Genomic DNA, 86,829 nt, shown 5'->3' with positions numbered 1-86,829 from the left:
GTGACCTGTTCGCGGCCGCCACCATCGCCACCCGCACCCCTGGCCGGACACCGGCCACGAATGTGGGTGATGGTTCCAGCGTCACAACAACAACAACAACAGCAGTGCTGCCAGTGACGCTCACGCACCGTCGAGCAGGACGGCACCTCCCCGGTGCCGGACTGTCCCGGCGTGACCCACGCCGCCACCCATCACACCGACCGCCACCATCAACGGTGGCGGCCGGTGCGGCACAGGGGACGGTACGGGTCGGTTGGCCGGCTGAGGCCCGCCCCACCACCAGCACCCCGGTGGGGAGTCGCTCGACCGCACCCTGCGGCGAGGAACCACAACACCACCAAACCGGTGAACGTTAGTGGTCACAGCACTAGACTTCGCGGCGCCCGTCCCGGTCGCCCCGTCCACCGTTCGGAGGTCCCGTGCCGCCCCGTGCCCCGTTCGACACCTGGCGGCTGGCGCTGGCCGGCACCGGATGCGGGGTCTGCGTCGACGGCCGGCACGTCGTGGCCGCCACCGCCGCCGGGCGGGCCTTCGAGGTGACCCCGGTCGTCGAGGGCTCCCCGGCGCTGACCGCCGCGGCCGTGGCGACCGGCGCGGAGGTCGTCGTGGCGCGGCTGGACGGGCCGGTGCCGGGCACCGTGCGCCCCGCCCCGCTGGCCCGGTGGGACCGGCGACGATTACGGGTCCGCGTCCCGGACGCCCACGGCTCGTACACCCGCGGCACCGTGATCCCGGACGACCTGGGCCGCCCCCGGCTCGACCTCGACACCCCGCCGCCGCAAGGTCTCGCCGGCGCGGGCGTCGCCACCGCCGACCCTGCCGGTCACGTGATCGGCGTCGTCGTCACCCCCGGGGGATTCCCCGGGATGGTCCCGATCGAGGCGGTCGCGGCGATCTGGCGACCGCTGGCGGCGCTCCTGTCGCACGATCCGCGGCCCGTACGAGCGGACGCGCACGCGCTGAGCATGATGCCGTCCTTCGCGGCGGTCCCCGCGATGGCCGAGCCCGCCGCGCGGGAGCGGATCGTGGCGGCGCTGCGGACCGATATCAGCCGGAGCGCGGATCGCAATCCGCAGGCAAACTTCGATATCCTGGGGATCTTACGTGCGTGTCTGCGGTTTCCGGGTGGCCTGGCCGAGCTGGTCGAGGTCATCAGGCTCTTTGAACAGGGATCGTCCGAGATGGCAGCCCTCGACCGTCTCATGGCCGACATTCCACCTGGGACGGTGAGGTGAGCGACATGACCATGGCACGCTCCTCCTCGGCCGGCGCGGCCCGGCGGCAGCTGAAGATCCCTGAGAAGCACCGGCTGGTCGAGGCCATCGAGGCCGTCGGCATCCTCAGCGACCAGGCGAAGCGCACGGCGGTCCTCGGCGAGCTGCGCAACGACTTCGGGTCGGCGTTCGACCCGCGGGCGTCCGGCTCGGCCAACGTCGACATCTGGTCGATCGTGAGCACCTGCGTGCAGCTCGGCGCGCTCGGCGACCTGGTGGTGCTGCTGCGCGCGTTCGGCGGTGCGTCACCCGAGTGGCAGGAGCTCAACACCCTCGTCGAGGAGCTGCTGCGGCCGCTGCCCGAAGGACGGCAGCGGGCCCGCCTGGAGGAGCTCGTCGGCACGCTCACCGCCGAGGCCCTCACCGACGTCCTCGCCGACCCGAGCCTCGCGCCTCTGCTGCCGCCGCTGCTGGAGCAGTGCACCGACGCCGTGGAGGGCCTGCGCCGCCTGGAGGAGGTCTCCGGCCCCACCGGCGACCGGGCCCAGCTGCTCTACCTGGAGCTGACCGCGCACCGGCTCGACGAGCAGGCCGCGATCGAGCTGCACCGGCTGATCGACGACCTCTGCGAGGACCTCGGCGGGCGGGCCGCGGTCAGGGAGGTCTGCGACGGGCTCTACGAGCGGGCCGCCGCACCGGACGCCGCGTCGAGTTCCCCGGACGAGGCCGCCCTCGCCCTGCTGGACGCTACTGTATCTATCGCTGGTGAAGCGACTTCGGGAGACGACGTGAACTCCATGACGGCAACCATGCCCGAGTCGGATTCGGGGCGGGTGAGCCGTCCGACCACCTGGGGTGGCGTGCCGCCGAAGAACACGCATTTCACCGGCCGCGACGAGATCCTGGAGACCATCGCCGCGGGGTTGCGCGAGCACGACCAGGCGACCCTGGTGCCGCAGCCGGTGCACGGCCTCGGCGGCATCGGCAAGACCCAGCTCGCGATCGAGTTCGCGTACCGCAACCAGTCGTTCTACGACCTCGTGTGGTGGGTGCAGGCCGACGACGACAGGTCCATCCGGCGGTCGTTCGTGTCGCTGGCCAAGCGCCTGGATCTGCCGCCGAGCGACGCGGTCGAGGACACCGTCGACGCGGTCCTGGACGTGCTGCGCCTCGGCGAGGTGCACCGCCGCTGGCTGCTGATCTTCGACAACGCCGACGATCCCGCGACGCTGCAGCCGTTCCTGCCCACGGGCAGCGGCCACGTGCTCATCACCAGCCGCAACCGCAGCTGGGCCAACGAGCGCAACGCGATCGAGGTCGACGTCTTCCGCGACGCGGAGAGCGTGGCGCTGCTGCGCGGGCGGTGGCCGGAGCTGACCGAGGAGCAGGCGCTGGAGCTCGCCGAGCGGCTCGGTCACCTGCCGCTGGCCCTGGAGCAGGCGGTCGCCGTCCATCTGCAGACCGGCATGCAGTTGCAGGAATACCTGCGCATCCTCGACGAGCACCCCACCGCGGTCCTCGCCGAGGGCACCCCGGCCGGTTACCGCACCTCGGTCGCGGTGACGCTGAGGGTGGCGTTCGAGCGGCTGCGGGAGCGGTCCGAGGCGGCCGCGCAGCTGCTGGAGCTGTGCGTGTTCCTCAGCTCGCACCCCCTCGCCGTGCCGATGCTGATGCGCGGCCGCGGCGCCGACCTGCCCGCGCCGCTGCGCGAGGTCATCCGCGACGACGCGCAGCTGCGCATGGCGGTGCGCGAGCTCGGCCGCTTCGCGCTCGCCCAGATCGACCCGGGGCGCGACCTCATCCGCATCCACGGCCTCATCGGCGCCGTCCTGCGCGACGACATGTCGCAGGAGGAGCGGGTCCGCAACGAGGCGAGCGCCCACGCCGTCCTCGGCCTGTCCAACCCGGGGCGCCCCGACGACTCGATCAACTGGCCGCAGCTGGCCCAGATCGCGCCCCACATCGTGCCGAGCGGCGCGGTCTTCTCCGACAACACCGACGCCCGCCGGGCCGTCCTCGACCAGATCCGCTACTACCTGGCGATCGGTGACTACGCCGCCAGCCGCAACCTCGGTGAGTACGCGGTCGAGATCTGGCACGGCCGGCTCGGGCCGGACAACGAGATGACGCTGATCGCCCGCCGGCACCTGGCCAACGCGTTGCGCGCCGTCGGCGAGTACGACACCGCCCGGCAGCTCAACGAGGACGTCCTGGAGCGCATGCGGCGCACCCTCACCCCCGACCACGAGCACACCCTCGCGACCGCCATGAACGTGGCCGCGGACCTGCGCCTCCTCGGCCAGTTCGAGCAGGCGAAGGAGCTCGACGAGGACAACTTCGGCCGGTACCGGCGGGTGATGGGCGAGGATGATCTGTCCACGCTCCGCCAGGCGCACAACCTGGCCGTCGACTACCGCCTGCTCGGCCTGTTCCGGCGCGCCCACGACCTCGACGAGACCACCGCCCGCCGCCGCGGCGAGATCCTGGGCGAGGACAACCCGCGGACCCTGTACTCGTACGCGAGCCTCGTGCGGGACCTGCACGGCCTCGGCGAATACCAGCGGGCGCTGTCCATGCAGCGCGACAAGCTCCGCATGCACGAGGCCCGCCTGCCGGCCAACCACAGCGAGCTGATGTTCGCCAAGCGCAACCTCGCCATCATGTGGCGCAAGACCGGCAACTACCGCCGCGCGCTGGCCCAGGCGCTGGCCAACTTCGGCGTCTACCAGACGTTCTACGGCCGCCAGCACGAGCACACGCTCGCCGCCATGCTCACCCTGATGAACGCGCTGCGCGTCAACGGGGACCTGGACGCGGCCCAGCAGCGCGGCACCGAGGCCCTGGACTCCTACCGCGAGACGTTCGGCCTCGACCATCCGTTCACCCACGCGTGCGCCGCCGACCTCGCGATCGTGCTCCGCGCGCTGGACCGGCACGACGAGGCCCGCGCCCTCACCGACGAGGCGTATGCGGGGCTGGAACGCCTCCTCGGCCCGAACCACCCGCACACCCTCTGCGCGGGCAACAACCGCAGCAACGACTACGCCGCAGCCGGTGAGTACGACCTGGCGCTGCAGACGTCGGAGCGGGTCTTCGCCGCGTCGGCCGCGGTCCGCGGCGCCGATCACCCGATGACCCTCACCTGCGCCGCCAACGTCGTGCTCGACCTCGGCAGCACCGGCGCCGACGCCCAGGCCAACCAGCTGCGCCACGAGACGCTCAACCGCATGCGCGAGCGGCTCGGCCCCGAACACCCCGAAATGATCAACACCAGTCTCGGCCGCCGGATGGAACACGACATCGAGGTCACCGCCACCTGACGGTCGCGCCGGGTGCCGGACCGGTCAGGCCGGCACCGCGTCGGACAGCCAGGCCGCGAGAGCGGACGGGCTCGCGATCCGGCCCGCGGCGCTGAGCCTGCGGTGCACGGCGACAAGGAGCTCCGGCCGTCCGTCACCGCCGAGCATCTCGGCGAGCGCGGCGTCCCCGCCGGAGATCCGGCGGCCCTCGGCGATCGCCAGGTGCACCCAGGTGTCGTCGTCCGCGGCGCCGGCGGCGATCAGGCGCAGGCACTCGTGCGCCGCGGTGGCGTAGCCGCCGGCGACCAGCCGCGCGGTCACGCTGCCGGGGTCGGCGGGCGGCTCCCCCGTGACGAACCGGCGGTGCGCCTGACCGAGCAGCGTCCCACCGGCCGACCGCTGCCGCGGCACGAGCACCGCGCCCCGCGTCGCATCCCCCGGGTCCCCGGCGAACCGGCCCGCCGGCGGTCCGCCGCCCGAATCCGAATCCCGGTCCGCGGCATCCTGGTCCGCCCTGTCCCTCGAATCGCTGCCAGCCGCATCCGGGCCTGCCGCATCCCGGCCCTCCGAAGCCCATTCGCCCAAATCCCCATCGGCGGCACCCCGGTCCGCGGCATCCCAGCCGGCCGCGTCCCGCTCCCCCGCGTCCCAGCCTGCCGCGTCCCGCTCCCCCGCGTCCCAGCCTGCCGCGTCCCGGTTTCCCGCGTCCCAGCCGGCCGCGAGGCGGTGCCCCGTGGCCCAGGCGGTCGCGTCCCGGGCCGCGGCATCCCAGTCGGCCGCGAGGCGGGCCGTTGTCGCCGGGGACGGGGGGAGGTTGCGGAGGCGCCAGTGGATGCGGTGCTCGGTGAGGAGGTCCTCCGCCACACGGCGGGCGTCGGCGGGGACGTCCACGCGCGGCCAGCCGGCGAGGGTCTCGGCGGTGCCGGTCACCACCCTCGCGCCCGACGGGGTCAGCCCCGGCGCCTGCGTGAGGACCCGGTGCGCGGCGAGCACCTGGGCCTCGACCCGGGCGAACTCGAAGCCCGCCGCCGGATCGCCGAGGCGCTCGTGGCGGGCGCGCCAGAACTCCGCGACGGCCAGGAACGCATAGACGCCGTGCAGCAGGCCGGCCAGGGGCCGGGGGTCGTCGCGCCACGGCGAGCAGTAGCGGGCGCCGGTGTCGGGATGGAACAACGTTGTCAGGTCGTGCAGGCCGTTGAGGGCGCTGTGCTGGGCCTCGTGCACGAGGGTGACGGCGACGTCGAGGCCGCGGCCCGGGCCGGCGAGCGCGACCGCGCCGTTGGCGTCGCGGGAGCTTGCGCTGGAGCCGGCGGCGGGGGCGGGCCGGCCGGGTGGGATCAGGCTGCGCACGGTCGCCGCGACGCCGGAGGCCCGGTCACGGTCGGTCGCGCACAGGACCGTCCAGGCCTCGCGGACCGCCGCCGCCCAGCCTTCCGCGGCGCTGTCGTCGAGGCGGTCACCGGGCGGGAACCCGTAGCCGTCGCGGTACGGGTCGAGGTCGTCGAGGTCGGCGGCGAACAGCAGCGGCGGCTCACCCGCGTACACGCGGCGCATCGGCAACCAGGAAGGGTCACCGTGGACGTCGACGGCGTGCCCGCCGGCGAACCGGAGGACCCCGCCGTCGTCGAGCGCCGCCGGCAGCACGGCATCGCCGGCGCAGGGCAGCGCCGCCCTGCCGGTCGCCGGCAGCGTCACCCCTGCCGGTCCCGCCGCGACGACGACCCGCACGTCCACCGACGCGCGGACGGCCGCGGCGAGCGCGATGTTGCCCAGGTACGCGAGGTCCCACACCGGTGGCAGGCCGGCGGACCGCAGCCGGGCGAGGCACGCCGCGGACCAGGCGCCGATCTGCGGGTGCTCCAGCAGCGCGCGCACCTCCAGGGGCGCCCGCCGTTGCACGTCGGCGAGCGCCGCGAGGTTGCCGGCGACCGAGGCCGCGGACCACACCGAGGGGTCGCGCTCGGCGGCGTCGATGACGGCCCGCAGGCGCAGCAGGTGCTTGCTGCGCTGGGCGGCCCGCAGCACGGCCAGGGCGTCCACCCCGCCGGCGCCGCGCGCGAGCCCGCTGAACTGCCCCGGGGACAGTCGGTGCAGCCTGGTCAACGACGCTCGCCGGGTTGCTCAGGAAACGACGACGCGGGGCGGGTCGAAGCCCGCGACGACCACGACACCGGCGTCGGCGTCGGCGCGGACGACGTGGTGCAGCGACCGGACGAAGACGGGATCGGACAAGGTGCGAAGTGTGTCGATGTCGATGTCGGACAGATCCACCAGCTCGGTGGGCACATCCGGCTCGGATTCGCTCACGTCAACCCCCCAGGTCGCGCGGATCGGATGCCGGCTCGCGTGCTGGGCCCGCCGGCGACGTCCGGGTCGGTCCGGTCACGCGCCGATGCAACCGTCCCAACAATACGGTGTGCGTTCGCGCTTTCACAGTGCCCGACCTGGCACGTCACCCCTGTCACGCGATCCACTCCCGCTCGATGACCGCCGATGTCCGGGCCAGCCCCGCCCGGTCCGCCATGCCCAGTTCGAGGGCACCGACCAGGGCGGCTCTGCCGTCGGGATACCTGGCGCAGGTCGTGATCCAGTTGATGACGTGCGTGCGGGCGCGGTCGGCGGCGGGCACCGCGGCGCGGATGTCGCCGGGCATCAGCAGCATGATCGCCCACCGGTTCCTTGCGTCGACGAGTTCGTCGTTGAGCAGCATCGCGTCGGCGATCGCACCGATCTGCCGCAGTTCGAGCCGGCCCGGCGATCCGCCGGTGGCGGTGACGAGCTGCCCTTCCATGCCGGGGCCGGACAGCGACAGGTACGCCGGCACCTGCGTCGTCGCACCGCCGGCCCGCCGCCGGCGGAACCGCTCGTCGAGGGCCTTGGCGAGGGCCGCGCCGTCCAGTGCCTCCGCCAGCGTCGCGCCGTCCTGCCCGATGCCGGACCGCAGCTCATCGAGCACCGCGGCGGAGAACACGCCCGTGCCGCGCGCGGTGAGGTTCGCGGCCCCCTGGCCGGTGCTCGCCGCGAGCAGGACCTGCTGCTCCAGCACGACGGTCTCGTGCCCGGCGGAGAAGCGCTCCGCCGGCAGGCGCGCCACCAGCCGCAGCTCGTCGACAAGCCGTTGACATGCGTCGATGACCAGCAATTGCCGCGGGTGTCCGCTGTACCGGTCCGACGACAGCAGGTCCAGCAACGCCACGAGGTCGAGGTTGCGCTTGTCCGCCTCGGTGGCGTCGGCGTAGAACAGCCGGCGGGTGCGTTGCGCGTCGACGATGCCGTGGCCGCCCCAGTACACGAACAGCAGCTCGCTCTCCAGGGCCGGCAGCGTCCTGGTCAGCAGGTCCCGCACGGTCCCCTGGTCCGGGGTGCGCACCGGCAGGCCCAGCTCGTCGAGGTGCCGCTCGCTGTCTGGCAGGGCGGTCGCGAGCACGTGCATCCGGTCGGGTGGCACACCTTGCGACCGCAGCCAGCGGGCGAAGCGCACCGCGTCCGCGGCCGGCCCGGGCAGCGCCCATCCGGTCCCGGCGTCATACCGCTCGACACCGACGAGCACCGCGGTGACACGCTCTGGACGGAGCATTCGCATACCGTAACGTGCGAGCTGTCGACGCGGAGGGAGGCGGCATGGGAATCGATCCGCGGGCGGTGCCGCTGCACGACCCGGCCGGCCCGGTGGCCACCGGCATCCTGATCGACGACCACCACATGCTGACCTGCGCGAGCGCGGTGGCCGGCCGTCGGCTGCGGGCCGAGCTGGCCTACGGATGGGTCGACATGGAGGCGGTGAGGGCCTCTGCCGGGGACGACCTGGCGGTGCTCCGTCTGCTCCGCCCGGCCGGCCTCCCGGCGGCGCACTTCGCGCCGATGGCTCCGGCGTCTCCGCTGAGGGTGCGGATCATCGACCAGGTCAGCCACGGCTTGCTGATGGGAGTGACCATCGGGCCTGCGTGGCATCGACCCGACCGGGCGATCGTCGATCTTGATCACGGTCGGCACGCCGCCGATCAGGAGCGCAGCCCACTGCTGGGCGCACCGGTGGTCGACCCGGTCACCGGGGAGGTCCTCGGCGTGGCTGTCGGACTGAGCGGCCGCACCGCCACAATCGTGCCGGCGCAGGCGGTCCATCGTTTCTGGCCCGTGCTGCGCGGCCGCCGCGACGAGGCCTTGGACAGGGCGGCGCAGGACCTCGCGGAGATGGTCGCGGCGCTGGTGCCGATGGCGGACCAGGCCGTCTGGGACGGTCTCTTCACCGAGCTGGGCCTTCCGGACCGTTCCGTCAAGGCCCTGGCCCGGGCGGTCGGGCAGAGCCCGGTGGCGGTGTTCACCGTCGCCCGCTACGTCGACGGCGTCGACGGGTCCAGTGCCGCGTCGCGCGACGTCATGGCCGCCGTCAGTGCGCTGCTGGCCCTGCGGTCGGACCTTGTGCCGGCCTCCGTCCGGCCACGAGACCCGGTCGGCGAGCGCAACCTGCCGCCCGACGGGGAGGGCGGTGCGCACCACCTCGTGTGCGACGCGCCGTCGGCGGTGCGGGTGGGCGCGCACTTCAGCGTCGTCGCGCAGATCACCGCCGAGGCGCCCGCCCACGGCCGGCCCGGCGCCCCGCTCGCGGCGCCCGCGGCCGGTCCCGTCACCATCCTGATCGGCGTCGACAGCGGTCTCGTGACGCTCGACGAGACCGAGTTCACCGTGCAGGTGCCCGAGCGCGGCGACGCCCCGCCGGTGCGCTTCGCGGTGCGCGCCGAGGCGCACGGCCTGCTGCACGTGCGGGTCAGCGCGTGGGCCGGCGGCACGCCGCTCGCCACGGTCACCTGCCAGGTGTCAGCCGAGGCGGATCCGGCCTCGGCCCGGCGCCGGACGCAGGGCGCCGCGATCGGGTCGGTGCTGCCGCGCACCGGCGAGGTGACGCTGCTCGTCGAGCCCGACGGCGACCGGTACGCCTTCCGGCTCATGGCACCGCCGAGCTTCTACTCCTCCAGGGTGCTGGGCCCGTCGCTGGTGACCGACCCGGGCCCGGCGCTCGGCGCCACGATCGAGACGCTGCGCCGGATCATCATGCAGGAGGCCGGATACACCGCCGGCAACGCCTACCGCTGGGTCCGGGAGACCGGGGTCGGCCTGTGGCAGGAGCTGGTGCCCGACGTCATCAAGGACCAGTTCTGGCAGCTGCGGGACGAGATCGGCGCGTTCTCGATCGTCTGCGGCGACGACCGGTTGCCGTGGGAGCTGCTGTACCCGCTCGCCCCCGGCCACGACGAGGGCTTCCTGGTGGAGCAGTTCCCGGTGCTGCGGCAGGTCGCCGACCACCGGCGGGCGCCGGTCATCCGGCTCGGCAACGCGCGGTACGTCGTGCCGCCGAACCCTCCGGTGCACGCCGGGGACGAGATCGCCAGGGTGGACCGTCTGCTGACCGCGGCGGGCGTCAGCACGGTGCCGGAGCCGATCCCGGCGCTGGACGCCCTGCTCGCCGTCATCGACGGCGGCGACGCGGGCCTGCTGCACTTCGCCTGCCACAACGGCTTCTCCGTCGACGGCGGCGGGTCGTCGATCAAGATGGACGGCGGCGCGTTCGTCCCGGCGATGCTCAACAGCGCGCGGGTCGAGCGGCGGCTCACCGACCGGCACCCGCTGATCTTCCTCAACGCCTGCCACACGGCCCGGTCCGCGCCGTACTTCACCCGGATGATGGGCTGGGCCGGGCAGTTCATGGCGGCCGGCGCCGGCGCGTTCGTCGGCACGCTGTGGCCGGTGGAGAGCCGCCAGGCGGGCCTCTACGCGGAGGCGTTCTACGCCGCGCTGCTCGCCGACCGGGATCTCGGCGCGGCGAGCCTGGAGGCCCGCCGCGCCATCAGGGACACCGCGGACCCGTCCTGGCTGGCGTACTCGACCTACGGCGACCCGCACGCCGTCGGCGTGACCGGCCCGTCCGACCACCATTGAGGAGCCCATCCATGCATGTCACCGAGCACGGCGCGTCCGTCGAGGAGCTCATCGACACGGTGAAGCGGTCCATCAAGGCCGCGAACCTGTCCAGCACCGACGGCGGACGGGACCTGCGGGTCGGCACCGTCGACCTGCACCTCAACGTCGTGGCGACGAAGACCTCGGGCGGCGGCGTCGACTTCCGCATCCCGTTCATCGGCATGCAGGTGAAGCTCGGCGGGAAGGTGACCCGCAAGGACACCCACGCGGTGAAGGTGTCGCTGACGCCACCGGCACCGACCGGCCGGCAGGTCCGCGACGACGACATCGAGTCGGTGTTCCTCGACGCGGTCCGCACGATCCGGGCGACGATGGTGCGCGCCGCCGGCGGCGACGACCCGTTCGTGCTCAAGGAGAGCTCGGTCGGGATCACGTTCGCGATCACCCAGGAGGGCTCCATCACGCTGGGCGTCGACGGCAGCTTCGCCGACGACGTGACCCACACGCTCACCATCACGCTGGTCCCGGCGGTTGCGGAGGGCCGCTAGCATCGCGGCTGCCTTCGGCGAAGGGGACCACGACATGCGACCCATCGGATTCGCGCTGCTGCTCGCCGCGGCGGCGCTCACCGGCTGCTCGGGCGGCACCGCCGCCGACCCGGCACCGTCTCCACCCGCGGCCACGCAGGCAGCGACGCAGACCGCCGCGGCGGCGAGCGCGACAGCCGTGGCGGCGACGCCCGGCTGCGAGTTCTATCAGGCCGCCGACGCGCGGGCGGTGCTCGGCGGCGAGCTCAAGGGCCCGGCGAAGTTCACCGACAACGAGCCCGGCAAGACCGACACCAGGTTCAACTCGTGTGTGTACTGGTCCGCCGACGACCAGCGGTATGCCAACGTCGGCTACCGCAAGGCGCTCACGGCGGCCGGCGCCACCGACAACCGCAAGCAGTTCACCAGCCAGCGGACCGGCGACGCGGCCGCGGTCGCGGGGGTGGGCGGCGACGCCTACTGGGACACCCCGAACGGTCAGGTCCTCGTGCTCGTCGGCGACGACCTGCTCGTCATCTCCACCGGCGTCAAGGACGCGCCGAAGGAGGGCCGCAGCCGCACCGACACGGAGAAGCTCGCCAAGCTCGTCGTCTCCCACCTGCCCGCATAGCACTTGAGCCGGGCGGCGCAAGTTCGTCCCAAGTGATCCGTAAGGTCGCTGCCGCAGTTTCGGGGCAGCGACCTTACGACTTCCCGGGAGGAAACGATGACGGTTCTGGTGACGGGCGCGACCGGCAGCATCGGCGGCGCCGTGACGAGGGCACTGCTGGCCCGTGGCGCCGACGTGCGGGCGCTGGTCCGCGACACGGGCAGGATCCCGCACCTGCCCGCTGGGGCGGCGGCGGTGACCGGCGACCTCGGCGCCGCCCTGGTGGGTGTCCGGGCCGCGCTGTACGTGTCGCCGCACCATCCCGACGAGCTGCGGCTGGCGGAGACGTTCGCCCGGACCTGCCAGAACCGGGGGGGTGCGGGTCGTCTTCGCCGGCGTGTACCTCGGCGGGAGGACCGCCGCGAGCAGGTGGCTGCTGCGCACCGCGCTCGGCCTGGCGCTGCCGCACTACCGCGGCAAACTGCGCATCGCGCACCTGATGTCCCGCGCCGGCGCGGACCCCGTGGTGTTCGGCCTGCCGAACTACTACCAGAACGACGAGATCGTCCGCGACGACATCCTGGCCGGCGGCTATCCGCTGCCCGTGCACGACAAGGGTGTCAACCGCATCGACCTGCGCGACGCCGCCGAGATCGTCGCGCGGGCCCTGACGGAGCCGGCGTTCCCCTCCGGCGGGCACGTCCTGTCCGGCCCCGCGTCGATCAGCGGCGCCGGGGCCGCCCGCGTGTGGAGCGACGCCCTCGGCCGCCCGGTCCGCTACGACGGCACCGGCGACTGGCGGGCGGTGCTGACCCGCCGGCTCGACGGCCAGAAGCGCGACGACTTCCTGCACACCTACGCACTCCTCGCGAAACGCGGCATGGCCACGTCCGCCCGGAGCGTGGCGGCCACGACCGCGCTCCTGGGCCGCCCGTCCCGCTCCTACGAGTCGTACGTCCGCGACACCGCCGACCTGTGGCAGGCCGCCCCGCGGGCATGACGGTCGTGGCGCGCGCCTCCACGGCGGCGCCGGCGAGCAGATCGCGGCGATCCCCACCGACGGACTCCCCGTGGCAGCGACCGTAGTCGATCACAGACCGGCGAGCAGCCCGCGCAGAAAGGCCAGGCCGTCCAGCGCCAGCTGGTCCTGTGACGGGGCGAGGGGGCGCCAGATGGAGGCGGCGGCGGCGATGGTCTCGTTCTCGGCGGTGAACGACTCGATACACAGCGCGCCCGCGTAGCCGGTCCTGGAGAGCTCCGCGAGCAACCGCGGCCAGTCCAGGTGGTCGCTGCCGGGCGCGCCCCGATCGGTGCCGCTGACCTGGACGTGTTTGATGTGCGGGCCGGCGACCGCCACGGCGGCGTAGGGGTCCTTTTCCTCGATGTTCATGTGGTACGTGTCCAGCATGATCCCCACGTTGGACGGCAGACCTTCGAGGAGCTCGACGGTCTGCTCCATGGTGTTCACGACGCTGGTCTCGTAGCGGTTCAGCGCCTCGACCCCGATCGACACGCCGCGCTCCCCCGCGTAGTCGGCGACGGGGGCGACACCTGAGCGGAAGTCCGCGTAGCACGCCCGCCGCTCCGCAGGGGTCATCCGCCAGGTGCGGCCGACCGCGGCGTAGACGGGACCGCCGACACAGGAGGCGCCGACGGCCGCCGCCGCGTCGACGCAGGCCCGCAGATAGGCCTGGGTCGACGCGACGGTCGCCGCGTCGGTGCACACCAGGTCGCGGCCCGGCGGCGTGACCGCACAGACCCCGGCCGCGATGATGCCGTGCGCGGCGAGCAGGTCGCTCGTGCGTGCCGGGTCCCAGTCGCCGACCTGCTCGACCGGCAGCTCGACCGCGTCGAAGCCCCACGCCGCGAGGCGCGGCACGATCACGGCCAGGGCGGCGTCGGAGACGGGCGAGGACCAGATCCAGGGATTGGCACCGATGGCACGCACGAGCGTCACACTACTTCCAGCGCTGGGGGTAGCCGGGCAGGTCCTTGCAGCCGCACATGGCGTAGTGCAGCGGCGGCATGTTGGCGTCGACGTAGGTGTCCAGGTTGTCCTGGGTGACCATCGGCTGGGGCAGCTTCCAGGGGCTGGAGACCTGCTCGCCGTTGAGGATCCGCACCGCGGCGATGATCGGGGTGCGCCACTGGTAGGTCGGGTAGGTCGGCGCGATCGCGGTGAGCTTCTTGTCCTTCCACAGCTTCAGGAAGTCGAGCTGGTCCTCGCCGTTGATCGGCGGGACGGGCTTGCCGGCGTCCTGGAAGGCCTCGACGGCGGCGACGGCGGTCGCACCGGCGTCCATCCAGATGCCGTCGATGGTGCCGTACCGCTGGATGTAGTCGTTGACGATCTTCTTGGTCTTGGCCGGGTCGCCGTCGGTGAACTCGACGCCGACGACGTTGACCTTCGCCTTGTCGAACTGGACCTTCGCGGCGGACCAGCGGGTCTCCAGGACGTCGACGCCGGGCAGGATGCGCAGCGCGAGGACCTTGCCGCCGGGCTTGACCTTCTCCGACAGGAACGACGCGCCGACGTGGCCGAAGCCGTAGCCGCCGATGGGGTTGATGAACGTGACCGGGCACTTGGTGTCCACGCCGCGGTCGAAGACGATGACCGGCAGGCCCTTGGCGCAGGCGGCCTCGACGGCCGGGGTCAGCGTGGCGGTCGTGTTCGGCGAGACGATGAGCGCGTCGCAGCCCTTGCCGAGCAGGTCGTTGATGTCCGCGATCTGCTTGCTGTCCTTGCCCTCGGCGTCGACGTGGACGAACTCCTTGATGTTCGCCTTCTGCGCCTCGACCTCAGCCTGCATGACCTTGTAGCCGACCTGCCGCCACGGGTTGTTGAGCGCCGCGTTGGAGAAGCAGATCTTGTAGGGGCCGGCCTTCTTGTACTTGGCGGTGTCGACCAGCTTCGGGTTGAGCACCTGCTCCCACGGCTTGTCGGCGGGGCCGGTCGCGGTCGCCTGCAGCAGCGACAGCTCGTTGTCGTAGTCGGCCTGCACGAAGAACTTCGACTGCTCGCCGGTGCCGGACCCCGCCGAGGCGGTGGACGACGCGGCGCCGGAGGCGGACGTGGTGGGCTCGTCGGTGGCGCAGCCGGTCAGGATCAGCAACGCGGCTGACATTGCCGCGGCGACGTACGTGGTTCGTCTCACGTGTTCTCCTAGGGATGGGGTGTGGGGAGCGCCTCAGCGGCGGCGCAGTGCTCCGACTGCGACGGCGATGAGGATGATCAGGCCCTGGACGCCTGCCCGGAGGGCGCCGGAGATGCCGTAGAAGTTGAGGAGCGCGAAGAGCGTCTCGAGGGTGAGCGCGCCGAGCATGGCGCCGACGACGGCACCGCGGCCGCCGCCGAGGACGACCCCACCGAGGACGACGGCGGTGATGGCGCCGAACTCGAGGCCCGCGCCGGCCTGGAACGACACGCCGCTGTAGCCGCCGAGCAGGATCGCGGCGATCGTGGCGAAGACGCCGCTGAGCACGAACGCGGTCGTCTTGGTGCGCCAGACCCGGATGCCGGTGAGCTCCGCGGTGCGCGGGTTGCCGCCGACGGCGACGAGGGTGCGGCCGAAGTCCGACCGCATGACCGCGACCGCGACGGCGGCGACGCCGAGCAGGATGAGCAGCGCGTAGGGCACCCGGCCGAGCAGCGGCACGTCCTCGAACGCGCGCCGGCCGAAGCGGCGGAACTCCTCGGACAGGCCGCCCTTGGGCGCGCCGTCGGACCACAGGTAGACGGCGCCGACGAGGATCAGGTACATGCCCAGCGTCGTGATGAACGACGGCACCTTCAGCAGCGTGGTGACCAGGCCGTTGACGAGCCCGACGACGACGCCGAAGGCGAGCACGACGAGCACCACCGGCCACGTCCGGGCAGGGTCGCTGTCGATGAGCCGGGCCGCGACGACCACCTGGGCGGTGACGAGCGAGCCGACGGACAGGTCGAACTCGCCGGAGACGATGACGAAGTACTGGCCGGCGGCGAGCAGGATGATGGGCGCGGACCGGCCGATGAAGGACAGCAGCGACGCCGGGGCGAAGAAGTCGGGCTGCCGGACGGCGACCAGCACCAGCAGGATCGTGAGGATGCCGACGATCGGCGCGATCCCGCCGGGCTTCAGGAGATTGACCCGCCGGCGCGGGCTCGCCTCGACAACGGTGGTGGTCATGCCGCCGCCTTCCTGGTCGCGGTGCGGCGGCGGTGCATCCGCCGGGCGTAGACGGCCACCGCGGCGATGATGATGACGCCGCGGATGACCTGCTTGAAGAACGCGTCGACCTCGAGCTGGTTGAAGATGCTGTCGATGCTGGCGAGCAGCAGCACGCCGCCGACGGTGCCGAGGACGCCACCGCGGCCGCCGGCCAGGGCGGTGCCGCCGAGGACGACGGCGGCGATCGATTCGAGGTCGTAGAGGCCTTCGACGCCGACGCGGGGTGCGCCGGAGCCGAGGCGGCTGGCGAGGTAGATCCCGGCGAGGCCGGAGCACAGCGCGCACAGCACGTGGGCGGCGATGAGGATCCGGTCGTTGCGGACGCCGGAGAGCCGGGCCACGTCGGGGTCGCCGCCGACGGCGATGAGATGGTGGCCGAAGCGGGTGTTGCGCACCGCGAACCAGGCCGCGGCCGCGACGGCGAGCAGCAGCAGGAACGCGACCGGGACGGGGCCGACGCGCTGGTAGCCGAGGCTCTGGACGAACGCCGGCGCGGTCTTGCCCGCCGGACCGTCGTAGCCGTTGTCGAGGTACCCCTTGAGCAGCAGCCCGACGCCGACGGTGGCGATGAACGCGTTGATCCGCAGCTTCGTCACCAGCAGCCCGTTGAGCAGCCCGATGGCGGCGGCGACGAGCAGCACCAGGCCGAGCGCCGGCAGGATGTTCCCGTCGCTGCCCGCCATCGTCTCCGCGGCGACGAGGGTGCTGATGCTGATGACGTACGCGACGGAGAGGTCGAGCGAGCCGGCGAGGATGACCAGGGTCTGCCCGACGGCGACGAGGCCGAGGCCGGTCGCGACGTGCAGCAGGCTGACGACGGTGGACTGGTTGAACAGCGACCCGCCGTCGATGGCGACGACGATCCAGCCGATCGCCAGGGTCAGCGCGAGGGCGATGTAGACCCCGCGGGCCGGCCCGGCAGCGGTTGCCTTGAGCCGGATCGCGGTGGTCTTCGCCGGAACGGGCGGGGCCACGGTCATGCCGCCACCTCCGCTGCGCTCCGGCGTCGGCCTGACCCAAAAACTGCGCTCATGATGCCCAGCCCTCCGCTACGCTCCGGCCTGGTCATGCCGCCACCTCCGCTACGCTCCGGCGTCGGCCTGACCCAAAAACTGCGCTCATGATGCCCAGCCCTCCGCTACGCTCCGGCCTGGTCATGCGGTCACCTCGGTTGCGGTCAGGGCGCCGGTAGCGAGCCCGACGACGTCCTCTTCACTGGCCCCGGCCGCAAGTTCGCCGGCGATGGCACCGTCGCGCATGACGACGATCCGGTCGCTCATCCCGAGCAGCTCGGGCAGCTCGGAGGAGATCATCAGCACCGCGGCGCCGTCGCCGGCGAGCTTGCGGACGAGGTCGTGGATGGCGGACTTCGCGCCGACGTCGATGCCGCGGGTCGGCTCGTCGAACAGCAGGATCTTCGGGCCGACGGCGAGCCAGCGGGCGAGGACGACCTTCTGCTGGTTGCCGCCGGACAGGAAGCGGATCTCCTGGTCGTCACCGGCGGCGTGCACCTCGACCGCGGCGAGCAGCTCGCGGACCTTGATCGTGCGTGCGCCCCGGGCCCGCCAGCTGGGGAAGACGGCGCGACCGGCGAGCAGGGCGTTGTCCAGGACCGACTGGCCGGCGACGATGCCCTCGCCTTTGCGGTCCTCGGTGACGTACGCGATGCCGGCGCGGATCGCGGTGCGGGGCGAGCGCAGCCGCACCGGCTTGCCGTCGAGCTCGACGGTGCCGGCGGTGAAGGGGTCGGCGCCGAAGATCGCGCGGGCGAGCGCGGACCGGCCGGAGCCCTGCAGGCCGCCGATGCCGAGGATCTCCCCGGCGCGCAGCTCGACGTCGACGTCGCGGAGCTTGTGATTCGCTCCATTGTGGACGGCGAGGCGCACGGCGCCGATGTCGCCGGGTGCGGCCCGCGGCGGGAAGTAGCCGGCCAGCTCGCGGCCGACCATGTGCTTGACGAGCTGGTCGCCGGTGGTGCCGGCGGTGGCGAGGGTGGTGACCCGCCGGCCGTCCTTGAGCACCGTGATCCGGTCGGAGAGGTCGAAGACCTCGGTGAGCCGGTGCGAGACGTAGAGCAGGCCGATGCCGCGTTCCTGCAGCCGCCGGACGAGCGCGTAGAGCAGCTCGACCTCGTGGTCGGCGAGGGCGGCGGTCGGCTCGTCCATGATGAGCAGGCGCGCGTCGAGTGCCAGGGCCTTGACGATCTCGACGACCTGCTGCTGGGCGACGCCGAGGCGGCCGACCTTCACACCGGGGTCGAAGGACGTCTCGCCGGCCGTGGCCAGCAGCTCGGCGGTGCGCTCGTGCATCGCCCTGCGGTCCACCAGGCCGCGGCGGACGGGTTCGTGGCCGAGGAAGACGTTCTCGGCGACGGTCCGCTCGGGCAGCAGGTTGAACTCCTGGTGGATGATCCCGATGCCGGCGCTCTGCGCGTCGCGCGGCCCGCGGAAGCCGACGGCGCGGCCGTCGAGCTCGATGGTGCCGCCGTCGGGCGTGTACACCCCAGAAATGATCTTCATGAGGGTGGACTTGCCGGCACCGTTTTCGCCGACGACGGCGTGCACCTCGCCGGGGTGCACGTCGATGTCCACATCGGACAGCACGCGCACGCCGAGAAAGGACTTGCCGATCCCACCGAGCCGTAGCAGCGGGGGCGTTTCAGCCATGCCAAACCCCTAACTGACCGTAACCATCGAAGACAATCGTGATTGCGGTCGAGCATCGGTGGAGCACTCAGCGTGGGGACTTTCGCCTTTGAAGTCCGTAACTTTTGCTGGTTTCGAACAAAGGTCGCGGAGAGCAGACTAAATGTTTCGATGTTCCGCCGCAACGGCGCAACGACACCGAAACAAAGCCGTTGCCCAACCTCCGCCGATCGACCGATGCCAGCAGGCCGGACGGGCGAGTCCACGGAGAGCGCTTCCCCGCCGCCCTGGCTCACGATATGGCCTTTGACCTGATGGTACGGGCAAAAACATTGACATCAGAAGATGGCTTCAGCACGCTTGGCGACGCGGCCACGACCCGGGAACGCTGAGTGTGACTGTCCGTTGTCGCTGAACCGCTCCCGGAAAAACTGTTATGCCGATTCGCGCAATGGACCGCTCCGCGGCGGGATCTTGACACCATCGCCTTCCGTCGACACTGTGGTGGGCCGATGCACGACCTCCGCATTCATGACGGCGATTGTGGGACCTGATATGCACGGCGGACCGGCACCCCGGCTGCGGAAGCCGTCATCCGTGCCGCCCGTGACCTTCCGGGGTGACTATGCGCCGCTGGTCATCGCCGCGCAGGCCGGCAGCAGGGATGCGCGTGACGAGTTGATCTCGGCGTGTCTGCCCCTGCTGTACAACATCGTCGGCCGGGCCGTGGGCAGGCCCGCCGATGTGGACGACGTCGTGCAGGAGACATTGCTGCTGGTGCTGCGGGACCTGCCGGGCCTGCGCAGCCCTGAGAGCTTCCGGCCGTGGCTGGCCGCTGTGGCGATGCATCAGATCGGCAGGCATAGGGACCGCTGGCAGTCCACGGCGGCGCGGACCACCGCGATCGAGGAGGCGGCCGACGTCGCGGACAGCGCGGCGGACATCGAGCGCACGACAGTGCTGCACATGCAGCTCGCCGAGCAGCGACGCCGGTTGGCCGAGGCGAGCCGATGGCTGGATCCGGACGACCGGACCCTGCTGTCGTTGTGGTGGCAGGAGACGGCGGAGCTCATGAGCCGCGCCGAGGTGGCCGAAGCCATGGGGGTGAGCGTCGCGCACGCCGGTGTCCGTCTGCAGCGGATGCGCGAGCAGCTGGAGCGATGCCGGGGAATCGTCAGCGCCCTCGCCGCCGAGCCTCGCTGCGCCGGCCTGGACACCGTCGTGTCCGAATGGGACGGGCAGCCGTCGACCGTCTGGCGCAAACGGATCGCCCGGCACGTCCGCGACTGCGCCGTCTGCACCGCGACCACGGCAGACCTGATCAGGATTGACAAGATCATCACGGCCCTCGCCGTGCTCCCCGTCCCGGCCACGCTCATCGCCGCCCTCATGGCCAAGGGCCTGCTTCCGGCGGCCGCGAACTCATTCGCGCACGCCGCGACCGGCACCGCGCACCTCTCGCTGGCGGGCAAGCTCGCGGGTGCCGTGGCAGCGCATCCCCTCGTCTCCCTCGTCGCGGGCACGGTCGTCGTGGCCGGGATCGTCGTCACGCCGATTGCAGTGTCCACGCCACCGGTCGAACCCACGCCCACCCGCGTCGCGGTGCCACCGCCGAGACCTCCGCAACCACCGGTCACCGCCGGGTCCGCAACCAGAGGACCTGCACCGGGCACCCGCGAGCCCACCGCACCCTCGACACCGGGACCGAGCCTTTCCAGCGCCGTGCCGGTCATCGGGCGGACGTGGACGCTGACCGCGGAGCACAGCGGCAAGCTCATGGACGTCGAGGCACATTCCGGCACCGATCGGGCCCCGGTCGTCCAATGGCCCGGGACCGGCGCCGACAACCAGCGGTGGCAGGTCATCGACGCCGGCGGTGGCACCGTCACGCTCAAAGCCGTGCAGTCCGGCAAGTGCCTGGACGTCGCCGGCCGCTCCACCTCCGCAGGGGCCTACCTGCAGCAGTACCGGTGCAACAACGACGACAACCAGAGGTTCACCGTCACACCGGTGACGACGGCGCCCGCGGGTGTCTACGTCATCAGAAACGTCCTGAGTGGACTGTGCGTCGACGTCTTCGGCAACGCGGCGGCCGACGGCGCACGGCTGGTCCAATGGACCTGCCAGGGCACCACCAACCAGCAGTGGCGATTCACGCAGGTCTGATCGGCATCCTTTACTTCCAGCGTTGGGGGTAGCCGGGCAGGTCGGTGCAGCCGCACATGGCGTAGTGCAGCGGCGGCATGTTGGCGTCGACGTACTTGTCGAGGTTGTCCTGCGTCACCGTCGGCTGCGGCAGCTTCCACGGGCTGGACACCTGCTCGCCGTTGAGAATGCGGATGGCCGCGATGATCGGCGTGCGCCACTGGTAGGTCGGGTAGGTCGGCGCGATCGCGGTCAGCGTCTTGTCCTTCCACAACCTCAGGAAGTCCAGCTGGTCCTCACCGTTGATCGGCGGCACCGGCTTCCCCGCGTCCTGGAACGCCTCCACCGCAGCAACCGCCGTCGCACCCGCGTCCATCCAGATGCCGTCGATCGTGCCGTACCGCTGAACGCGGCACTCATCGCCGCGACAACGGACGTGGATCGTCTCACGTGAACTCCAAGGGGATGCGGTGCCTCGCCAACACTTCGGAGCGTGAGCAGCGAGTTCCATGGCATGGCGATTTCTCCTAACGGTGTGTCACCTCAGGGCGTGACCGCATCGACGAACGCAGCACTCAACGTAGGCATCGAACTTCACATCGCTAGATCTTCCGGTTGCCGCTGCAGCACTTCTGCCGGATGAAACAAAAGTTTGTGTCCGCCACGTTAAAGGTCGGAGCGCCGACTGGCAATGACGTAACCCGATCAAGACAGAACAGCTACGAAACCGTGCTCTCCGGGCGAAGAAATGGGCTGCAAAAAAGCGTTATGAGCTGCCCATATGTTGTCCGTATTGACTTCAAAAGGTCTGCCAGAGCAGGCTTGGCGCCGCGAGCCATGGCAGAAGAACCCATCGTTGTGACTCTTCGTCACGGCAGCTGACGTGTCTCCATCCGGTCGATGTCACTGTCCGTCGCGGCGGACGGCAGTCGACCCGACCGGATCACTCACACGTCGCTCAACCCTGTCCACGGGTGGTGCTGTCGTGCGCCCATGGCCCGCATCGCGTTGTCCCGCCGAGAGGAAACGGCATGCGAAGAAGCACGTTGATCCTGGGCACCATCGTCGGCATGTTGCTGTCGATGGCGCTCGTCAAGCCCGCGGCGGCGGCGCCCGCCTTCCGCGCGCTGGTGTTCACCAAGACCGTCGGATATCGGCACGACTCGATCCCCGCCGGCATCCAGATGATCCAGCAGCAGGCCGCCGCCAACAACTTCGAGGCGGTGTTCAGTGAGGACTCCGCCGTCTTCACCCCGGCCAACCTGGCCACCTTCGACGTCCTCGTGATGCTGCAGACGTCGGGCATGGTCTTCACCACGGCCGCCCAGCGCTCTGCCGTGGAGGGCTATCTGGCCAGCGGCAGAGGCATCGTCGCGATCCACAACGCCACCGACATGGGCATCGACACCGAATACCCGTGGTGGGACCAGACGGTCAACGCGGGCGCGCACATGCCCGAGCACTCCCCCGGCGTCCTGGCCGGTCAGGCCATCGTCGCCGACAAGTTCCACCCGTCGACGGCGGGCCTGCCGGACCGGTGGAACCGCAGCGAGGAGTGGTACAACTTCGACAAGAACCCGCGCGGCGACGTGCACGTGCTCGTCACGGCCGACGAGCGCACCTACAACCCGGGCCCCCGCGCCATGGGCAGCGACCACCCGATCTCCTGGTGCCGCAACGCCGGCGGCGGACGGGTCTGGACGACCGCGATGGGCCACGCCATCGAGTCCTACAGCGAGACGTTCTTCCGCAACCACGTCCTGGGCGGGATCCGGTGGGCGGCCGGCAACCTCGCGGGCGACTGCGGCGGGACCGTCTGGGGCAACTTCGAGAAGCGCACCCTGGACGACAACACCGCCGACCCGATGGCCCTCGCCGTCGCGCCGGACGGCCGGGTCCTCTACGTGCAGCGCGCCGGGCAGGTGCGGATCTTCAAGCCCAGCACCAACACCACCGTCACCGCCGGCACCCTGAGCGTCTACACCGGCGGCGAGGACGGCCTCACCGGCCTGGCGCTGGACCCCGGCTTCGCCAGCAACGGCTACGTGTACGTGTACCACTCGCCGGCCGGCAGCACCACGGACATCAACCGGGTGTCGCGGTACACGCTGAGCGGCGACACGCTCAACATGTCCAGCGGCGTCACCATCATCGACATCCCCGCCACCCGGGACCGCACCTCACCGGAGCCCGGCCACACCGGCGGCTACATCGCCTTCGGGCCGGACGGCAACCTGTACATCGGCACCGGTGACGACGTCGCGCCGAACCTCGACAGCAACTGGCAGGGCTACGCCCCGCTCGACTGGCGGGCCGGCAAGTCGCACCTGGACGCCGCGAAGACCGCGGGCAACACCAACGACCTGCGCGGCAAGCTGCTGCGGATCCGCCCGGCGGCAGCCGGCGGCTACACCATCCCGTCGGGCAACCTCTACCCGCAGGGCACCGCACAGACGCGGGCCGAGGTCTACGCCATGGGCTTCCGCAACCCGTTCCGCTTCTCGATCGACCCGGCCAACGGCTGGGTCTACCTGGCCGACTACGGCCCGGACCGGGGCCTGCCGACGACCAACCGCGGGCCCGAGGGTCTCGTGGAGCTCAACGTCATCAAGGCGTCCGGCAACTACGGCTGGCCGTTCTGCCACGGCGACAACCAGCCCTACGCGCCCTACAACCCGGACACCGGCGTCGTCGGCGCGAAGTTCAACTGCGCCGCACCGGTCAACAACTCGCCCAACAACACCGGCCTGACCAGCCTCAAGCCGGTCGTCGCGCCGAACATGTGGTACGGCTACGGCGCATCGCCGAACTTCCCGGAGCTCGGCTCCGGCGGCTCGGCGCCGATGGGCGGTCCCGTCTACCGGTACAACGCCGCCAACCCCTCCTCGACGAAGTTCCCGCAGTACTACGACGGCGTCAACTTCTTCTACGAGTGGTCCCGCAACTACGTCAAGGAGGTCCACTTCGACGGCAGCACCGCCGTCACCCGGACCAACACGTTCCTGCCGGGCGGCAACTTCAACAAGCCGATGGACATGGAGTTCGGCCCCGACGGCTCGCTGTACCTCCTCGAATGGGGCTCGGCGTTCGGCGGCGGCAACAACGACTCCGGCCTCTACCGCATCGACTACGTCCAAGGTGGACGGTCGCCGATCGCCAAGGCCAACGGGACGCCGACCAACGGCAACGCCCCGCTCAACGTCCAGTTCTCCAGTGCCGGCACCGCCGACCCGGACCCGGGCAACACGCTGAGCTACCTGTGGACGTTCGGCGACGGCACCACGTCGACGGCGCAGAACCCGGCCAAGACGTACACCGCCAACGGCAACTACACCGCCCAGCTGAAGGTCACCGACAACACCGGCAAGTCCGGCTTCGCCAATGTGCAGATCACCGTCGGCAACACCGCGCCGACCGTCACGGTCAGCACCCCGGTCAACGGCGGCATGCTCAACTTCGGCGACCAGGTCTCCTACACGGTGAACGTCACCGACCCGGGCGGCGCTGCGATCGACTGCTCCAAGGTCTACGTCAACCCGGCCCTCGGTCACGACGACCACCTGCACGAGACCACCGAATACCCGGGCTGCTCCGGGACCATCTCCACCGACCTGCTCGGCGGGCACCCCGACGGCGCGAACCTGTTCTACGCCCTCGTCGCCCACTACACCGACAACGGCGGCGCGGGCGGCGCGGCCCCGCTGACCGGCTACGGCCAGGCGATCCTGCAGCCGAAGCACAAGCAGGCGGAGTACTTCACCGCCCAGTCCGGCATCCGGGTCATCGACCAGGCCGGGGCGGAGAGCACCAAGCGCATCGGGGACATCTCCAACAACGACTGGATCTCGTTCAACCCGATGAGCCTGCAGGGCATCACCAACGTCACCTACCGGGTGTCCACGCCGACCGGCGGCGGCTCGATCGAGCTGCGTGCCGACTCGCCGACGGGCACCCTCCTGGCGACGACGCCGATCGCCAGCACCGGCGGGTGGGACAACTACGCCAACACCGCGACGGTCAACACCGCCGCGCTGTCCGGCACGCACACGCTGTACATGGTGTTCAAGAACAGCGCGAACAACGGCTTCGACCTGGACTCGTTCACCTTCGGCGGGGCCGGCGTCGGCACCCCGAACACCGGCGGCGTGGCCGGCAAGACGTGGACGCTGACCGCGCAGCACAGCGGGAAGAACGTCGACGTCAACGGCGTGTCGACCGCCGACGAGGCCCAGATCATCCAGTGGGCCCCGACCGGCGGCAACAACCAGAAGTGGCAGGCCGTGGACGCCGGTGGCGGCGCGGTCTACCTGAAGGCCGTGCACAGCGGCAAGTGCCTCGACATCATCGGCGGCTCGACCGCCAACGGGGCGTTCCTGCAGCAGTTCACGTGCAACAACGGCAACAACCAGAAGTTCACCGTGACCCCGACCGGCACGTCCGGTGTATACACGGTGAAGAACGTCCAAAGTGGACTGTGCGTGGACGTCAACGGCAACTCCACCGCTGACGGCGCCCGCCTGCTGCAGTGGACCTGTCAAGGCTCGACCAACCAGCAGTGGCGGTTCACCCTGGCGTAACCCGTGGTGACGACGGCGCCGGTTCCCGCAGTGCGGCGGGGGCCGGCGCCGTCCCTGGTGCGTGAAAACAGATGTAATTCATTGCCATCGATCGCCTTCCTCCGTACCGTGCTGAGCCGGTGTACGACGGAAGGAGCACGGACATGTCGATGCGATGGTGTGCGGGGCGCCGGGCCCTGCTGCTCGGCGCCGGTTCGGCGGGTCTGCTCGCGGCCTGCGGTTCCTCAGAAGATCAGGCCCCGCCGGCTGCCCAGTCGGCTGCCTCGCCGGTGCCCGCTTCGGCGATGGCCGGTCTGGCGAGCACCGTGGACGTCCCCGTCGGCGGCGGGACCGTCGTCGGGGACGTCCTGCTGGTCCAGCCGGTCGCCGGCACCTTCAAGGCCTACGACGCCGCCTGCCCGCACAAGGGCGTGAAGGTCACCCCGCCGAAGGACGGCGTCGCCACCTGCCCGGCGCACAACTCGACGTTCGCCATCGCCGACGGCGCCCGCATGAGCGGCCCGGCGACCAGCGGCCTCAAGGAGATCGCCATCGAGGTGGACGGCGGCCGGATCACGCGAACGACCACACCTGGCGGATCCAGGTGATGTCGTTCTGGTTGTCGTAGTTGCACGTCGAGGTGTAGACCCGGACACGGTCGTCACCCGAGCTGCCCCTGGTCGCCATGCACTGGCCGGGGTAGCGGACGCTCTGCAGACCGAAGTAGGGTCCGACGTTCTGCGTCGGCCTCACCCGCCACAGCCCCTCGGGGTAGGCGTTGCAGGGCTGCTGCACGACGGGACCGAAGGAGCTCGCGTGCAGGCACAGGTTGCTGCCGGTGTTGCGGATCTCGTACGTCGGGTCGGCGGCCGTGCCGCGGTTCCAGAACTGCCACCGCTGCATCGCACCGCCCGGCTGGTAGCCGTGGCAGCCGAACATCTGCACGGGATTGCCGGGTGCGCTGCTGCCGTCCTTGTTGTCCAGGCACTTGTCGGAGGTCGCGTTGTAGTACGGCGCGTAGATCTCCACCCACACGTCCGGGTCCGGCACGGTGTTGTCCGCATGCGCCACGGCGGACGCGCCACCGACGAAGGTCGCCGCGAGCATGATCGTGAGCAGCGCACGCAGGCCGTTACGGAAGAGCATGAAGCCTCCTGTTGGATTGACGGTGCCGACACCGTCGCAGGGGCCTCTGACGCCGCACTGACGCGGCGCTGTGCTCACAGCATCAGCTTCATGCCCTCGTGGCTGGCGACGAAGCCGAGCCGCTCGTAGAACCGGCGCGCGTCAGAGCGCTGCTTGTCGGTGGTGAGCTGCACGAGCGCACAGCCACGCTCCCTGGCCCGGTCCACGACCCAGGTCATCAGCGCTCCGCCGAGCCCGTGGCCCCGCCGGTCGGCGCGGACCCTGACCGACTCGACGAGGGCCCGCTCGGCGCCGTGCCGGCCCAGCCCCGGGATGTACGTCACCTGCAGCACCGCGACGACCTCGCCTTCTTCCTCGGCGACGACGAGCAGGTTGCGCGGGTCCTCGTCCACCGCCGCGAACGCCCGCTCGTAGGCCTCGTCGACGACGGCGCGGTCGCGGGTCCTGCCGAGCACGTCGTCGGCGAGCAGGGCGACGACGGCGGGCAGGTCGGCGTGGACGGCCTCACGGAAACGCATCCTGCCGATCGTAGTCAGCGCCCGCGCGGTACATGCGGCAGAATCGACGCGTGCCAGCCGTTCTTGTCCGGGCGAGGGTCGCGACCGCGGTGCTGTTCCTGCTCTTCGGGATCACGCTCGGCGTGTGGACGGTCCGCATCCCGGCCGTCAAACGGGACCTGGCGCTGGGCGACGGCGCGCTCAGCGTCGCGCTGCTCGCGTTCGCCGCGGGCGCCATCACGGGGATGCAGGCGACGGGGCGGCTCGTGGACCGGTTCGGCAGCCGGCGGGTGATGCTGCCCGTCGCGTTCGCCGAGGGCCTGGTCCTCGTCCTGCCCGCCTACGCGCCGGGCCTGCCGGCCCTCGCCGTCGCGCTGTTCGTGTTCGGCGCCGTGCACGGCACGCTGAACATCGCCATGAACGCCAACGCGATCGACGTGCAACGTGCCTGGCAGCGGCACATCCGTCCGAGGCCGATCATGTCGTCCTTCCACGCGGTGTACAGCATCGGCGGCTTCATCGGCGCGAGCACCGGCGGCCTGTTCGCCCACGCCGGCATCGGCCCGCGGACCACGTTCACGGCCGTCGCCGCCACGATGGTGGCCCTCGCCGGCTGGTCGGCCCTGTGGGCGATGCCCAGCGATCCGTTCGCCGGCCAGGCACCGGCCCGGGACGACCAGGCCGATGCTCCGGCACCGCGGGACGAGCAGCTCGCAGGTCAGGCAGCGCGGGACGAGCCGGGCGCGGGTCGGTTGGCGCTGGACGAGCCGGGCGCGGGCCGGGTGGTGCGGGACGAGCCGGGCGCAGGCCAGGTGGTGCGGGACGAGCCGGGCGCAGGCCAGGTGGTGCGGGACGAGCCGGGCCCGCCGGTGCGCGGCGTGCTGTTCCTCGGGGTGCTCGTCTGCTGCGCGCTCGTCGGCGAGGGCGCCGCCGCCGACTGGAGCGCCGTCTATCTCCGCGACGACCTGCACAGCTCCGCGGGCTTCGCGGCGGCCGCGTTCGCCGCGTTCTCCGTGGCGATGACGGTCACCCGCCTGGTCGGTGACCGCCTCACCGCCCGCTTCGGCCCGGTCCTGCTGGTCCGCGCCAGCGGGCTGCTCGCCGCCGCCGGCCTCGGCGGCGCGCTGCTCATCGGCGAGCCGCCCGCCGCTGTCGCCGGCTTCGCCTGCCTGGGCGCCGGGATGGCGCTCATCGCCCCGCAGGTGTATTCGGCCGCCGGCGACCGCAACCCGGACGCCGCCGGCCGCGCCCTGGCCCGCGTGGTGGGCCTCGGCTATCTCGGGTTCCTGCTCGGCCCGGTCCTCATCGGCGCCGCCAGCACGGTCGCCGGCCTGCCCGGCGCCCTCGCCATCCCGGTCGTGCTGTCCCTCTTCGTCGCCGCGTCCGCGACCGCTCTGCGCCCCTACAGCCGGTTGAACGTCTCCGGATAGTCGCCCGGCGGCTGGTGCGGCACCTGCGCCGGCGCCACCGTCCTGGGCGCGGTCACGCCGGAGCACTCCTCCGCCATGCGCAGCGCGTTGGCCACGTCGACCTTCCCGGTCGCGGTGTCGTGGATCAGCATCCCGGGCGACAGGCGGGCGAGCGCGCCGACCGCCGTCGCGGCGATGCCGCGGTGTTCTGACGGATCGCTGCGACGAGGCGCTGTGCGTCCCGGCGAGCCGCCGGGCGGGCTCAGGCGTCGCCACCGGGGGCGTGGTGTCCGGGAGGACGGGCGACGGACAGGATGAGGGCCGAGGTGGCGAGGACGAACACGGCGAACGTCAGGAAGCTCACGAACCGAACCGTCCACAGTGCACTCACGAGCGGGAAGGCGGCACCGGTCGTCAGGAGGACGGCGGCGGTCCAGCCGAGGGCCATGACGAAAACGTTGCGGACCAGGGTCGCGGTGGCGGCGGCGAACACCGCCGCGGGCAGGCCGATGAGCGCGATGCCGGCGCTGTTGGCGTACAGCAGCGCCGCGACCGTCGAGTCGTCGAGCCGGGCGTCGCCGCGGGACAAGGCGACCGCGTCGAGGAACGAGGTGGCGGTGCCGCCGGCCACGACGAGCGCGGCTGCCGCGGCCGCCGCCAGGGTCGCGGCCGGCGGGTGCGGGGCCCGGGTCAGGACGCGCGGCGCGAGCACGCCGAACGGCAGGAGCAGCAGCAGGAACGCGCAGCCGGCGACGTAGTCCCCCGCCAGGTACCGGACGCCGTGGTCGTGGAAGAAGGCGCGCACCTCGGTGACCGGGGTGCCCGCCGCGGGCGGCTCGCCCTGCAGGACGGCCGCGCCGATCAGAAACAGCACGAACCAGCCGATGCCCAGCAGGCCGACCCATCGGCCGTCGAAAAGTCGAGACATGGCAACCATGCTGCGCCGGACGGCCCGCCCTGCACGTCATGCTGCCGTCCACGTCGGAAGGTCATCCTGTGGTGGTACACCTGCCGCCGCCGGGTCATCCCCGGCAGCGTCCCCTGCGGTCAAGCCCCCGCCGGTGTGCAGCGCCCTCACCACCGCCGTCGTCACCTTCGATCGTCGCGGCGGGAGCGCCTGAACGCCTCAGGTCATCCAGCCCGGCCGGATCAGGCCCGTCTCGTACGCCATGATGACCAGCTGCGCGCGGTCCCTGACGCGCAGCTTGGTCATCGCCCTGCTGATGTGCGTCTTGGCGGTCGCGAGGGTGACGAACAGCCGCGCCGCGATCTCCTCGTTCGTCAGGCCCTGCGCGGCGAGGAGCATCACCTGCCGCTCCCGGTCGGTGAGTTCCGCGAGCCGCTCCACGGGCCGTGCCACCTTCGCCCGCGACGCGAACTCCGCGACCAGCCGCCGGGTGACGCTCGGCGCCAGCATCGAGTCACCGGCGGCGACCACGTGGATCGCCCGGATCAGGTCGTCGGGCTCGTTGTCCTTCAGCACGAACCCGCTCGCCCCGGCGCGCAGCGCGTCGAACACGTACTCGTCGAGCTCGAACGTCGTGACGATCAGCACCTTCACCGCGTCGAGCCGCGGGTCGGCGGCGATGAGGCGGGTCGCCTCGATGCCGTCCATCACCGGCATCCGCACGTCCATGAGCACCACGTGCGGCAGCAGCTCGGCGGCCTTCTCCACGGCGGCGTGCCCGTCACCGGCCTCCGCCACCACGTCGATCCCGCCGTCGGTGAGCAACGCCCGCAGCCCGGCCCGCATCAGCGCCTGATCGTCCGCGAGCACGACCCGGATCACGACAGCGCCCTGCCCGGCAGCCGCGCGGGCACCGGGAGTCCGCCGCCGGACGTGCGGAGCCCGGCCCGCACCCGGATCACGGTGCCGTCCGGTACGGCAGCCGCGCGTGCACCCGGAATCCGCCGCCGGACGTCGGGCCGGCCTCGAGGGTGCCGCCGAGGCCGGTGGCCCGCTCCAGCATCCCGGCGATGCCGTCGCCGTCGCCCCGCCCCGGATGCGCCGGCGGTCCGTCGTCGTGCACGGTGACCGTCACGGCCTCCTCCTCGAACGCGAGCCGCAGGATCGCGGCGCCCGCGGTGCTGTGCCGGCGCACGTTGGTGACGGCCTCCTGCACGATGCGGTACGCCGCGAGGTCCACCGCCGTCGCCAGCTGCCGCGGTGCGCCCTCGACGGTCTTCGTCACCCGCAGCCCGGCCCCGCCGGACCGGTGCAGCAGCTCGTCGACCTGCCCGAGCCCCGCGGCCGGCCGGCGCGGCGCGTCGGTGTCGTGGCGCAGCACCGCGAGCGCGGCCCGCAGGTCGTCGAGCGTCTCCCGGCTCACCTGCTTGATCGCCGCCACGGACGCGCGGGCCTGCTCCGGATCCCGGTCGAACAGCCGCAGCGCGACGTTCGCCTGCACATTGACCAGCGACACGTGGTGCGCGAGGACGTCGTGCAGATCCCGCGCGACCCGCAGCCGCTCCTCGCTGACCCGCCGCCGCTGCTCGGCGACCCTGGCCCGCTCCGCGTCGGCCCGGCGCTCCCCCGCGACCCGGACCGCCTCCCCCGCGGCGAGCACCAGCCCCAGCACCGCCGCGACCGCCGCGACCGCCGCGGGCCTCGGCGTCTCCTGTCGTCCGACGGTCGCGCTGACCAGCAGATACACGGGCAGGCCCGCGACAATCACCAGCCACGTCGCCCGCCGCCGTCCACTCGCGACCGTGACCACCATCGCGACCGCGAGACTCAGCGCGGCCGGCCCGAACCGGTAGTTCAGCGTGTAATACGCGGCGGTGGCGGCGAAGTTCCCGGCGAGCACCGCCACGGGCGCCCGCCGCCACCCCCACAGCAAGGCCGGCCCGATCACCAGCAACAGCACGGCGACGGCATCAACAGGCCGCCGCTCACTGACCCGCTGCGCGGCGGCGACGGTCGTGGCAACCTGCACGACACCGACCAGCGCCGGCACCCACGGTCGCCACCACCGCTCCCACACCGCACCAGCGACCGGCACCCCCGCCGGACCGCCGTGCGGCGCGCCCCCGTCCACCGCGTCGGCGAGCGGCGTCTCCGCCGCGTCGTCGTGGCGCGTGCCCCCGTCTTCCGCGCCCCGGCCCACCGCGCCCCCGTCCGTCGCGCTGCTTGCCGGCCCAGCCTATGGCCGGGCGCGCCACGGGTCGTCATCCTCGAGACCCCCGACCGCCTACCACCCGGGTAGTAGACGCCCGGGCCCGCCTACTACCCGGGGAGGACCCGGTAGCCGCCGCAGGTCGTGGCCGTCTCGTTGAAGGTGGCGAACTCCTCGACCCAGTCCCGCAGCTGGGTCGGCTGGTCGAAGTAGAACAGGGCCATGTCGCCGATCAGGTCGGCGGTGAGCGCGGCCCGCAGCCGGGCGGCGATGAACGCGCACTGCGCCGGGCTGACCTGCGATCCGCCGGCGTTGAAATGACTCGCGGGAAGCGACGACGCCGACGGTGCGAACTGCTCGTTGCCGAACAGCCGCTCCTGGCCCCCGCCGGCGATGGCGCCCGCCTCCAGCAGCACGAGCCGGACGAAACCCATCTGCCAGTCGTCGAGCTTGAGGCCGGCATCCTCGGCGGTGAAGTCGTAGCCCACCGGCAAAGCCTAGTGGCAGACCCGGTTGCCCCGGGCGTCATGAGCAATTACTGTATGACTTCATTATGCAGTACGTAACTGATGATGCGGGCAGGTTGTTCGACCCCGGCACGCGGGCCGCGCTGGCCGCGTTCACGGCTGAAGAGGCGTTGCCGCTGCTGGAGGCCGCCGCGGCGGTGCGGGCCGCGGCCGGGGCGATCGAGCACCTCCGCTCGGCGGGCGCGACCGGGCGCGGGCTCAGCGCGGGCGGGTTCGACCTGCTGCTCCGGCTGAGCACGAGCGGCGACGACGGCGTGCCGCTGGGTGAGCTGGCGCAGGCGCTCAATGTCACCCCGCGCAACGTCACCGGCCTCGTCGACACCCTCGAGCGTGAGGGCCTGGTGCGTCGCGCACCGGACCCGGCCGACCGCCGCTCGGTGCGCGCCGTCCTCACCGCGGACGGCACCGCATGGCTGGACAGGTTCCGGGCGCCGACGCGGCTGGCGATGGAGGCCGTGTTCGCCGGGTTCGGTCCCGCCGAGGCGGATCAGTTGCGTGACCTGTGCCTCCGGCTCGTCCAAGGTGTGCGAGGAGTTCGATCACGATGAGCACTGTCGATGTGGTGCGGGCCTATCATGACGCCAGGTTCCGGGGCGACGTCGCCGCGGCCGTGGCGCTGACCGGGACGCCGTTCAGGTTCGAGAGCCCGATGCTGCGGTTCGACGACCCTGCCGCGCACTTGGCGGGCCTGCCCGACTTCCTGCGGATCGTCACCGGGGTCGATCTGCACTCCGAGTTGTACGGCGCAGCCGAAGCCACCCTCGTCTACGACGTCCACACGGCCACGCCGGCCGGCACGCAGCGCACCGCCGAGCACTTCCGGCTCACCGGCGGCCGGATCACCGCGATCACGCTCATCTTCGACGCGGCCCCGTGGCAGGCGATGCGCGCCGCCGTCACCGGCTGACCGGAGCGGGCGGCGTCAGTGCCGGTCGGCCCGGCGGGCGCCGCGATTCCGCACGGCCAGGCCGTCGACGGCGACGCCGCACTCCCGCGCGGGCAGGCCGTCGACGGCGCGCGACCCGGTGCAGCGCCGCGGCACGACACCCGTCCAGGCGTTCCCCGAGGAGCCGTGACCCGTCATCCGCGGCCGGCGACGACGATCGACTCCATGGTGCGGGCGACGGTCTCGGCGTCGGTGAGGGACAGGAAGGCGGTGTCCACGTCGACGGTGAGGACCAGCGCGCCGGGCTCGTCGTCGATGTGCAGGAACAGCGGCTCCGTCGGGCCCGTCGACGCGCCGACCCACTCGAAGACCCCGTCGGCGGTCGTCGTGTCGGGCGCCGGGGCCCGCTGGACGCGGCGGTCGTTGTAGCAGACGGTCCGGGTGACGTCGGTGCCGGTGCGGGCGATCAGCTCCGCGAGCCGCAGCGGGTCGTAGTAGGCGTGCTTGTGCGCGGCGAGGGAGGCGCGAGCGACCCGGCCGAGGGCCTCCTGAAGGGGGGAGGCCACGTCGGCGACGCAGAGGCCGAGCTGGGCGAGGGGGGTCACGACCTCGGCGAGACCCGAGCGGAAGCGGTTGCCGACCAGGTGCCGCACCGCGACCTGGTCGGTGGCCGTGACCTGCCCGACGGCCATCATGAACGCCGTCGACAGGATCGTCGCCGGGTCCACACCGGTGCGGGCGGCGACCACGGGCAGGGCGGCGGCCATCGACCGCGACGTGAAGCGTGCCTTCGGATACTGCTGCGGCCGCGGCGTCAGCACCGGCGACAACACCGCGACCGACGGCAGGTGCCGCTCCCAGTGGCGGACGGCGGCCGCGCTCTGCCGCTCCCCGGACGGCGACCGCTGCCAGGCGGCGAGCTCGAGCGGCTGCGGCCCGGTGACGGGGGTGGCGACGCGGGCACCGGCCTCGGCGACCATGACGCCGGCGCCGATCGCGTCGGTCACCAGGTGCGGCATGATCACGACGAGCCGCTCGGGGCGCCCGTCGCGGCAGACGATCGCGGCGCGCAGCGGCCAGTCGGCGGCGAGATCGGGCTCCGCGGTCCGGTACGCGTGCTCGACCTCGGCGGCGAAACCGGACGGGTCGGCGGACTCGTACACCTCGACGACCAGGATCCCGTCGGCGTGGACCTCCTGGAGCGGCCGGTCGTCGTGGCGCAACCGCGTCCGGAACGACTGATAGCGCTCCAGCGAATAGCGCAGCTCGTCGACCAGATCGGCGACGGTGGTGCCCGGCGCGACCGGCTGGTGCCCGCCCATCGGCAGCCACGACCGCTCGCGGTCCATCGTGAGCAGCATCGACTGCTGACCCCAGGTCAGCTCGGCGACGCCGCTGCCCTCGCCGCGAAACGCGACGTCGATCCGATCCATGAGGTCCGCATCCGCGTCGAACGCCTCAACCTCGACGCCGCGTCCCACTACCACGTCAACCATCGACGGACCCATCCTCGTCAGGCTCGCGACCCAGGCACAGCGTAGCGGTCAAACGTCACGGCACCAGATGGATACGGATCTTTCTTGCGGTGACCGCCGCGTCCTCCAGGACGTTGAGCCGCGGCTCCGCGACTTCGAGCAGGTGGGGGTGGCGCAGCGCGGCGATCCGCTCCAGCCGCGGGTCTTCGAGGACCAGGTCGATCATGGGACGGTCGCCGCCGCAGACGAGCGCGGCGAGATCGGTGTGGCCGCCCAGGATCCGCGCGGCGATGTCGGCCGTCTCCTCGATCGCGGCGTCCGTCTGGTTGCCGCGGCGCCTGGCGTACCGCTGCTGCGACCACCCTCCGGCGGCGGTCCGCCCTTGCACGTAGAACCGTTCGACCTTCGAGGACGCCAGGGTGGTGCCTTCGACGACCCCGACGGCCGCGGCGCCGCGCCGCACGAGCAGCAGCCCGATCTTCGGCGGCTTCGCGATCCCCTGCAGCAGGGCGTCGATGTCGGCGACCCCGTCGAGGCCGGGCGGCGGATGCAGGGCCGCGGTGTCGCCGTTGCTCTCACCCGTGAGGGTCAGCGCGGCCTCGGTGGCGCCGTTGTGCCGGCCGTAGAACCCGTCGAGCCAGCCCTTGAGCCGCTCCGGGGAGATCTCGACCCACCGTCCCCCGCCGGCGGCGGGCCGCGCCTTCACCATCCGGCCAGTCTGCCCTAAAGCCGCCCTAATGGACGAACAGCAGCGGCACGAGGACGACGACGCCGACGATCGCCACCGACGACAGGACGCCGCGCCAGGTGCGCAGGAACCGCCGGATCCTGCGCCGCCGGCCGCCCCTGCGCGGGCGGGGGCTCGGCTCGTCCCGGGTGACCGCGAAGATCTCCAGCCAGAGCCCGCCGAGCAGCGCGAGCGGCGCCGCCACCGCGACGGCCGCGAGCCGGACGCCGGTCAGCGGCGGCATGGTGTTGATGACGACCGCGGTCACCGCGGCCACCAGCACGGCGACGGCGAACTGCGCGACGGCACGCAACCGTCCCTGCACCGCCACCTCCCTTGGTCGGCCCTCAGCGTAGGGCGCGGACGGGGACGGCCGGGAGGTCCTTCACCCGCCCGCGTGAACGGCGGGGAACTCGGCCGTCACCTGCCATCCGTCGGCGGTGGGGCCGTAGGTCAGCGTCCCGCCCGCGGCCAGCGCGTCCGTTTCGAGGCTGCGCAGCCCGTACCGGCCACCGCCACCCGCACGTCGCGGGGGCTTCGCACCGGGCGGGCGGTGGGTGGTGAGCCGCAGCGCGGTGTCCTTGACGCTCGCGCGGAGGGTGGTGCCGGGGCCGTCGTGCCGCAGGGCGTTCGTCGCCGCTTCGGCCGTCAGGCGGTACACCACCTGGCGAACGGCGACCGGGAGCACGGTCAGCGCTTCGGCCAGCCCTTCCTGCACCGACAACCCTGCCTCGCGCAGCGCGGTGAGCCGCTCCTCCAGCGTGGCCGCGTCGTCCCGCCGGTGCTCCTCGGCCAGGGCGAGGCGCACCTCGGCGAGCGCGTCGCGGCCGGCGCCGAGGACGGTGTCGAGGCGGCGCCGGTCGTCGGGGGCGAGCCTCGCGGTGGCGCGCAGTGCCTCGCCCTGCACCAGCATGACCGTCATCGTGTGGGCGAGACTGTCGTGCAGGCGGCGGGCCAGCCGCTCCCGCGCCCGGGCGGTCTCGGCCTCCCGCTCGACGAGCCGCCGCTCGGCACGTTCGCGGTCGTGCTCGGCGCGTTCCCGGTCGTGCTCGGCGCGTTCCCGGTCGTGTTCCGCGCGTTCCCGGTCGTGCTCGGCGCGTTCGCGGAGGTGTTCGCCGCGTTCGACGCCGGCCAGCCAGGTGACGATCAGGGCCACGGCGGCGAGGAGGCCGCCCTCGACCGGGCCGCGCCGGATCGCGCCGGTGACCGTGACGAGCACCGCGGCGGCGCCGCACATCCCCCACCGCACCGCCGGCGACCGGTGCGTCGCCGCGGTGTACATGGCGAGGGACACCGGCAGGTAGCCGACGGCGCGGCCCATCCCGAGCAGCGAGTGCGCCGCCGTCGCCGCGCTGATGACCGCGAGCACCGTGCCGGGCGCGACGCGGCGCCACACGAGCGGCACCAGCTGCCCTGCCGCCAGGGGCACCGAGATGACCGTGCCGGACAGGGCGTAGAGCGTGACGAGGGTGGAGTACAGCGTCAGGTCGATCGCGAGCCGCCAGTGCCGGCGGAGCCGGGCGGTCATCCGTGCCCCCTGACATATCATCGGCCGGGTGATCCGGCTTGCCATCGTCGACGACCAGGCGCTCGTCCGCGAGGGGCTCGCCCTGATCCTCGGCGCGGAGCCGGACATCGAGGTGGTCGCCGGGTTCGCCGACGGCGCCGCGCTGCTGCGCGACCCGGTCGCCGCCGACCTCATCCTGCTCGACCTGTATCTGCCGGGCGCCGACGGGGTCGCGACGATGCTGCGGCTGCGCGACCGGCAGCCCGAGGTGCGGGTGCTGATGCTGACGACGGTCGGCAGCGCCGCCGACATCCAGCGGGCGCTGACCGCCGGCGCAGACGGGTTCGTGCTCAAGGACGCCACCGGAGCCGAGCTCGCGGCGGCGGTCCGGGGCGCGCACGCCGGGGTGCGCCCGTTGAGCGCTTCCGCGGCCGAGCTGCTGTGGCCGCGGCGGGTGGCGCCCGCGACCGCGGACCTGAGCGCGCTCACGCCACGCGAGCGGGAGGTCCTGGACCTGCTCGGGCAGGGTCTCGGCAACCGGGAGATCGCCGGGGCGCTCACGCTCGCCGAGCGGACCGTCAAGGCGCACGTCAGCAGCGTGCTGGCGAAGCTGGACGTGACCAGCCGCACGCAGGCCGCGCTGCTGGCCCGGGACCTGCACGGGTAGCACCAAGGACCGGGTCGGGCCACGTACTTTTGACCGTTACCGCCGGCGGCGGGCTGCGCGAGGCTGTGACGGTGCTGACCGTCCCGCGCCGCTGGCGCCGCCGCATCGCCGTCACCCTGGCGGTGCTGTCCGTCGTCGTCGCGGGCCTCTGGGTGCGCAACAGTTCGGTCCTCGCCGGGCCCGCGCGCGACCAGCGGCCGTTCCTGCTCGCGCACCGCGGGATCGGGCAGACGTTCGACCTAGCCGGGGTCGCCGCCGACACGTGCACGGCGAAGATCATCCACCCGCCGCAGGTGCCACTGCTGGAGAACACGGTGCCGTCGCTGCGCGCCGCGTTCGACGCGGGCGCGGACCAAGCGGAGATCGACGTGCAGCTGACCCGCGACGGGCAGCTCGCCGTGTTCCACGACGCGACCCTCGACTGCCGCACCGACGGCACCGGCACCGTCGCCGAGCACACCGTCGAGGAGCTGCGGCGGCTCGACGTCGGCTATGGGTACACCTCGGACGGCGGCGGCACCCATCCGCTGCGCGGCACCGGGGTGGGGCTGCTGCCGACGGTGCCGGAGGTGTTCGCCGCGCTGCCCGGCCGGGCGTTCAAGCTCGACCTGAAGCGCGACGACGCGGCCGACGGCGAGGCGCTCGCCGGCTTCCTCGCGACGCTGCCCGCGGACCGGCTCGCGGGCGTCACGGTGACCGGCGGCGACGCGGCCGTCGAGGCCGTCGTGCGGCGGCTCCCGCAGGTCCGCGCCGGATCGCGGGCGATCATCAAGGAATGCCTGCTCGACTATGCCGGCGTCGCCTGGACCGGGCACGTGCCGGACAGCTGCCGGCACCGTGAGCTGCCGCTGCCGGCCCGCTACGGCCGATGGCTGTGGGGCTGGCCGCACCTGTTCGTGGCCCGGATGCGGTCGGTCGACACGCGGGTGGTCCTGGTCCGCGGCGAGGGCGACTGGTCCGCCGGGTTCGACACCGCCGCCGACGTCGCCGAGCTGCCGGACGGCTGGACCGGCGGGATCTGGACCAACCGCGTCGACGTCCTGGCTCCTCTGGTGCGATGAGGATCCTCGCGTGAACCTCAGGCTCCTCGACCACGGTGAACGCGTCCGCGACGCCGTCGAGCCCGACACATCCGGTGACGAGGTGCGCCACGGCGAGCTTCCCACCGACGAGCTTCCCGTCGGCGAGCGCGTGCAGCGTGTCGCAGACCTCCAGCGGCGCGCAGCCGACGACGAGTCTCCCTGACCCCACGCCCAGACGGCGCCAAACCGGCACGCCGGCTCCCGCCCGACCGGCGCGGCCACGCCCGCCCCGGGCCACAAGGGGGCGCGGCGAGTCGCGTAGGGCGGGCACCGTTCGGCTCCGGGAGTTGGGCGAGGGTCGCGGGTGGCGAACTCGGCTACCGCGGGCCGGTTGAGGCGCAGCCCGTGGCCGCCCGCCGGAATGTCACCGAGGCGCGACGGCGTGGACCGCTCCGCACTCCCCCGCGGCACGAAGTCACACTCCCCCGCGGCACGAAGTCGCACGCTCCACAGTCGACCAGCGGACGAGCAACGTCGAGGACGCCACCGTGGCGAGCACGGCCAGGGCTGCCGCGCCGATCCGGCGGGACAGGCCGAGACCAGGCGCGAACGCAGCCCGGCGGCCCCGGCGAGGACCGCCACCGCCGCCAGCACCGGCACGTCGTCGATGGAAGCGGGCGGCGGGACAGGCGGCACCGCCGGTGCACCCGACGACAACCGCGAGCAGGAGCACGACGAGCGGTCAGCAGAGGACGCGGCTGGCGAGACGGCCGAAGGTCATGGGCGAAGCCTGATGGTCGCCCGCCGTGGCGTGATCTCCCCGGCGGCACTCCCCGCGTGGGGGAGAAAGACCCTAGGCGTGGGTCGCGCAGCGTCCTCCGCCGGTCGCCACACCGCAGGGCGTGCCCCGCTTGGTCGGCGCGCCGCAGAGCACGGCCGGGTCGTGGACGTGACACAGCCCAGACGGCCGAGCCGCGATCGGGCACGCTTTGCCGGACTTCGTCCGCGCCCGGCAGAGGACCCCACCCGTCGCTGCGGGCGCATCACGACCCACCGCGGTGGACGCGGCATGACCCGTCCCGGTGGAGACGGCACGACCCGTCGCGGTGGACGCGGCCCGTACGGGCCGGGCCCCGCGCGCGGGAGCGACAGGCACCGCCACGCCGGCCGCTTCCAAGGCCTCGCGCTGACCGCGGGCCGCGAGCCGGTCGGCGCGCTCATTCTCCACGTGCCCGGCGTGGCCCTTCACCCAGTGCCAGGTGACCTCGTGCCGGCCCACGGCGGTGTCGAGCTCACGCCACAGGTCCTCGTTCTTCACGGGCTGGCCGTCGGTGGTCCGCCAGCCGTTGCGCTTCCACTTCGCGACCCACGACATGATGCCGTTGCGGACATACGTGCTGTCGGTGTGCAGGTCGACGACTGAGGCACGGGTCAACGCGTCAAGCGCGCGGATCGGCGCCGTCAGCTCCATCCGGTTGTTCGTCGTCGGCGTGGCCTCGCCGCCGCACAGTTCCTTCTCCACCGCCCCGTACCGCAGCAGCGCTCCCCAGCCGCCGGGTCCGGGGTTGCCGCTGCACGCGCCGTCGGTCCAGATCTCCACCCGCTCCGCCATCCAGAGAACCTACGTCACGGACCTGGTCAGACAGGAATTCTGTCGTACCCCGCTGGCATGCTCTCGGGCATGACACCACTGCGGATCATCAAAGGCGACGCGACCAGCCCTCAGGCGAGCGGCACGAAGATCATCGCCCATGTCTGCAACGACCAGGGGCACTGGGGCGCGGGGTTCGTCCTCGCCGTGTCCCGGCGCTGGCCAGAGCCCGAGCGGGACTATCGCAGATGGCACAGGGAGCGCGTCGGCAACGACTTCGCCCTCGGCGCCGTCCGGGTCGTGGAGGTCCAGCCGTCGGTGTTCGTGGCCAACATGGTCGGGCAGCACGGCATCAAGACGGGCAGTTCCGGCCCGCCGGTCCGCTATGAGGCGATCGGGCGGGCGCTGACGACGGTCGGCGACCGGGCGCTGGACCTGGGCGCTTCGGTGCACATGCCGAGGATCGGCTGCGGCCTGGCCGGTGGCCGGTGGGACAAGGTCGAGCCGCTGGTCGTGTCGGCACTCTGCGATCGGGACGTGCCTGTGACGGTCTATGACTTCTGATTGTCTTCTGCCGCTGGTTTACGACCCTGCGCCGCCGACCTGATTGTCATCGAATCCGGGGCCGTTCGGTGACGGGGTCAGCGGTGGCCGCAACGGGCCGTCCGCCGCCGCCACAGTCGTCGCGCACCGGCAGCTCACGGCTTGCGAGGTGCCGGTCATTGCCGCGGCGTGGTCGCCAGCGGCGCGGTCATGAACGACACGACCGGCACCGCCACGACCTCGGCCGGCTTCGTGGCACGCACGTTCGTATGCGCGGCCGGCACAGTGGTGGCGGCGACGTCCGGCGCAGCGGTCCGCTGCGTCCCGGCGCCTGTCGCGGCACGCCCTGCCGCGGTGAAGCCCTCCGCGCCGCGCGCAGTCGCAGCACGCCCTGACGGAGAGGAGCCCTCCGCAACGACCGGACTCGCCGCACGCCCTGACGCGATGAAGCCCCCCGCGCCGGCCACGGTCGAAGCACGCCCTGACGACGTGGAGCTCTCCGCAGCGGGCGTCGTGGGGGCCGGTTCAGCAGTTGCGCGCTCAGGCAAAACCTCTCCGTTCGTCGCACCGTCGGTCATCGTCGCTGGTGGCGGCGGCGTGGATTGAGGTGGGGCGGTGGGGTCGGTGCCGTTGAGGAAGGCGGTTGCCTGGGCGGTGAGGTCCGCCGCGCCGATCGCGTCTGCCCAGCGGGCGATCTCGGCGGCAAGGGCGACGGCCCCGGCTTCGTTGCCGGCGGCTCGGGCGAGGACGGCGAGGAGAAGCTGCTGCGACAGCGTGCCCGGGACGTTGCCGGCGGCGGCGCCGAGTTCGGTGGCGCGGCGCCAGCGGACGAGGGCTGCCTCGTCGTCGCCGTTGTCGTGGTCGTGGCCGCCCAGGTGGCGCAGCGCCTCGCGGGCGAGGAGCGGGTCGGCGGCGCCGGCCTGGAGCGCCGCCTCGTAGTGCGGCGGCGCGGTGGTCGGCGAGTCGAGGAGGTTGTCGGAGATCAGGCCCTGGTACATCTCCGCCCAGCCGCGGCGGACCTCGTCCGGCGCCGTCAGCGCCAGGTCGGCGGCGCGGCGCAGCAGAGCGGCGGCCGGTCCGCGCTGGGAGAGCATGGCCCGGTATTCGTGGCGCAGGCCGGTGAACGTGAGATCCCACCGCCCGGCGTCATCGAGGGAAGGGGCGAGCCGGGTGGCGTTGGCGAGGCGGTCGGGGGCGCTGGCCGTACCGGCGAACCAGTCAGCATCGACGGCCACCTGCGCGAAAGTCAGAGCCAGCAACGGGTCTTCGGCCGGCGCCGCGTCGAGCAGGGCCGTCGCGTCCTGCCACCGGCCGGCGTGGGCGAGGGCGCGGGCGGCGGAGGCGAGGGCTCGCCGGGGAACTGCGATCTCGGTCATGATGGCGACAGTAGTAATCACAAAAACTATCCTCAAGAAAACTACTTTTCGAGGGAGCTGCGATCAAGGACGACGTCGAGCAGCACATCGGCATCTGGGAACGCGAGCTGCCGTGGCTCGACCCGGTGAAAGAGGCGATCTTCATGCGGCTCAGCATCCTGGCCCGGCATACTTCGCAGCTGCGCCGTGACACGTTGGCCGCCGATGGGCTGCCGCATTGGCAGTACAAGATTCTGATGAAGCTGCGGAGGCTGGGTCCGCCGTACGCCGCGAGCCCGTCCGAACTCGCCGACACGCTCGGGCTGACCAGGGGCGCGCTGTCCGCACGCCTCGCGCCGATGCAGGAGGCGGGGCTCATCGACCGGACGGGCGACGCGGAGGATCGGCGGCGGGTGCACGTACGGCTGACGGAGGTCGGCAGCGCCGCGTTCGAGCAGCAGGCGGGTCGCGAGGACCACGGCGAGGCGGCGCTGCTGGAGGCGCTCACCGCGGACGAACGGCAGACCCTCGCCGAGCTGCTGCGCCGTCTCGTCCTGGCCGCCGAGGAACGCTAGGCACGCATCGCGGCCAGCAGCTTCCGGGCCGTCGCGTCGTGGCACAGCACCGTGGCGTCCAGCCGCAACCGCGACGTCCGGCATGCCACCGCAACCGCGACCTCCGGCATGCCACCGTAACCGCGACGTCCGGCATGCCACCGCAGCGGCGGCGTCCGGCATGCCACCGCAGCGGCGGCGTCCAGTTCGTCGCAGCCACTACGACACTCGGACCGTCACGTAGCGGCCGCGTACCGCAGCAGCACCACCCCGTTGGCGAACGGACGCGACTCGAGCAGCCGCAGCCGCAGCGACGTGCCGGGGCGGAAGAGCGGATGGCCCGCACCCAGGACCGCCGGGTGCACGTAGAGGCGGTACTCGTCCACCAGGCCGTGCGACTGGAACGTCGTGAGCAGGTCCGGTCCGCCGACGAACAGGTCGCCGGCGGCCGCCGACCTGAGCGCCGCCACCTCGGCGGGCACGACCTCGCGGACGATCGTGCTGTTCCACTCCGCCGACCGCAGGGTGCGGGAGTAGACGACCTTCGGCACGTCGCGCCAGATGCGGGCGTAGTCCGCGACGACCTTCGGCGCCGCCGGGTCCTCGTCGGCGTAGGGCCAGAAGCCGGACATCAGCTCGTAGGACACGCGGCCGTTGAGCATCCCGCCGGAGGCGGCGATCTCCTCGTTGAAGTGGGTGTGCAGCTCGTCGGAGATGTCCTGCCATTCGAGGCTCCGCGAACTGGTCTCGAAGTAGCCGTCCAGTGACACCGACATCATGAAAATGATCTTGTTCAAGAGGGAACGTCCTTCCGGAGGTAGGGACTTTCCCGTACTGACGAAGCGCGGCGGCCGGACTCATCGCTCACGCGAAAAGCAGCGCGAGCAGTTCCCGGCGGGCGGCGCCGAACCCGGGCGCGTCCACCGCCCGCGGCCGTGGCAGCGTCACCGGCCGGTCCTCGGCGATCCGGCCGGCGTCCAGCACCAGCACCCTGTCCGCGAGCAGCAGTGCCTCATCGACGTCGTGCGTGACGAACAGCGCCGCGAAGCCGTGCGTGGCGCGCAGCCGCCCGAAGAGACCCTGCATCCGCAGCCTGGTCAGCGCGTCCAGCGCACCGAAGGGCTCGTCGAGCAGGAGGAGGTCCGGTTCCCGTACCAGCGCCCGGGCGAACGCGACGCGCTGCGCCTGCCCTCCGGACAGCTCCGCGGGCCAGGCGTCCCGGCGGTCGGCGAGACCGACCTCGTCCAAGGCGGCGTCGACGCGTGAGCGCAGGTCAGCACCGCGCACGCCGAGGGCGACATTGGCCGCGACCCGCTTCCACGGCAGCAACCGGTGCTCCTGGAACACGACCGCCGTCGTGCCGGCGGTCCGGACGTCGCCGGTCGCCTCGCCGTCCAGCCCGGCGAGGATCCGCAGCAGCGTGCTCTTGCCGGATCCGCTACCGCCGAGCAGCGCCACGACCTCGCCGGGCGCGATGGTCAGGTCGACGCCGTCCAGGACGACGGTGGGGCCGAACGCGCGCCGGACCCCGGCGGCGTTCACCGGGCCCGCAGTCCGTGCCGCCATGCCAGCAGCCTCCTCTCGCCGAGTCGCAGCAGCAGGTCCGAGAGAAGGCCGAGCAGCGCGTAGGTGACGAGGCCGAGCACGACGACGTCGGTCTGGCTGAACTCGCGGGCCTCCATCATCATGAAGCCGAGGCCGCCCTGCCCGTTGACCTGCTCGCCGACGACGAGGCTGAGCCAGCCGGCGGCGAACGCGAGCCGCACGCCGAGGAACAGCGACGGCAGCGCCCCGGGCACGACGACGTGCCGGACCCGTTCGAGCGCGGTGAGGCCGCAGGTGCGGGCCGCTTCCACGAGGCGCTCGTCGATGTTGCGGATGCCGGCGTACGTGTTGAGGTAGATCGGGAAGAACGCGCCGAGCGCCACGAGGGTCACCTTCAGGGACTCGCCGATGCCGACCCAGATGATGAGCAGCGGCACCAGGCCCAGGTGCGGCAGCATCCGGGCCATCTGCACCGTCGGGTCGACCAGGTCGTCGCCGAGCCGGGCCAGCCCGGCGAGCGTGCCGAGCGCGAGGCCCAGCAGCCCGCCGATGAGCAGCCCGAGGACGGCCCGCTGGACGGAGTCGAGCAGGTATTGGCCGAGCGTGCCCTCCAGCGCCAGCCGCCATCCGGTGGCGAGGACCGTGCTCGGCGCGGGCAGCTTGTCAGGGTCGAGCAGCCCGCCCCGGACGCCGCCCTCCCACGCGGCGAGCAGGGCGAGCGGCGTCACCGCCCGCAGCCAGCGCCGGGCGGCGGGCCGGCGGCGGGGGGCAACGCCCGCCACCGCGGCCCGCCGGTCCAGGAGCGTCGTCATCGCAGAATGTCCGAGAACTGATCGTCGATGCGGCCCTTGATGTCGACCTTGCCGGGGATCAGCTGGAGCTCGGTGAACCCGTCGGCGATCTGCTGCAGCTCGTCGCCGATCGCGCCGTCGATCGGGGCCAGGGGCTGGGCGCTGCGGTCCAGGGCGCGGCGGGCGACGTCCTCGGGGATGTTCAGCTCCGGCGCGAGGATCTTGACGCGCTCCTCCGGGTTGCCGATGCCCCAGTCGGTGACCTCGCGGTACGTCTTCAGGAACTCGCGGATCTTGCCGGGCTTCGACTTCAGCGCCTGCGGCGACACGAGGATGTACTCGCGGTTGTTGGCCAGGCCGGTCGCGTCGACGAGCACCTTCACGCCGGGGGTCTCGGCGAGCGAGAAGTAGGGGTCCCAGATGATCCACGCGTCGACCTGGTCGTTGTCGAAGGCGGGCCGGGCGTCCGCGGGCTTGAGGTACTGAACGTCGATGTCCTTGATGGTCATGCCGTTCGCCTCGAGGAGGCGCACGAGCAGCCAGTTGACGTTCGACCCCTTGTTGAGTGCGACCTTCTTGCCCTTGAGGTCCTTGAAGGAGTTGTACCCCTTGGCCGCCTTGACGAGGACGGCTTCGCCCTTCGGCACCGGCTTGGAGGTGCCGATGATCCTGAAGTCGATCTTGCCGGCGGCCGCGAAGATCGGCGGGGCCTCACCGACCTGGCCGATGTCGATGGCGCCGGCCTTGATGCCCTCGGTGAGCGCCGGACCGCTCTCGAACAGCGACCAGGTGGTGCCGGCGGCCTCGGCCTTGCGCGCCTTGACCAGGCTGAGCCCGCCGAAGCGCTGGTAGCCGACCTTCAACGGCTCCTCGGCCGCGCCGGGCTTCGCGGCGGCCGGCTCCTTGTCGGCGGCACACCCCGCGGCCAGGGTGGTGCCCAGCAGAACCATGACACCGGTCAGGACGACCGAGAGCCGACGCATCGATGACGCTCCTCATTGACGGACTTGTGTGGCGGCACTATACCCACAACACCTACCGTTTGACTAGGAAAAGACGGGACCGGGGTTGTCGGCGTCACACGGTCTGCCGCACACTGCGGGGCGTGGACGACGCCGTAGCCGCGGTCATCCGGCGCATGGAGGACGGCCTGGACAGGCTCGCGCCCGACGACGCCCGGCGGCACTTCCACGGGACGTACCTGCGCACCACGCATGCCGTCGCGGCCGAGATCGAGCGGGGCGGGTTCCTGGACGCCGCGTGGCTGAACCGGTGGGACGTCGCGTTCGCCGAGTTCTATCTGGAAGCGTTCGAGGCGGACGGGACCGGGGGAACGGTGCCGCGGCCGTGGCGGATCGCGTTCGACACCGCGCGGGACCGGCCGGGGCTGCCGCCGCTGCGGCACGTGCTGCTCGGCATGAACGCGCACATCAACTACGACCTGCCGCAGTCGCTGATCGCGGTGATCAGCGAGGCGGAGTTCGACGACCCCGCCGTGCGCGCCGCCCGCGAACGCGACCACACCCACATCGACACGGTCCTGCTGGCGAGGGTCGGCGCCGAGGAGGCCGAAGGCCGCACCGCCGCCCGGCCGGGCCTGCTGGACCGGGCGCTCGCGCCGGCGAGCCGGGCCGCGACCCGGCGGCTGCTGACCGAGGCGAGGGCGAAGGTGTGGCGCAACACGGCCGTCCTGGACGCCGCGCGCCGCCGCGGACCTCAGGAGTACCAGAGCGGCGTCCGGCACCTCGAGGACGCCTCAGCGGCGAAGCTCGCCACGCTCACGGCACCGGGACAGGTCCTGCTGCGCCTCGCCCGCACGGGCTTCGGCGTGCTCATCCCTGGAGCGTAGGAGCGTGCTCATTCCCGGAGCGTAGGAGCGGGTCAGGGGGAACTCAGGGTCGGCTGGCAGGAAAGCCCTGACGCGGCGCACAGCCGGGCGCACCACACTTGGGCCATGACCGTTCGCCGTACTTTGCAGGCCGTCGGCGCCGCGCTCGCCGGCGCCGTCAGCGCACCCGACGCCGCCGCCCCGCCCGCCGACCCGCGCGAGGTGCGGGTCCTGCTGACGGAGATCGGCCTGTTGCGGCCGCGCTCCCCGCTGTCGGACGTGCCGCTCACGCTGTGCCGCTTCCAGTCCCGCGCCGGGCTCGCCATCGACGGCGTCGCCGGGCCGAAGACCGTGCAGGCGCTCACGCGGGCCGCCCGCGAGGCCCGCCACATCCGGAGCCTGGGCCTCGCGGCGTAAGCCTCACAGCCAGCCGTTGCGCCGCAGCGCCCGGTGCAGCAGCAGGCCGCTGCCCAGCATCAGCGCCAGGGCGTAGAAGTAGCCGTACCGCCAGTGCAGCTCCGGCATGAAGACGAAGTTCATGCCGTAGACGCCCGCGATGGCGGTCTGCAGCGCGGCGAGCGCCGCCCACGACGCGATCTTGCGCATGTCGTCGTTCTGGTCGATGGTGACCTGCGCCAGCCGGGCCTGCAGGATCGAGTTGAGGATGTCGTCGTGGTTGACGACCTGCTCCACGACCCTGGTCTCGTGGTCGTTGACGTCGCGGAAGTACCGCCGGATCTCCTTGGCGAGGGCGAACGTCTGCTTGTCCAGCAGCGTCAGCAGCGGCCGCTGCAACGGCACCGCCGCGGTGCGGAACTCCATCAGCTCCCGCTTCAGCTGGTAGACGTGCTCGATGCTGATGCCGCTGTTCCGGCGGAACACGGCCTTTTCCAGTTCCTGCACGTCGGTGTCGAACGCGGTGACGATGGCCAGATACGCGTCGACGATCCGGTCCAGGATGGCGTGCAGCACCGCCCACGGCCCGGCCGCGAGGTGCGCCGGGTTGGCCTCCAGGTCCTGCCGGGCGGCGCGCAGCTCACTCGCCTCGCCGTGACGGACCGTGACCACGAAGTGGCCACCGAGGAACACCCTGACCGAGCCGGTGTCGATGACCTCGCTGGTCTCGGTCAGCTCCGCGTGCGGCAGGTACCGGGCGGTCCGCACCACGAAGAACGTCACGTCCTCGTACCGCTCGACCTTCGGCCGCTGCGGCGACGGGTTCAGCGCGTCCTCGACGGCCAGGGGATGCAGCCCGAACACCTTCTCGACGTCGGCGAACTGCTCCGGATCCGGTTCGTGCAGCCCGATCCAGACGAATGCGTCCGGTCGCTCCCGGGCCCGTTCGTACAGCGCGCCGAGCGGCAGGTCGTCCGGTTGGCGGACCCCGCCGACATACAGCGCGCAGTCGACAACCGCGGGCCGAGAGTCCAGTTGCACCTGAAAAGCACCTTTCGTGGAGGCCAGACGTATCGCGGGGGCTCCTGGTTGCGTACCCACCCGGGTTCCTCCATGAACACCCGCGCGACCAGTCGCCGCCCGCTTGTCGGATCACCCGTTGCGACGACCGGCTGTCCGGCCACCGGCCGGTCGGATGGTCCCTCCACCTGGACAGAGGTTCACGGACCGTCACGGCGGACCGTATCGTCGCAGCATGGCAGCTCTCACCTTCGCAGTGGACCGACTCGCTGCCGCGACGGTGCTGACGTGTCACGGCGCGCTGGTCGCGGCCAGCGCGATGCAGCTGGAGACCGCGCTCTCCCAGCTGCTGCTCCGCCCGGAGCCCAGGATCGTCATCGACCTCGCGAAGGTCACCGCCATCGACTGCACCGGCGTCATGATGCTGCGCGTCACCGCGGGTATCGCCCTTGAACAGGGCGGATCCCTGGTGCTGGCGCTGCCCACCGCCGGGGTCGTCCACACGCTGCGTGAAGGCGGGACGCTGTCGACGATCCCGACCTACCGGTCGCTGGACAGCGCCCTGGCCGGCGACCCGCACGGCCTGGTCACCGACGCGGACGTCGCCGCCCAGTCCGCGGCCACCCCGTGGCCGATGAACGCCGACCGCCGCCGCAGCGCATAGGCCGGCGCGGCGCCTCCTGGACCAGCGAAGCACCGCGCGGCATGTGGCATGCGGAGGGTCAGCGGGGCTCGCCGCGGTAGGTGCCGAACGACCACAGGTTGCCCTCGGGGTCGTGGACGATGAAGTCGCGGGAGCCGTAGTCCTGGTCGGCGAGCTCCTTGTGCACCTTGGCGCCGGCGGCGACCGCCCGCGCGTAGAGGCCGTCGGGGTCGTCGGTGACCACGTAGGCGCCGAACGTGCCGGGGCGCATGGGCCAGGTGTCGCCGTCCGTGTCGCGGACGCTGCCGAGCATGATGCCGCCGCCGAGCGGCCAGGCGAGCTCGGCGTGGTCGACCCGGTCGCCGTCGCCGTGCACGACGACCTCCCGGAAGCCGAACGCGTCGACGAGGAAGCGGATCAGGGCACGGGCGTCGGTGGCCCGGAGCGTCGGCCAGACCTGCGGCGAAGGTGAAGTCATGCGTCCCAGTCTGCCGACCAGGGCACCTCGGGGTCTTGGACGTTTCGGAACGGTGGCAACTGCTCCTCGGCGAGCCACCGCGCCGGCGGGCAGCCCGCGAGCGCGCTGAACTCGCGTGTGAGATGCGCCTGGTCGTAGTAGCCGCAGCCGGCCGCGAGCGCCGCGAGGGAGTCCGCGCCGTCCTGCAGGCGGCGGCGCGCGACGTCGAAGCGCGCGACCCTGGCCGCCGCCTTCGGGGAGAGGCCGATCTCGACGTTGAAGCGGCGGCTGAGGTACCGCCCGCTCCACCCGACCTCCCGGGCCACGGCGGCGGTGCTGACCGTGCCGGTGCGCAGCATCCGCCACGCGTGCACGACCTCCGGCGCGGGCAGGACCGGCGACGCGAGACGGGCGGCGAACATCTCGTCGACGATCCGGAAGCGCTCGGGCCACGTGCCGGCGGAGCGGACCCGGTCGCGCAGCACGTCGACGAACGGGCCGAGCACGTCGCCGGCGGCGACGTCGAGGTTGGCGAGCTCGCCGGCGGGCAGCCCGAGCAGGGTCCGCGCGCCGAGCGGCGACAGCGCGATCTGGATGCCGGACTGCCGCCCGTCGTGCACGATCGTCGCCGGCGTGGTGTGCAGCCCGCCGAGCAGCGTGTCGTAGACGCCGGGCGGCGTCGCCGGGTCGGGGTGCGATGCGACCCGCAACGGGTCGTCGAGGGTCACGATGAGCGTCAGGAACGGTGACGGCAGGCCCCGGTGCACGGCGGGCGCGACGCCGGTCTCGCGGTAGCCGCTGTACCAGCCGGCGAACGGCCGCACCAGCGGCCCCGCGGGGCGGCGCACGTATTGCGAGAGCACCCCGTCACCGTAACGCCCCGCTCAGCTGACCGCGCTCTCCAGCTGCGCCTTCGTCATCTTCGAGCGGCCCTTGACCCCTTTGCGCCTCGCCTCCTCATAGAGCTGGTCGCGGGTGCGACCGCCCGGGCCGGAGTGCGAGCGCAGCCCGCCGCGCCGCGCGGAGGAGATGTCCCCGGTCGACGTGCGGCTCGACGTGCGGGCCTCGCCGGCGCGCGCCCGCTCCTTGTTCACCACGCGGGCCGCGATCTCCTCCGCGACGTCCTCGGACCGGCCCTGCGCCTTCTGCTGCCGTTTAATGTGTCCGTACTGCCGTTCTCGCTTGTCGCTCCACGCCTGCTGCGGCATGACGGACCTCCAACCTTCGCGATGATCACAGGACGTCGTGCTTCTCCCCATACCCACCTGGACGGGATCGACGCGCCCCGGCGACGAGGTCGGCGACGATCCGGTCCCACACCCCCGGCCGGCGCAGCATCGCGTGACCGTCGCCCGCGACGAGGGTGAACTCGGCACCGGTGCTCGCGGCGTACCGGGCGGACATCGCCGGGTCCGTGATCCGGTCCTCGGCGCCGTGCGCGAGCACGACCGACCCGGGCACGTCGGGGGCCCCGAACGGGTCACCCGGCTCGATCGGCTCGTTCGGCTCGATCCACGGCGCGAGCGCGCACACCCCCGAGACCCGCGACGCGAGCCGCAGCGCGGTGCGACCGCCCATCGAGTGACCGACGAGCACGACGGGGCTGCCGGGCTGCCGCCGGGCGGCCTCCCGCAGCGCCCAGCCCGCGTCGGCGACCGGATGCCGGTGGGGTTCGTTCCAGCCGCGGTACCGGTACCGCAGCCGCCAGACCGCGACGTCGGGGAACCGCCGCCGGACGGACCACCCGAACGGCACCATGCGCAGGTAGGCCAGGCCCCGCGGGGACCGGGCGAGGCTGCGGGCTCGGCCGCCGGGCAGCAGCACCACGACCGCCGCCGCGCCGTGCTCGGGACCCGTCGTGACCAGGCAAGGTTCGCTCACCCTGGTCATTCGGTGCCGGACCGTCACCGGATGGGTGACCAATCCGGGCCGCGACGGGCACCGAATGACGGCTGTGAAAACGGTAGCTGTCATCGGAGCCGGGAGTGTCCGGCCTCACCGCGGCGTACGTGCTGCGGCAGGGCCGGGACGTCACCCTATTCGGCGGCCATGTTCGACGCGGCGATCGGTGCGCGGCTCTGGCCGGACTACGTCGCCACCCTCGACGAGGTGCTGGCCCCCGGCGGCCGGATCGGGCTGCAGGCGATCACGATGGCGCACGCGCGGATGCTGGCGACCCGGGACACGTACACGTGGATTCAGACGTACGGCTTCCCCGGCGGGCTGCTGCCCTCACAGACCGCGATCGACGAGGCCCTGGCCGGGCACACCCGCCTGGCGGTGCTGGACCGGCACTCGTTCGGGCCGCACTACGCGACGACCCTGCGGCTGTGGCGGGAACGCTTCGCGGCCCACACCGCCGAGGTCGCCGCGCTCGGCTTCGACGCCACGACCTCGCCGAGGGGCTGCGCCAGGTGTGGCGGAACGCCCGCGCGCACCGGCTCACCGGCGGCGTGGCGAAGGTGAGCCGGCTGCGGGCGGTCCGGGCCGCGCTGCGGCTCGGCGTCCTCGGCCCGCGCCCGAAGGCCCCCGACGCGCAGGCGAAGCTCGCCGGCACGATCCACAGCCGGGAGCGCGACCGGGCCGCGATCAGCTACCACTACGACCTGTCCAACGCGTTCTACCAGCTCATCCTCGACGAGCACATGGCGTACTCCTGCGCGTACTGGACCTCGGCCGGACCCGGGTACGGCCTCGCCGACGCCCAGCACGACAAGCTGGAGCTGATCTGCCGCAAGCTCGGCCTGCGACCGGGCATGCGGATGCTCGACGTCGGCTGCGGCTGGGGGTCGCTGAGCCTGCACGCCGCCCGGCACCACGGCGTCGAGGTCGTCGGCGTCACCCTGTCCGAGCAGCAACGCGCGTTCGTCACCGGCCGCGTCGCCGAGGAAGGCCTGACCGGTGTCGAGATCCGGCTGCAGGACTACCGGGACGTCGCCGACGGGCCGTTCGACGCGATCGCCACGGTGGAGATGGGCGAGCACGTCGGCGCCGAGGCCTACCCGGCGTTCGCCGCCGGGCTGCACGGGCTGCTCGCTCCGCGCGGCCGGCTCCTGGTCCAGCAGATGTCCCGGCGCGGGCACGCGCCCGGCGGCGGCGCGTTCATCGAGTCCTACGTGGCGCCCGACATGCACATGCGCCCCGTCGGTGAGACGGTCGCGCTGCTGGAGGACGCCGGCCTGGAGGTGCGCGACGTGCACGCGATGCGGGAGCATTACGTGCGCACCGTCCACGCGTGGCTCGCCACCCTGGAGCGGCGCTGGGACGACGTCGTCGGCCTCGTCGGCGAGCCCGTCGCCCGGGTGTGGCGGCTGTATCTCGTCGGCGGTGCGCTCACGTTCGAGGAGGGCAGGATGGGCGTCGACCAGATCCTCGCGGTGCGCCGCACCCCTGACGGCGACAGCGGCCTCGGCGCGGTCCCGCGGTGAGCCCGCTGCTCGCGTCGCTGCTGGGCACCCTCGCCGCCGCGTTCGCGGTCGTCCTGGTGCGTTCGCGATCGGCGCGGCGACGGGCCGGCACCGGGTCGTCGACGTCGCCTGGGGGCTCGGCTTCGCCGCCGTCGCGGTCACCGGCCTGGTCCTGTCCGGCGGGCACGGCGACCCGGCGACCCGCTGGCTCGTCACCGCCCTCACCGTGATCTGGGGCGTGCGGCTCGCCCTGCACATCGGGATCCGGTCGGTCGGCGCCCCCGAGGACCCGCGCTACGAGCGGCTGCTGGCGAAGGCGAAGGGCAGCCGCACCGCGTACGCGTTCCGCATGATCTACCTGCTGCAGGGTGTCACGCTGTGGTTCGTGTCGCTGCCGGTGCAGGTCGCGCAGCACCACGACGCGCCGCTGTCCTGGTGGGCGGCGATCGGGGTGGCGGTGTGGCTGACCGGCTTCACGTTCGAGGCGGTCGGCGACGCGCAGCTGGCCCGCTTCCGGCGCGACCCGGCCAACCGCGGCAAGGTCCTGTCCAGCGGGCTCTGGCGGTTCACCCGGCATCCCAACTATTTCGGGGACGCCTGCGTCTGGTGGGGGCTGTTCGCGCTGGCCTGCATGCAGTGGCAGGGCTGGCTCACGGTGCTGTCGCCGCTGCTGATGACATGGTTCCTGGCCGGCAAGACCGGCAAGCCGATGCTGGAGGAGCAGCTGCGGCAGACCCGGCCCGGCTACGCCGACTATGTCGAGCGGACCAGCGGCTTCATCCCCCGCCCGCCGAAGCCGGCATCGAGTGCAACCGGTCGAGGAGGCGCTTGAGCTCGGCGAGGTGCTCCGGCGGGTACACCCGGCCGGCCGGGTCGACGACCCGCTGCACCGGCTGGAGCAGCCGCCACGCCTCGGCGACCTCGCCGAGCTGCGCGAGCGCCTGCGCGTCGAGCCAGTCGCAGTAGTCGCGGGCCACCCCGGCGCCGCGCAGCTGCGCGGTCAGCACCAGGACCGCCTCGTCCATGCCGGCGCCGAGCAGCAGCCGGGCGAGGGCGTCGGTGCCGAGGATCCACTGCCTGGTCCCGGGCGCGATCTCCCGCAGCGTCTCGAACGCGTCGACGGCGTCCTGGGTGCGGCCCGCGCCGACCAGGCTGCGCCCGAGGTCCAGCAGCGTGTCGGCGGCCTGCGCCGGGTCGCCCGAGCCGTCGGCGATCGCGTCGAGCATCGACTGGGCGAGCTCGACGTTGCGCTCGGCCTTGCTGCGCCGCTCGTCGGGGTCGGCGTAGCCCTGGTGCTCCAGGCGGATCGCCTCGCGCGGCGCCGACGGCCACTCCACGATCCCGATGCCCTGCACGGTGCCGGTGCCGTGCCCGGTGCCGACTCCGGTGCCGTGCCCGCGGTCGACGAACACGTCCGGCGCGGCGCCGCCCTTGATCCGGACCAGGTGCTCATGGACGCGCCCCTTCCAGCGCAGCCGCGCCGGGCGGAAGAGCCGCGCGGTGCGGAACGTGTAGGGCAGCTCGTCGTGAGCATTGTCGATGTCCACCAGCAGCGCGTCGGCGGTCGTGGCGGCGAGGACCTCGCGCAGCTTGCCCGGCGTGGCGACGGCCCGGTCGTCGGCGTCGATGCTGAGCACCCAGTCGGCGGGTGCCCACGGCGCGCCGCGGGCCGCCGCGGCCTCGGCGAGTGCGGAGTTGCGGGCGGCGGCGAAGTCACCGGTCCAGGTGCCGTGGCTGACGACGGCGCCGAGGTCGACCGCCATCGCCGGGGTGTCGTCCTTGGAGCCCGTGTCGTGGACGTGGATCGTGTCGACGACCCCGCGCAGCGACGTCAGGCACCGGGACAGCATGGCGGCCGAGTCACGCACGATCAGCACGGCGGCGAGGTTCACCTCCGCCCGATCGGCGGCCGCCCGGCCGAACTGAGCGTTTAGCCCGGCGGGTCACCATAGACGTACGGCGATCGTGGTGCCCCGACCGGCGCGGCCGGACCGTGGTGCTCATCACACCTTGCCTGGCGAGCCTCCGCGGCGCCCGGGTCCTTGACCACGGCGTCCCGGTCGGTTCTGGTCGGGAAGGGCTCCCACCTGTACGTCCTTCAGGTGACCGTCCGCCAGAACGGGAATGTTCTCGATGATCAGAAGCTTGACCACAGGATGTGACCGCAAACCCCGTGCGACTGGTGCTCGTCCTCGGATCGCTCATCGCCATCGGCCCGCTGACCATCGACATGTACCTGCCGGCGCTGCCGAGCATCACCGATGACCTGCACACCTCCTCGACGGCCGTGCAGCTCACCCTCACCGGCACCCTCGCCGGGCTCGCGCTCGGGCAGCTGGCGATCGGGCCCTGGTCCGACGCGGTCGGCCGGCGCCGGCCGCTGCTCGCCGGGCTCCTCCTGCACGTCCTCGCCTCCGTCGCCTGCGTGTTCGCGCCCGACGTGGCCGTCCTCGGCGGGCTGCGGGTCCTGCAGGGCCTCGGCGTCGCCGCGTCGTCGGTGGTCGGCCTGGCGATCGTGCGGGACCTGTTCAGCGGCTCCGCGTTCGCCCGCCTGTTCTCCCGGCTGATGCTGGTCATGGGCGCCGCGCCCATCCTCGCGCCGACGCTGGGCAGCGCGGTGCTGCGCTGGACCGAGTGGCGCGGCGTCTTCGTCGTCCTCGCCGTCTTCGGGGTGCTGCTCACGATCCTCGCCGCGCTCGCGCTGCCCGAGACGCTGCCGCCGGCCCGGCGCCGCTCCGGTGGCGTCCTCGCCACCCTCGGCGTCTACGGCTCGCTCCTGCGCGACCGGATCTTCGTCGGCCTGGTCCTCGTGGCGGGCTTCGCCATGGCCGCGCTGTTCGCCTACGTCGGCGGCTCCTCGTTCGTGCTGCAGGAGGTCTACGGCCTGAGCGAGGCCCAGTTCGGTCTGGCCTTCGGCGCCGGTGCGGTCGGACTGATCGGTGGCACGCAGTACAACGTGCGGCTCCTTCGCCGGTACACGCCGCAGCGCATCCTCATGTCGGCCCTGATCGCCGGCACGGTCGCCGGCGTGGTCCTGGTCACCTTCGCCGCCACCCACCTCGGGGGGCTACCCGCCCTGCTCGCGGCGCTCTGGGCGCTGCTGACCGCGGCCGGCCTGGCCCTGCCCAACGCCCCGGCCCTGGCCATGTCCCGCCACGGTGAGGCGGCCGGCACCGCGGCGGCACTGCTCGGTGCGGTCCAGTTCGGCGTCGGCGCGGTCGCGGCCCCGCTGGTCGGCGTCCTGGGCACGGGCGCGATGGCGATGGCGGTGGTGATCGCCGGCGGCATGCTCGTTGCGACGGTGACCCTGCTCGTGGTCGTCCGCCCCGGATCGCTCCCGCCGGTCCCGGACGACGACCTCGAAGCGGCCGCGCTGGCCGGCGCGGCCCATTGACCCGGGCACCGGCGGTCGCCCGGCCGGGTGAATGACGAAAAAAGCGGATCCAGTCGGCGACTGGATCCGCTTTTTCGTGCGCCGTGCCACGCCGCGCCCGGCGGAGGCGCGCGGCGGTGGCTTCCGGTCAGCGGCCGGCGGCGGCGTGATACTGGTCGACGATCTCCTGCTTGATCCGGCCACGGTCGGAGACCTGGTAGCCGGCGCCCTGCGCCCATTCCCGGATCGCCCGGTTCTGGTCGCGGTCGCCGCGGGCGGCACCCCGGCCCCGCCCGGACCCGGAGCGGGTCGCGGCGACCGTGCCGCGCCCGACCTTCGCGCCGGCGGAAACATAGGGCTTCAGCGCGGCGCGCAGTTTCTCGGCGTTCTTCTTCGACAGGTCGATCGCATACTGCACGCCGTCGAGACCGAACTGCACGCTCTCGTCGGCCGGCTTGCCGTCCAAGTCGTCGATCAGTTCTTGAATGACGCGCTTGGCCATGACGGCGCCTCCTCGGCAACGGAACGGGTGACGGTGCCGACCGAACGGCCGACCATCGCAGGAATAGTATCGCCCATTCTGCGGATTTGAAGCGCACTCGGTTTCAAATAGGCACCATCACCGATCGTGGTGGTTCAATTACGACACGGCCCTGATGCCGCACATGATCCGAGCATCGGCGAGACTCTACCCATGGCGAACACTTCCACACCCGATTGGGGCGACCTGCTGGTCGGGCAGTTGGCGTTCTACTGGGACGCGCATCTGCGGCCCAGGCTGGACGGGCTCACCGACGAGGAGTATTTCTGGGAACCGGCGGAGGACTGCTGGTCGGTCCGTCCCGACGAGGACGGGAATTACCGCGTCGAGCACGGCCCGGATGCCGACCCACCGCCCGTGACGACGATCGCTTGGCGCATGATGCACATCGCGGTCGGTTGTTTCGTGATCCGGAGCAGCACGTTCTTCCGCGAAGGAAGCGCCGGCGACGACGCCGACATGTTCGACCCGCGGCACGTCCCCGCGGATCTGCCGCACACCGCGCGGGAAGGCGTCGCGTTCCTGGAGGACAGTTACCGAGAGTGGCACGGCCACGTTTCCTCGCTCGACCCGGCCGGGCTCAGCGCGCCATTGGGACCGAAGGGCGCCTATTTCTCCGCGGACCCGATGGCGGCGCTGATCGCGCACGTCAACCGCGAGACGATGCACCACGGCGGCGAGATCGGCGTGCTGCGGGACCTGTTCCGCACCAGCGGGGCGAAGGGGCGCGACGACCGCCTCACGGTGGCACGTTCATGACATCGACCATCGCCACGGTCTGCAAGACTTCCTGGCACGTCGACGATCGGCGGCCTTCTGTCCGTCCGGTCCGTGCTCCGGGCGCAGTATCTTGACCGCGGGACCCTCGACCGGCTGACCCTGGCGGGGTCGATCCCGACGACGCGCAGGGTCTCGGCGTCGGCGCTGACGACGGCACCGGGCTGCTCGCCGGGGCGCATCGGCAGGTCGACGATCTCCACCCGCGGGTAGCCCTTGGCCTCGCACCAGTCGATGACGATCTCGGCGACGTGCCCGATCGTGGTCGACGCGGCCGGGCCGCCCTTACGGCGCTGCCCGTTGGACAACAGCCGGCGGCCCGGGGCACCCGATCGGACGTCGCCGGCGCCGCCCGCCAACTGCCAGGCTGCTGTGAAGTCTGGCAAAACCCTGGCAAACCCTCACCGGCGGCGGGTTGATGGTCGACGTTGACCCCGTCGGGCCGATCGGCGGTCCGGCGGTACGGCACCACGGATGGAGCACACGTGACCTCGATCAGCGGCATCTCGGGTATCTCCGGCTCGTTCGCCACCCAGCAGACCCGCATGCGGCCCCCGCCGCCGAAGGACGGCCAGGACCCGATGTCGGCGGTCTCCAAGACGCTCGGCCTGTCCTCCGACGAGCTGAAGAGCAAGCTGGACCGTGGTCGGAGCCTCACGGAGGTGGCCGAGGAGCAGGGCGTCTCGCACGAGGACCTGATCGCCGCGATCAAGGCCGGCAAGCCGGCGTCCGCGGCGACCTCGGTCTCGGCCTCGGTCGAGAAGACGGAAGAGGACGACGACGCCGTCGCCGAGCAGATCGCGGCGCAGAAGGGCCGGCCGTCGGGCCCGCCGCCCGGCGGTCCCCGCGGCGGCGCGGCCGGGCTGGCCGACGAGTCGAAGCTGCGACAGCTCAGCTCCCTGCTGGAGACCGACAGCGAGTCCCTGCGCGGCAGCAGCGCCACCGACGTCGTGAAGCGCCTGCAGGACAAGGGCATCGACCTGTCCCGGCTACGCTCGGTCCTCAACAGCGGCGACCTGGTGGACTACGCCGCCTGAGTCTCGGGGGGCACGCAATGGTCGGGACCGGTGTGGAACGCGTGGATCGGCGCGACCGCGGCCGCCACCGGTCGCGCGGCGACCGATGCGACCGTGAGCAGCCCTCGCACCAGGAGCGGCAGGCCGGTGCGGTCGCCGCTCCGCTCAGCAGGTACCGGCTGAGGTAATACAGCGCGAAGGTGCGCTCGAGCCCGTCGGCGGTCACCTCCCGGCGGGGCACGCCCGCCGGTGCGGACACCTCCCGGGCCCTGCCGGCCGCGGCCGGGACGCCGCCGCGCAGCGGGTGCGGCCGGCGGTCTAGCTCCGCGCGATCCGCGTCATCACCGCGAACACCACGGCGAAGACGCCGAGGACGATCGCGTACGGATACCAGGGCGTGGCGAGTGCCCCGGCCGCCACGCCGACCACCACCGGCCCGCTGAGCCCGGCGACGGTGCCGGCCAGCACCGGCCGCGTGATCCGGCGGACCAGCGCGGGCCGCGCCAGGACCGAGATCACCAGTCCGGCGGCGACGGCCGACATGCCGAGGACGAGCACCACGAGCACCGGCAGCAGCGCGATGTCTCGCTGGTGGCACTCGTAAGCGCCGCACATCGTCCGCGGTGTCGCGTCGGCGCGGAGCAGCACCCCGACGGCGCCGAGCAGGCACCATGTCACCACCACGGCCGCGAAGGCCCGGCGCGCGCCGCCATCCATGCCCGACACCCTAGTGCCACCTGCGCGGACGGCTTAATTGGAGACTTACTTTAACTATTAAGGTTGTTTACCTTGTGGTGCCGTCATCGATGGCTGATGATGCAACTGGAGCGGATCCGCCCGTCCCTCCCGCCTACCGAAGGACCACCCGTGCTCGAGAAACTCCCCTCGAGCGCGCGACGCCTCGTGCTCGCCGCGCTCGCCCTGGTGACCGTGCTGGGGGTGAGCCTGGTCATCAGGCCCACCCTGGCCGCCGCCGCCCCGTTCAAGGTGCTCGCCTTCTACAACGGCACCTGGGACGCGGCGCACATCGACTTCGACAAGGAGGCCCGGGACTGGTTCCCGACGGCCGCCGCGCAGAACGGCTTCACCTGGGAGTCGACCACCGACTGGAGCCGGCTCAACACCGGCAGCCTCGCCCAGTACAAGGTCATCATGTTCCTCGACGACGCGCCGCCGTCCGGGCAGCGGGCCGCGTTCCAGCAGTACATGAACAACGGCGGCGCCTGGATGGGCTTCCACGTCAGCGCGTTCACCACCGACCCGAACTCGTGGAGCTGGTACTACAACACGTTCCTCGGCTCAGGCGCGTTCCAGACGAACACGTGGGGCCCGACCCGCGTGACGCTCAAGGTCGAGGACCGCGCGCACCCGTCCACGCTGCGGCTGCCGGCGACGTTCCGGTCGGCGGTCAGCGAGTGGTACTCGTGGAGCAACGACCTGCGGCAGAACCCGAACATCGACATCCTCGCCTCGGTCGACCCGAGCAGCTTCCCGGTCGGCACCGACCCCAACCAGTCCTGGTACAGCGGCTACTACCCGATCCTGTGGACGAACCGTAACTACAAGATGCTGTACGCCAACTTCGGCCACAACGGCATGAACTACTCGACCAACACCCGCACGTCGTCCACGTTCGAGTCCGCCGACCAGAACCGGTGGCTGATCGACGGCATCCTGTGGCTGGCGGGCGCTTCGACCACGCCGCCGTCGCCCTCGCCGACACCGTCGACCTCGACGAGCACCGGACCGATCTCGCCGACCGCGTGGTACAGCGTCATCAACAAGAACTCGGCGAAGTGCGTCGACGCGCGCTCCGCCGGCACCACGAACGGCACGGCGATCCAGCAGTACACGTGCAACGCCTCCACCGCGCAGCAGTACCAGTTCCAGCCGACCAGCGGTGGCTACGTGCGCATCAACAACCGCGGCAACAGCGCGCAGGCGCTCGACATCACCAACGTGTCCAGCGCCGACAACGCGGCGATCCAGACGTGGACGTACGGCGGCGGCACCAACCAGCAGTGGCAGCCGGTGTCCGAGGGCGGCGGCTACTACCACTTCGTGAGCCGGCTGTCGGGCAAGTGCCTGGATGTCCCGGCGGCGTCGACCGCCAACAGCGTGCAGCTGGTGCAGTACACGTGCAACGGCACGGCGGCGCAGTCCTTCCGGCTGTCCTGAAAGTTTCGGCTGTGGAGCGATCCGCTGAGCATTGACGATCGGTGATGCATTGCCCGACCCGGGGACCGGGACTACGGTCTCGCCGTCCCGGGTCGGGCAATTGCCCGGCCGCTTTCGCCTTGTGCACAGCGAGGAGCGGATCGTGCGGTTCAAACACCATCGGCGGCGGGCCGTCGCCACCATCGCGGTCGGAGCGGCCGTCGTCGCCGTCGCCGCGGTCGGCGTGACGGTCGCGTCCGCGGCCGCGTCGGGCTGCCGCGTCACGTACACCGTGACGAACAGCTGGCAGGGCGGCTTCGGCGCGAACGTCGACATCACCAACCTCGGCGACCCCGTGAACGGCTGGACCCTGGCGTGGACGTTCCCCGCCGGGCAGGCGGTGACGCAGGCGTGGAACGCGACCGTCACCACCAGCGGCGGCCAGACCCGGGCGGCGGACGCGGGCTACAACGCGGCGATCGCCACCGGGGCGACCGTGTCGTTCGGGTTCAACGGATCCTTCTCCGGCACCAACCCGTCGCCGACGTCCTTCGCTCTCAACGGCGTGACGTGCACCGGGGCTCCCGCCTCCTCCGCACCGCCCACTTCCGCTTCCGCCTCCACCCCGCCTGTGAGCGGCGCGAAGCAGATGGAGGACCTGGACCGCGGCCTCATCTCCGTGCGGTCCGGCAGCGGCAACCTCGTCTCGTGGCGGCTGCTCGGCACCGAGGCGTTGTCCACCGGCTTCAACCTGTACCGCGGCGGCACCCGCATCGCGACGGTCACCGCCGGCACGAACTATCTCGACGCCGGCGCCGCCGCGGACGCCTCGTACACGGTGCGGGCGGTGGTCGGCGGCACGGAGCAGGCCGCTTCGGGGGCGTCGCTGCGCTTCGCGAACGGCTACCTCGACGTGCCGATCTCCTCGCCGGGCTCGGGCTACACCGCCAACGACGCATCCGTCGGCGACCTCGACGGCGACGGGCGCTACGAGATCGTGCTGAAATGGGACCCCGCCGACGCCAAGGACAACTCCCAGTCCGGCGTCACCGGCGTCGTGTACGTGGACGCCTACCGCCTGACCGGGCAGCGGCTGTGGCGCATCGACCTGGGCCGGAACATCCGCGCCGGGGCGCACTACACGCAGTTCCAGGTGTACGACTACGACGGCGACGGCAACGCCGAGGTCGCCATGAAGACCGCGGACGCCACGGTCGACGGCACCGGACGGGTCATCGGCAACGCGTCCGCCGACTACCGCAACAGCTCCGGCTACGTGCTCAGTGGCCCCGAGTACCTCACCATGTTCAACGGCCTCACGGGCGCCGCGATGTCCACAGTGGACTACGTCCCGCCGCGTGGCACCGTGTCGTCCTGGGGCGACAGCTACGGCAACCGCGTCGACCGGTTCCTGGCCGGCACCGCGTACCTCGACGGCCAGCGGCCCAGCCTGGTCATGGCCCGCGGCTACTACACCCGGTCGGTCATCGTCGCCTGGGACTTCCGCAACGGCACGCTGACCCGGCGGTGGACGTTCGACAGCAACAGCTCCGGCAACAGCGCCTACGCCGGGCAGGGAAACCACCAGCTCGCCATCGCCGATGTCGATCTCGATGGCCGCGACGAGGTGGTGTACGGATCGATGGCCATCGACGACAACGGGGCCCGGTTGTGGAACACGGGCAACGGCCACGGTGACGCGATGCACGTCGGCGACCTCGACCCCTCGCGTCCCGGCCTGGAGGAGTTCAAGGTCGACGAGGACGGCAGCAAGCCCTCGTCGTGGATGGCCGACGCGCGCACCGGGCAGATCCTGTGGTCCACCCCGGCCAACGGCGACAACGGCCGCGGCGTCTCCGGCGACATCTGGGCCGGCAGCGCCGGCGCCGAGTCGTGGTCGTCGGCCGCCGACGGCGTCCGCAACCCCCGCGGCACGGTCGTCGCGACGCGCAAGCCGAGCTCGACGAACTTCCTCGCGTGGTGGGACGGCGACACGACGCGGGAGCTGCTCGACGGCACGCACGTGGACAAATACGGCACGTCGGGCGACACCCGGCTGCTGACCGCGTCCGGGGTGCACTCGAACAACAGCACGAAGTCGACCCCGTCACTGTCCGGCGACATCCTCGGCGACTGGCGCGAGGAGATCATCTGGCCGACGACGGACAACACCGCGCTGCGGATCTACAGCACGCCCGACCCGACGTCGACGCGGCTGTTCACGCTGATGCACGACCCGCAGTACCGGTGCGCGATCGCCTGGCAGAACACGGCGTACAACCAGCCGCCGCACCCGTCGTACTTCATCGGCAGCGGCATGGCGACCCCACCGGCGCCGGTGATCTATGTGCGGTAGCGGTTTCGTCATACCTGGGCGGTAGGTTGTCGGGCATGACGTCGGCGAGCGTGGGGTTCATCCGCAAGGTGGACCGGTGCGTGCTCGCCGGCGACGTGCCCGGCTTCCCGGTGATCCCCGACGGATGGCTGGCGGTGCTGATCGCCCCCGACGCGTCGGTGACGGCCGCCGATCTGGCCGCATTCGTGCCGGATTCGGATGACGTCGTGCTGCTCGCCGCCGGCCCGCTCGGCCCTGACCTCGCCGCGGCGATCGGCCGGCCCGTCGTCGCTCCTGACGGGCCCGTCATCCAGACGCCGGGCGGGATCCTGGTCACGACCGAGGCCGGGGGTGGCTGGTGGCAGCACCGGCCCGGAGTCGCTCCTTCGTCGCTCGGCCCGCGCTGGCCCGCCCCTGACTGGCAGACCCTCGTGCCGCCGTCGTTGCCGTGGCCGGCGGCCGTCATCGCCCAGCCGGTGCCCGCCGGATGGCTGCTCTCCCCCGGGCCGATCGGTGCCGCGGCGGCCTATGACGGGGTCGAGTTCGCGGTCGCGGTCGACCCGACGCGCCCCCGGCTGCTGTTCGATCCCGGGCTGACCGGGGAGCAGCTCGCCGACGCTATGGCGGCCCTGCCGACCAGGGTGCGCCGGGTCGCCGACCTGGTGCCGCTCGGTGCCGGGCAGGGCGCGGGGCGGGCGGTCGCCACCGAGGCCGCCGCGCGACTCGGCGAGCCCGTCCACCTGGTCAACGGGGTGCCGCTGCACACGCCCGCCGGGCCGATCACGGTGTTCGCCCTCGACGCGCACCGGCGTCCCGTGTGGGCCGAGCCGGCGTGGCTGCTGCGCCTCACCCCCGACGGCGCCGAGGAGATCGTCGCGTCGTCACCGCCGCACGCGTCGCTGCGGCCGCTCTCCTCCGCCGCCTATGCGATGGACATGGGCTGGCAGGTGCGGCTGAGCGGCGGCGGCATCCACGCGTTCCCCGGCCCTCCCCCACCACCGGCGAAGGGCCGCGCATCCCTGCCCGAGCCCGGCGACGCGGAGCGGTCGCTGCCGCCGCCGGTTCCTCCTCCGACCGCCGCTCCGGCCGACGTCAGGGTTCCGGCATGGGGGCCCGACGATCGGGAGGGGGTCTACCGGGTCGCCGTCGGCAGCGCCGACGAGGTGGTCGACGACCTGGTGTGGCCGCCGCTGTCGGCGATGTTCACCGCCCTGCTGACCGACATCCCCGCCGCCGTCGACCTGGTCGTCCACGGCAAGTCGTCCGCGTGGGGCGAGGCCGCCGAGCGGGAGCTCGCCGAGCGGCACCCCGGCAGCGGCGTGACCAGCGGGCAGGCGCGCGAGTTCCAGCGCTCCGACCTGCTGCCCATGCCACCCCTGCCCGCGCCGCCGGACCCACCCGCCGCCGTCCACCGCACGCGCAACGGCCTGGCGCTGCTCGCCGCCGCGGCCGTCGCCGTGCTGCTGCTCACCGTCGCCGGGGCGGTCGCGTTCTGGCCGCGCGGCGGCGACGGCAGCGACCTCGCCGGCGCCTCACCGCAGACCGCGGCGGAGCCCGCCGGCGTGCCCGGCGCCCCGTCGGCTTCCACGTCGGCGAGCGGCCGGCCCACGCCGAAGCCGTCGACCTCGTCGTCCCCCCGCCCGAGCGGCTCGGCTGCCGCGTCACAGACGCCCAACACCCCCGGCGCGCCCACGACGGTGGTGAGCATGTCCCCGGTGCCGTTCAACACCACGACCGACCTCGCGCAGGGCCGGGCGACCTCGGAGAGCAGCCACACCGAGGCATATGGCTCCGGCCGCATCACCGACGGCGACCCCATGACCTACTGGGAAAGCCGCAACAACACCCTGCCCCAGTGGGTCCAGGTCGACCTCGGCACACCGGTCCCGGTCCGCCGCATCGTCCTGCGCCTGCCCCCGTCGTCCGCCTGGCCCGCCCGGACACAGACGGTGACGGTCCTCGGCAGCCTCGACGGCACCGGCTTCTCCACGATCGCGGGCGCCTCCTGCCGCTTCGACACGGCCAACGGTCAGCGCGCCACCCTCGGCGTCGCGTCAGGCCAGCACCGCTACGTCCGCATCCTCATCTCGTCCAACTCGATCCAGCCCGCCGGCCAGCTCTCCTCCCTCGAGATCTACCAGGGCTGACGGTCGACCCTTCCAGGACCGTCGAGGCGCTACCCCGGCTCGACCCGCCAGCAGGCCGGCTCCCCGGATCCACCGGGTGGTCGCAGGGTCTGGTGGTTCGTCGCGACCGGGCTGGGACCGCCGGGGGCGGTGGTAATTGACGGACGGGGGATGGAGGTTGGTCCATACTTGCCCGGGTGCGCGGCCTGTTGCGACGTCAGGGGTGGGGTTCCCAGTGATCCCGAGGATGGACACCAGCTATTACCCGCAGCGGGTGCGGCAGATGGTGACGCCGGTGCGGCGGGATCATGAGCCGGGCCTGTTCACCAGGTTGGTGGCACCGATGCGCAGGATGACGCTGGTGATCGACGCGGACACGGTCGGCTCGCGGGACAGCAGGTCGGTCGCGGGTGCCGTGTTGTCGACGCTGCTGGACCATCCGTATCTCGACTGCTACGTCTTCGACGACCGCGACCCGGAGGCGCGCGGCAGGCAGCTGCGCGAGTGGCTGGTCGTGCCGCCCGGGGGCAGGGAGGTGGACCCGGCGCTCGATCTGGACTCGGGGTACGCCAGGCAGCACACGCACCCCGATGCGAAGATCTCGACCGTGGCCGCGGCTGCCGGCGCCGACATCGTCGTCACCGAGCGCGACCATCTGTTCGAGGCGCGGCTGTGGACCGTGGAGGATCCGTGCCGGTGGGCGATGGATCCTCAGTGTTTCCGGCCGCGGCAGGCGATCGCGCTGATCGGCCTGTATCTGCGCGCCCAGGGGCACCACCGGATCTGGGAACCGGTGGAGTCGCTCCCCGAGAGCCTCGACCGGAAGCGGTTCTACGCCGACGGCGCGCATACGCTGGTGCCCGCGGCCTTCCAGTGGTGCGAGCTGTATGAGAATCACGGCCCCGGCACGCCCCGGAGTGCCGCGGCGTCGTCCGTCACGTATCGGACCGAGCTGTCGCTGTGGCAGCGCGACGTGATGCATCAGGCGCTGCAACAGTCGGACGACTTCTACGCCTTCAACGCGACGTGTCTCGCGTTCGATCAGTGTCTGCTGCTCATGATGGGCGCGCTGGACGCCGCCGCGCTGGTGGTGCATTCGGCGTTGCGGGTGGACTGCCACGAGCGGCTGGCCGCGTGGCAGAACAAGGACTGGGTCACACACCTCGCGGCGCGGCACGCGGACCTGGCCGCGCTGGTCGCCCCGGGCACGCCGGGCCGGCACCTGCTCGAGGTCCTCAGAGCGTTGCGCAACACGGTGCACAAGGCGTCCCTCGCCAGCACCGCCCGCGGGGAGATGCGTTCCTTCGGCCGCTTCCGGCCGCTCCTGACGCTGCCCGCCGACCCGGTCTTCACGACCTCCCTGGCGGCGCTGGGACGACCGGAGGACTGGGGTGTCACGACGTCCCCGGCGTACATGGACCCGGGTGTGTTCCTCGACCGGCTGATCGTGCTGCAGACCGGGCTCCTCGACGACCTCATGACCGCGCTGCTACAGGAGGCCCTGAAGAGGGCGGCGGCCGGGCAGAGCGGATGGGACCCGACCGGCAGGATCGGGGACAGGCGCTACGGGCCGTCGCCGGAGTACCTGCTCTGTCTCCTGGGCCTCGACGTCGCCCGTGGCCGGGGTCCGGACCCTGCGATAAAAGGTTGAGGTCGCAGCGGGTGGAAGGTTGAGGATCGGCGGCATGGATGATGCGGCGGAGGCGTACACGGTCGGGCAGCTGGCGCGGCGGGCCGGGGTGCCGGCGCGGACCGTGCGGTTCTGGTCGGACAGCGGAGTGCTGCCGCCGGCGGGCCGGTCCGGTGGAGGGTACCGGCGCTACGACGCGACGGCGGTCGCCCGGCTGGAGCTGATCCTCACCCTGCGCGACCTGGGGCTCGGGCTCGACGCGGTGCGGGGTCTGCTCGACGGGAGGGTCACGCCGGGTGAGCTGGCCGCGGCGCATGTCGAGGCGATCGACGCGCAGATGCGGGTGCTGCGGTCGCGGCGGGCCGTCCTGCGGTACGTCGCCGCCCGGGGTGGCACCGTCGAGGAGATGACCGTGACGAACAGGCTGGCCAGGATGTCGGCGCAGCAGCGGCAACGGATGATCGACGACTTCGTCGCCGACATCGTCCGGGAAGAAGTCGGGGAAGACGTCGGGGAAGACGTCGGGGAAGACGTCGGGGATCCGGATGTCGCGGTCGTCGCCGGCTGGATGCGGGAGCTGCCCGAGGACCCCACCGCCGGGCAGGTCGACGCCTGGCTGGAGCTCGGCGACCTCGTCGCCGACGACGACTTCCGCGGGAAGCTGCGCACGATGGCGAAGGGCGGCAGCGGGGCGAGCCTGGAGTTCGGGTTGAACATCCGGCCGCTCGTCCTCGCCCACGCCGGGCCCGCCGTCGCGCGGGGCGTCGCGCCGGCGTCGGCGGCGGGGCGGGCGGTGCTCGACCTGATCGTGCCGGCGGACCTGACCGGGGACGAGGCCGCCGCGTTCGTGGCGTGGCTCGAGATGGTGGCCGATGCCCGGATCGAGCGGTTCTGGCAGTTGCTCGCCCAGCTCAACGGCGTCGACGCAGGTCCTGCCACGGTGCCTGCGTTCGGGTGGGTGCTGGCTGCCATGCGTACACGGGGAGCCGCCGGCGAATAGAGTCGGCATCGTGCGGATCCGGATCGAGGGCAGCGACCTGCCAGGACGGCGCGGCGGGACGGAGGCTGACGCGCTGCGGCTCGGCGACGTGCACGTCGGCGTGCAGCGCAAGGCCGAGGTGGTCGACCGGGTGCGGGCCGACGCGGCGGAGGCCGTCTGGCACCTCGAGGTGACCAGCCGCGAGGTCGACGGGCTGCTCGACGTCGGCGGCCCGTGGGTCCACGGCCGTCCCGGCGCCCGGTTCCTCTACCTGAGCTGGGGTGCGGTGACCGGCGAGGAGTTCGCGATGTTCCGCCGGGCGAAGCTGCTGTTCGGCGACGTCCCGGGTGACCTGCTCCGCGCCGCCCACGACGGCGCCGGCGTGCTGGTCGCCCGGCTCGGCCTGACCGACGCCGCCGGCGGCCCGCAATGCGCCCGCGTCCGCCCACCGGCGATCACATGGGCCGTGGAGTGACCGGTCGGGGGTCGGCGCTCGCGGTGTAGGCGGCCCGGGCGAGCTTGCCGCTGTTGCGGTTGCGGATGCGCACGAAGACGGCGGCGGGCACCAGCTCCCATTGGTGGTCCGGGGTGCCGCTGTCGTTCCAATGGTTTCGGAAACGACGGCCGGAAAGCGCGAGGCCCAGGGGACCGTCAGCGTCCCCTGGGCCTCATCCATCCACCGGTGCGCGTCCCGCCCAGGCCACGTACCAGGGAGATCTCAGCGGGAGCGACCGGCGCGGCGCTTCGCCCAGACGTCGAAGGCTACCGCGGCGAGCAGCACCAGGCCCTTGACGAGCATGACGCGCTCGCTCGGGGAGCCGATGAGGGACATGCCGTTGTTGATGACGGCCATGATGAGGCCGCCGGTGATGGCGCCGACGACCTTGCCGACGCCACCCTGCACCGCGGCGCCGCCGATGAACGCCGCCGCGATCGCGTCGAGTTCGAAGGCGTTGCCGGCGGTCGGGCCGGCCTGGTTGAGCCGGCCGGCGAAGATGACGCCCGCGATCGCCGACAGCAGGCCCATGTTCACGAAGATCCAGAACGTGACCGACTTGACCTTGACCCCGGACAGGCCGGCCGCCTGCAGGTTGCCGCCGACGGCGTAGATGTGCCGGCCGAAGACGGTCCGCTGGGAGATCAGGGTGTACGCGAGGACCAGCGCGGCGAGCAGCACCAGGACCCACGGCAGGTTCTTGAAGCGGGCCAGCTGGACGACGATGAACATCAGCACGACCGACGCCCCGGCGATCTTCGCGACGAAGACCGGCACGCTGTCGACGGCCTGCCCGTAGCCGATGCGGGCACGCCGGGCCCGCCACTGCACGGCCACGATGCCGGCCACCGACGCGAGGCCGACCAGCAGTGTGAAGAGGTCCGCGCCGCCGAGGACGCCGAGGCCGATGTTGTTGAGGAAGCCGGGCGTGAACCCGTTGGCCAGGGTCCGCACGTCGTCGGGGAACGGCCCGATGCCCTGGTTGCCCAGGACCGTCATGGTCAGCGCCCGGAACACCAGCATGCCGGCGAGGGTGACGATGAAGGCGGGGATGCCGAAGTACGCGATCCAGAACCCCTGCCACGCCCCGATCAGCGCCCCGACGACGAGCGTCGCCAGGATCGCCACGGGCCACGGCACGTCGAGGTCGACCATCAGGACCGCGGCGACGGCACCGGTCACGGCGACGACCGAGCCCGCCGACAGGTCGATGTGCCCGGCGATGATGATCAGGATCATGCCGATGGCGAGGATCAGGATGTACGAGTTCTGCACGACGATGTTGGAGATGTTCTGCGGCTCCAGCAGCGCGCCGGAGGTCAGGATCTCGAACAGGACCACGATCGCGGCGAACGCGAGATAGATGCCGCTCTGCCGCAGGTTGACCGAGAACCGGGTCGGCGCCGCGACGACGGTGTCCGTCTCGGGTTCGACGATCGTCGTCATGAGCTCTCCTTGGAAGAACGGGCCGTCATGAGCTGCATGAGCCGCTCGGGGGTCGCGTCGGCGCGGGACACCTCTCCGGTGACCCGGCCCGCCGACAGGGCGTAGATGCGGTCGCAGATGCCGAGCAGCTCCGGCAGCTCGGAGGAGATGACGAGGATCGCCTTGCCCTCGTCGGCGAGCCGGTTGATGATCGTGTAGATCTCGTACTTGGCGCCGATGTCGATGCCGCGGGTCGGCTCGTCGAGGATCAGCACGTCAGGGTTCGTGAAGATCCATTTGGCGAGGACGACCTTCTGCTGGTTGCCGCCGCTGAGCGTGCCGGTGACCGCGCCGACGCCGGGCGCCTTGATGTTGAGGCTCTTGCGGTAGTCCTCGGCGACGCGGAACTCCTGGTTGTCGTCGACCCAGCCGGCCCGGGCGAGCCGCGGCAGCGCGGCGCCGGAGACGTTGCGCTGGATGTCCTCGATGAGGTTGAGGCCGTAGCGTTTGCGGTCCTCGGTGGCGTACGCGATGCCGTGGCCGATCGCGTCGCCGACGGTCCGCAGCTCGACCGGGACGCCGTCCTTGAAGACCCGGCCGGTGATGCCGGTGCCGTAGCTGCGGCCGAAGACGCTCATCGCGAGCTCGGTGCGCCCGGCGCCCATGAGCCCGGCGAGGCCGACGATCTCGCCGCGGCGCAGCGTCAGGTTGGCCCGGTCGACGACGACCCGGCCGTGCTGGGTGGGGCTGCGCACGGTCCAGTCCTCGATCCGCAGCGCCTCCTCGCCGACGGTCGACACGTGCGGCGGGAAGCGGTGCGACAGGTCCCGGCCGACCATGCCGGAGATGATCCGGTCCTCGGACACGCCCAGCTCGTGCATGTCGAGGGTCTCGATGGTCCGGCCGTCGCGCAGGATCGTGGTGGTGTCGGCGACCGCCTCGATCTCGTTGAGCTTGTGCGAGATGATCACGCAGGTGATGCCCCGCTCCCGGAACTCCAGCAGCAGGTCGAGCAGGTGCCGGGAGTCGCTCTCGTTGAGCGCCGCGGTCGGCTCGTCGAGGATGAGCAGCTTCACCTCCTTCGACAGCGCCTTGGCGATCTCGACGAGCTGCTGCTTGCCGACGCCGAGGTCCATCGCGGGCGTGACGGGGTTGTCCCGCAGGCCGACCCGGCGCAGGAGCGCGCCTGCGTCAGCGTTGGTGCGGTTCCAGTCGATCAGGCCGCGGTGCACCCGCTCGTTGCCGAGGAAGATGTTCTCCGCGATCGACAGGTGCGGGATCAGCGCCAGCTCCTGATGGATGATGACGATGCCCCGCCGCTCGCTGTCGCGGATGCCCCCGAAGTGGCAGGGCTCCCCGTCGAACTCGATGTCGCCGGTGTACGAGCCGTGCGGGTACACCCCCGACAACACCTTCATGAGGGTCGACTTCCCGGCGCCGTTCTCGCCGCAGATCGCATGGATCTCCCCGCGGCGGACCTCGAGGTTCACATCCTGCAGCGCGGCAACGCCGGGAAACGTCTTGGTGATGCCGCGCATCCGCAGAATTGCGTCGGACTGTGCCGGAGACATGGTTACTTGACGTCGTTCTCGGTGTAGTAGCCGGAGTCGATGAGCACCGACTTGTAGTTGGACTTGTAGACGATGACCGGTTCGAGGAGGTACGACGGGACGACCTTGTTGCCGTTGTCGTAGTCCTTGGTGTTGTTGGTCTCCGGCTTGCCGCCCTTGAGGACCGCGTCGGCCATCTTGACGGTGACGTCGGCGAGCTTGCGGGTGTCCTTGTAGATCGTCGCGTACTGCTCACCGGCGATGATGGACTTCACCGACGCCTTCTCCGCGTCCTGCCCGGTGACGATCGGGTAGGGCTGGCCGGCGGTGCCGTAGCCGCTGCTCTTCAGCGCGGACAGGATGCCGATCGACAGGCCGTCGTAGGGCGACAGGACGCCCTGGACCTTGGTGCCGCCGACGTACGTCTTGGTGATGATGTCCTCCATGCGCTTCTGCGCCGTGGCGGGGTCCCACCGGAGGATGGCGACGGTCTTGAAGTCGGTCTGGGTGGACTTCACGACGAGCGTGCCCTTGTCGATGTACGGCTTGAGCGTGTCCATCGCCCCGTTGAAGAAGAACGTGGCGTTGTTGTCGTCGGGCGAGCCCGCGAACAGCTCGATGTTGAACGGGCCGGTGGCCGTGCCGTCGGTGCCGTCCTCCTTCTTCAGGCCCAGACCCACCAGCAGCGAGGTAGCCTGCTGCACACCGACCTTGTAGTTGTCGAACGTGGCGTAGTAGTCGACGTTGGGCGACTTGCGGATCAGCCGGTCGTAGGCGATGACCGGGATCTTCTTGTCCGCCGCCTGCTGCAGCTGGGTGGTGATCGCGGTGCCGTCGATCGAGGCGATGATGAGCAGCTTCGCGCCCTTGGTGATCTGGTTCTCGATCTGGTTGACCTGGGTCGGGATGTCGTTCTCCGCGTACTGCAGGTCGACCTTGTAGCCGAGCTTCTCCAGGGCCGCCTTGACGTTGTTGCCGTCGGCGATCCACCGCTCGGACGACTTCGTCGGCATGGTCACGCCGATGAGGCTGCCGGCACCGGCAGCCGCGCCGGCCTCCTTGTCCGCGGTCTTCTCCGCCGAGCCGCACGCGGTGACGCTCAGCGCCACGGCCAGGCCGAGGCCGGCGGCGGCCAATGCTCTGGGGAACTTCATCTGGGGTGTCCTCCACGTGTGCGCAGGGTGCAGCGCCCGGTGACGCCTCGTGTGAGCGCTATCAACGGTGCCGGCATAAATCTGTGGGCGTCTCGGTCGTGGGCCGACTTGAAAGCACAGAATCGTTTCAAGCCGGTGGCGGGGGTGTTGCTCGGGACAGTGTTAACGCTCACAAAAGCAGGTGTCAAGACATCGTCGCATCACGAAATGGGAGGATGGTCGCCATGCGTCTGCTCGCCGGCACCACCGGCCCGGGATCCACCGACCGGCCCGACGCGGTGACCGTCGCCGGCCGCACCCTGTCGTCCGAGGCCCTGCTGGGCGCGGCCCTCGCCGTCGCCGCCGACGTGCGCGGCGCGGCCACCGTCGCCGTCGACGCGACCCCGTCGCTCGAAACGGTCGTCGCGATCGTCGGCGGCCTCCTCGCCGGCGCCGCCGTCGTGCCCGTGCCGTCCGACGCCGGCCACGCCGAGCGCGCGCACATCCTCAGCGACTCGGGCGCGGTCCTGCTGGACACGGTCGACGTCAGCCGCCGCTCCTCGATCAGCCTGCCCGAGCCGGCACCCGAGGACCCGGCGCTCATCATGTACACCTCGGGCACCACCGGCGCGCCGAAGGGCGTCGTGCACACGCACGCGTCCCTCGAAGCCGGCGTGGACGCCGTCGCCGACGCGTGGGACTGGACCGCCGGTGACCGGCTCGTGCACGGGCTGCCCCTGTTCCACGTGCACGGGCTCGTCCTCGGGGTGCTGGGTGCGCTGCGGGCGGGCTCGCCGCTCGTACACACGCGGAAACCGGAGCCTGAGCGGTATGCCGCCGCCGGTGGGACCCTCTACTTCGGCGTGCCGACCGTCTGGTCGCGGGTGTGCGCGCAGCCCGCGGCGGCCCGTGCGCTCTCACGCGCCAGGCTCCTCGTGTCCGGCAGCGCCGCCCTGCCCGTGCCCGTGTTCGACCGGCTGCACGCCCTCACCGGGCACGCACCGGTCGAGCGCTACGGCATGACCGAAACGCTGATCACGATCAGCAGCCGCGCTGACGGCCCGCGCCGTGCCGGCCACGTGGGCTTCCCCGTGCGCGGCGTGGAGACCCGGGTCGCCGCCGAGGACGGCGCCATCGGTGAGCTCTGGGTGCGCGGTCCGATGCTGCTGCGGCGGTACGTCCACCAGACGGCCGACCTGGAGGACGGCTGGTTCCGCACCGGGGACATCGCCCGCAAGGACCCGGACGGGTGGCACCGCATCGTCGGCCGCGCCTCCACCGACCTCATCAAGTCCGGCGGCTACCGCATCGGCGCCGGCGAGGTCGAGGACGCGCTCCTCGCGCATCCCGCGGTCCGTGAGGCGGCCGTGATCGGCACCCCGCACGCGGACCTCGGCCAGGCCGTCACCGCCTACGTCGTCGTCTCCGCCGCGGTCGCCGAGCGCGAGCTGGAGGACTTCGTCGCCCGTCACCTCTCCGTGCACAAACGACCTCGCGTCGTGCACCTGGTCGAGTCGCTCCCCCGCAACGCCATGGGCAAGGTGCAGAAGAAGCGCCTCGGTGGTCCTATGCTCTGATGTGCCGGACCCTGCGGACGCGGGCCGGTTCGATGGCTGGTGGTGGTCGTGGTGGAGACAGGCAGAATTCTGCGGTTCGACGAGGTGCGCGGTTACGGGTTCATCGCACCCAACGCGGGAGGCGAGGACGTGTTCGTCCACGCCAACGACTTCGGTGAGCAGCGGCACCTCGTGCATCCCGGCATGCGCGTCGAATACGAGGTCGAGGAGGGCGAGCGCGGCCTGAAGGTCGCCATGGTGCGCATCCTGGACGCCCCGGCCCGCCGCGAGCACACCCGCGCCGCCGCCCGCCCCGCACACGACGCGGACGCCGACGACGCGGAGCCCGGCGACGACGACGGCCTGTGCGACGTGCTCAGCAGCCGTGAGTTCTCCGCCGAGGTGACCGAGCTGCTCATCCAGCACGTCCCGTCACTGACCGGCAGCCAGATCGCCCAGGCGCGTCAGCACCTGGTGAGCTTCGCACGGACCCACGGATGGGTGGAGAGCTGAGTTGAAGGTCCTGTTCATCGGCGGCAGCGGCATCATCAGCTCCGCCTGCACCGCCCTGGCCGTGCAGCGTGGCATCGACCTGTATGTGCTCAACCGTGGCACCAGCGCCACCCGCCCGCTGCCTTCTGAGGTCACGGTCCTGCGCGGCGACATCCGGGACCCTTCGTCGTTCGATCTGGCCGGGCACACGTTCGACGCCGTCGTGGACTGGGTCGCCTTCACCCCCGCACACGTGCAGGCCGACATCGAGCTGTTCCGGGGCCGCACCGGGCAGTACGTGTTCATCAGCTCCGCGTCGGCCTACCAGACCCCGCCGGCCCGGCTGCCCGTCGTGGAGTCCTCACCGCTGCGCAACCCCTTCTGGCAGTACAGCCGCGACAAGATCGCCTGCGAGGACCTCCTGGTGCGCTCGTATCGGGACTCCGGGTTCCCGGCCACGATCGTGCGGCCGTCCCACACGTATGACCGGACCCTGGTCCCCTTCGACGGCGGCTGGACGGCACTGGCCCGCATGCGCCAGGGCCGCGAGGTCGTCATCCACGGCGACGGCACGTCCCTGTGGACCCTCACCCACCACACCGACTTCGCGAAGGGCTTCGTGCCGCTGCTCGGCCACCCCCGCGCGATCGGCGACGTCTTCCAGATCACCAGCGACGACGTCCTGACCTGGAACCAGATCGCCGAGCACATGGCCGCCGCCCTCGGCGTCACCGCCGACCTCGTGCACGTCCCGTCCGACGCGATCGCCGCCGCCGACCCCGAGTGGGGCGCCGGCCTCCTCGGCGACAAGGCCCACTCGATGGTCTTCGACAACAGCAAGCTGCGCACCCTCGTCCCCGACTACGTGGCCACCGTCCCGTTCCACGTGGGCGCCCGCGAGATCGTGTCGTGGTTCGACGAGGACCCGTCCCGCCAGATCGTCGACGACCGCCTCGACAAGCTCATGGACGACCTGGTCGCCCGCTACCGCGTCCAGTAGCGCCGCGACGGCGGGACCTGGCCGCCGGTCCCTGGCCGCCCGGCTCATGCGCGTATGAGGATCGCGTGGCGGGCGAGTGCCGCAGTGCTCGGGCGGGCACAGCATCGCACTGGACTGCGCCCGCTGAAGCCGCCGCACCGGCCCATGCGAGTGAGGGCCGGCACGGCGGCGGAAGGCACCGTCAGGAGCAGGCGACGCCGTTGAGCTTGATGTTGGTCGGGGCCGGGGTCGACGGGCCGTTGGCGGTGTAGCCGATCGTCACCGAGGCGCCCGCCGCGAGCGACGGCGCCCACGAGGGACCGGCCGCGGTGATCGTGGTGCCGGACTGGGTCACCGTGGCGTTCCAGCCGCTGCCCAGCGTCACCCCGGACGGCACCGTCCACGTGATGGAGAACGGGCTCACGGCCGACGAGCCGGTGTTCTTCACCGTGATCGAGGCCTGGTAGCCGCCCTGCCACGTGTTGTCGATGCGGACCGTCGCGGTGCAGGAGATGCCACCCGGGTTCGTCGACGGCGAGGCAGACGTCGACCTCGACGCGGAGGCCGAGCCGGTCGGGCCCGTGCCGCCGACCGGCGGGATCAGGTACGGCTGCAGGATCGACTGCTTCTGCTGGTTCACCGTCTTCCAGTCATCGGCGACGATGCCACCGGTGTCGCCGGAGTTCGGGTTCCACGACCAGTAGGTGAAGTCCATGCCGGTGACGCCGGTGCCCATGTACTCCATGAGCTTCTTCAGCCACAGCACGTCCTGCGGGCTCTGCAGCGTCGAGCCGAACTCGCCGACCAGCACCGGCGCGATGTTCTGCTTCTCCAGGTAGCCCCAGAACTGGTCCCAGATGGCGGGGAGGTTGTTGGGGAACGCCGGGTCGTCGAACCACGCCTGGTGGTAGACGGAGTTGCCGTACTCGTGCGCGGAGTAGACGAGCTTGTTCGGCTTGTTGAGGCGGACCGGGAACTGGCCGGCCTTGGACAGGTTGCCGCCCCACCAGCCGCAGGGCTCGTCGGGGATGTTGTCCCACGCGTTCGCGTTGCCGCCGCTGGTGCAGCTGACGCCCTCGACGACGATGAGCCAGTTGGGGTTCACCTCGAGGATGGCGTTGCCGGCGCGTTCGGCGGCGAGGCGCCAGTCGCGGTTCACGTCGCCGCAGCCCCAGCACGAGCCGGTGCCGTTCGGGTCCGTGCCGTCGGCGTGCGGCTCGTTGTGCAGGTCGGCGCCGACGACGGTCGGGTTGTTCGCGTAGTGCTGGGCGAGCGAGCGCCAGTTGCTGATCCACGTCGACTCGGGCGTCGCCGCGACGTACCACAGGGCGCTCTGCCCCGCGCTCGTCGGGCGGTGCCGGTCCAGCAGGATGCGCATGCCCTTCGTACCGGCGTAGGCGACCACCTTGTCGAGGATCTGCAGCGGGGTCAGGCCCTGCAGGTCGGGGTTGGTGTAGCCGTCGACACTGTTGGCGGTCGCGCCGGGCTTCAGGGCGTCCTCGGAGAACGGCACCCGCAGCGTGTTGTAGCCGAGGCTCGCCATCTGGTCGATGTGGTCGCGCCACGGGCGGGCCCACAGGCCGTGGAACGTCTTGTTGTCGGTCTCCATGCCGAACCAGTTGAGGCCGGTCAGGCGCACCGGGTTGCCGCCGGCGTCGATGATCTGGTTGCCGCGGGTGCTCAGGTAGCCGGTGCCGGTGCCGCCGACGGCCGCCTCCGCCGTGCTGTTGAGCCCGATGACGGCGACCGCGCCGACGACGGCCATGCTGCTGGCCGCGACGGCGGCCCAGAGTCTTCTCACGACACGCTCCTGTCGGTGGACAGCCATCCGGAGTGCGGACGGCGTGGCCGACGCTAGGAGCGGTCGTCGCACGTGTCGTGGTTGCTGCGACGGTACGAAGAACACCGCAGCTCAGCACGGTGAGCGGGGCGAAAGTTACATCGTCGGAAGCTGTGCCAGCAACGCGCCGTGCGCGGCGAGGACCTGCTCGGCGGTGGCCTTGGTCGCGGGGTCGGAGCCGTTCTTCGCCTCCGAGCCGCACAGCGCGGTCGTGCCGGTCAGGTGGTCGCGGAGCACCTCGGCGATCTTCGCCGGCTGCTGCGCGACGGGCAGCGCCCGGATCGCGGCCATGTCCGCGTCGACGACCATCCCGGGCAGGTCGTGCCCGGCGTGGATGCTGGAGTCCTCGACCGCGCCGCCGTCGGTGAGCGCCTTGCGCAGCGCGGCGAGCTCGGTCTTGTGCCCGTCGGCGGCGGTCCGCGCGATCGGCGTCAGCACCGGGTCGCCCCCGGCGACGATGAGGTCGAACAGCTGCGCCGCGCTGGTGTCCAGGGAGATCATCAGCTGCAGGTACGCGATGTCGGTCGGGTTGAGCGTCGTCACCGCGACCGGTGCGGAGCTGCGCTGCCCGGTGGGTGCCACCGGCTCGTGCGCGGGCCGCGCCCAGAGGATCACCACGGCGAACGCGGCCACGAGCACGATCACGACCGCCCCGACCCGCCGCCACACGTCCCGGCCGCGGTCCTCCGCGTCGCCGTCCGCCGCTGTCGTTGTCGTTGTCGTTGTCGTTGTCGGGACGGTGGTCTTCTTCGCGACGCCGGGCTTCTTCGCCACGGCCGGCTTCACGGCCGGCTTCACGACGGGTTTCGGCGGTGCCTGCTCCGTCGGCGCTTCGGTGGCCTCGGTGGCCTCGGGCGCCGGCTCCCCCTCGGTGCCGGTGGCCGTGGGTGACGTGGGGACGTCGGTGGCAGGGCGTTCCGACGTCACCGGGCGCCACCCCGGCCGCGGCGGGGAGGGCGGTCCGCCGCGGCAGGGGTGGCGGCCCCGGCCGACGACGCCGCGGCGCTGGGCGCGACCGCGGAGCGGTCCCCACGGGCACGATGCACCCCGTGGAGGCCGGTGGACACGACGCCCGCGCCGCGGGCCCGATGGGCGGGCGGCGGCATGGTGGCGGGTGGCGGTCCCGCAACCGTCCGGGCGGTGGTCACGCATCGACGGTAAGCGCCGCAACCTGCGGATTGGATTAGACGAACTTTAAGATTTGCCCTGATCGCCCCGACGTTCTCCAGCGCCGCGGATAACAGTTTTTCCGCAGATCACGCACCGAAGTGGTTGGTCTGCGTGTTGTGGTCGCCGACCTGCACACCGCGGGAGTTCACGATCGTGACGCCGGGCCTGTCCGGGAGCATGCCGGCGATCTCGGCGGCCAGCTCCGGGTCCCTGGCGAGGGCCGCGCTGATCTGCGCCCGCACGAGGTCGGCGAGGTCCTCGTCGGCCGGTGCCGTGCCGAGGTCCGCGACGGCATCCTCGATCTGGGCGCCGCGCCCGGACAGGAACAGCCGGCGCAGGACCCGCCGCCCGACGCCGACGGTCGCGTCCGCGGTCGCGTCGCCGGCCTGGTCGACGACCCGCTGGACGACGGCCGTCCCGTATGCGCCGACCGCCGCGGAAACGAACGGCACGACCGCGCTGGTGACCTCGCCGATGTCGATCACGCTGGTACCTACCCGGGAGACGTCATTGCCTGTGTACCACGCCACGTCGACACGCCCGCCGATCTGACGGTCCTCCGCTGCCGTACCTACGGGAACTGGACCCCGCCAAGTCTTGCCGACGTGGCGTCGGTATCATTGCCGACGCCGTGTCGGCAAAGATCGGTCGATGGTGGGAGGGCAACATGTTCTTGGCGTTACGTGAGTTGTGGTTCGCGCGTTCCCGGTTTTTGATGATGGGTGGCGTGGTCGCCCTGATCGCGGTGCTGATGGTGCTGCTGTCGGGCTTGTCGTCGGGCCTGGTCAACGATGGCGTGTCCGGGTTGAAGAAGCTGCCGGTAACCGCTTTCGCGTTCGCGGAGGGCACGAAGCTGGACGGGGCGTTCTCGCGCAGCGTCGTGGGTGCGGCGCAGGTCGATGCCTGGCGTGCACGGCCCGATGTCGCGGCGGCCGAGCCGTTCGGCAACCTGCTGGTCAATGCGCACAGCGGCTCGGGCGTGCCGATTGACCTGGCCCTGTTCGGGGTGAATTCAGGGTCGTTCCTGGCGCCCGCGGTGCGCACGGGCGTCGGGTTGGGGCCCATGGACGGCCTGGTCGTGTCGAGGACCGCACTCGATGCCGGGCTGCGGGTCGGTGACACGGTGACGATCGACCGGCTCGGGACCCGGCTCACCGTGATCGGCGCGACCGGCGAGCAGCACACGTTCGGTCACGTCGACGTCGCATACGTCCCGCTGCCGACCTGGCGGCTGATTCACGCCGGTGCACGGGCAGACAGCGAGGTCCGCTCGGAGGTGCTCACGGAGGCGACCGCGGTCGCCGTCAAGGCCAGGGACGGCGCCTCGCTGGATCTCGCTGCGGGTGACGAAGCGGCGGGCACCACCAGCGTCACCCTGGTCGAGTCCTTCGGAGCCTCCCCCGGCTACACCGCGGAGACCTCGACACTGACGCTTATCCAGGTCTTCCTCTACGCGATCTCGGGCCTGGTCGTCGGTGCGTTCTTCACCGTCTGGACCATCCACCGCAAGCACGAACTGGCGGTGCTGCGTGCGATGGGCGCCTCCCGGACCTACCTGCTCTGTGACGGACTCGCCCAAGCGTTGATCATCCTCGTCATGGCCAGCGCCGTGGGAGTGCTGGCCGGCCTCGGCGTCGGCGCCCTCGTCGGCGGCGGAGCACCGTTCACCCTCGAGGCGCCGTCGGTGATCCTCGCCGGAGCGCTCCTGATCGTCCTTGGCCTCCTCGGCGCGGCAAGCGCCATCATCCGTATCGCCGCCGTCAACCCGCTGGCCGCACTGGGAGGACAACGATGAACCGCGCCACAACCGCACCGCGCACCACCCGCACCGGACTCTGCCTGACCGGAGTCACGCTGCGCCTCGGCGATGGTGACGGCCTCATCACCGCCCTGGACTCGGTGAACCTGACCGTCGCCCCCGGTGAACTGGTCGCCGTGGTGGGGCCGTCAGGCGCGGGCAAGTCCAGCCTGCTCGCCGTCGCCGGCGGCCTGACCACCCCCGACGAGGGGACTGTGACCGTCGACGGCGACACCATGTCCACCATGAAGCCCGCCGCCCGCGCTGCCTATCGCCGTGACCACATCGGTTTCGTGTTCCAGAGCGGCAACCTCATTCCGGCACTGACCGCGATCGACCAGCTCCGCCTCGTGAACCACATCGGCCGCCGCTCCGACGCGCCCGACCCGCAGCAACTGCTCGCCGCCGTCGACATGGCCGACAAGGCCCATCGCCGGCCGCACCAGCTCTCCGGCGGCGAACGTCAACGCGTCGGTATCGCTCGCGCCCTCATGAGCCGCCCATCACTGCTGCTGGTCGACGAACCCACGGCGGCACTGGACCGCACCCGCAGCCACGAGGTCGTCCAGCTCCTCGCCCGCGAGACGAAACGATCGGCAGTCGCCACCGTGATGGTCACGCACGACACCGACGTGCTGGAGCACTGCGATCGGGTGCTAGAAATGGTCGATGGGCAGCTGCCCGACTGAACGGCCGAGAGAGGAGACCCGGGTTGCCGCGCATCTTGGCGCCGACGGTTGCCGAGCACCGTGCCGCCCAACACCGAGCGCTGCTCGACGCGGCCCGCGCGATCCTCGCCGAGGATTCCGGGCAAGCCCCGTCCCTGGCGGCCGTCGCCAGCAGGGCAGGGCTTGCCCGAACCTCGGTCTACGAGTACTTCCGATCACGCCAGGATCTCCTCGACGCCCTCGTCGCCGACGTGTTTCCCCGCTGGTCGGCGCGCGTGTCCGACGCGATGGCAGCGGCCGGTGCCCCAGGAGAGCAGGTGCTGGCCTATGTCGACGCCAATCTGCGCCTCGTCGCAGACGGCGAGCATGCGGTCGCCAGGGCGCTCGCCGCTGTCGCGCCAGGTCAGCACCTGGACACCAGCACCCGGACCATGCACGAACAGCTCTCCACCCCGCTCGTTGAAGCATTGACCGCGTTGAACCTGCCAGACCCCGCAACGACCGCGGAATTGATCAACTCAGTGGTCTATGCGGCGTCCCGCCTGATCGAGTCCGGCGACGACCCACGCACGATCCGCCGCCGGGCCGACGAACTGCTCGCGCCGTTCCTGCTCGGTGGCCCATCACCATGAAGCGTTTCCGGTTTGACGTTGTGACCTTTGCTGGCGAACCGGGCGTCGCCGACCTCGGCTCGGTCCGCGCACCGCGCGGTCGAATGTGACGAGGCGGCGCAGCGCGATGCGTGGATCGTCTTCGAGGACGAAGCCGGTCAGACGCTGCACCCACCGAAGGCCCGGACCTGGGGCCGTCGCGGCAGGACGCCGGTGATCCCGGTGTCTGGCAAGGGATGGGGGCGGAACTCGATCGCGGGCCTCGGGTGTATCAAGCCCGGCCAGCGGTCCCGGCTCATCTACCGCACCATCGTCCATCGTGGACGCGAAGGCGAACGACGCAGCTTCGCCGGACCGATCGTGCTGATCCGGGACAACCTCAACACCCACCTCAGCGCCGCGATGCGGACCATGGTCGCTGCCCGGGACTGGCCGCATGTCATCCGATTGCCCGCCTGCGCGCCAGCGACACCGGCACCGACGAACGCTCCGATCAGAAGATCACTCGCGCGTCGACGAGCGGGCCAGGGTCGGTCAACGGTTCGCGGCCGGACAGGTGCAGCACCGCCGCGACGACGTCAGCCTGGACAGCTATCGCACCGGCCTGCACCGGGCCGCCGTCTGCGTGCTCAGCATGCGACCCGGACGGCGACCCATGCCCGTTTCGCCCACTCTGAGTACCGGACAGTCTGCACATCGAGCCGTCGTGGAGGCTCCCGACAGGTGCCGGGGCCGGGTGTGCCGAACAGTCAGGGGGCTTGACCCGTTCGACGGCCAGGGTCGTCGTGGTGGTTCAGGCCACCTGGTTTTCGTGGGCGGTTGGGCCTTCGCGCTCGGACGGCACGGCGACGCGGGAAGGTCAGGTCCCGATGCGGGTGACGGTGCCGTGCGGGGCGCCCTGCCACCACATGGCGTCGACGAGGTAGGCGGCGGCGCCGCCGTTGGAGATGAACTGCACGACGAGCCTGTTCGGCTCCGTCTGCCCCCGCGACACCGAATAGCCGTCGCGGGGCGTGGCGGTGACGAGGGAGACGGCGCCGTCTCGGATGCGGATGACCGCGTCGCCGCCCTCGGAGCGGAACGAGCGCAGGAATGTGTCGACGCCGTCGCCGCCGGTCGTCACCGTCCAGCCGTCGACGACGCGGGCCGGGGCGGCGGTCGTGACCTTCGCCGGCGGCGGGGTGGCGGCACCGGAGGTGCGGGGCGTGGCCGGCGACCCGCCGGACGTGGGCGGGGCGGGCACGACGGACGACGGCGGCGGCAGGCCCGGCTGCGGGATCAGGTCGCCCGGTCCGCGGGCCTCGGCGGCCGGGACCGGCAGCGAGTCGGACGGCACGGCTGTGTGCAGCACGGGGCGCAGCGCCAGCGACGCGACGGCGATGCTCGCCGTGGTCGCCAGGCACCACAGCAGCACCGGCACCGCCGCACGTCTGACCCGCACCGGCAGATCTTCTCACCCACTCGGCCCGACTGAGGAATCTCTGTGCGGCATTCGACGCTACGGTGTTGCCATGCCGCTGATCCTGCTCGTCGAGGACGACGTCGCCGTCTCCGGCGCCCTGTCCCGGGCGTTGACCGACGCCGGCCACGTCGTGCGCCCGGTCGGCAACGCCGGATCCGCGCTGCGGGTCATCGCAACCGACCCGCCGGACCTGGTCATCCTCGACCTCGGGCTGCCGGACATGGACGGCCTCGACGTGCTGCGGATGCTGCGCGGCATCTCCAACGCGCCCGTCATCGTCGCCACCGCCCGGCGCTCGGAGCGCGACATCATCCGGCTGCTCGACGCCGGCGCCGACGACTACGTGACGAAGCCGTTCTCCAGCGCGCAGATGTCGGCGCGGATCAACGCGGTCCTGCGCCGCGGGCAGGGCACGCCGGGTCCCGCGGCGGTGCCGGCCGGGTTGACGATCAGCACGCTGCACGTCAATCCGCAGCAGCGCTTCGCCTCCATCGGCGGGCAGCCGCTGCAGCTTACGAAGAAGGAGTTCGACCTGCTGGCCTATCTGGCGCAGCGGGCCGGTCGGGTGGTGAGCCGGCGGGAGCTGCTGACCGAGGTGTGGCAGCGGCCGGACAGCTCCGGCGAGGACCAGACGATCGACGTGCACGTGTCGTGGCTGCGCCGCAAGCTCGGCGAGAGCGCGACGGCACCGCGATACCTGCGGACCTTCCGCGGGGTCGGGGTCATGCTCGTCGACCCGGATCAGTCCCCCGCGCAGCCATGAGGAACGCGCTGATGCGCCTGTCGTTCGCGATCACCTCGATGATCGCGCTGGCGTTCCTCGTCCCGCTCGCCTACGTCACCAAGGAGATCGCGCACGACCGCGCGCTCGCGGAGGCGCGCTATCAGGCCGACGCGATGGTGGCGGCGCTCGCGTCCGCCTCGGGCAACGGATCGGGCGCCCTGGACCGGGCCGTGGCGACCGTGCCGGCCGGGCAGAGCGGACGCCTCGCCGTGCACCTGCTCGGGGAGCCGACGGTCGGCACCAGCCACGCCGCCACCGCCGAGGTGGACCGGGCCGCGTCGCAGGGCCGGTCGCTCACCGTGGACGCACCCGGGGGCGTCGCCTACCTGCAGACGGTGGTGCTGGACGGCGACCGGACCGCGGTCGTGGAGGTGTACGTCTCCGACGCCGACCTCAGCCGGGGCGTCGGCGCGGCGTGGCTGGCGCTGGTCGGGCTCGCGGTCGTCCTCATCGGCGGCTCGACCCTGGTGGCGGACCGGCTCGGCGCGCAGATCGTGCGGTCCACGAAGGAGCTCGCCGAGGGCGCGCGGGCGTTCGGCGACGGCGACCTGCACGCCCGGGTCGAGCCGGACGGACCGCCGGAGCTGCGGGACGCGGCGCGCAGCTTCAACCGGATGGCCGACCAGATGGTCGCCTTCGCCGACGCCGAACGCGAGCTCGCCGCCGACCTGTCGCACCGGCTGCGCACGCCGCTGACCGCGCTGCGCCTGGACGCCGACGCGATGCCGCCCGGCCCGATCGGGGAGCGGATGCGGCAGGCGTTCGACGCTCTCGACGACGAGATCGAACAGATCATCACGACCGCGCGGCGGTCGGCGGCGGACCGGGTGCCGGAGAGCACCGACCTGGTCGAGGTCGTCGCGGACCGGCTCGCGTTCTGGTCGGTGCTCGCCGAGGACCAGCAGCGCCCGTGGCGGGTCGTCGGCGGCCACGAGCCGGTGTGGGTGCCGGTCGCCGAGTCCGACCTGGTGTCGGCCGTGGACTGCATGCTCGGCAACGTCTTCCAGCACACGCCGGAGGGCACCGGCTTCGAGGTCCACGTGTCCCCGCGCGGCCTGGTCGTCGACGACGCGGGACCGGGCATCGCCGACCCGGCCAAGGCGTTGCGCCGCGGCTCCAGCGGCGCCGGCTCGACCGGCCTGGGCCTGGACATCGTCCGCAGGGTCGCGGAGGCCGCGGGCGGCCGTCTCGTCGTGGAGCGCGGCCCGCTGCGCGGCGCCCGCGTCGCCGTCGTCCTCGAACCGGCCGCCGTGCTCACCGCCCCGACCCGCCCACAGCGCCGCGTCGTGCGCTGACCGGCCCCACAGCGCCGCGTCGTGCGCCGACCCGCGCACAGCGCCGCGTCGTGCGCCGACCGGCACAACCGGCCCCACCACGGCGCCGCGTCGCGCAGGAGCCGCCGGACCGCGCATCCGCCGTGACACCGCCACCCGTCGCAGCCGCCGTCACCGCCGCCACGGCGTTCACCGGCGGGGGTACCGCCGCGGCCGCAACGGCCGCATCCTGCAGCGGGACCTGGCCGTTCGGACCTGCCGCGCCGACTTCGACGACAAATAGACTCCCGGCCGATCATCTTCGGGGGAGGAACCTTGTCGTTCAGGCTCACACGTCGCTCGGCCATGCTCGCGGCGGTCGCGGCCGCCACGGCCACGGCCGCCGTCCCGGGAAGGCCGCGGGCGGCACGCGCAGCGCTGCCCGGCGAGCCCGGCAGGATCTCGTTCACGTCGACCGGCGGGTTCTGGACCGCCGCCGCGGATGGCACCGACGCCCGTCCGCTCGCCACCACCCGGGAGAACAGCACCGGCAGCTGGTCGCCCGACGGCAGCCGGTTCGTCTACGGCGACTACGACTCGCCCTTCTCGGTGCGAGCGGACGGCACCGACCGCGTCGAACTGCTCCACGACAGCGCCACCGCCGGCGGCAGGAACCCGGTGTACGCCGACGGCGGCCAGCACGTGATCTACAACGGGTACAACGTCAGCTCCTGGACCGAGACGCTGTTCATCTGCGGCGCCGGTGGCAACTGGCTGTTCGGTGAGTCGCTCGGCATCCCGGACGACGGCAAGCACAGCATGGACGCGTCGGTCGCGGCCGACGGCACGATCATCTACCAGCACCACGCCTCGAACGACTATGCGAACTCCGAGATCTGCCGATACGACGGCCCCGTCGCATTCACGAAGCTCATCGACAAGGGGTGGGCACCGGACTTCTCCCCCGACGGCAGCCGGATCGCGTTCGTCCGCACCGACTCCGCCGGCAGTCAGATCTGGCTCGCCGACGCCGACGGCGGCAACCAGGTCCAGCTGACCACCAGGGCCAACGAGGGCGGCGACGGCAACCGCGACCCGGCCTGGTCCCCACAGGGCGACAGCATCCTCTTCACCAGCGTGTCCGGCAGCCCGAAGGTCAAACGGATCGACGTGACGACCAAGCAGGTCGTCACGGTCGTGGAGAACGCCGGCCGCCCCAGGTGGCAGCCGGTCGGCACGAACGTCGTCGAACGGGTCTGGGGCCAGACGGCGCTGGACACCGCGGTCGCCACCTCGCGGTACAACTGGGCCGACCACGGCGTCGACGACGGCATCCGCAGCCAGGCCGAGGCCGTCGTGCTGTCCCGCGACGACGTCTACCTCGACGCGCTCGGCGGCTCGGCGCTCGCCGTGCGCCGGAACGCCCCGCTGCTCATCACCCCGCCCGGCGGGCTGCACGCCTCCACCAAGGCCGAGATCCAGCGCATCCTGGCGCCGGGTGGCAAGGTGTACCTCCTCGGCGGCACCACCGCACTGTCCGCGAAGGTCGAAAGCGCCGTGAAGGCCCTCGGCTACACGGTTGTGCGGCTGTGGGGCCAGACCGAGTACGACACCGCGATCGCCATCGCGAAGGAGATCGAGCCGCACCCGACGGCGGTCATCATCGCCACGTCGCTCAAGTACTACGACGCCCTCGCCGCGGGCGCCGCCGCCGGCGCCAACCCGGGCACCGTCATCGTCCTCACCGCCGGCGACACCATGCCCGCGGCGACCGCCGCCTACCTCAACAAGCTCCAGCCCGGCTACGACTCCGGCACGAGAATGATCGGTGTCGGCGGGCCCGGCGTCCGAGCGCTGCTCAACGCCGCAAAAGCCGGCAAGATGCCGTCCTGGCCGAAGACCTTCTCCTACTGGCCCGTCTACGGCGCCACCGAGTTCGAGACGGCCGTCGCCGTCGCCGACTTCTTCTTCGACGGCCCCCGCGTGGCGGCCGTGGCCACCGCCACCACCTGGTTCGACGCCCTCACCGGCGGCGCGATGGTCGGCGGCAACTCCGGGCCGCTGCTGCTGTCGACCCCGGGCGTGCTCAGCCCGCAGACCCGCGACTACTGCGTCCGCAACGCCGCGTCGCTGCAGTACGCCACGCTCCTCGGCGGCGTCCTCGCCCTGAAGGACACGTTGATCGCCCCGCTCGGCGACGCGATCTCGATCCCCGGGCAGTACCGCTACGACCAGTACACCGAGAATCACGCCCCGGCGCAGAAGTCCCTGTCCCGGCTCGCCCCCCGCGCGTCGACTACCGGCCGGTCACGGATCCCGGGGCTCACCGGTCGAAAGCCGCAGCAGGCCGCCTAGTGCTGTGTCCAGTAACGTTGGCCGGGTTTTGTCGTACCCCTGTGCTTGGGTGTCGGTATGCCTCGACGCCGGGATCCTGACGCGGTTCGGG

General features: G+C 72.0%; 83 protein-coding genes and 2 pseudogenes. 42 read left to right on the top strand and 43 right to left on the bottom strand.

Annotation, left to right across the window (positions count from 1 at the left end; genetic code table 11):
- The first annotated feature begins 419 nt into the window (after positions 1-419).
- Together ABZS58_RS36890 and fxsT are read left to right on the top strand one after the other, a co-directional pair.
- Positions 420-1,235, top strand: coding sequence for a hypothetical protein (locus tag ABZS58_RS36890; RefSeq protein WP_354787979.1), 816 nt, complete (start codon positions 420-422; stop codon positions 1,233-1,235).
- A 5-nt stretch (positions 1,236-1,240) separates the two neighbouring features.
- Complete coding sequence (gene fxsT / locus ABZS58_RS36885) at positions 1,241-4,534, top strand: FxSxx-COOH system tetratricopeptide repeat protein (protein ID WP_354787977.1); 3,294 nt, start codon at positions 1,241-1,243, stop codon at positions 4,532-4,534.
- 24 nt (positions 4,535-4,558) lie between these two features.
- Here the strand turns inward: fxsT and ABZS58_RS36880 are convergent, their stop codons facing one another.
- The 3 genes from ABZS58_RS36880 to ABZS58_RS36870 form a co-directional block, all read right to left on the bottom strand.
- Positions 4,559-6,616, bottom strand: coding sequence for an HEXXH motif domain-containing protein (locus tag ABZS58_RS36880; RefSeq protein ID WP_354787976.1), 2,058 nt, complete (start codon positions 6,614-6,616; stop codon positions 4,559-4,561).
- A gap of 18 nt (positions 6,617-6,634) precedes the next feature.
- The gene (locus ABZS58_RS36875) at positions 6,635-6,820 is read right to left on the bottom strand and encodes a hypothetical protein (RefSeq protein WP_354787974.1); all 186 of its coding nucleotides are present in this window, start codon (positions 6,818-6,820) and stop codon (positions 6,635-6,637) included.
- A gap of 154 nt (positions 6,821-6,974) precedes the next feature.
- Positions 6,975-8,090, bottom strand: coding sequence for a hypothetical protein (locus ABZS58_RS36870; protein ID WP_354787972.1), 1,116 nt, complete (start codon positions 8,088-8,090; stop codon positions 6,975-6,977).
- A 44-nt stretch (positions 8,091-8,134) separates the two neighbouring features.
- Between ABZS58_RS36870 and ABZS58_RS36865 the strand changes: the two genes are divergently transcribed.
- The 5 genes and pseudogenes from ABZS58_RS36865 (at position 8,135) to ABZS58_RS36845 (ending at position 12,566) form a co-directional block, all read left to right on the top strand.
- On the top strand, positions 8,135-10,447 hold the full coding sequence (locus tag ABZS58_RS36865; RefSeq protein ID WP_354787971.1) for a CHAT domain-containing protein: 2,313 nt from the start codon (positions 8,135-8,137) through the stop codon (positions 10,445-10,447).
- Between the two features lie 11 nt (positions 10,448-10,458).
- Entirely contained in the window at positions 10,459-10,977 is a 519-nt protein-coding gene (locus ABZS58_RS36860; RefSeq protein ID WP_354787969.1) for a trypco2 family protein, read from the top strand.
- 34 nt (positions 10,978-11,011) lie between these two features.
- Positions 11,012-11,587: a hypothetical protein gene (locus tag ABZS58_RS36855; RefSeq protein ID WP_354787967.1), complete on the top strand. Its 576-nt coding sequence runs from the start codon at positions 11,012-11,014 to the stop codon at positions 11,585-11,587.
- A gap of 96 nt (positions 11,588-11,683) precedes the next feature.
- A pseudogene (locus tag ABZS58_RS36850) lies at positions 11,684-11,836 on the top strand (NmrA family NAD(P)-binding protein); the annotation flags it as partial.
- 106 nt (positions 11,837-11,942) lie between these two features.
- Positions 11,943-12,566, top strand: a complete 624-nt coding sequence (locus ABZS58_RS36845) for a hypothetical protein (protein ID WP_354787965.1) — start codon at positions 11,943-11,945, stop codon at positions 12,564-12,566.
- A 90-nt stretch (positions 12,567-12,656) separates the two neighbouring features.
- Here ABZS58_RS36845 and ABZS58_RS36840 read toward each other — a convergent pair whose 3' ends face one another.
- From ABZS58_RS36840 to ABZS58_RS36820, 5 genes are all read right to left on the bottom strand, one after another.
- Complete coding sequence (locus tag ABZS58_RS36840) at positions 12,657-13,514, bottom strand: sugar phosphate isomerase/epimerase family protein (RefSeq protein WP_354787963.1); 858 nt, start codon at positions 13,512-13,514, stop codon at positions 12,657-12,659.
- Positions 13,515-13,524: 10 nt separating this feature from the next.
- The gene (locus ABZS58_RS36835; protein WP_354787962.1) at positions 13,525-14,721 is read right to left on the bottom strand and encodes an ABC transporter substrate-binding protein; all 1,197 of its coding nucleotides are present in this window, start codon (positions 14,719-14,721) and stop codon (positions 13,525-13,527) included.
- A gap of 33 nt (positions 14,722-14,754) precedes the next feature.
- On the bottom strand, positions 14,755-15,735 hold the full coding sequence (locus tag ABZS58_RS36830) for an ABC transporter permease (RefSeq protein ID WP_354787961.1): 981 nt from the start codon (positions 15,733-15,735) through the stop codon (positions 14,755-14,757).
- A complete protein-coding gene (locus ABZS58_RS36825) occupies positions 15,732-16,757 on the bottom strand; it encodes an ABC transporter permease (RefSeq protein ID WP_354787960.1) in 1,026 nt (341 codons plus the stop codon). The genes ABZS58_RS36830 and ABZS58_RS36825 overlap by 4 nt, the downstream gene beginning before the upstream one ends.
- 174 nt (positions 16,758-16,931) lie before the next feature.
- Complete coding sequence (locus ABZS58_RS36820; protein ID WP_354787958.1) at positions 16,932-18,443, bottom strand: sugar ABC transporter ATP-binding protein; 1,512 nt, start codon at positions 18,441-18,443, stop codon at positions 16,932-16,934.
- A gap of 585 nt (positions 18,444-19,028) precedes the next feature.
- Here ABZS58_RS36820 and ABZS58_RS36815 point away from each other — a divergent pair.
- A complete protein-coding gene (locus ABZS58_RS36815) occupies positions 19,029-20,588 on the top strand; it encodes a sigma-70 family RNA polymerase sigma factor (RefSeq protein WP_354787957.1) in 1,560 nt (519 codons plus the stop codon).
- Positions 20,589-20,598: 10 nt separating this feature from the next.
- Here ABZS58_RS36815 and ABZS58_RS36810 read toward each other — a convergent pair whose 3' ends face one another.
- Positions 20,599-20,943 carry a hypothetical protein gene (locus ABZS58_RS36810; RefSeq protein WP_354787956.1) on the bottom strand — a complete coding sequence of 115 codons (345 nt, stop codon included), beginning with the start codon at positions 20,941-20,943 and terminating at the stop codon, positions 20,599-20,601.
- A gap of 655 nt (positions 20,944-21,598) precedes the next feature.
- Between ABZS58_RS36810 and ABZS58_RS36805 the strand changes: the two genes are divergently transcribed.
- Both ABZS58_RS36805 and ABZS58_RS36800 read left to right on the top strand, forming a co-directional pair.
- Positions 21,599-25,144 carry a ThuA domain-containing protein gene (locus ABZS58_RS36805; protein ID WP_354787954.1) on the top strand — a complete coding sequence of 1,182 codons (3,546 nt, stop codon included), beginning with the start codon at positions 21,599-21,601 and terminating at the stop codon, positions 25,142-25,144.
- Positions 25,145-25,287: 143 nt separating this feature from the next.
- Positions 25,288-25,731 carry a Rieske (2Fe-2S) protein gene (locus ABZS58_RS36800; RefSeq protein WP_354787953.1) on the top strand — a complete coding sequence of 148 codons (444 nt, stop codon included), beginning with the start codon at positions 25,288-25,290 and terminating at the stop codon, positions 25,729-25,731.
- On the opposite strand, the gene ABZS58_RS36795 is transcribed toward ABZS58_RS36800, so the two are convergent.
- Positions 25,697-26,269 (bottom strand): RICIN domain-containing protein, encoded by a 573-nt coding sequence (locus ABZS58_RS36795; RefSeq protein WP_354787951.1) that lies wholly within the window; start codon positions 26,267-26,269, stop codon positions 25,697-25,699. The genes ABZS58_RS36800 and ABZS58_RS36795 overlap by 35 nt on opposite strands.
- 74 nt (positions 26,270-26,343) lie before the next feature.
- Positions 26,344-26,787, bottom strand: a complete 444-nt coding sequence (locus ABZS58_RS36790) for a GNAT family N-acetyltransferase (RefSeq protein ID WP_354787950.1) — start codon at positions 26,785-26,787, stop codon at positions 26,344-26,346.
- 50 nt (positions 26,788-26,837) lie between these two features.
- On the opposite strand from ABZS58_RS36790, the gene ABZS58_RS36785 reads away from it, so the two are divergent.
- Positions 26,838-28,196, top strand: coding sequence for an MFS transporter (locus ABZS58_RS36785; RefSeq protein WP_354787949.1), 1,359 nt, complete (start codon positions 26,838-26,840; stop codon positions 28,194-28,196).
- On the opposite strand, the gene ABZS58_RS36780 is transcribed toward ABZS58_RS36785, so the two are convergent.
- The 5 genes from ABZS58_RS36780 to ABZS58_RS36760 all read right to left on the bottom strand — a co-directional run bounded on the left by ABZS58_RS36780 (position 28,169) and on the right by ABZS58_RS36760 (position 31,779).
- The gene (locus tag ABZS58_RS36780; protein WP_354787947.1) at positions 28,169-28,327 is read right to left on the bottom strand and encodes a hypothetical protein; all 159 of its coding nucleotides are present in this window, start codon (positions 28,325-28,327) and stop codon (positions 28,169-28,171) included. The two genes, ABZS58_RS36785 and ABZS58_RS36780, sit on opposite strands and share 28 nt — an antisense overlap.
- A 110-nt stretch (positions 28,328-28,437) precedes the next feature.
- Complete coding sequence (locus ABZS58_RS36775; RefSeq protein WP_354787946.1) at positions 28,438-29,103, bottom strand: hypothetical protein; 666 nt, start codon at positions 29,101-29,103, stop codon at positions 28,438-28,440.
- A 198-nt stretch (positions 29,104-29,301) separates the two neighbouring features.
- Positions 29,302-29,964 carry a response regulator transcription factor gene (locus ABZS58_RS36770; RefSeq protein ID WP_354787944.1) on the bottom strand — a complete coding sequence of 221 codons (663 nt, stop codon included), beginning with the start codon at positions 29,962-29,964 and terminating at the stop codon, positions 29,302-29,304.
- 76 nt (positions 29,965-30,040) lie between these two features.
- Positions 30,041-31,282, bottom strand: coding sequence for a sensor histidine kinase (locus ABZS58_RS36765; protein ID WP_354787942.1), 1,242 nt, complete (start codon positions 31,280-31,282; stop codon positions 30,041-30,043).
- A 119-nt stretch (positions 31,283-31,401) separates the two neighbouring features.
- On the bottom strand, positions 31,402-31,779 hold the full coding sequence (locus ABZS58_RS36760) for a hypothetical protein (protein WP_354787940.1): 378 nt from the start codon (positions 31,777-31,779) through the stop codon (positions 31,402-31,404).
- Between the two features lie 65 nt (positions 31,780-31,844).
- Here ABZS58_RS36760 and ABZS58_RS36755 point away from each other — a divergent pair, with 65 nt between their 5' ends.
- Both ABZS58_RS36755 and ABZS58_RS36750 read left to right on the top strand, forming a co-directional pair.
- Positions 31,845-32,366, top strand: a complete 522-nt coding sequence (locus ABZS58_RS36755) for a MarR family transcriptional regulator (protein WP_354787939.1) — start codon at positions 31,845-31,847, stop codon at positions 32,364-32,366.
- The gene (locus tag ABZS58_RS36750) at positions 32,363-32,725 is read left to right on the top strand and encodes a hypothetical protein (protein ID WP_354787937.1); all 363 of its coding nucleotides are present in this window, start codon (positions 32,363-32,365) and stop codon (positions 32,723-32,725) included. The genes ABZS58_RS36755 and ABZS58_RS36750 overlap by 4 nt, the downstream gene beginning before the upstream one ends.
- A gap of 15 nt (positions 32,726-32,740) precedes the next feature.
- On the opposite strand, the gene ABZS58_RS36745 is transcribed toward ABZS58_RS36750, so the two are convergent.
- Genes ABZS58_RS36745 through ABZS58_RS36725 form a run of 5 tightly spaced genes read right to left on the bottom strand, consistent with a single transcriptional unit; the run spans position 32,741 to position 36,434 of the window.
- Positions 32,741-32,902: a hypothetical protein gene (locus tag ABZS58_RS36745; protein WP_354787936.1), complete on the bottom strand. Its 162-nt coding sequence runs from the start codon at positions 32,900-32,902 to the stop codon at positions 32,741-32,743.
- A complete protein-coding gene (locus tag ABZS58_RS36740) occupies positions 32,899-34,200 on the bottom strand; it encodes a condensation domain-containing protein (protein ID WP_354787934.1) in 1,302 nt (433 codons plus the stop codon). Before ABZS58_RS36740 ends, ABZS58_RS36745 begins: the two co-directional genes overlap by 4 nt.
- A gap of 55 nt (positions 34,201-34,255) precedes the next feature.
- Complete coding sequence (locus tag ABZS58_RS36735; protein WP_354787933.1) at positions 34,256-34,888, bottom strand: acVLRF1 family peptidyl-tRNA hydrolase; 633 nt, start codon at positions 34,886-34,888, stop codon at positions 34,256-34,258.
- A gap of 25 nt (positions 34,889-34,913) precedes the next feature.
- Complete coding sequence (locus tag ABZS58_RS36730; RefSeq protein WP_354787932.1) at positions 34,914-35,231, bottom strand: hypothetical protein; 318 nt, start codon at positions 35,229-35,231, stop codon at positions 34,914-34,916.
- A gap of 60 nt (positions 35,232-35,291) precedes the next feature.
- Positions 35,292-36,434 carry a histidine kinase gene (locus ABZS58_RS36725; protein WP_354787931.1) on the bottom strand — a complete coding sequence of 381 codons (1,143 nt, stop codon included), beginning with the start codon at positions 36,432-36,434 and terminating at the stop codon, positions 35,292-35,294.
- Between the two features lie 28 nt (positions 36,435-36,462).
- Between ABZS58_RS36725 and ABZS58_RS36720 the strand changes: the two genes are divergently transcribed.
- From ABZS58_RS36720 to ABZS58_RS36710, 3 genes are all read left to right on the top strand, one after another.
- On the top strand, positions 36,463-37,080 hold the full coding sequence (locus ABZS58_RS36720) for a response regulator transcription factor (protein WP_354787930.1): 618 nt from the start codon (positions 36,463-36,465) through the stop codon (positions 37,078-37,080).
- 71 nt (positions 37,081-37,151) lie between these two features.
- Positions 37,152-38,141, top strand: a complete 990-nt coding sequence (locus ABZS58_RS36715) for a glycerophosphodiester phosphodiesterase family protein (protein ID WP_354787929.1) — start codon at positions 37,152-37,154, stop codon at positions 38,139-38,141.
- Positions 38,142-38,151: 10 nt separating this feature from the next.
- The gene (locus ABZS58_RS36710) at positions 38,152-38,325 is read left to right on the top strand and encodes a hypothetical protein (RefSeq protein ID WP_354787928.1); all 174 of its coding nucleotides are present in this window, start codon (positions 38,152-38,154) and stop codon (positions 38,323-38,325) included.
- A 954-nt stretch (positions 38,326-39,279) separates the two neighbouring features.
- On the opposite strand, the pseudogene rnhA reads toward ABZS58_RS36710, so the two are convergent.
- Positions 39,280-39,714 (bottom strand): annotated as a pseudogene (gene rnhA / locus ABZS58_RS36705) (ribonuclease HI); the annotation flags it as partial.
- 69 nt (positions 39,715-39,783) lie between these two features.
- Here rnhA and ABZS58_RS36700 point away from each other — a divergent pair.
- Positions 39,784-40,257: a macro domain-containing protein gene (locus ABZS58_RS36700; RefSeq protein WP_354787927.1), complete on the top strand. Its 474-nt coding sequence runs from the start codon at positions 39,784-39,786 to the stop codon at positions 40,255-40,257.
- Between the two features lie 155 nt (positions 40,258-40,412).
- Here the strand turns inward: ABZS58_RS36700 and ABZS58_RS36695 are convergent, their stop codons facing one another.
- Entirely contained in the window at positions 40,413-41,612 is a 1,200-nt protein-coding gene (locus tag ABZS58_RS36695; protein WP_354787926.1) for a hypothetical protein, read from the bottom strand.
- A gap of 143 nt (positions 41,613-41,755) precedes the next feature.
- On the opposite strand from ABZS58_RS36695, the gene ABZS58_RS36690 reads away from it, so the two are divergent.
- Positions 41,756-42,166 (top strand): MarR family transcriptional regulator, encoded by a 411-nt coding sequence (locus ABZS58_RS36690; RefSeq protein WP_354787924.1) that lies wholly within the window; start codon positions 41,756-41,758, stop codon positions 42,164-42,166.
- 215 nt (positions 42,167-42,381) lie between these two features.
- Here ABZS58_RS36690 and ABZS58_RS36685 read toward each other — a convergent pair whose 3' ends face one another.
- The 4 genes from ABZS58_RS36685 to ABZS58_RS36670 all read right to left on the bottom strand — a co-directional run bounded on the left by ABZS58_RS36685 (position 42,382) and on the right by ABZS58_RS36670 (position 45,464).
- The gene (locus ABZS58_RS36685; protein WP_354787922.1) at positions 42,382-42,942 is read right to left on the bottom strand and encodes a dihydrofolate reductase family protein; all 561 of its coding nucleotides are present in this window, start codon (positions 42,940-42,942) and stop codon (positions 42,382-42,384) included.
- Positions 42,943-43,009: 67 nt separating this feature from the next.
- Positions 43,010-43,711 carry an ABC transporter ATP-binding protein gene (locus ABZS58_RS36680; protein WP_354787921.1) on the bottom strand — a complete coding sequence of 234 codons (702 nt, stop codon included), beginning with the start codon at positions 43,709-43,711 and terminating at the stop codon, positions 43,010-43,012.
- Positions 43,684-44,502 carry an ABC transporter permease gene (locus ABZS58_RS36675; RefSeq protein WP_354787920.1) on the bottom strand — a complete coding sequence of 273 codons (819 nt, stop codon included), beginning with the start codon at positions 44,500-44,502 and terminating at the stop codon, positions 43,684-43,686. The genes ABZS58_RS36680 and ABZS58_RS36675 overlap by 28 nt, the downstream gene beginning before the upstream one ends.
- Complete coding sequence (locus tag ABZS58_RS36670) at positions 44,499-45,464, bottom strand: aliphatic sulfonate ABC transporter substrate-binding protein (RefSeq protein ID WP_354787919.1); 966 nt, start codon at positions 45,462-45,464, stop codon at positions 44,499-44,501. Before ABZS58_RS36670 ends, ABZS58_RS36675 begins: the two co-directional genes overlap by 4 nt.
- 122 nt (positions 45,465-45,586) lie before the next feature.
- Between ABZS58_RS36670 and ABZS58_RS36665 the strand changes: the two genes are divergently transcribed.
- Together ABZS58_RS36665 and ABZS58_RS36660 are read left to right on the top strand one after the other, a co-directional pair.
- Positions 45,587-46,330, top strand: a complete 744-nt coding sequence (locus tag ABZS58_RS36665; protein ID WP_354787918.1) for a DUF5995 family protein — start codon at positions 45,587-45,589, stop codon at positions 46,328-46,330.
- Positions 46,331-46,435: 105 nt separating this feature from the next.
- Positions 46,436-46,726 carry a peptidoglycan-binding domain-containing protein gene (locus ABZS58_RS36660; protein ID WP_354787917.1) on the top strand — a complete coding sequence of 97 codons (291 nt, stop codon included), beginning with the start codon at positions 46,436-46,438 and terminating at the stop codon, positions 46,724-46,726.
- A 3-nt stretch (positions 46,727-46,729) separates the two neighbouring features.
- On the opposite strand, the gene corA is transcribed toward ABZS58_RS36660, so the two are convergent.
- Positions 46,730-47,746, bottom strand: coding sequence for a magnesium/cobalt transporter CorA (gene corA, locus ABZS58_RS36655; RefSeq protein WP_354787916.1), 1,017 nt, complete (start codon positions 47,744-47,746; stop codon positions 46,730-46,732).
- A gap of 214 nt (positions 47,747-47,960) precedes the next feature.
- Here corA and ABZS58_RS36650 point away from each other — a divergent pair, with 214 nt between their 5' ends.
- The gene (locus ABZS58_RS36650; protein WP_354787914.1) at positions 47,961-48,389 is read left to right on the top strand and encodes an STAS domain-containing protein; all 429 of its coding nucleotides are present in this window, start codon (positions 47,961-47,963) and stop codon (positions 48,387-48,389) included.
- 58 nt (positions 48,390-48,447) lie between these two features.
- On the opposite strand, the gene ABZS58_RS36645 is transcribed toward ABZS58_RS36650, so the two are convergent.
- From ABZS58_RS36645 to ABZS58_RS36630, 4 genes are read right to left on the bottom strand one after another with little or no spacing between them, the layout of a single operon-like run.
- Entirely contained in the window at positions 48,448-48,846 is a 399-nt protein-coding gene (locus tag ABZS58_RS36645) for a VOC family protein (RefSeq protein ID WP_354787912.1), read from the bottom strand.
- The gene (locus ABZS58_RS36640; protein ID WP_354787910.1) at positions 48,843-49,688 is read right to left on the bottom strand and encodes an AraC family transcriptional regulator; all 846 of its coding nucleotides are present in this window, start codon (positions 49,686-49,688) and stop codon (positions 48,843-48,845) included. The genes ABZS58_RS36645 and ABZS58_RS36640 overlap by 4 nt, the downstream gene beginning before the upstream one ends.
- Before the next feature lie 21 nt (positions 49,689-49,709).
- Positions 49,710-50,033 carry a plasmid stabilization protein gene (locus ABZS58_RS36635; RefSeq protein WP_354787908.1) on the bottom strand — a complete coding sequence of 108 codons (324 nt, stop codon included), beginning with the start codon at positions 50,031-50,033 and terminating at the stop codon, positions 49,710-49,712.
- A 25-nt stretch (positions 50,034-50,058) separates the two neighbouring features.
- On the bottom strand, positions 50,059-50,706 hold the full coding sequence (locus ABZS58_RS36630; RefSeq protein WP_354787906.1) for an alpha/beta fold hydrolase: 648 nt from the start codon (positions 50,704-50,706) through the stop codon (positions 50,059-50,061).
- Positions 50,707-50,874: 168 nt separating this feature from the next.
- On the opposite strand from ABZS58_RS36630, the gene ABZS58_RS36625 reads away from it, so the two are divergent.
- Genes ABZS58_RS36625 through ABZS58_RS36615 form a run of 3 tightly spaced genes read left to right on the top strand, consistent with a single transcriptional unit; the run spans position 50,875 to position 53,064 of the window.
- Positions 50,875-51,291: a class I SAM-dependent methyltransferase gene (locus tag ABZS58_RS36625; protein WP_354787905.1), complete on the top strand. Its 417-nt coding sequence runs from the start codon at positions 50,875-50,877 to the stop codon at positions 51,289-51,291.
- Positions 51,240-52,253, top strand: a complete 1,014-nt coding sequence (locus ABZS58_RS36620; RefSeq protein WP_354787903.1) for a cyclopropane-fatty-acyl-phospholipid synthase family protein — start codon at positions 51,240-51,242, stop codon at positions 52,251-52,253. Before ABZS58_RS36625 ends, ABZS58_RS36620 begins: the two co-directional genes overlap by 52 nt.
- The gene (locus ABZS58_RS36615) at positions 52,153-53,064 is read left to right on the top strand and encodes a DUF1295 domain-containing protein (RefSeq protein WP_354787902.1); all 912 of its coding nucleotides are present in this window, start codon (positions 52,153-52,155) and stop codon (positions 53,062-53,064) included. The genes ABZS58_RS36620 and ABZS58_RS36615 overlap by 101 nt, the downstream gene beginning before the upstream one ends.
- On the opposite strand, the gene ABZS58_RS36610 is transcribed toward ABZS58_RS36615, so the two are convergent.
- Positions 53,009-54,109, bottom strand: coding sequence for a glycosyltransferase (locus ABZS58_RS36610; RefSeq protein ID WP_354787900.1), 1,101 nt, complete (start codon positions 54,107-54,109; stop codon positions 53,009-53,011). The two genes, ABZS58_RS36615 and ABZS58_RS36610, sit on opposite strands and share 56 nt — an antisense overlap.
- A 353-nt stretch (positions 54,110-54,462) precedes the next feature.
- On the opposite strand from ABZS58_RS36610, the gene ABZS58_RS36605 reads away from it, so the two are divergent.
- Positions 54,463-55,626: a multidrug effflux MFS transporter gene (locus ABZS58_RS36605; RefSeq protein WP_354787983.1), complete on the top strand. Its 1,164-nt coding sequence runs from the start codon at positions 54,463-54,465 to the stop codon at positions 55,624-55,626.
- 127 nt (positions 55,627-55,753) lie between these two features.
- Here ABZS58_RS36605 and ABZS58_RS36600 read toward each other — a convergent pair whose 3' ends face one another.
- A complete protein-coding gene (locus tag ABZS58_RS36600) occupies positions 55,754-56,107 on the bottom strand; it encodes an Lsr2 family protein (protein WP_354787899.1) in 354 nt (117 codons plus the stop codon).
- 192 nt (positions 56,108-56,299) lie between these two features.
- Here ABZS58_RS36600 and ABZS58_RS36595 point away from each other — a divergent pair, with 192 nt between their 5' ends.
- On the top strand, positions 56,300-56,905 hold the full coding sequence (locus ABZS58_RS36595) for a DinB family protein (protein ID WP_354787897.1): 606 nt from the start codon (positions 56,300-56,302) through the stop codon (positions 56,903-56,905).
- A 503-nt stretch (positions 56,906-57,408) separates the two neighbouring features.
- Positions 57,409-57,960, top strand: a complete 552-nt coding sequence (locus ABZS58_RS36590) for a hypothetical protein (RefSeq protein ID WP_354787896.1) — start codon at positions 57,409-57,411, stop codon at positions 57,958-57,960.
- A gap of 297 nt (positions 57,961-58,257) precedes the next feature.
- Here ABZS58_RS36590 and ABZS58_RS36585 read toward each other — a convergent pair whose 3' ends face one another.
- Positions 58,258-58,656, bottom strand: a complete 399-nt coding sequence (locus ABZS58_RS36585) for a hypothetical protein (protein ID WP_354787895.1) — start codon at positions 58,654-58,656, stop codon at positions 58,258-58,260.
- A 150-nt stretch (positions 58,657-58,806) separates the two neighbouring features.
- On the opposite strand from ABZS58_RS36585, the gene ABZS58_RS36580 reads away from it, so the two are divergent.
- The 6 genes from ABZS58_RS36580 (at position 58,807) to ABZS58_RS36555 (ending at position 67,641) form a co-directional block, all read left to right on the top strand.
- Positions 58,807-60,117, top strand: a complete 1,311-nt coding sequence (locus ABZS58_RS36580; protein WP_354787893.1) for a ThuA domain-containing protein — start codon at positions 58,807-58,809, stop codon at positions 60,115-60,117.
- A 181-nt stretch (positions 60,118-60,298) separates the two neighbouring features.
- Complete coding sequence (locus ABZS58_RS36575) at positions 60,299-62,452, top strand: cellulose binding domain-containing protein (protein ID WP_354787982.1); 2,154 nt, start codon at positions 60,299-60,301, stop codon at positions 62,450-62,452.
- 35 nt (positions 62,453-62,487) lie between these two features.
- Complete coding sequence (locus ABZS58_RS36570) at positions 62,488-64,578, top strand: discoidin domain-containing protein (RefSeq protein WP_354787891.1); 2,091 nt, start codon at positions 62,488-62,490, stop codon at positions 64,576-64,578.
- A 226-nt stretch (positions 64,579-64,804) separates the two neighbouring features.
- Positions 64,805-66,208: a hypothetical protein gene (locus ABZS58_RS36565; protein WP_354787890.1), complete on the top strand. Its 1,404-nt coding sequence runs from the start codon at positions 64,805-64,807 to the stop codon at positions 66,206-66,208.
- A gap of 34 nt (positions 66,209-66,242) precedes the next feature.
- Positions 66,243-67,187 (top strand): MerR family transcriptional regulator, encoded by a 945-nt coding sequence (locus ABZS58_RS36560; protein WP_354787889.1) that lies wholly within the window; start codon positions 66,243-66,245, stop codon positions 67,185-67,187.
- Between the two features lie 10 nt (positions 67,188-67,197).
- On the top strand, positions 67,198-67,641 hold the full coding sequence (locus ABZS58_RS36555; protein WP_354787887.1) for a DUF5990 family protein: 444 nt from the start codon (positions 67,198-67,200) through the stop codon (positions 67,639-67,641).
- A 243-nt stretch (positions 67,642-67,884) separates the two neighbouring features.
- On the opposite strand, the gene mmsB is transcribed toward ABZS58_RS36555, so the two are convergent.
- The 3 genes from mmsB to chvE are packed head-to-tail and all read right to left on the bottom strand — an operon-like array spanning position 67,885 to position 71,791.
- The gene (gene mmsB, locus ABZS58_RS36550) at positions 67,885-69,108 is read right to left on the bottom strand and encodes a multiple monosaccharide ABC transporter permease (RefSeq protein ID WP_354787886.1); all 1,224 of its coding nucleotides are present in this window, start codon (positions 69,106-69,108) and stop codon (positions 67,885-67,887) included.
- Positions 69,105-70,625: a multiple monosaccharide ABC transporter ATP-binding protein gene (gene mmsA, locus ABZS58_RS36545; protein WP_354787885.1), complete on the bottom strand. Its 1,521-nt coding sequence runs from the start codon at positions 70,623-70,625 to the stop codon at positions 69,105-69,107. Before mmsA ends, mmsB begins: the two co-directional genes overlap by 4 nt.
- A gap of 35 nt (positions 70,626-70,660) precedes the next feature.
- The gene (gene chvE, locus ABZS58_RS36540) at positions 70,661-71,791 is read right to left on the bottom strand and encodes a multiple monosaccharide ABC transporter substrate-binding protein (RefSeq protein ID WP_354787883.1); all 1,131 of its coding nucleotides are present in this window, start codon (positions 71,789-71,791) and stop codon (positions 70,661-70,663) included.
- Positions 71,792-72,015: 224 nt separating this feature from the next.
- Between chvE and ABZS58_RS36535 the strand changes: the two genes are divergently transcribed.
- From ABZS58_RS36535 to ABZS58_RS36525, 3 genes are read left to right on the top strand one after another with little or no spacing between them, the layout of a single operon-like run.
- Positions 72,016-73,347 (top strand): AMP-binding protein, encoded by a 1,332-nt coding sequence (locus ABZS58_RS36535; RefSeq protein ID WP_354787882.1) that lies wholly within the window; start codon positions 72,016-72,018, stop codon positions 73,345-73,347.
- 48 nt (positions 73,348-73,395) lie between these two features.
- Entirely contained in the window at positions 73,396-73,839 is a 444-nt protein-coding gene (locus ABZS58_RS36530; RefSeq protein WP_354787881.1) for a cold shock domain-containing protein, read from the top strand.
- 1 nt (position 73,840) lies between these two features.
- A complete protein-coding gene (locus tag ABZS58_RS36525; RefSeq protein ID WP_354787880.1) occupies positions 73,841-74,818 on the top strand; it encodes an NAD-dependent epimerase/dehydratase family protein in 978 nt (325 codons plus the stop codon).
- A 181-nt stretch (positions 74,819-74,999) separates the two neighbouring features.
- Here the strand turns inward: ABZS58_RS36525 and ABZS58_RS36520 are convergent, their stop codons facing one another.
- From ABZS58_RS36520 to ABZS58_RS36505, 4 genes are all read right to left on the bottom strand, one after another.
- On the bottom strand, positions 75,000-76,562 hold the full coding sequence (locus tag ABZS58_RS36520; protein WP_354787980.1) for a cellulase family glycosylhydrolase: 1,563 nt from the start codon (positions 76,560-76,562) through the stop codon (positions 75,000-75,002).
- 171 nt (positions 76,563-76,733) lie between these two features.
- On the bottom strand, positions 76,734-77,564 hold the full coding sequence (locus tag ABZS58_RS36515; RefSeq protein WP_354787878.1) for a hypothetical protein: 831 nt from the start codon (positions 77,562-77,564) through the stop codon (positions 76,734-76,736).
- A complete protein-coding gene (locus ABZS58_RS36510; RefSeq protein ID WP_354787876.1) occupies positions 77,561-77,785 on the bottom strand; it encodes a hypothetical protein in 225 nt (74 codons plus the stop codon). Before ABZS58_RS36510 ends, ABZS58_RS36515 begins: the two co-directional genes overlap by 4 nt.
- A gap of 108 nt (positions 77,786-77,893) precedes the next feature.
- Positions 77,894-78,292: an RIP homotypic interaction motif-containing protein gene (locus ABZS58_RS36505; RefSeq protein WP_354787875.1), complete on the bottom strand. Its 399-nt coding sequence runs from the start codon at positions 78,290-78,292 to the stop codon at positions 77,894-77,896.
- Between the two features lie 146 nt (positions 78,293-78,438).
- Here ABZS58_RS36505 and ABZS58_RS36500 point away from each other — a divergent pair, with 146 nt between their 5' ends.
- From ABZS58_RS36500 to ABZS58_RS36490, 3 genes are read left to right on the top strand one after another with little or no spacing between them, the layout of a single operon-like run.
- Positions 78,439-79,602, top strand: coding sequence for an ABC transporter permease (locus tag ABZS58_RS36500; RefSeq protein ID WP_354787874.1), 1,164 nt, complete (start codon positions 78,439-78,441; stop codon positions 79,600-79,602).
- Positions 79,599-80,294, top strand: coding sequence for an ABC transporter ATP-binding protein (locus ABZS58_RS36495; protein WP_354787873.1), 696 nt, complete (start codon positions 79,599-79,601; stop codon positions 80,292-80,294). The genes ABZS58_RS36500 and ABZS58_RS36495 overlap by 4 nt, the downstream gene beginning before the upstream one ends.
- Positions 80,295-80,317: 23 nt before the next feature.
- Entirely contained in the window at positions 80,318-80,905 is a 588-nt protein-coding gene (locus ABZS58_RS36490; RefSeq protein WP_354787871.1) for a TetR/AcrR family transcriptional regulator, read from the top strand.
- An 838-nt stretch (positions 80,906-81,743) separates the two neighbouring features.
- Here ABZS58_RS36490 and ABZS58_RS36485 read toward each other — a convergent pair.
- Entirely contained in the window at positions 81,744-82,325 is a 582-nt protein-coding gene (locus tag ABZS58_RS36485) for a DNA mismatch repair protein MutL (RefSeq protein ID WP_354787870.1), read from the bottom strand.
- A gap of 70 nt (positions 82,326-82,395) precedes the next feature.
- Between ABZS58_RS36485 and ABZS58_RS36480 the strand changes: the two genes are divergently transcribed.
- The 3 genes from ABZS58_RS36480 (at position 82,396) to ABZS58_RS36470 (ending at position 86,738) form a co-directional block, all read left to right on the top strand.
- Positions 82,396-83,109: a response regulator transcription factor gene (locus ABZS58_RS36480; RefSeq protein ID WP_354787869.1), complete on the top strand. Its 714-nt coding sequence runs from the start codon at positions 82,396-82,398 to the stop codon at positions 83,107-83,109.
- Positions 83,106-84,425, top strand: coding sequence for a HAMP domain-containing sensor histidine kinase (locus tag ABZS58_RS36475; protein WP_354787868.1), 1,320 nt, complete (start codon positions 83,106-83,108; stop codon positions 84,423-84,425). Before ABZS58_RS36480 ends, ABZS58_RS36475 begins: the two co-directional genes overlap by 4 nt.
- Before the next feature lie 294 nt (positions 84,426-84,719).
- The gene (locus ABZS58_RS36470) at positions 84,720-86,738 is read left to right on the top strand and encodes a cell wall-binding repeat-containing protein (RefSeq protein ID WP_354787866.1); all 2,019 of its coding nucleotides are present in this window, start codon (positions 84,720-84,722) and stop codon (positions 86,736-86,738) included.
- The last annotated feature ends 91 nt before the right edge of the window (positions 86,739-86,829 follow it).

It is taken from the genome of Dactylosporangium sp. NPDC005555 (assembly GCF_040605635.1).
In the GTDB taxonomy this organism is placed as follows: domain Bacteria; phylum Actinomycetota; class Actinomycetes; order Mycobacteriales; family Micromonosporaceae; genus Dactylosporangium.
The sequence above is the reverse complement of the archived record's forward strand: the minus strand, read 5'-3'. Positions and strand labels throughout refer to the sequence as shown.

Excerpts from the sequence above, each read along its gene's own strand:
- fxsT (WP_354787977.1), top strand. The coding sequence starts at position 1,241 with ATGACCATGGCACGCTCCTCCTCGGCCGGCGCGGCCCGGCGGCAGCTG.
- ABZS58_RS36870 (WP_354787972.1), bottom strand. The coding sequence starts at position 8,090 with ATGCTCCGTCCAGAGCGTGTCACCGCGGTGCTCGTCGGTGTCGAGCGG.
- ABZS58_RS36865 (WP_354787971.1), top strand. The coding sequence starts at position 8,135 with ATGGGAATCGATCCGCGGGCGGTGCCGCTGCACGACCCGGCCGGCCCG.
- ABZS58_RS36860 (WP_354787969.1), top strand. The coding sequence starts at position 10,459 with ATGCATGTCACCGAGCACGGCGCGTCCGTCGAGGAGCTCATCGACACG.
- ABZS58_RS36855 (WP_354787967.1), top strand. The coding sequence starts at position 11,012 with ATGCGACCCATCGGATTCGCGCTGCTGCTCGCCGCGGCGGCGCTCACC.
- ABZS58_RS36830 (WP_354787961.1), bottom strand. The coding sequence starts at position 15,735 with ATGACCACCACCGTTGTCGAGGCGAGCCCGCGCCGGCGGGTCAATCTC.
- ABZS58_RS36825 (WP_354787960.1), bottom strand. The coding sequence starts at position 16,757 with ATGACCGTGGCCCCGCCCGTTCCGGCGAAGACCACCGCGATCCGGCTC.
- ABZS58_RS36820 (WP_354787958.1), bottom strand. The coding sequence starts at position 18,443 with ATGGCTGAAACGCCCCCGCTGCTACGGCTCGGTGGGATCGGCAAGTCC.
- ABZS58_RS36810 (WP_354787956.1), bottom strand. The coding sequence starts at position 20,943 with ATGGACGCGGGTGCGACGGCGGTTGCTGCGGTGGAGGCGTTCCAGGAC.
- ABZS58_RS36805 (WP_354787954.1), top strand. The coding sequence starts at position 21,599 with ATGCGAAGAAGCACGTTGATCCTGGGCACCATCGTCGGCATGTTGCTG.
- ABZS58_RS36800 (WP_354787953.1), top strand. The coding sequence starts at position 25,288 with ATGTCGATGCGATGGTGTGCGGGGCGCCGGGCCCTGCTGCTCGGCGCC.
- ABZS58_RS36795 (WP_354787951.1), bottom strand. The coding sequence starts at position 26,269 with ATGCTCTTCCGTAACGGCCTGCGTGCGCTGCTCACGATCATGCTCGCG.
- ABZS58_RS36790 (WP_354787950.1), bottom strand. The coding sequence starts at position 26,787 with ATGCGTTTCCGTGAGGCCGTCCACGCCGACCTGCCCGCCGTCGTCGCC.
- ABZS58_RS36780 (WP_354787947.1), bottom strand. The coding sequence starts at position 28,327 with ATGCTGATCCACGACACCGCGACCGGGAAGGTCGACGTGGCCAACGCG.
- ABZS58_RS36775 (WP_354787946.1), bottom strand. The coding sequence starts at position 29,103 with ATGTCTCGACTTTTCGACGGCCGATGGGTCGGCCTGCTGGGCATCGGC.
- ABZS58_RS36755 (WP_354787939.1), top strand. The coding sequence starts at position 31,845 with ATGCAGTACGTAACTGATGATGCGGGCAGGTTGTTCGACCCCGGCACG.
- ABZS58_RS36750 (WP_354787937.1), top strand. The coding sequence starts at position 32,363 with ATGAGCACTGTCGATGTGGTGCGGGCCTATCATGACGCCAGGTTCCGG.
- ABZS58_RS36745 (WP_354787936.1), bottom strand. The coding sequence starts at position 32,902 with ATGACGGGTCACGGCTCCTCGGGGAACGCCTGGACGGGTGTCGTGCCG.
- ABZS58_RS36740 (WP_354787934.1), bottom strand. The coding sequence starts at position 34,200 with ATGGTTGACGTGGTAGTGGGACGCGGCGTCGAGGTTGAGGCGTTCGAC.
- ABZS58_RS36735 (WP_354787933.1), bottom strand. The coding sequence starts at position 34,888 with ATGGTGAAGGCGCGGCCCGCCGCCGGCGGGGGACGGTGGGTCGAGATC.
- ABZS58_RS36725 (WP_354787931.1), bottom strand. The coding sequence starts at position 36,434 with ATGACCGCCCGGCTCCGCCGGCACTGGCGGCTCGCGATCGACCTGACG.
- ABZS58_RS36700 (WP_354787927.1), top strand. The coding sequence starts at position 39,784 with ATGACACCACTGCGGATCATCAAAGGCGACGCGACCAGCCCTCAGGCG.
- ABZS58_RS36695 (WP_354787926.1), bottom strand. The coding sequence starts at position 41,612 with ATGACCGAGATCGCAGTTCCCCGGCGAGCCCTCGCCTCCGCCGCCCGC.
- ABZS58_RS36690 (WP_354787924.1), top strand. The coding sequence starts at position 41,756 with ATGCGGCTCAGCATCCTGGCCCGGCATACTTCGCAGCTGCGCCGTGAC.
- ABZS58_RS36680 (WP_354787921.1), bottom strand. The coding sequence starts at position 43,711 with ATGGCGGCACGGACTGCGGGCCCGGTGAACGCCGCCGGGGTCCGGCGC.
- ABZS58_RS36675 (WP_354787920.1), bottom strand. The coding sequence starts at position 44,502 with ATGACGACGCTCCTGGACCGGCGGGCCGCGGTGGCGGGCGTTGCCCCC.
- ABZS58_RS36670 (WP_354787919.1), bottom strand. The coding sequence starts at position 45,464 with ATGCGTCGGCTCTCGGTCGTCCTGACCGGTGTCATGGTTCTGCTGGGC.
- ABZS58_RS36660 (WP_354787917.1), top strand. The coding sequence starts at position 46,436 with ATGACCGTTCGCCGTACTTTGCAGGCCGTCGGCGCCGCGCTCGCCGGC.
- ABZS58_RS36650 (WP_354787914.1), top strand. The coding sequence starts at position 47,961 with ATGGCAGCTCTCACCTTCGCAGTGGACCGACTCGCTGCCGCGACGGTG.
- ABZS58_RS36645 (WP_354787912.1), bottom strand. The coding sequence starts at position 48,846 with ATGACTTCACCTTCGCCGCAGGTCTGGCCGACGCTCCGGGCCACCGAC.
- ABZS58_RS36635 (WP_354787908.1), bottom strand. The coding sequence starts at position 50,033 with ATGCCGCAGCAGGCGTGGAGCGACAAGCGAGAACGGCAGTACGGACAC.
- ABZS58_RS36625 (WP_354787905.1), top strand. The coding sequence starts at position 50,875 with ATGTTCGACGCGGCGATCGGTGCGCGGCTCTGGCCGGACTACGTCGCC.
- ABZS58_RS36605 (WP_354787983.1), top strand. The coding sequence starts at position 54,463 with ATGTACCTGCCGGCGCTGCCGAGCATCACCGATGACCTGCACACCTCC.
- ABZS58_RS36600 (WP_354787899.1), bottom strand. The coding sequence starts at position 56,107 with ATGGCCAAGCGCGTCATTCAAGAACTGATCGACGACTTGGACGGCAAG.
- ABZS58_RS36595 (WP_354787897.1), top strand. The coding sequence starts at position 56,300 with ATGGCGAACACTTCCACACCCGATTGGGGCGACCTGCTGGTCGGGCAG.
- ABZS58_RS36585 (WP_354787895.1), bottom strand. The coding sequence starts at position 58,656 with ATGGATGGCGGCGCGCGCCGGGCCTTCGCGGCCGTGGTGGTGACATGG.
- ABZS58_RS36570 (WP_354787891.1), top strand. The coding sequence starts at position 62,488 with ATGACGTCGGCGAGCGTGGGGTTCATCCGCAAGGTGGACCGGTGCGTG.
- ABZS58_RS36565 (WP_354787890.1), top strand. The coding sequence starts at position 64,805 with ATGGACACCAGCTATTACCCGCAGCGGGTGCGGCAGATGGTGACGCCG.
- ABZS58_RS36560 (WP_354787889.1), top strand. The coding sequence starts at position 66,243 with ATGGATGATGCGGCGGAGGCGTACACGGTCGGGCAGCTGGCGCGGCGG.
- mmsB (WP_354787886.1), bottom strand. The coding sequence starts at position 69,108 with ATGACGACGATCGTCGAACCCGAGACGGACACCGTCGTCGCGGCGCCG.
- mmsA (WP_354787885.1), bottom strand. The coding sequence starts at position 70,625 with ATGCGCGGCATCACCAAGACGTTTCCCGGCGTTGCCGCGCTGCAGGAT.
- chvE (WP_354787883.1), bottom strand. The coding sequence starts at position 71,791 with ATGAAGTTCCCCAGAGCATTGGCCGCCGCCGGCCTCGGCCTGGCCGTG.
- ABZS58_RS36535 (WP_354787882.1), top strand. The coding sequence starts at position 72,016 with ATGCGTCTGCTCGCCGGCACCACCGGCCCGGGATCCACCGACCGGCCC.
- ABZS58_RS36520 (WP_354787980.1), bottom strand. The coding sequence starts at position 76,562 with ATGGCCGTCGTCGGCGCGGTCGCCGTCATCGGGCTCAACAGCACGGCG.
- ABZS58_RS36495 (WP_354787873.1), top strand. The coding sequence starts at position 79,599 with ATGAACCGCGCCACAACCGCACCGCGCACCACCCGCACCGGACTCTGC.
- ABZS58_RS36480 (WP_354787869.1), top strand. The coding sequence starts at position 82,396 with ATGCCGCTGATCCTGCTCGTCGAGGACGACGTCGCCGTCTCCGGCGCC.
- ABZS58_RS36475 (WP_354787868.1), top strand. The coding sequence starts at position 83,106 with ATGAGGAACGCGCTGATGCGCCTGTCGTTCGCGATCACCTCGATGATC.